Origin of the sequence: Candidatus Poriferisocius sp. (genome assembly GCF_965204145.1) — a bacterium.
In the GTDB taxonomy this organism is placed as follows: Bacteria; Actinomycetota; Acidimicrobiia; order Acidimicrobiales; family Bin134; genus Poriferisocius.
The window spans coordinates 1,371,542-1,483,384 of sequence record NZ_OZ241977.1; the positions used below are offsets into that span (position 1 = coordinate 1,371,542).

A 111,843-nucleotide genomic window follows, 5' to 3' on the forward strand; every position below is an offset into this window, starting at 1 on the left:
GTTCGGTGGGCGAAATGGTGATCGAGCGGTGGGAGCAGGTGTTGACCAGCCTGGAGTCCGACCCCATGAACCTGGCCCACCAGCTCGACTGGGTGGCCAAATACCGGTTGATCCAGGGGTTGGCCCAGCGCCACAGCCTGCGGCCCGACGATGCCCGGCTGGCCGCTCTCGACCTCCAATACCACGACTTGCGGCCTGAGCGCTCGGTGGCGGCTCGGGCGGATCTGGAATCGCTGATCTCTGCCGAAGATGCCCGATCAGCCATCTCCGAGCCGCCAACGGATACCCGGGCCTACTTTCGAGGCCAGTGCCTGAAGCGCTGGGCCCCCAGCATCGTGGCCGCCAATTGGGATTCGATGGTCTTCGATGTAGGCGACGAACCGCTGCGGCGAGTTCCCATGATGGAGCCCACCCGGGGCACCTTGGACCATGTCGACCAACTCCTGGCCGACTGCGACACCGCGGCGGAACTTCTAACCCGCCTGCGGGAACCGGGCTCCCGCTGAAGCGATTCCACAATTTGTCCTCACTTCGGGGTCAGCGCGATATCGTGATCGGCACGCACTCGGGCACGAGGGGAATGAGATGGCAGAAAGAGAGCAGATCAAGAAACCGGCGCCTCAACGAGAACAGTCTGAGGTCGAGGACGCCCCCGCGACTTCGGACCAAGGCGAAGAGTTGAAAGCCGAGCTCGACGAACTGCTGGACGAGATTGACGAGGTATTGGAGTCCAACGCCGAGGACTTCGTGAAGTCATATATCCAAAAGGGCGGACAGTAGCGGTAGTCTGCAAACTGTGACGTTGCCCCTATTTGAAGCCGGGGGCGACCCGGGCCCCAACTTTGCGGAGTTGCTGCGCTCCACCGGGCTGGTGCCGCCCGTGCCCGACGTCCCGGCTACCGACGTGGCCATTGCCCACGCCACCACGGTGGTCGCCATTCGCTGCCTTCAAGGGGTTGTGATGGCGGGAGACCGCCGGGCGACAGCCGGACACCTCATCAGCCATCGGACCATCGAGAAGGTTTTCCCCGCCGACCGATACTCCGGGGTTGCCATTGCCGGAGCCGCAGGGCCGGCCATGGAGATGGTTCGGCTGTTCCAGCTCCAGCTTGAGCACTATGAGAAGGTGGAGGGCAAGGCCCTCAGCCTGGATGGCAAGGCCAACCAGCTCGGCATGATGGTCCGCAACAACCTGCCCGCGGCGATGCAAGGATTTGCTGTGGTCCCGCTATTTGCCGGCTACGACACCGGCCGCGAAGTCGGGCGCTTGTTCCAGTACGACGTGACTGGCGGCCGCTACGAGGAGCGGGAGTACGCGGTAGGAGGCTCGGGGAGCCTCCACGCGGGAACGGTGATCAAACTGGGCTATCGGGCCGACGCCGACGCCGACGAGATGATTGATCTGGCAGTGTCAGCCCTATTCCGCACCGCGGAGGAGGACTCAGCCACCGGTGGCCCCGATTTGGTTCGAGGCATTTATCCGGTGGTGGCGGTTATCGGCGCCGACGGATTTGAGCGGGTGGCCGATTCTGATGTGGAGTCTCGATTCCGCGACCTCTTGGCCAGTTTGGAGAGCCGAGGAGGTGATCCAGAATGACCATGCCCTTCTATGTCGCTCCCGAGCAGTTGATGAAGGACCGGGCCGATTTCGCCCGCAAGGGCATCGCCCGGGGGCGGGCACTCACCGCGCTCAGCATTCGCGACGGCATTTTGATCTGCGCGGAGAACCGGTCCAACACCTTGCGCAAGGTCAGCGAGATCTACGACCGCATCGCCTTTGCCGGGGTTGGCCGCTACAACGAGTTCGACCAGCTTCGCATCGCCGGAGTGCGCCACGCCGATCTCAAGGGCTACACCTACAGCCGAGAAGACGTGGACGCCCGGAGCCTGGCCAACCAGTACGCCCAGGTGTTGGGACAGACCTTCACCCATGAGATGAAGCCGATGGAAGTGGAGATCCTGGTGGCCGAGGTGGCGACGGATCCCGACGGCGATCAGATGTTCCACGTTCTCTACGACGGCACGGTGAACGACGAGTCCGGGTACACCGTGTTGGGGGGAGAAGCCGACTCGATTGCCGAGCGGCTGGGGCAGGCCTATGACCGTGACTGGGAAGTGGGCGCGGCGGTCCAAGCGGCGGCGGCGGCGCTGTCCGGCGATGAGAGGACGCTTGAAGCAGACGACCTTGAGGTGGCCATCTTGGTGCGGGAAATCGGGCGGAGGGCCTTCCAGAGAATCGAAGGCGACGAGCTGGCCGGGTTGTTGAGCTGATGGACCGGCAGGTTCTTGGGATGGAGGACGGCTAGGCATGGAGCGGCGGATCTTCGGGATCGAGAACGAGTACGGCGTCACCTGCGCGCTTCGGGGCCATCGCCGCCTGAGCCCTGACGAGGTGGCGCGCTACTTGTTCCGCCGGGTCGTGTCTTGGGGCCGCAGCAGCAACGTCTTTTTGGTCAATGGTGCCCGGTTGTATCTCGACGTGGGCTCCCATCCCGAGTACGCCACCCCGGAGTGCGACTCGGTGTACGACCTGGTGGCCCACGACAAGGCAGGAGAACGCATTCTGGAGACCCTCATCGAAAGCGCGGAGCAGCGGCTTCGGGAGGAGGGGATCCAAGGAGACATCTACCTGTTCAAGAACAACACCGATTCAGCGGGAAACAGCTACGGCTGCCACGAGAACTACCTGACCAGCCGACGGGATGATTTTTCGGAGTACGCCGAGGTGTTGATTCCGTTCCTGGTCAGCCGCCAGATCTATGCCGGGGCGGGCAAGGTGCTCCAGACCGCTCGGGGGGCTACGTATTGCATGAGCCAGAGGGCCGAGCACATCTGGGAGGGGGTTTCCAGCGCAACCACCCGCTCACGGCCGATTATCAACACTCGTGATGAGCCCCACGCCGATGCCGAGAGGTACCGGCGGCTTCATGTGATAGTGGGCGACTCCAACATGAGCGAGTACGCCACTTTCCTCAAGGCCGGAGCGACCAGCATTCTGCTGCGGATGCTGGAAGATCCCTCGGTAGCCCTGCGGGACATGACCCTGGACAATCCCATTCGGGCGATCCGGGAGATCAGCCATGATCCGACCTGCACCCGGCGGATACGCCTGGCCAGCGGCCGCGAGGTCAGCGCGCTGGAGATCCAGTCCGAATACCTCGACCGGGCGCTCAAGTACGCCGAGAGTCGAGACCTGGAGCCCCAGGACAAGCAGGCGTTGCAAATGTGGGAGCACTGCCTGACCCAGATCGCCGAAGACCCGCTCGGCCTGACCCGGGAATGCGACTGGGTGATGAAGTTCCATCTTGTTGAGGCCTACCGCGAGCGCCACGATCTCAAACTCAGCGATGCTCGAGTAGCTCTTCTCGACCTTCAGTACCACGATGTGAACCGGTCGCGCAGCCTCTTCTACCGGATGCAGAACCGGGGGATGGCCGAGCGGATGTGCGTGGACGACGAGATCAGCCATGCAGTGGAGAACCCGCCGGCGACGACTCGTGCCCGGCTCCGAGGAGAGTTCATTCGGCGGGCGAAAGAGCGCAAGCGGGACTACACGGTGGACTGGGTGCATCTGAAGCTCAACGACCAAGCCCAGCGGACTGTCCTGTGCAAAGACCCGTTCCGAGCCCACGACGAGCGGGTGGAAAAGCTGATCGAATCCCTGTGATGGCCAGGCGAAAGCCGGAGCAGGTCAGATTGGAGCGCTTGCTTCGACTCATCGCCGCGTTGATCGACACCCCTCGCTTTCTCTCCATCGAGGAACTCCACAAGAGGGTCGGCATTTCCCGGGGGGCCGACTCGGCCGGCTATCCGGAAAACGGGGCAGCCGCCAAGCGGGCCTTCCACCGGGACATGAACGAGCTGGCCGACGCCGAGATCCCCGTTCTCTCCGGACCGGTGCCCGGCCAGGAGCGGGAGACCTTGGGGTACCGCATTCGCAAACAGGATTACTCGCTGCCCGAGATGGACTTCGAGGCAGACGAGCTCGCGGCACTGCACCGGGCGGCCACTGCGGTCCGCTTCGACGGGGTCTCGGGATCCGAGGCGCTGTGGAAGCTGGGCGGCAGAGTGGGAGAGGGGACGGAGGCCGAGTTGGCGGCGGTGCCCGTTCATCCCGCGCTGGCGGACCTCTTTCGAGCAGTCACCGAGCAGCGGGTGGCCGACTTCGCCTACGGCGGGCAGCACCGCGCGGTGGAGCCCTGGACCCTGGCCTTCGACCAAGGCCACTGGTATGTGGTGGGCCATGACCGGGGACGCGACGACAAGCGCACCTTCCGGGTAGACCGGATCGAAGGCGATGTCGGACTGGGTCCCCCCGGCGGCTTCCAACAGCCAGAGGGCACCGCGGGCTGGGTGCCGATTCAGCCGTGGAAGTTCGGGACTGGTCCAGCAGTCACCGCGCGGTTGAGGGTCGACCCCGATCAAGCGGTTTGGGCGGCGCGGCGTCTCGGACAAGAGCCTTCGGAGAAGGGCTCCGACGGTTCCGCGGTCTTCGAGGTGGTAGTCCGCAGCCCGGATGCCTTCCGATCGCTGGTTCTGGAGTTCTTGGAGCATGCCGAACTTCTCGGACCCCCCGAACTGCGCGCAGACATGGTGGCCTGGCTTGAGGGGTTCGGCCAATGAGCCGGTTGAGCGCCGGGGACCGCCTTCGGCGGATGCTGGAATTGGTTCCCTGGGTCATGTCCCAAGGGGCAGCCGAGCTGAGCGAGGTGTCCCAGCGTTTCGACTATCCCGAGGCGGAGCTGCGAGAGGACCTCGTGAAGGTGTTGTTCGTAGTGGGGCTGCACCCGTTCACCCCCGACGAGCTGATATACGTGATGGGCCTGGATGAAGAAGACAATGGCGGCTGGGTGGCAATCAGCAATGCGGATTATTTCTCCCGACCGCTCCGGCTCACGCAGGGCCAGGCGCTGGGGTTGATTGGAGCGGGGGAGGCCTTGTTGTCCGGGGCTGCTCCCGATGGCCCATTGAGCCGGGGATTGGCCAAGCTGGCCGAGGGACTGGGGGTGAGCGTCGGCGAGGATCTGGCGGTGAGCTTGGGCGAGTCGGCCGACGAATGGGTTGAGCCCCTGCTGGGCGCGGCCGCCGGTTACCGCCAAGTTCGGATCCGCTACTTCAGCTACGGAAGAGGCCAGGAGTCCGACCGCATCATCCATCCCTTCCGGGTGTTCTCGGAGTTGGGCAACTGGTATGTGCGGGGCCACTGCCAACAGGCCGGTGGTGTGCGAGTGTTCCGCATCGATCGCATCAGGACTCTCCAAGTGCTGGAGACCCCCTTCGACCCACCGGAGGAAATGGGAACGCCTTCGGCCTTCGAAGCTCGGGAAGGCGATCCCCGAGTGGTGCTGCGGCTGGCCCCGGGAGCTTCTTGGGCCATCGAGAAATACCCAACCGAAGACCAAGTGACTCTGGACAGCGGTGAGATCGACGCCACCATGCCGGTGAGCCAGATCAGCCGGTTGGAGCGGCTGTTGCTTCAGTTGGGACCCCAAGCCGACTTGCGACACGCTGATCCGCCAATTGCCGCCGATCAAGCTCGGCTTGCCGCCCAGCGGGTGCTGGCCCGATACCAGTAGGGGCACCGCGAGCCATGAGCATCGATCAGCCGGAAGAAGCAGCAAGTCCAGCGGCCGCGCCAACCCGTGAGGAGGTTGGAGGAGGCGACGCAGACGGCGAAAGAAGGAAGTCCACTGCCCGAGTCGTTGCCGAGTGGACGGTGGTTTTGGCCGGGGCCCTCGCGCTGGCCCTGGTGCTGCGTGCGGTGCTGTTCCAGGCCTACTACATCCGGTTCACTTCCATGGAGCCCACCCTGAACAACGGGGACCGGGTTCTGGTGAACAAGCTGGGCTACGACGTCCACGACGCCAACCGCGGTGATCTCGTGGTATTCGAGAGGCCTCCGGGGGTCAGCGGTCGACAGGAGGACGACCTCATCAAGAGGGTTATCGCCCTGCCGGGTGAAGTGATCAAGTTTGTGGAGGGGGATGTGTATATCGATGGCCGGCGGCTCCACGAGCCTTATCTGGAGTCATCTGGCATCACGACCGGCAGGATGCCCTCCGAGTGCGAGGCCTTCCAGGACGGAGGATGTTTGATCGGGGCGGGGGAGGTGTTCGTCATGGGCGACAACCGGGCCAACTCCACCGACAGCCGGGCGTTCGGCCCCATCTCCGGAGACCTGATCGTGGGACACGCCTTCCTGCGGCTGTGGCCGGTCACGGATTTCGGCCGGCTCTAACTCTTCTCATCAGTTGCGATGGTCGTGGCCATGGCCGTGGTCGTCGAACACGTGGGTCACGTCGCCAGAGGGATCGCTGTGGCTTCTGTGGCGCAAGCCGTGTTCTTCATCGCCGCGAGCCAGCCGAAACGCGAAGGCCTCCTGGAGGTTCTTGTTGGTGAGAACCTCGGCGGGGGCCCCTACCGCCACCATCCGGTTCGCCAGGAGGAGAACCTGATCGCAGAGCTCGGCCTCGTCCATGTGGTGGGTGGAGATGACCACGATCCGGCCCCGCCTGCGCTCCTCATCGATGATGCGAACGATCGCCTCCTGGCTGGGCATGTCCAAGCCGGTTATGGGCTCATCCATCAAGAGCACATCGGCATCGTGGGCCAGGGCCTGGGCAACCATCACCCGCTGGCGTTGCCCGCCCGATAGCTCTCCGAACTGGCGCTTGCGCAGGTCGAGCACCTCCATGCGCTCGGCCGCGTCCTCGATAACGGTCCGGTCCGCCGACCCGAATCGCTTCACCAAACCCCGATCGCGGAAGCGCGACATGCGCAGCACGTCGGAAACAGTCAGCGGCATCCATGCCCGCAGACCGTGCTGCTGGGGCACCAGTGCCATCGACTTCTTGGAGGGGTCCGGGCTTATCGTCCCTTCTGAAGGCCTGACAAGGCCGGCGATCAATCGCAGCAAGGTAGTCTTGCCAGAGCCATTGGCCCCAACCAGGGCTGTCGAGGTGGCGTGCTCCATTCGACAAGTGATCCCCTGAAGAGCGACATGGCCGTTGTTGTACTCCGCCGCAACGCCGACAAATTCCACGGGAGTTCTGTCCTGAGCAGCTGAAACCCCTTGAATTGCGGCTGGATCAGTCATTGCCCGTCAGGGTACCAGTGCGCTAGGGCGTCACCCATGCGGTCGACATGGTCGCTGTAGACCGCGTCGATGCCCATGTCCAGCAGCTCGTTGAGCACCCGGGGCTGCTGGGCGTCCCAGCCGAAGCACAACACTCCGAAACGATGGAACAAGGTGACCAGGCCACCGGTCCAGTCGGTCTGATGGAGGTTCACCGAGTCGATCCCGGCTTCGGCCAGCACCGCAGCTCGCCGTTCCGGCCCACCGTCCATGCGGCTCAGCCGGGTGGAGTTGCACAGGCGCACGTCGGGCCATCGTCTCCGCAGACCAACCAGAGTGTCGACATCGGGGTGGCACAGCCACGTACGTGCCCGAAGAGCCTCGCCGGTGTGGGCGGCGGCCGCGTCCACACTGTCGACTACCGCGGACGCCGCGGCGGCGTCTTTCAGATCGAGCGACAACTCGAAGTCGGTACCGCACTCGTTGAACAGCTCGGTCAGGGTGGGAATGTGGTCGGGCAGTTCGTCGCGGCGGCAGTCGGGAATAGGGCGCTTTTTCCGCCAGCGGGATGAGCGAACCAGGCCGTCATGGTCGAGCACCGCCCGGCCGTCGGCGGTCACCCAGACATCGCTCTCCAGGCCGGCGGCCCCCATCTCCAGCGCAAGCGAGAAGGCAGCCAGTGTGTTTTCCCGTTCGTGGGCCCGAGCGCCCCGATGGGCGAATCCCAGAGGCGGGATTCGAAGCGGGGAGATCCGGGTAGGCACCCCTTCATCATTGGTTGCTGCCCCCGGCCCGGACAACCTCAGAAAGCAGGTGGAGCGGTAGCCTCTGGGGGTGGGCAACCTCGGATGGGCTGAAATCGCGGTGATCGTGGTGGTGGCCCTTGTGGTATTGGGACCTGACAAATTGCCCGGAGCAGCCCGCCAGATCGGCAACGTCATCCGACAAGTGCGCAAAATCTCCACGGGGTTCCAGCAGGAATTGCAGAATGCCCTCGACGAGCCCATTGAGGAGGAGGCGCGTCGGCGAGGTCAAATTGCCGTCGAAGAGGGCAAAGAGGCCGGCGGCCAGCCGAGCGAGCCGGCGACACAAGCAGGCGATCAGGATGGCGGGCACGCCGGCCAACAGGCCTCTGATCAACCACGAAGCAGCCCGTGAGCGACCCGGAGAAGGGCCGCGCCCGCTCACACGACGGGACCATGCCCTTGATGGAGCACTTGGTGGAGCTGCGCTCGCGGCTCATCAAGTGCGTCTTGGCGGTAGTGGTCGGGGCGGTGGCCTGCTGGGTGCTCTATCCCCAGATCTTGGACTTTATGGTCCAGCCCTATTGCGAGATTGCTCCCGAACAGGCGGTGGCTGAGGAGGCCGCCCGACAGAACCTCTTCGGCGGGTGCGAGCTCTTGGTGCTCGATCCGCTGGAGCCCTTCTCAGTGCGGCTGACCGTCGCGGGCTATGGCGGGTTGACCCTGGCAATACCGGTGGTGCTCTGGCAAGTGTGGAGGTTTGTGCAGCCCGGCCTCTATCCCCGTGAGCGCCGCCACGCGGCCGCCTTCACCGTGATCGGCGCCCTCTTGTTCGCCCTGGGTGCTGGCTTGGCCTACTGGAGCATTCCCCGAGCGCTCAAGTTCTTGGCCGCCATCGGAGGCGAAGACCTGGTTACCGGCTTCTCGCCCGCCAAGTACCTGTCGTTCGTGATCAAGATGATGGCCGCGTTCGGGATCGGCTTCGAGTTCCCCATTCTGCTGGTGTTCTTGCAGTTCGCGGGGATCATCCACTACCGACAGCTCATACGGTGGCGGCGGTTCGCCATTGTCGGCATCGTGGCCCTCGTGGCGGTGATAACCCCCAGCGGAGACCCGTTCACCCTGATGGTGCTGTCGGTGCCCATGTACTTGTTCTACGAGGCGGCTATCGGCATCGGCTGGCTGCGCGACCGCCGTGACCGCCGCGAGACGGCCGATGAGGCCGCCGAGGATGCCCTCGAGGCGTCACCAGCCGCCCCGACGGGCGAAGACTGAGCGACGTGGCCGTCAGGCGGGGAGAGGCCTGGGGCGAGACCGGTGGCCTAGGGCCCGACGGTGTGCTGGTTGACAGCGATGCCGAGGCCCGGATGCTGATTGAGGAGGCCCGCCGAACCAACCGCCAACTGCCCGAGCTCGGGCTGCTGGGAGGCGATCTGTGCCGGACGCTTGGAGGCCGGGGTGATGCCGGTGCCATTCGCTCGCCGGAGGCGTGGCGGTTCCAGGTGGATCTGGGAGCGGTATTGCTGGACGGCCGTCTGTTCTGGTTCTGCGCCCATCTTGTGGCCCGGAGGAAGGGGTGGGCCGGCGAGGCCCTCGTAGCCATGAACGCGGCCTGGCGGGGAACCTGGAATCTGGGTCCCAAGGCCCATCCGGGCGATGGACTGCTGGACATCTCCCACGGGCGGTTGTCGATGGGAGATCGGCTGCGGGCCCGGCGACGGGTCGGCACTGGGGATCACTTGCCCCACCCGCAAATTCGCTACCACCGCACCGGCGCGTTCCAAGCGGAGTTCGAGGAGCCGCTGATGGTGGAGTTGGACGGGCAGCCGGTTCAGCGAGCCTCCAAATTGTCGATCCGGGTCGAGCCCGCCGCGCTCACGGTGGTGGTGTGATGGGCGGGCTGGCAGATACGCAATGGGGGCCGGAAAGACCACTAGCATTCGCCCCGTGACACCCGATGTGGCCAAGCAGCAGATGGCCTCGGAGGTCGACGCCCGGGCAGCCCGTCTGCTCAGCGTCTCCCACCGGATCCATGAGACCCCCGAACTCTGCTTTGAGGAGCACGTCGCGCACGACCTGCTCTGCTCCGTCTTGGAGGAAGAAGGCCTTGAGGTGGAGCGGTCGGCCTACAACCTGGACACGGCCTTTGTGGCCAGAGCCGGCCGAGGTGGACCCCATATTGCGGTCATTTGCGAATACGACGCTCTGCCCGAGATTGGGCACGCCTGCGGCCACAACATAATCGCCGCCGCAGGGCTGGGCGCCGGGTTGGCCGCGGCAGCTATGGCCGACAAGCTCGGTGGACAGGTCAGCATTATCGGCACCCCTGCGGAGGAGGGCGGCGGAGGCAAGTGCTACATGCTGGAGCGTGGTGCTTTCGACGGCATCAGCGCGGCCATGATGGTTCATCCCGCCAACCACGAGCTCACCTCGATGAGCACCATTGCGGTGGAGCAATTGGAGGTGACCTACACCGGCCAGTCAGCCCACGCGTCCGCCTCGCCCCACAAGGGCCGCAACGCCCTCGACGGAGCGGTCTTGGGCTACATGAACGTGGCTGCGCTCCGCCAGCACATTCGGCCCGATGAGCGCATCCATGGCATTTTCACCCGGGCGGGGGACAAGCCGAACATCGTTCCCCACGAGGCGGCTGCGGAGTGGTACGTGCGATCCCCCAAGCTCGACAGCCTCACGGAGCTGCGGGAAAGAGTTGTGTCTTGTCTTGAGGCCGGTGCCGCCGCTGCCGGAGTCGAAATCGAATGTCAGTGCAAAGCGCCGATCTATGCCGACATGATCGACAGCCAAGTCATGCTGGAGTTCTACACGAGGAATGCAGCTGCCACTGGGAGAGCGGCAAGCGAGCCCCGATCGTCGTACGCAGTGGTGGGCAGCACCGACATGGGAAACGTCAGCCACGCGGTGCCATCGATCCATCCCATGATCAAAGTGGCTCCCGACAATGTGGCCATCCATTCCCCGGAGTTCGCCGACTATGCGAAATCGCAGAGTGGCGACCAGGCCGTGCTCGACGGGGCGAAGATGATGGCCATGACGGTGGCTGACCTTTGGCTTGACCCCGACGCCTTGGATCGGGCCTCTGAAGAACTGGCCGTCGACCGGCAATGAGCCAGTACGTTGCCGAACAGTTCACAGCCGACGAAGAGGACGTCCTCCGCCGGTACTTCACCAACCTGGACCAACCAGTATTTGCCCTGGTAAATCTGCCTGAGGTGGTCAAGGGCGCGCTGTTCGCCCGTTACAGCCGATCGGCCAAATCGCTGAGGCGACTCTTCTTGGACGAATTCGTCGGAGAGCTGGACATCAGCGGGGACGTGACCATTGACGCCACCGTGGGATTGCGCCGGGCAGAGGAGCTGTACGACCGGGTCTTCTTCGAGTATGGCGACGATTCGGTGGCCCAGCTGGGCGGTGTCCACTTGGCCTGCGAGCAGGCCTCCAACATCTTGACCAAGGTGCTGGAGTGGGGTCGGCTGATGTCGTACCTGGAGCAGTCCACTCGATACATCGACTATCTGGCCAGGATCGGGGGCCGCTATCGCTATTACCGGGATCCCCAAGTCGGAGATTCACCCCTTTCGGGCCGTTATGTGAGCGACATGGACCGGATGTTCGAGTCCTACGGCTATCTGCTGCCGGCCATGACCGACTTCTACCGCCAACACACTCTGAGGGACTCGGAATCCTCTGACTTCGCCTACCGACAGGCCATTCAGGCCAAGGCGCTGGACTCTGTTCGGGGGGTGCTGCCCGCCGCCACTGTGTCCAACGTGGGCATCTACGGCACCGGCCAGTCGTATGAGCTCCTGCTGTTGCGGATGCGGGCTCACGAACTGCCCGAGGTCCAGGCCTATGCCGAATTGATGCTGACCGAGCTCCGCAAGGTGATCCCCTCCTTCTTGAAGCGGGTGGACTTGGAGGATCGGGGGATGGAGTGGAGCCGGTATATGGGCGATGTCCAAGAGTCGATGGAGAGCGTGGCCGACTACTTGGTGCCCGCCGACCTGCCGGCTGACGAGGCTCCCACCGTTCGGCTGGTGGATTTCGACCCGAAGGCCGAGCTCAAGATGGTGGCCTCCATGCTGTACCCCTATACCCACCTGCCGGAGGAGCAGCTGGAGCGGGAGGTTGGCGCGATGGGCGCCGAAGACCGGCTGTCGGTGGTACGGGCCTATGTGGGCAACAGGAACAACCGCCGACACAAGCCGGGGCGTGCCTTGGAGCGACCGTATTACCGGTTCGACGTCTTGGCCGACTACGGCGCCTTTCGGGATCTCCAGCGCCATCGGATGCTGACACTGGAGTGGCAGAAACTCAGTCCTCGACACGGCTATACCCTCCCGGAGTCGGTGGATGCCGCGGGCTGTGCACCGGTCTTCGACGAGGTCATGGAGAGGTCGGCCGCGCTGTACGACCTGCTGAACCGGGATTTTCCCGAGCAGGCGTCCTACGCAGTCAGCTTCGCCTACAAGGTGCGCTTCGTCATGAGCATCAACGCGCGGGCAGCCATGCACCTGATTGAATTGCGCACCACTCCCCAGGGCCACTCGGTGTACCGGGGGATCGGGCAGGAGATGTGGCGGCTTATCCGCGATGAGGCAGGGCATGGGGCGGTGGCGGAGATGATGAGGTTCGTGGACCTCAGCGAAGAACTGCCGCTGGGGCGCTTAGACGCCGAGCGCCGAGCCGAAGAACGGCGCCAGGTTCGAGAGCAGGCGTGAGCTCGAGAAGCGCAATAGGAAGATTGAACCAGTAAGTCCGCACATGGTGGGGGTAAGGGTGTCTATGATCCGCGCTGATCGGTTTGCCAGAGGAGGTAGCAGGGGAGCATGACAGACCCTGACGAACGCGACGAGATGCCGGACGAAGAGTTCGACGAGAGCGACATCGAGGATCTCGGTGAAGATCTCAGCGAAGACCTGGATGGTGAGTTCGACGACGTGCTTGCCGATGACGAACTCGACGGAGAGCTCGAAGAGGAAGCCGAGGAAGAAGAAGAGAGCGGCAAGAACGGGCCGGTTCGCAATGCAACCATGTCCGAAGACGAGGACGGCGACGGGGAGGACATCGACCCCGACAATGTGGAGGCCGATCTCGACACCATTCTGAAGGATCGCTTAGCTGCCGGTGACGATGAGGATGAGGACGAGGAGACTCCCGACCCGTCGCCGGAAGCCTCAGGCCAAGTCGCTCCCAAACGTGACAATGAGTGGACCTGCGAGGGGTGCTTCCTGATCGTCAGCTCCAGTCAATTCGGATCCCGTGAAAACCCCCGATGCCCATCCGGGGAAGAGCCCTGCCCGTCGTTGGCCCGGCTGTGAGCTCAACCGATCGCGCTGAGCCCGCCCGGGAAGCCCTAGACCGGGTGCTTGACGCGGTCCTTTACGCCCCGGTGGGGCTGCTGCTCTCGGTGGACGCGCCCCCTTCAGAGTTGGCCTCCCGAGGTCGCCGCCATGTCGAGGCGGCCCGGCTGCTCGGTCGCATGGCCTTGGGCCACTCCTCGGCCCAGCCGGCGTCCAGCGACGACTCTGCTGATCCGAAGCCAGGTTGAGCGATGGCAAAGCAGGGCGCAGCCCGACCAGTCGACCGGGGAGAAATCGGCACCGTCGCTGATTTGGCCCGCGAGGCCCGTCGAGAGGCCCTGAACTACCGGGGAGGAGAGCGCTGGATGGCCACCGATGCTGCTCCCGAACCACTGGAGGACTACCTCACCCAGCTGTTGGCTGACCCAGCGACCTTCTTGGTGGCCGGTATCTGGGAGGGAGAAGTGGTGGGCTACGGATGGGCTCGCCGGCTCGACCGCCTTGATGGATCGCCTATTGCCCGGATCGAAGAACTGTTCGTCACCCCCGATGCTCGGTCAGTCGGCGTGGGGGAGTCGCTCTTCAATGCTCTGAAGCAGTGGGCCCGGGAACAACAGCTGGTGGCGATTGACGCCTTCGTGCTGCCGGGTCACCGCGAGGCCAAGAATTTCTTCGAGACATTCAAGATGACGGCCCACGCGTTGATCGTGCATACCCGCCTCGAACCAGACCAAGAGGCATGATCGACGGCCCGGAGCTGTGCGTGGGTGCCGTAGCGGTGCGCGACGACGCCATTTTGCTCATCCGTCGAGGCACTCCGCCGGGTCAAGGGCTCTGGTCGGTGCCCGGGGGCCGGGTCCAGCGAGGTGAGACCCTGGCCGAAGCGGCCCGCCGAGAGATGTGGGAAGAAACCGGGCTGGAAGGGGAGGTGGGCGAGGCCGTGGGCTGGATCGAGCTCATCGGCCGCCGCCGTCACTACGTGGTGGTGGACTTCTGGGTCACGGTGGCATCCGATGCGGCGCCAACGGCTGGCACCGATGCCTCTGACGCCGCATGGGTCGCCCTCGAAGAGCTAGAGGAATGGGACTTGGTGGACGGCCTGCTCCAGTTCTTGGCCGATCACCGGGTGATTCCTAGTTCGCCGCCCGAGTAGCGGTCGAGGCACCTGCGCTCCGACGGCCGCGCCTTGGAGGCGGGGTGGGCTCCACGCCGAACAGGGCGGCAATGTGGGGTACCCGCTCAGACAGTTTCGTGACTTCGGCAAGGAGTTCCTTGTCGGGGTTCTCGGGAATTCCCTGGGGTTGCACGGTCCGGCGCACCGGCGAGAATGCCACTGCGCCAAGCACGGTGGTCCAGCGCTTCGACGGGGTATCGCTGGTCAGCGCCGCGCTGGCGGCCTCGGTCAGCCGGGTCACCATGTCCTGGGGGAGGGGCACTCCGGCCTTTGGGGGCCGGGCGCTGAGCCGCAGCGCCCGGACCATTCGACCATCGGCCAGCGTCGACGCCACCTCAGCCAGCCACTCGGCGTGTTCCCGGTCGACGCGTTGGGTGAGCTTGGTGCGCAGTTCTTCGGCCAGTGCTTTGGCATCATCGTCGGACGCCCCGGATTCCGCAGCCACGACCACTGATCGGAGATCGCGCAGGTCGATCTCATCGATATCGGCTAGGGCCGCATCAACCCGGTCCCGCCATTCCGCAGCCCGCACTCGGGGAAGTAGCTTGCCGGCAACGGTCAAGAAGTCGTCGGCAGGCTCCGGCTGGGTTGGCTCTGCTGGGGTCGCTTCTGGCTTGGCAGCCTCTTGGGCGGTTTCAGCGGCAGGTTCGGCTTCGACGGCCTTTTGGGCGGTTTCAGCGGCAGGTTCGGTCTCAGGGGCCTCTTCATCAGCTTGGCCAGATTCCTCGGCTTGGGCAGCCTTTTCTGCGGCCTCCTTCTCGGCTGCTTCCCTCTTGGCCTTGGCGGCGTCGCGGGCCTTCTTCCGATGGTCGCGCAGTGCTTGTTCCACTGAGGTGGTGCCGTCGCGCATCATCTTCTCAGCCACCGGCTTCTGGTCCTCGGGCAAGCCCTCTATCAATGCCTGGCGGTGAGTTCGGCTCGGGCGCAGTCGTTTCGCCTTGGGGCGATCGTCTTCCCGGCGGGATTCCTGGCGATCACGGTCTCTTCGGTCGCCTCGGTTTCGACGGTCTTGTCTGTCTCTTCGGTCGCCTCGGTCCCGGTTCTTGCGGTTGGACACCAATTGGGTTGTGACCAGAGGCTGATCCCGACCAGATCCCAGAACCTCCAGCGTCTCCGGCATGGATCGCTTCTTCTTGGGCTCGAACGCCTCGATGATCTCGATGCCGTCCATGTGGAACTCTGCCTCGACGGTGAGCTCGTCACCCACGCTGGCAGCGAACGTGATCAGATCTCCGGCTAGTTCGCCCTTGGGCTCGCGTGCCCCCGCAGCCCTCCAAGTCCATGAGCCATCGGGCCGCTGGCTGGTCAACTCTATTTCTATCCTCCGAGACACCGGCGGTCACGCTACCGCATCTGCACTCGCGTGCAGAACTGCTGTTGATGATCGTGGCGGAACCTCAGCATGGTCTCAGCACGGCGGCCGCGGGGACGTTGAAGCCCCCAAGGTCAAGGACGACCATGCCGGTGGCTGGAGTGAGACCAGTGAACACCCGAGGATTCCAGGGGACGCGAGCTCGCACCTGAAGAACGGACTCTCCTCCGGCCTGGCGGACGCAACCGGAGAGGATGGTGCCGTCAAGGCGAGTGGCGTTGACATCGCCGGAATCGCACCCCAGAGAGCTACAGCCTTCGATGAACGCGGCTGCGGCCCGCTCGGCCCTGGCCGCAGCCAGATTTCGGCCAGTGATCAAGTCGGCATGGTCGGCCAGCGATCCGGCGGCCACCGCCACAGCCAGACCCAGCGACAACAGCACGACCGGGGTGTGCATCGCTCTACCGCACCGATTCCACGCTGGCGACCAGAACCCGGGTGGTGGTGAGCAAACTGCCCAGCGAGACCGGGCAGCTGACCACCGCAGCCACGGAAGGGGGCACGCCGGGATTCCAGGGAGGAGTTGGCTGGGAAACCAAGCTGACGTTGAACGCGGCATCGGTTTGATCGCAGACCCCGGCGGTGGCGGCCAGCCCGGATTGCTCCACAGTGTCGGCCACCTCTTCCCACCGAGTCCGGGTCGATGGCTCGATGCCCACAGCGGGGGAGTGGGCCAGCGTGTCGGCTGCATGCGCGGCCGCGGTTTCGGCAAAGGTCGACGTTCGATGCCGGGCCGTTCCCAGCGTCCCAGCGGCGTCGAGCAGGATGACGCCGAGCACCAGCGCGGGCAGGATCAGCAGGAACGAGATGGCATCGCTCATGGGTCTGCCCTCAACACGATCCAGGGACGCTGAGGGTAGCGGCGCGAACTGCTGAGCGGCAGGCAGTTGCAGTGGTGTGCAGTGAAGACACCCTGGTGTCCAGCGGCGCGGCGGTGACCGCGGCGATCAGGTTGCAGGCGTCGGCGAACACCTCAACCGCCACCGGCTGTACCGCGAGGTGGTTCACTTGGCTCCAGGCCGCTCGGGTGGCAGCGGTGAACGCCTCGGGTGGGGGAGTGGCTTGGCACTGCCATCCTGCGGCGGTCGCAGCCTGGGCCGCAGCGCTGGCCGCCGACTGGGCGGCGGCATCGGCCGACAGCCGGGTGATGTGGCTCACGTACAAACCGGTAATGGTGGCCAGCAGCAGCATCAGCAGCACCGAGGTGCGCATGACGACCAGGGAGGAGGTCATGGGTGGCTATGAGCAAGTGTCATCATTGGTATCCCACGTTCCACCTACTGCTTCGCACAGCCTCTGGCTCGTGATCCGAGTGTTGTCGATGTTGTCCCCGGTTTCTGGGGCATTTGTACTGAGTTGGGCGTAGACGATGAAGGCCACGATGGCAGCGGCGGCGATGCCGACCACGATAAGGATCATTTGGACGATGGCTGACTGCATTTGGTTTCTCCAGGGGTTAGCGGACCACGGCGAGCTTCAGAGCACGAAGATCACGGCGGCCATGACGACGAGACCAGCGATAGCGGCCACCAGGGTGACCGTGGTTCCGATGGCCCGGCTGAGCTGGTCGATCGCCAGGCGCCGCTCGGACTCCAGAGTCCGAACCGATCGGGACAAGGACTTGTCCAGCAAATCCGAAGAAGCCGCTCCAGCCCGCTCAGCGGCCACCACTGAGGCCAGCAGCGGCTCGGCAGGGGAGTCAGCGATAGCCGATGCGACCGCGGGCAGCGGATCGCGCCCCGCCTCCAAGGCGGTGCCGATGGCTCCTTGGGCCACGGCAAAAGCCCGGCCCGACACCGTGAGCGCGGCGTTGACCGCGGCGGCGTTGATGGGCTGGCCCGCCGAGGTCAACAGCCGCAGCTTGCGCATCCACTCAAGCATCTTGAGATCCCGCTCCCGGCGGTAGGCCGCGGCAGCAAGTGCCCGGATGGCTCCAGGAACCAACCGTGGCAGCCAGGTACCGGCCACCACCGCCAATGCCAACCCTCTATCCCAACCGGCCACCGATAGACCGGCCAGCCAACCAGCCCCCACACCAGCCGCAGACACAGTCCAGCCAGTCATCGAGATGTGGTTGGGGGGCCAGCCCATGGCCGCGGCTTGCACCGCGGTCTGGTGAGTGGCTTTCGGCGGGGCCAGCAACAGCACGGCCACAGCGGCTGCTCCCGACAAACCCGCGGCCCAGATCATCGGCTGGCCCTCCAGGCCGGCGCCAGCACCCGGGCGCAGAGCGCGGCGGTCAGCACAGCCAATAGCAGTAGGAACTGCTGGCCCACTGGGGAGGTCAGCCATCCGCCTACGTCTTTGGCGGCAAACCCGGTGATGGCCAGCATGCCCACGGCCATCACGACGGTGGCAGCGATCTGGGGCATAAGGGCGGCCACATAGCGGTGGAAGTGGCGCGCGGTTTCGACTGCTTCTGTGGCCTCGTCGGCCAATACCCCGGCCAAACCCACCCATTGGGAGCCGCCCCGGAAGGCTTCAGCCAGCACAGTGGCCAGCATCTCAGCAATAGGACGTTGGACGGTGGTGGCAAAGCGGTTGGCGGCCTCCACCAGGCCGCCGGTCTCGCACTCGGCTGCCATCTGTTGAGCGGCTGTCCCCACCCGACCGGGAATTAGCGGTGCTGCCTGGCGGATGGCCTCTACCACGGTGGGGGCCACCAGCGCCTGATTGGCCAAGCTGTTGGTGAGTTGGGCCAGCTCATCGGACTCTCGCAGGCTGCGGCGCGACCGGAACTGCACGGCCACCGACCAAACGCACACCCCGACAAGCACCAGGCCGGCTGCTCCGGTTACCGCCCCGAACAGCACCACGCCCGCCGCAAAGCCAAGGGTCATCACCAACACGGCCACCACCGGCCCGACCCGAACGGAGCGTCGCTGGGCCAAGATCACACTGCCCATCAGCAGCGACGCTGGGCTTCCCGCTGCCGTCGGCCACCAGACGATGGCCATGAGCGCGGCTCCGCCAGCCAGAACGACGATGGCCGGGCCGGTCATTGGGCCCCTGCCGGGAAAGCTCCCGCGGGCAGGTGCGACTCCGTCTGATATCTGGGGCTCGCGGCAGGCCGATTGCCGGCCGATTCCAGATTGATGCCAACCGATTGGTAGAGCCGCTCGACTTGGCCATGGGGCCGGCCTACCGGAACAGCCCACCGCTGGCCGGGGCGGAGGGTCCACAGGCAGCGGGTGTCGACGGTGTCCTCGCGGTCGTCGTAGCTGACGATCTGAGAGACATCGGAGATCACCCGTTCACCCAGCTCATTGCGACCCATCCAAACCAGCAGGTGAACCGCGATGGCGATCTGCTGGCGGGCGAACCGGGGGTCGGCGCCCTCGCTGCACGCGTAGGACAGCAGTTTGGCCAGCACTCCGGGGCCGGGCTGGCTGTGCAGGGTGACGAGGCAGCCGTTAAGCCCGCTGCTCATGGCGTCGAGCAGGGCAAGAGTGCCCTCGCCTCTGGTCTCGCCGATCACCAGCTTGGAAGAGTTGGCCCGCTTGGCGTCGCGGATGTGGTCGCTCATGGCCAGCTTTCCCACGCCATCGTTGTTGGCATCCCGAGTGAGACGCTCATAGCTGTTGGCGTGGATGCCGTATTGGGCCAGCCTGAGCTCGGGGGTGTCCTCGATCGTGTCGATCCTCTCGGAACCGTCGACGGTGGCCAAAAGAGCCTGGCACAGCGTGGTCTTGCCCCCGCCCATGGCGGCCGCGATCACTGTGTTGGCCCTGGACACTCCGGACACCGCTCCGATCAAGATCTTCTGAAGCGCCGGTGCCGCGACATTCAGATCGCTCAAGGCGGCCTTCCCGGCCATATTCGATCGCAGCACCATGGTGGGGGGATGGCACATGAACGCCTCGGCGTGGAGCCGCCACCGGTCGCCCAGCCGGATATCCAGGCGGCTGTCCAGCACGTCGAAGCGCTGAGGCTGTCCGCCGGAGAAGCTGGCCAGGTGACGGGCCGTCTCGATCAACTCATCGTTGGACGAGAATGGCGAATTCCGACGTTCCCGCTGACCCTCGGCGCGGTGGACGATCATGTATTCGCCGCCTCTAATCTGAAACTCTTCGACTCCGGTCTCCTCCAGCAGATCAGCTAGTCGGGTTTGAGCCGCCTGAGAGGCCGACCACAGATGGGTTTCGCGGTCCAGCGGGTCAAGCCGCCGGGGCGCAACCGCAGCCCACGCCAATCGGCGACCGAACCGGTGCAGTCGCCGTTGGTCGCGGCGGGTGGGTTCGGGGGAGATCCACAGGCTCACGACTCGTTGCCGGCGATACCTGTCGAGGTCGGGCTGGTCGTCGGAGACCACCACTGACACGATGGGCGTGGCACGGCGCGATCCGGTGTCCAGCCGAAGCAGAGAACGCACATCGGTGCTGTCGGCGGTGGTGATCCAGAGCACCGCAGCAGCCGAGGCGACCGCCGACTCAAGGCGGAGTTCAGGTTCGTCGTTCCGCATGCACAACACCGTGGGGTGGCCGGCTGACGATGCCTGGTCGACCTCAACGGGAGAAGTAGCAAGAACGACGCCAGGGGCAGCGGCGGCCAGGCCTTCGAGCACTCCGTCCATCACCCGCTCTACTGCCTCAGCGCGAAGCCACCGGTCTCCTACGGCCAAGAGCATCAGCGAACGTCCTCCCGTTCACAGTGGGGCCAACTCCCGGGAGGTGACTCCCAGATCCACCACTGCTTGTCGGACAAGACCGCGGCCAGTTCGGGGTCAGCCTCCACCGTCACGCGAGCGGCCGCGCCGTCATCGGCAATCCCCACCAGCGTCACCAGGGCCGCAGCACAACCGCCAGGGGAGGGGGAGAACACCGCGCGGCTTCCAGGGGTTGGACCGGGATCAGGCCACAAATCGGCACTCACTGTGAACCGCATCAGAGCTGTGGTTCGGGTGTCGTCTCTGTCTCGATAAGGACGCAACATCTTGGCCGAGACCAGGGTCCCCTCGGGCACGTCTACAGCCGCCACAGTGTCCGCCAACTCTGAGGGGTGGAGAAAAAGCACTGCCATGTCAGCGGGCATGCTGACCGTGGCGTGATTCCCGGGGGGATGCCCCGCGGGCCACCGCTCCCCGGCGATGACCACTGGCGCCTCCGCGACGGCATCGTCGCCGCGGGACAAGGCGATGATGGCCACGGCAGTGGCGGCGAGGACAATGACGGCGGCGAGCAGGCGCCACCTGAAACTCACCGGCCAGGAGGTCGGCGACCACTGCTTGCCGCGGAGGTCGGCTACCACAGGCTCGCCTGTTCGCCCAGGTACCCGGCCGGCTCACGGAACCAGGACAGATCAGATGCCAGAGTCGCAGTGTGCTGGTCGCCTTGCTCAGAGGAGTATCGGACCTGGATCCACCATCGCCAGAAACCACGGCGGGAGATTTCCCATCGGCATCTCCCATGGCTGTCTTCCCACTCGGAAGAGAGTAAGAGCACCTTGCTGGCGGGCATGGTCCACGGGGGGAGATCGGCCGGCGAGCACCAGACGATTGAGGGGTCGTTGCGGGGAAAGGCCGCTTGGAACCACTCTTGGCGCTCCGGGCCGAGCCGGTCCCACAGGTCCGCTGCCTGGCGGGCCTCATCCGCAGCAGCGACATTTCCCGGCGATCGGAGCTTGGCCAGGTCGGAGGCTTCGTAGGGGAGGAGCTCTCGGAGCTTCACTCCGACGGCATTGGCTGTCCAAAGACACCCGTCAACCGGGGCGTCCCACACATCGAGCGTGGTTTGCGGCTGCTGGGATATCCAATGGCGAGCCGGGTTGCCGGCGGTGGACGCCGCAGTCAGAAAGATCTGTCCGCCGGGAACCTCGGGATGCTGATGGCCGGTGAAGCCAGGGGGATAGGGAACGATCGATTCCCATCGCAGCCGGCTCAGCAATGCCTGGCGGGTGGCCTCGTCCCACACCGAGGTACACACTTTGGGCTCGGGGACCGGGTTGCTCTCCCACGGGCAGTTGCCGGCAATGCCGTCGGTCAGGCACGGAGGCAGGCAGCCGCCATCGGCGCAGGGATCCGATTTTTCATCTTCTCTGTCGCCGGGCTCGAAGAAGGGCTCTGGGGAAGAACCGGTATCGGACGGCTCTATAGCGGGGGTCGAGCCCTCTTCGGAGCACTCGGCGCCGGAGACGACGTACGTCCCGTCGGGACACGCCAGCAAGCAGATGCCGAATGCGCCGGGCACCAGCCCAGCCGGGCATTCGTGTTCGTGTTCAACTGCCTCCCTTCGCTGTCCCGACCATCGGTGGTTGATGTCCTGATGGCCGTTCCACTGCGTCCACGTGCCGGGCCCAGCGGGCTGTGGGGTGCTGCCGTGAGGTCCGTGGCCGCAGTTGCTCGAGTTCTGACACGAGCTGGTCGCGGCAGTGGAGGTCACATGAATCCCGCACGTCTCGATGATCTCGACAGAGCAGCCCGGGGACACGCTGGAGGTGTAGTGAGTCCAATAGTTGACATGTGTCCATGTCTCCGTGCAGCTCTCCACGCCAGAAGGACAGCTCCCGGTTCCGCTCACTGCGACCAACTCGGTTTGCTTGTGGGCGTAGGCAGGCTGGGTTGTGGGGGTTCCCAGCGCGAGCCCCACTGCGAGGAGGCTGACAACCACTGCGGTTCTGGTCCCCCTGGTTATGGCCAACGACGTCATGGGATCGCCTCGAAGGCGCGGTACTGGCAGCCGATCGCCAGATCGTTGGGCGGGCGGCTTTCCCGTCCGGTCTGCCGGGCCCACACATATCCCAGAAATGCGTGGTAGCAGTCATGAGGGCTGTCGGGGAGGCCGATCTCGACACGCTCCGCGGCGTGGGCCTGCACAACATCAATGGCGGGACCCCAGCAGGAGGGGAGCGGATGACCGGACTGCGTAGGGGTAGCCGGGTACTGCGGGGCGGGGTTGTCGGCCACGATCTCGGCACACCGTTGGTCCAGCCATCCAGGAGGGCGGGGTGCAGTTGGGTCGTAGCCGACCGACGGGCAGACCGACAACGGACGGGGTCGGGCATCTCCATGTAGAGAATGAGCTGTGACTGCGTCGGCCACGCAGCTCATGCCCGCCTTGGTCCACCAGTAACGGGCGAAGAGATCTGAGAGTCTCACCAGCCCGCCCAAGCAGGAGTACACGCCCCAAGCGGTAATTGCACCGTACACCGCAGCGGGGGCTTCGAGAGCTTGGTCAGCATGGCGGCGGGCACACTGCTGCACCCAGGAGCGTGTACCGGGGGTGTCCACGATGGCCCCGTCGCGGTGCTCCGGCAGCTCCCTCAGCGACGGGTGGGAGGCCGGCACCGCCAGCACGACCACGCGCCGTTGGCGATCCCACGTGTACACATCGTCGCCAAATTGATGAAACGGACTGTTTTGGGCCGCTTCGAGCAACTCCGTCTGGGGTGCCAAGGCACGGGGAACGACGCTGGGAACGACGCTGGCAATCGGGGTCGCCGTTGCCGCGGCGTTTGAATGGGCAGGGGCATTCGGACGTCCCTGCGGAGTCTCGGTCGGAACCACCACAGCCGCCAATGGGGTGGCCGCCGGGGTCGCAACGGCAGATGGAGGCGAACTGGCTGGCTCATGATCAGGGGCAAGCAGAATGACGTTCGCCTCGCTCACAAACCCGGTGGGAGTCGCCAGCTCGCCAGTTGTCGACCCTTTGTCAGCCGTGCCGCAGCCCGCGGTCAGCAGTGCGAGCAGAGTGGTGAGAACTTTGGCTTGCCAGGCCACGCCCATTCGGCCCTCCGTTCGACGCTTCTCGATGGGGGCCTGCGAGGCCGATAATCCTGGCACGAGCCAGTGAAGGCGACTCTAGTCTGCCAACCTTCATATGTCTATAGTCAATTTCAATAAGTCTCTATCCCGCAATCTGTCCCAAAACGTTGAGAATACATGTTATGTAAAGTTGCGAATGAGTTGTCGCCCGTTCGAGTGGGGCTACAATTAGACCTTCAAGCCCTTGGCCTGATCCCGCTTGGCACAGGGCTCAATCACAAACGGATGAACATTCCCACCGATTACGACAGTCCTAGCTGTGCGCGAGCCCGCGCCCTCGAACCGGAGATGGCTGGCAACTACCTCGCGCATACGGTGATCGGCGATCCTCTGGCTGACGAGGCCGTCGAAGCCCTCTCCTCAATGAAACGGTCGGAATCGAGCCAGATCATCGCGGCCTTCATGAACGCCCCCACCCAAGACACGGATAGGTCAAAGGCGCCACCGGAGGTTCACGCTCTCTTCGATGAGGCTATGGCCCCGCCAGAATGGCTTGATCTGCCGGCGCTGGAATCCGGCGTCCGCATGTTCCATCGGAATAGAAAGATGGTTCTGGGAGGGATGCTCGCCGGTGTGCTCGTGGAGGGCTTTTCGACCAACATAAGCAAGTCGTTCTTCATCACCGGCCGCATACGCGATCAAGGCGTTCGACGCCTTCAGCAGAACAACCGCCATATGGTGGAGATCTTCTTTCCCGGCGGGATGGAGCCCTACGGGGACGGCTGGAGGCTCTCAACCAGGATCCGCCTTATCCATGCTCAGGTGCGGCGGCTGCTCAACAGCTCTGAGGATTGGGATGCCGAGGCGTGGGGAACTCCCCTCAGCGCAGCCCATGTGGGTTATGCGATCACCGCGTTCTCCGCTCGGCTTCTCAAGCACATGAGGAGCCTGGGGGCGACGTACACCGATCAGGAAGCCGAGAGCTTCATGACGACGTGGCGCTACTCGGGGCTTCTCATGGGAATTCCGGAGTCGATTCTCTTCCATGACGAGGCCGAGGCGCTGAAGCTGTTCGAGATCGGCACCATGTGCGAGCCGGCGCCCAACACCACATCTGCCGTCCTCGCGAATTCGCTGGTCAACTCGGCGCCCCTCGTGGTCGGCATCAACGATCCCGAAGAGCGGCGAAAGCTGGCACAGTACGTCTACAAGGTGTCGCGGTCTCTCATCGGGAACTCGCTCGCCGATCAATTGAACTATCCCAAGAAGTCCACCTTCGGAGTGCTTAACTGGTTCCGAATCCAGGCCAGGTACGACCGCATCACGTCGAAGTACTTCCCGAAGATCGCCGGCAAGAGCAACTACGCCAACTTCACGACGCTCTTGTCGGGATCGCGATACGACGATGAGGGCATCACCTACGACATGCCCGACCACGTCTATGCCGAGGAGTCCAGCAAATGGTGAGCACAGCGGGGGGGGGGGGCCACTACACGCAGATGCCGTCTTTGTATGTAGACGGCTACAACAAGGCGAAGGCAGTGGATCCAGTTTTGGCCGACGCCTACATAAGGAACACGCTTGTCGGCGACCCTGCGGCCGATGCCGCCATGGCCTCGCTGGCCGACTTCACGCAGGCTGAGTCACATCGTCTGATTGAGGCGGGGATGAACGGTGACGAGGAGACGCTGCGGAAGGCGCCGGACGCGCTGCGAGCATTCTTCCGCGAGATCGACCGTCCGCCGCCGTTCGAGTACGACCCGGAGAAGGCCGCGGTGGGAGCACGCGCGTTCTACAAGTACTCAGATCTTTTCTTTGTCGGGCTTGTGCTGGACTCATTGGTCACCGGGCTCAGCGAGGATCTGGCCAAGGCGTTCTACATCACGGGGCGCACCGCGGGGAATCTCCGCCGGGTCAAGCAGAACACCAGGCAGCTCGTGGAGATCACTCTGCCCGGCGGAATGGACCGCCAGGGCGATGGGTGGAAGCTGACGGTTCGCATTCGGATGATCCACGCACAGGTCCGGCAGATGCTGCTCGACTCGGATGAATGGGACGTTCCCCGCGAGGGCCTGCCGCTTCATATGGCGCACATGGCGCTAGCCTCCACTGGGTTCTCCGCCATCCTGCTCGACTCGGCCCGCAAGCTGGGGGTTCCGCTGACCGAGGAGGAGAGCGAGGGTTTCATGCACATCTGGCACTATGTGACCTGGCTGCTGGGTGTTCCTGAAGAGCTGCTGTACCGCACGGAGAAAGAGGCCTTGGAGGTGCGGAAGATCGCCCGCCTGTGCGAGCGGCCCCCCGGCGAGATGGCCGCCGAAGTCGCCCACGGGTACATCGGAACGGTTCCCGAACTGCTCGGTGTTACCAAGCCAGCCAAGCAGAAGCGGCTGTTCAATGCCCTGTACCGGACGTCGAGAGCCCTGATGGGGAACGAGTTGGCCGACACGCTCGATTTCCCGAAGCAGTCGACGGTCGGCGCACTGGCATTCGTCCGGGCGCAGCGAAAAGCCAAGATTCTCTATTCCAAGATCATGCCGGGAGCGCGATCCCACGACTTCAACAACTTCGCCGGGATGCTGCAACGATCGGTGTACGACGACACCGGGATCAGCTACCGCATGCCCGACGCCATCAAGGACACAGCCTCAACCCCCTGGTGAGCCTCTCCGGTTGCGATTCAGCCGGGATCTCGGAATTGTCTCAGCCTGGTTGGAGAACTACTCGGCGGTGGTGCCGCGACCACAGGATCAGCAGCGGCGGGAGCACGGTGAACGTGGAGATGAGCGTCAGCACGATCGTTGCCGAGGTAAGCCCCCCCAATTCCTGAATCGGGCGGAGCGGGGAGAAGAGCAGGGCGAGAAGCCCCAGGGCGGTGGTCAGGGCGCTGGCGATGAGCGCTCCGCCTGTGGTCGTCATCGCCAGCCTCAGGGCCTTGGCGGGGTCTTGGGTTTCTTGCTCGGCCTCGATGAACCGGTGGGTGAGATGGATGGTGTAGTCAACGCCAATGCCGATTGTCAGGGCCACCACCAGGGCTGTCGCCAGGTTGTACGAGACCCCGAAGATCCACATGGCGGCCAACAGCCAGGTCACGACCAGCGCGATGGGAAGGATGCTGATCACCCCGAGGACCGGACGGCGTTCGCTGAAACCGAAGTAGAGCAGCAGAATCACCATGGCCGCGGCAATCGTGAGCGGAATGGTGATGGTTTGGCTGCGTCCCAGCTCCGAGTTGATGAGGGCTTGAAGGGTCTCGCCGCCGGTGGCGGTGGTGTGCTTGGGGTCGCCGCCCCACAGCTCGTCGAGTTCGTCGAGGAGCTGCGGGAGGAGGGTGCCGCTGTCCGCCGCCACCGGTATTTGGATAATGGTGCGATCGAGGCCGTCAGCGCGCCAGTCCACAACCGTCGCGAAGCCCGCCGGGTCGACGCTCTCCAGGAGCGTCCAAGCGTCGCGGGCCTTCTGGTCGGTTAGCGAGGCGCGGGAATCCAGTCCGGCAAAAGCGGCTTCGACGGCCGGGTGGTGCTTGTCCCCCGGCTGCCCGCTCTGCGTGGCCCAGTCGCTGAGCAGCGCCACCGCCGAGACGATGGGAGGCCCGACGATTCCCTCCGGGCGTGTCTCGGCGCTGAGGGCTTCGGAGTAATCGAGCAAGTGGCCCGTGGAGGCGGCGGTGTCGAGGTCGGCCTCGACCAGGATCGTGACGGTGGAAGCGCTCGCGCCGAAGTTGTCTTCGATGAATGTGATGTTCTCGAGCGCGTCGGAGCCGCGCGGCAGGAAATCAGTCGGGGTGGTCGTCGTGTTCAAATTGGTCGCCGCGACAACGGCCAGAACCGTTACCACAACGGCACCGCCCAAAACCGGCAGCGGACGGCGGGCCATAACCGACGCGGCGCGGGAGAGGATCGCTCCGGTTCCGGGAACGGTATCGGCGACCGGCTTGGTGGCCAGTTCCCGGCTCTTGGCTGCACGCCGGCGGTCCAACAGCAGCCGAACAGCGGGCACGAAGCTGGTCATCACGATCCAGCCCGCGACAACGCCGATGGCGGCAAGCACGCCGAATTCAGCGATGGGCCTGAACCTGCTTGTGAGGTTCATGAGGAGGCTGACCGCGGTGGTGACCGCGGCGAGCATCACCGGCACCCCCGACACTCTGACCGCGTGGCCGATGGACCGGCCAGGAGCGCCCTCATCTGGTTCGACACCCTCTTTCGCGAGGGCCTCTCGGTAGCGGCTGGTGACCTGGAGCGCGTAGTCCACGCTCAAGCTGATGAGAAGAACCAGCACGATCGGGATGAAGATGTTGTCGGGGTCGAGGAGGCCGGCGCCGCCAGGCGATAACCACGCTTGGGCCCCGAGAGTCCAGGCCAGGATGATGCCGAGGCCGATCATCGTGATATGGACATCCGACTGTGTGCGGTAGAAGACAGTGAGCAAGAGGGCGATCACCAGCAGGGCGATAGCCGTGAGCAGGGGCAGGCTGATCCGATTGACATCGTTGATCTCCTCCTCGTTCTGCGCCTGGCTGACGGCTGCTATCTCCAGGGAGGCCAGGTTCGCAGTGTCCCCGATGTCATAGAGCCGAAGCTGTGCATCCCGGAGGCCGACGTCGTCGCCGGTGTCTTTGAGGGCGATCAAGGACAAGCCGGCGATCGGCACTCCGGCAGCGTCCCGGGGAACGATGCGGGTGAACAAGTCGTGTTCGGCGGCCAGGGCCGGCAGACCGGCCATCAGGCCGACAGCGGCCTCTATATCGGCGTCCGTGGCTTCGGCCGGGTCGGTTCCCTGGGCCAGCAGCACCAACTCGAGGATTTGGACGTAGCCGGCAATGGGCTGATCGGCCAGGAAGGGCGCAACCTCGGGATCACTGAACATCCTGGCCTGAAGTTCTCTCATGTCCTGGAAGGACTTTGCGTCGAGGACGTCTCCCTTGGCGAGAAGCTGGACATTCTTGATGCCGGCTGAACCCGGGAAGCTCTCTTGGACCGCGTCCAGCGCTTCGGCTAGCTCACTGCCTTCGGGAAGAAAGGCGCCAAGGGGATCGGGCACCTCGGAGGTCTCTTGGACAAGGAAGCCAGCGAGCAACACGATGGTTGCAACAAAGATGCCGGCAAGCACCAGTTTCGGCGATTTCTGGATCCTTCGGGCCTGCCACTCGAACATGCTCGAACTCTAGAGGAAGCGCGGTAGGCGGCAGTTACAACGCGGCCCGCCCGGCGCTGAGTCCGCCGTCTACGTAGATGACCTGGCCGGTGACATAGCGGGCGTCGTCGGAGGCCAAAAATCCCACCACATCGGCGATGTCTTCGGGGTAGCCGTTTCGGCCCAGGGGTACGGCTCGCGCCCGCCTTCTTCCCATTTCACCCTCATAGTTGACCTGGGTGCCCTCGGTTTGAATCATTCCCGGCCCAACTGCATTGGCCCGTATGCCCAGAGGGGCCAACTCAAGGGCAGATTGCTTGGTGAAGCTCTCCACCGCTGCTTTGGACGGCGGGTAGATGCCCACTCCCGGCGAGTTGGAATAGGCGGCGTTGGACGAGAGGTTGACAATGGCCGAACCCAGTCCCATCAGGGGGGCCAAAGCCTGGGTGCAATAGAAGACTCCCATCACGTTCACCTCCAGCACCCGGCGCACATCGTCGGGGGTCATAGCGTCCAAGCCGGCGAAAATCCAGATGCCGGCGTTGTTCACCAGCACATCAACCTGATCAAGGGAATCGGCCAGCGCGGCCACCGATTCCGGGTCGGACACATCGCACTGTCGCCATTGCCCGCCGAGTTCTTCCGCGGTGGCCGCGGCGGTCTTCGGATTCTGGTCCACCGCCACGATCTGGTGTCCATCGGCGACCAGGCGCTTGGAAATCGCCCGCCCGAGCCCCTGGCCGGCACCGGTTACTACTGCTGTTCCCATCGGGTCAGCATGACAGATCGGCGACTGCCGATTGATACGGTCCCGACGTGCAGCAACACAGCCACCCTTACCGCTGGGTGCTTCTCGGCGCGCTGTGGATGGTGTACTTCTCCTTCGGCTTGGCGGTGTTCTCCATGGCACCGCTGCTGGAGACCATCCGGGAGGATCTCGGTCTGAGCAAAGGGGCCATGGGTGCAGTGCTGAGTGCCTGGCCCTTGGTGTACTTGGTCGCTGCACTTCCGGCCGGGACATTGATCGATCGGCTCGGGCTGCGCCACTCACTGGCGATAGCCACCGTCCTTATCTCTGCTTCCTCGTTGCTGCGCCCGATCGCCGACAACTTCATCGGGCTGTTTGGCGCAGTGGCGATATTCGGAATTGGCGGGCCACTGGTTTCAGTGGGGGCGCCGAAGCTGGTCAGCGTTTGGTTTGCGGTCGACGAGCGCCCGTTGGCCATGGGGATAACCATGTCTGGACCGGGTATCGGCGGCGTAGTCGCTTTGGCCACTGCCAACAGCGTGCTCATGCCTGCTTTCGACCAGAGCTGGCGGTCCACGCTGATGGTGTACGCAGTTGTCACCGTGGCGGTGATCGCCGTCTGGCTGGTTGTTGCCACTGCTGCCGAGCGAATCGCCCCCGAGGCCGATCGCAACACCGATCCTGAGGGCGGATTCTCAGGCGCTTGGAACCTCATAAGAGAGCATCAAGCCGTTCAGATCATGCTGGTCGTCGCCTTGGGCATGTTCTTCTACAACCACGCCCTGAACGGATGGCTGCCGACTGTTATCGAGGATCGGGGCTTCTCGAGCTCAGTGGCCGGCTACTTGGCAGGGGCAGTCACCGCTTTGGGCATTGTGGGAGCGCTGCTGGGGCCGAGAATGGTTCCCGACAAGAGCCGAATCACGGCGATGGCCTTGGGATTCGCGCTGTTCGGCATGGCCACTCTGTTGCTCAACGTGGACACAAGACCGACGACGTTTGCCGGACTTGTGGTAATCGGACTCATCAAAGGGCTAGCCGTGCCTGTCGCCCTCTTGGTGATGATGCAGCTTCCCGGCGTCTCCCCCAGCAATATGGGGGCGGCCGGTGGTCTGTTCTTCACTGCTGGCGAAGCCGGCGGCGTGGCCGGCCCGGTCTTGTTCGGCGTCCTGTCTGACATCGGCGGGTCGAATGCGGGGCTGGTGTTGTTGACCGGGGTGACCTTTGCCACCGCGCTGCTCACTGTCCTGCTCCGGTCAGCGATGGCCCGAGCAGTAGGCCATCGCTGATTTGAGGTTACGCCCCCCGGCCCTGGATGAGCTCTTGCAAAGCATCCTCTTCGCTCACCAGCTTGGTCACCACCGCCTCGTCCACGTCGGCGACGATGATCTCACCCACCTCGTCGGAAACCGAGGCAAAGAAGCCGAGCTCCTTCATCCCCACGGCCTGGCGATAGTTGTCCTCGGTTGGCGTGAGGTATTGGATTGACACTGCGTTGTAGCGGCGGATGAGGTACAGGTGCATGAGCGCCATCAGCCGTTTGCGGCGCAAGGCAGGGCTGTGGGTGTTCTGGTCCCGCACGGAGAGGATGGCCCGGCCCCGCCGGTCGGTCAGCACCCCGAACACCACGTTGGCCAGATCGTTGTCGCCGCTGTACACCACCAACTCGAGGATCTCCGACCCGGCGGTATAGGGCCGCAACTTCACTTTCAGCTGGGCGTCGACGGTGTTGTGGGTGGCCCAGCGCTCTAGCCAGGCCTCGAGCTCGCGGGTGGGCACCTCGGTCTGCACCAGATGCTGGAACTGGGTTGAGCCTTTGCCCATGGCTCGGGTGGTGGCGGTGCGCCCCGAACTGGCCATAAGGGCGGCGTCCAAGCGGGGGCCGCCGACAAGGGTCTGCGGCGTCCTATACGGCGAGTCCACCAGGCGGAACTTCCGCTGGAGCCGGGCCAGCGCCAGCATCCCGTCCTGCTGGAGGGAGGCGGCGAACTCCTCCCCCGCCATCCCGTCCACTTGGTGGCCGCCATAGGTGATGAAGTTGAACACGAACCCCAGGCGTCCCAACTCGGCGGGGAACTGCCGCATCTCGTCCTCGCTCATGCCGGTGGTGTCCCAGTTGAACGAGGGCGACAGGTTGTAGGCCAGCATCTTCTCGGGATTCACCGCATGGATGGCCTCGGCGAACTCTCGGGCATCTTCCAGGTCGGCGGTCTTGGTCTCCATCCACAGCAAGTCGCAGAACGGGGCCACGGCCAAAGACTTGGCCACCGCGTAGGGGATCCCGCCCTGCACCTGGTAGTACCCCTCGGTGGTCCGGGCTACCTCGGGATCCCAGGCCACATCCAGGCCCATCTCCACAGCCCGCTCCCGGGCGGTGTCGGTGTCAACCGTGCGGGCGTAGCTCAGCCACTCCCCCGCGTCCATACCGAAGGCCTCCCCCTCCGCAGACCGCATCACCAGCTGGTCGGCCACCGCCTGGGCATAGGTGGCCAGCCCTGATGCCCGGTGCCACGCCTCGGCCAGCGCATCGGAGACCCGGTCTACCGCGTCGTCGGCCCGGGGGTCGGGCGAGGAATGGTAGGTGACCGCCGTCTTCTCGATGACCTGGTTGACCCCGGTCTGATCAAGCCATCCCATAGCCCGCTTGTAGCGGCTCTCGGGCACGGCATACAGCAGATGGCCGTTCACACCCTCAATGCCGACTTCGGCCAGCCGGCGCAGAACCGCCAAGTAGGCGTCCTTGTACGAGGGAACCGACAGCTGGGTTGCCCCCATGATGAACGGCTGGTCGCGCTCGTCGGTCCCGCCGTCCAACAGGTTTGCCGCCTCAGCGTCGGTGCGGGCCACGATGATGCCGGGCACCCCCATCACGTCGAGCTGGAATCGGGCTGTGTTCAACCGCTTGATCTGCTCATCGCACGGCACCAGCACCTTGCCGCCCTGGTGTCCGCACTTTTTGACCCCGGGCTTCTGGTCTTCGATGTGATAGCCGGGAACGCCGGCCTCCACGAAGCGGCGAATCAGATTGCGGACGTGGGCATCGCCGCCGTGACCGGTATCGGCATCGGCGATGATGCTGGGGGTGAAATCGACCTCCGGGTTGGCCGAGCGCTCGGATGCGGTCATCCGGGACCGGGCGAAGCGCTGATTGCGGTCTGCGGTCAACAGCGCCCGCACCAGTCCGGCAGCCTCGTCGGGCACCATGCCCAAGGGATAGCTGGCCAGATCAGGACCGGGATCCTCGTGCAGAGAGCCCTTGGCCGACGTAGCCCATCCTCCCAGGTAGATGCCCTCGATCCCTGCCCGCTTCATGGCAACAGCCTGGCCCGGCGAATACGGGCCGAACGTGGAGATGCACTGGCCCTGGTCGAAGAGCTGTCGCAGACGAGCATAGAAGTGGTCGGCGGCGACGCGAGCCACGGTGTAGTCCTGGCCAATCGCCCCGCGTTGCTCTACCACTTGGCGAGCTGAGTACAGCCGGGTTATCCCCTCGAAGCGGGGGGAGGCCATCCACGCCTGGGTGGATCGGACCTCGGCATCGAACGAACCGGCAACGTTGGCGGCCATGCTGATACCTCTTCGGTGACTAGAGGGATGTTATTGGCTGGCAGGCTAGCAACCGCGCTGTGCCTAACTGCACCATTATTCGCGGGAAATGTGCATTGGCCTGAGAACACGGCTCGGATCGCCCCTACCCTGGGAGCCTGTGACCGATCAAACATTCGGCAGACTTCAAGTAGCCCACTCCCTGGCCGACTTCGTCGGCAATCAGCTTGCTCCGGGCACCGATGTGGGTGTCGAGCATTTCTGGTCGTCCTTGGAGGAGGTTGTGGAGCGTTTTTCACCGAATGTGAAGGCCTGTTTGGACCTGCGCGATGACTTGCAGACTCGGATCGATGCCTGGCTTCGCGACCGAGAGCCGCAACCCGGAGAGGCGGCCGATTTTCTGCGCTCCATCGGGTATCTGGTCGAAGATCCCGAACCAGTGCAGGTAACCACCGAGGGGGTCGACTCTGAAATCGCATCGCTGGCCGGGCCGCAGCTTGTTGTGCCGGTGGACAATGCCCGCTATGCCCTCAACGCGGCAAACGCCCGCTGGGGCAGCTTGTACGACGCCTTCTACGGAACTGATGCCATCGACGAGTTGGGTGGTGCAGAGCGGGGCGGCCCATACAACCCAGTGCGGGGCCAGCGGGTGATTGACCGGGTTCGAGCCCTGCTGGACACCCATGTCCCGCTAGCCGCCGGATCGCACGCCGACGCGGTGGCCTACGCGGTGTCTGACCGCGGACTGCGGGTTGACTTGTCCAGTGGCGCATCAACTGAGCTGTCCAATCCCGAGCAGTTCGCCGGATATACCGGCCTGGCCCCGGCTCCCGACACGGTGCTGCTGCGCAAGCGGGGCCTCCACATCGAGCTGATAATCGACCGAGATCACGCCATCGGTCGAGACGACCCCGCGGGGGTAGCCGATGTGATGATGGAATCAGCCCTGACCACCATCATGGACTTGGAGGACTCAGTAGCCGCGGTGGACGCAGAGGACAAGACCGTGGCCTATGCCAACTGGCTGGGGCTGATGCGGGGGAGTCTCACTGCCTCCTTCACCAAAGGCGGACAAGCCATTACCCGCAGTTTGAATCCCGACACTGAGGTGATCGATCCGGCGGGAAATCCGATGGCGGTGCGTCGACGCAGTGTCATGCTCATCCGCAGCGTGGGTCTGCATATGGAGACCGACATGGTTCGCTTGGACGGCCGTCCGATCCCCGAGACCATCATCGACGTGGCGGTGGCCGCCTGGTGCGCTCTCTACGATTTGAATGGAGCAGGGCCCCATCGCAACAGCCATGCCGGGTCGGTTTACATCGTGATGCCGAAGCTGCATGGTCCCCGGGAAACGGCACTGGTCCGCGACTTGTTCACCGCCGTTGAGGGCATATTGGGCATTGACCCCAACACGCTGAAGATGGGGATCATGGACGAAGAGCGCCGCACATCGCTCAACTTGGCCGCCTGTATTGCCGAGGCCTCAGAGCGAGTGGTGTTCATCAACACCGGCTTCTTGGACCGCACCGGCGACGACATCCACACCAATATGGAGGCCGGCCCCATGATCCCCAAAGGGGAGATCAAGGCATCGGGGTGGCTCAACGCCTATGAGGAGGCCAACGTCGCCGTCGGGCTGGGTATGGGCCTGCCGGGGCATGCCCAGATCGGCAAGGGCATGTGGGCCCGCCCCGACGACATGGCCGCCATGCTGGACGAGAAGATCGGCCACCCCCAAGCGGGGGCGTCGACCGCGTGGGTCCCCTCCCCCACCGCGGCCGCCCTGCACGCCCTGCACTATCTGGACACCGACGTGACTGCCCGCCAGGCCGAGTTGGCGGCATCGCCGCCTGACCGAGACGAGGCCGTCCAGGCCATGTTGTGCCCCGCCGTGCTCCCCCCCGATCGCGAGCTGTCTCCCGTTGAGGTCCAGCGCGAGCTGAAGAACAATGCCCAGGGCATCTTGGGCTACGTGACCCGGTGGGTAGGCCAAGGAGTGGGCTGCTCCAAAGTGCCCGACATCAACGACATCGCCCTCATGGAAGACCGGGCCACACTGCGGATCTCCTCCCAGCACATCGCCAACTGGCTCCACCATGGCCTGTTGTCCGAAGACCAGGTGGTCGAGGCCATGCGCCGCATGGCCCGAGTAGTCGACCTCCAGAACGCCGACGATCCCGATTACGAGCCAATGAGCCGCAACTTCGCGGCCAGCATTCCATTCAGCGCTGCCCTTGCATTGGTTCTCGAGGGTCGTGAGCAGCCCAACGGCTACACCGAGGCGATCCTCACCGCCCACCGCCGCCGCCAGAAGGCCGCGGACTAGCCCTACAAGCCCCAAGGACTGAGGTCCACATCCAATTCCCGGAGGCGGTCGATGATCATGGGAGGATCCATGCTCAGGGCCGGCCAGTGGTAGTCATAGATGCGGATGTTCAGCACGAAGGCGATGTATTCGGCCACTTGATCGACGGTGAAGTAAATGCCCCGCCGCCCGATGGATGCCTCGTAGGCCGCCCCGTTCTCTCGATTGAGCACGAAGTTGGTGTGGTCGCACATGTGCTTCATGTCGGTGTTAACCCAGTCCCAAATCACCTCGGTACACAGGATCAGCGGCTCGGTGGGCTCGGCTGAGATCAGCTTGAAGTCCTTTGACACCAAGGTGATGGGCTCCAAGGTGTGGGCATCGTAGGTCCGCAGCTCCACTTCTTTGCCCCGGAAGTAGGGAGTCCACGACACTCCGATTCCCTCGTGGGCGCAGCCGATATAGCTGTGGAACTCCCCATCGATATACATCTCCACCTGGCTGGGAAAGGCCGAGAACGGCGGGGCCTTCAAGATGTCGCAGTTGGGCGAGGTCTCGTCGATCACAAACACGATCCCCAACTGGAGGAGCTTGAGCGCCTCCACCAAACGGCGCCGTTCGATCCCCGTCTCGGCATGCATGGCGGCCAGATTGGGGGCCCGCCTGTTCTCACCCCAGTAGTCGAACACGAACTTCCGCAGTTCCAGGGCGTCCTCGGTCCACTCGATCTCCGGCACATGTTGGGGCATTGGTCTCTTCCCTTTCTGTTGCGGCTCAGATCTTGGCCGCTGAGCCGCCGTCCACGTACAGCTGGCTGGCGTTGGTGAATCCCGAGGCCTCCGAGGCCGCGAACACGATGGTGCGGGCCACCTCGTCGGCTCGGCCCACTCGGCCCTGGGGAATCCGGCCCCCGAGCACTTTGTCGGCGAATTCCTGGGGACTCAGCCCCTGCGCGTCGGCCGCGTTGGCCACCATTTCCATCAACCGGTCAGTGGCTGTCGGCCCGGGGTGTACCGCCACCACCCGGACCCCGTCGGGGGCCACGAGCTGCCCCACTGAAGCGGTCACATGAGTCAGCGCGGTCACGATGCAAGCCAGCACATAGCCGGGGGACGCCTCCGTGCCAGCCACCCCTAGCACGTTCACGATTGACCCCGAGCCCTGATCTTGCATGGCCGGCAACACCGCTCGCATAGCCCGCACGTACCCCATGAGCTTCAGGTCGATGGTCTCCTGCCACGCCTCCTCATCAGCGTCGAGGATCGATCCCCCGGTGGAGGAGCCGGCGTTGTTGACCAGCACATCTACCCCACCGAGTTGCGCCATGGCTTCATCCATGGCCGCCGCCACGCCCGCCGCCTTCGACAGATCGGCGATCACCGGGACTCCACCGATCTCCTCAGCCACCGCCTCCACATCGGAAGGGGTCCGGGCAACCACCGCCACCCGGGCGCCCTCGCCGGCAAAGATCCGAGAGGCGGACGCCCCGATTCCCCGGCTCCCCCCGGTCACAATCACCCGCGCTTCTTGGAGTCCAAGATCCATGGGCGGTGACGTTACCCTTGCCGGTTACTCTGCGCCGACGATCATCTGCCCGATCATGCAGAGTCTTCCTGGGGCTCGGCGGCCGACTCTGCTGGGGGGACCGGGGCAAGATAGCCGACGATCAACAGGAGGATGCCGACAGCGATGAACGACACCACACGGCCAACGGTGTCCTGGTTTCGGAGATCGAAGAGGAACAGCTTGATCACCACTACACCCATGAACGAAGCACCCGTCACCCACACCGACCGGCGAGCCCGGCGTACTCCCTCGACCATGGCCGACAACGCGATGAGCGTCCAGAGAATGGACAGCGAAGTCTGAAGAGCTGTGGAATCGAACATCGAATCGGAATCGAAGGGCACGTCCCCCCAATGATGGATGGTCCTGACCGCGGCCAAAGTCGCGAACGCTGTACCCGTCACCGCCAACCCAGGCACCCATGATCCCTCGACGAACTCTTTGAGTCCACGGAGCCCCTCGGTTGTCACCGCTCTTCGCCACTTGAATGCCGCAGCCAGCAGCACGATTGCGGTCAACTCCAGCGGGTTGAGCACCGGCACATAGCGCAGTGGCATGGGATCCCCATCAGAAATGACCAGCAAGATCGCCACCGCGACCGACAACGCGGCCAAGACCGGCCCAACGCCGAGAACCAGGTATGCCGTCTGATGAGGTCGAAGCGGCCACTTCAAGACGTTTGATCCCCACAGAGTCGCGCTTACCAGCACAAGTCCGGCTAGGCAAGCAGAGACAATCGGCCACACCTCGTCAGCGGCTTGGCCAACTCGCCAATAAACCTCTGCGCTGGCCAGCACCGACAGCACCCAAAAGCTCCCCGCATGCAGCGCCGGCTCGAATTGAGGATGATCACCCGAGTACTTGTGCAACAGGGCGTAGTAGGCAGCTAGGACCACCGGCCATGCAACCCATCCATATAGCTCAAACGGGTAGGACTGTGTGCCAAGGGCGACGACCAGAGCCACGGCCATGGTGGGGAGAATCAGCGCTCCCAACGCGGTGAGGTTCAGCCACCGCAATTTTCGAGCCGAGTAGGCAGCTAGCCAAAGCGAGAGGGCCACAAACAGGAGAGACGCAGAAAGGTGGGCGGATGAGAAGTGATGGTCAACCTCCAGGTTGCCGGCGACAAGCCACCAGCCGAAGCCCCATGCCAATGCCACCCACGCGGGGATTGAATCGAGGGCGGTCTGCTTTCTTCTCCCATGAAGCTGGAGCCCGGACACAATGCCCGCGACTGCGATCAGCGCAGTCCCCAAGAAAAATTTGTTGGCGATGGGGGGTTCGCTTGAGGGATAAGGGAGCGAATCTCCCAAATGAACGGCCATGCTGAAGCCAGCAAGTACCTGAAGGGCACCTCCTGCGCTGACTGCCAACCACTGGGCTTTGCGGCATCCAATCCAAAGCAGCAGAACACCCTGACCAGCCCAAACAGTCGAGGTGTAGTAGGTATCGAAGGCGAACGGGACGGCAATCGCGATAAAGACCACCGCGAGGCCGGCATAGGCGATCGCCAACTCGTTGTCCTGGCGGCTGAACTTTCGGGCCATGAGGGCAGCGCTGGCATAGAGCAATGCCAACCCCGACGTGCTGATCGACATCCCATGCTCCGTGTGCCCTAACAAGAGTTGATGAATGCCCAAACCGATAAACGGTGTGCCGAACAACAAAGGGGCTAGCCACGACACGTCTGCGAGGCTCTTGACATTGAGAGTCTTCCTCGCGGCGAAGAGCACGGGAATTGCTGTGTACATGGCAAGGAATACGGCGACGAACGGCTGCGTGGTAACCCAGTCTTCTTCCAGATGACGGCTGACCAGCCAAAACAACGTGACCCCGAACGTGAATCCAAATCCGAGAAGAGTGAGTTCTGGCCAGACCTTGAACCAGGCAACCCCCAAGATCGCGGCATTCAAGATCACGTAGAAGGTGAAGACCGCCCCATGGTCGTCAGGCTGGGTGTACGACAGCACAGGTGCGAGAAACCCGCCGATTATCCCTAGAACCGCCAGCACCCGCGAGTCCAAGGCGATGGCGAGAGCTCCCGCTCCCACCGTGATGACCACGACGAAGATGAGTGCCAGCGGAGCTGCCAGCACGTCGTATCCGGCAAAGGCGGCGTACGTCGCCAAGTACTCCACGGCAATCCCGCCTCCAAGAAGGCTCAAGCCGTAGATGGGGCGCTTGTGCCGGAAGCGGCCCCCCACGATAAGCAGTGCCGCTCCGAAGACTGCCACGGCGACCAGGATCATCTCCACCGTCACGGTGATTAGATCTCGCCGATTCGCCTCGCTGATCAACAGGCCCAATCCGACCAGCGACACCAGAACGCCGACTTTCACCGGCGCATTGCCAGTGGACACCCAGTTATTGACCGCATCTACCACCCTCAGGGAGGCCCGTCGCGGAAGCGGTACTTCAACATTCTGCTCGACCACTTCTCGGCGCTCGACCCGGGTGGGAGATGCCGGGGTCGGATGTGCCACCGGCGACGGGGACGGGGGTCCAACAGGAGGCCGAGTGGGTGCTCCCGGCGGAGGAGGAGCCACAGGCGGTGGGTCAGGGGGCGCGGAGCGTTGAGTCGTTCTGGTAAGGCTTCCCTCAACATTCTTGAGCCGTCGCCGGTTCTCGATGTCTCGGCCTAAGAGAAATCCGATCAGACCACCGGCAAACACCCCAGCAAACTGGGCCAACACTCCACCCAGAACAGCCCCGACTATGGTCAGGAAGACAATGAGCTCTGTGGCCTTAGAATTGTCGGGTGAATCATGCGGTTGCTGGGGACCCACCATTCCTTGGCAGGCTACCAAGTCCAAAATCCTGCGGCGACCACGCCATGCTGGCAGCGCAGTCGATCGGCACCGCTATGATATCGGCGATATCGCAGCTACACCGAGGAGGCGAAGATGGCCGACATCTTGATTCGAGGCGTTCCCGACGAATTGGTTGTGGAGATCGACGCCAGAGCCGAGCGCTTAGGTCTGTCTCGTGCTGAGCACCTGCGGCGAGTTCTGGCCAGAGAGCACACCAGAGCGGAGGGCAAGACAACCGTGGCTGACTTTGAACGGGTCGCAGAACTCTGCGCCGACCTTGCCGATCCTGAAGTCATGGCCAAAGCCTGGTCGTGAATGCTTGGCTGATTGACAAGTCTGCCTATGTGCGAGTGTCGCGCAGCCCCGACGCTGAGAAATGGGCGACAAGAGCGCGGCGGGGTCTTGTCCGCATCACTACGATTACCCTGTTTGAAATTGGGTTCTCTGCCCGCTCATCCAGGGACTACCGCATAAGCCTTGAGGAGCGCCCGCTGGCAGAAATGCCGGTGGAGTACATCACGCCGCCGATTGAAGACCGAGCACTCGCGGTGCAAAGGGAGCTAGCCGACATCGGCCAGCATCGGGCGCCCGCGGTCCCGGACCTGCTGATTGCCGCCACCGCCGAGATGGCCAACCTGACCGTCCTCCATGTGGACAAGGACTACGAGCTGATCGCCGAGGTCACCGGACAGCCGACCGAGCGGCTCTGGCTGTCGTAGCCGCAGACAAGCGCCGCTATCCTGCCGGGCGTGAGCGACCGTCCTGCCCCCATCCGCATAGAGGATCTCGTCGATCCGGTGCTTCCGTCTGAGATCGCGGAGATGATGGAGCAGACCGCTCCGATGGCCGATCAGATCGAGCTCAGCCCCGAGGCGATTTTGGGTGCGGCCTCCGCCCAGACCGGGCTCAGCGACTTTGGTCCCGACGACTTCCGGGCCCCGCTCGAGGTGCTCTGCCACTCCCTTGACACCGAAGCCGACCACTCCCCCATGGGCCGGGTGGGCGGTTTCAGCCAGCTCACCGCGTTTGCCGCCAACCGGCTGCGCATCGAGCAGTACATCAAAGACCACCCGGATGCCCTGGATGTGCCCATCGAGCGGCCCATCGTGATCGCCGGGCTGCCCCGCACCGGAACCACCCATCTGCACAACCTCATCTCCGCTGACCCCGCGTTGCGCTCATTGCCCTGGTGGGAGGCCATGGAGCCGGTCCCACCTCCAGATGAGGCCGGAACTGTAGAAGGCCGCATCGAACGGGCGAAGAACGGACTGGTCATTCACAACACCGCCATGCCCCACTATGCCCGTATGCACGAGATGACTTGGGACCATGTCCACGAGGAGATCCACCTGCTGGGGATCGACTTCTCCACCATGCTGTTCGACTGCCTGGCCGTTTTGCCCACGTGGCGGGCCTACTACAAGGAACACGACCAGACCCCCCACTATCAGTACCTGAAGCGCATCTTGAAAGTTCTGACCCACCAGCGGCCACCCCGGGAGCGCTGGGTGCTCAAGTCGCCGCAACACCTGGAGCAGATTGCCCCGCTCATGAATGTGTTCGGCGACGCCACCGTGGTGTTCACCCACCGCGATCCGGTGTCGATCACCGCCTCATTTGCCACCATGATCTGCTACTCGGCCCGCATGAGCGCCACCCACCCGGTGGATGTCTGCGGCATCGGCCAGTGGTGGGCGCAGCTCATCCAGGACATGCTCCAATCTTGCACTGACGACCGCGATCTCGTACCGCCCGAGCAGTCCATCGATGTGCTGTTCCACGAGTTCATGGCCGACGACGTGGCCATGGTGGAACGCATCTACAAGCTGGCCGACCAACCGTTCACCGCCGAAGTCAAGTCCGCCATGGACACCTACATGGCTGACCATCCTCGAGGAAAGCACGGCCGGGTGATCTATGACCTGGCCGACTTCGGCATGACCCCGGCCGAACGGAGAGAGGCGCTCAGCTTCTATACCGACCGGTTCGCAGTGGAGCTAGAGCACTAGCTGAGCTCGGCCAGCTTCACCACCTCGGCGCTGATCGGGTCGGGGGTTTGCTCGGGAAGGAACCACCGGAACCAGATTCGACCATGGGGTCGGCCCTGGGTGGACACCCAATTGGGCACACCCGGGTCGTTGGCCGCAATCACGATGGTCCACGATCCGTCGTCGTCGAGCTGCACTTTGGAGCCGTTGGTCGTGACGTCGTCGTAGTCGTAGTTGAAGCAGTGCAGGAACTGGTTCCACAAGCACATGTTCCAGAAGACGCACTCCGGTGAACTGCCCTTCAAAACCAGCGCCTCGTCGTCCGCCAGCTCGAACGCACCCATGGCGTAGGACGCGTCCCCGGCGGCCCAGCCGAAGGTCTCGGTGGGCACCGGAAACGGGTCATCGATGTGGTTGAGGGTGCCCAGCGGAATGGGAACCATGGCGGCCTGCTCCTTCACCCAGGTGGTGGCAGCCTGGAAGCGCTTCGCCACTTCGGCATCGGTATGTACGTCGCTCCACGCGGGGGCCGGGTCCAAGCACTCGATGCGCCAACGGGCCTTCTCCCCGCTCACTGGGTCGTTCATGTAGTCGCGGGTGCAGGCCACCACGGCGTCGGGGGCGAGCTTCACGAAATTGCCGTCGTGGTCGTTCGGGCTGACCATCATCTCGTAGGTGCCGTCGGGATTGGGTGTCATCTGGGTGGTGTTGAGCGTTCCGACGATGCGCTCCGAGTAGCGGCCGTCGTCAGGGCCCCCGTACACGGTGAGCGACAGGTACACCGCGTCGCCGGGGTCCACGGTCACCCGGTAGGTGCGGGCAGGGTCGACCCGGGTCATGAAGTAGAACGCATCGGAGTTGTCCCCGCCCCACTTCTTGTACGGGCCCACGATCTCGGTGAACCGAGGCCGGTTGGTGTCGGCCCACACGTAGACGTCAAGCGCCACCTGGGTGATGGAGAAGATCCACCGGTAGCCCTCCAGCACGGCCTGGTCGTCGGCCAGCGCCTTGGGACCAGCGAGAAACTCCTGGTCAAGCCCCTTCATGGTGTCAAGCAGCGTGTGGACCGCAGTGCTGGTTTCAAAGCGGGTTTCAGTCATGGTTTCTCCTGTACCGGTTATAGATCGTCATAGAGCTGTCGGTCGGCCCGAATAAAGACACCGTCAGCAGTGGCGGTCACTGTTCCGTCGCACACCATCTCCCCGGACGCGTACAGCTTGCGGCCTTCTGCGCCAGAGGTCCAGGCTCGGAGCTTGATCTCCCTCAACAACGGGGTGGGCCGCCGATAGACCACCGTCAACGTACCGGTGTAGCCGCCCTTGTTGTTGACCACGTTGACCACGCCCAGAAGCTCATCGAAAATTTCCGCGATGATCCCGCCGTGGACCAAGCCGGGAGGGCCCGCGTAGACCGGAGACAGGTTCATCCTCCCGTGGACCTCTTCCCCCTCGGCCCATAGCTCAACCGGGGGCGATGCCGGATTCAAACGGCCGACGATCGGGCTGAAGGGAAAAAACGCCATGGGGTCGCGGGAATCGAAGTTGGGCGTCAACTCCCCCATCACCCCTTGTTGATGGAGCCCCGTCATCTGCTCGGCCTCAATCAAGGCCGCGGCCCGTTCCAGCAGTTCAGTGGCCTCGGTGAGGGAATCCCCGGTGACCGTGGTGACCCGCACCGCGTTCAACACCCGACGAGCCGCTTCGGTCAAGGCCAGCCGGTCGGGTCCGGCACCGTAATCGGGGCCAGGCGCTGCGCTGGGGGCTTCCCAGAGAGGCTGTTCGCTCAAGTGAGGCAGGAACCGCGGGCGTCAGGCTGGGTCGTACCCATATTCGACCACGTAATCGGTGCCAGGAAGGCCAGGGGTAACCGCACCGGCCCGCCAGCCGCCGTCCACGTTCAGCTCGGCACCGGTTACGTAGGACGACTCGTCGCTGGCCAGGAACAGGGCGGCGTAGGCGATCTCGACTGGCTCGCCGACCCGAGGGATGGCCTGGTAGATGTAGGGCTCCTTTTCGGCCCGAGGGTCGTTCATGGGATTGCCCATCGGGGTGTTCACCCCGCCGGGATGGATGGAGTTGACTCGGATGTCGAAACGACCCCATTCGATAGCCGCGGTCTTGGTCATGCCCCTGATGGCGAATTTCGACGCCGAATAGCTGATGAGGCCGTTCTTGGACTGCTGGCCGTCTATGGAGCTGATGTTGACGATGGAACCGCCGCCGGCCATCTTCATCGACTGCAGCACCGCTTTCATGCCCAGAAAGGTCCCCACCTGATTGACGTTGATGACCTCCATGTAGTCGTCCAGGGAGGTGTCCTCAATAGCCGCGGGCCGCAGGATGGCGGCATTGTTGACCAAAACATTCAGGATCCCCATGTCGGCGGCTGCTTCAACGGCGGAGGCCCAGTCGGTTTCTTGGGCCACATCCAGGTGTACATATCGGGCGTTCTCGCCGATGCTGGCCGCTACTTGTTCGCCGTCGTCATCGAGCACGTCTCCGAGCACGACCTTGGCCCCCTCCGAGGCGAACAGCCGGGCTTCGGCCTCTCCCTGGCCCCGGGCTGCTCCGGTGATGATCGCAACTTTTCCGTCCAACCGTCCCATCTCGGTGTCTCCTTCATTGATCGGGCGGTACTTGCCGCCGTCACCCTACTTGGCATACCCAAGCCGCCCTAACCTGTGGGCATGGAACTGGGATATCGGGTGTTCGATGCCGACAACCACTACTACGAACCCCGAGACGCCTTTACCCGATACATCGACCCGTCGTTCGCTGATCGGGCAGTGCGGCCAGTGATCGAGCCCGATGGCTCCGAGGAGGTGTACATCGGCGACCGGCGGTTTACCTTCTTGGAGCACCGCAGCTTCGACACCGCCCCCAAGCCCGGGATGTTGCGGGAGATGCTCCGAGCCATGAAGCAGGGCCAGGGCGGAGGCCAAGCGGTCAAGCGCAGCCAGGTGTCCGAGCCGCACCGCCCCGAATACGTGACCCGGGCCGCCCGGATCGAGGTGCTCGACGCTCAGAATGTGGAGGCCGCTGTGCTGTTCCCCACATTGGCCGTGTGCGTGGAGCATTTCATGGTCGATGACCCCGATCTGCTGTACGCCAATCTGGGTGCCTTCAATCGCTGGCTGGACGATGAATGGGGCCTCAATCGGGATGGGCGCATCCATGCCCCTCCCCTGCTGTCGCTGGTTGATCCCGACCGGGCCGTAGCCGAACTGGAATGGGCGCTGGACCGGGGGGCTCGAATCGTCTCGCTTCGCCCCGGGCCTGCCGCGGGCCGCAACATCGCCGACCCAGTGTTCGACCCGTTCTGGGCCCGCATCAACGAGGCCCGAGCGGTGGTCGGATTTCATATCGGCGAATCGGGCTACAACCAGTCGATGTCGGTGCACTGGGGAGAGGATCCCAATCCCCCTTCACACCGCCAGTCGGCCTTGCAGTGGACCTGCTTCTACGGCGACCGCCCGATCATGGAGACGGTCGCCGCCTTGATCTACGCCAACCTGTTCACCGCATTCCCCGACATAAGGGTGATGAGCGTGGAGAACGGCAGCCTGTGGGTGGACTACCTGATGGCCGCCATGAACAAGATGAATCGCATGGGCCGCAACGGGCCGTGGCTGCGAGGCCCCCTAACCGAAAAGCCCAGCGACATCTTCCGCCGCCACGTGTTCGTGTCCCCCTACCACGAGGAGCCGATCGCCGAGTTGGCTCGCTCCATCGGGCCCTCGCAAGTGCTGTTCGGCTCCGACTGGCCCCACGCCGAGGGTTTGGCCGAGCCGTTGGATTTCACAGAATCTCTGGTTGGCATGCCCGACGACGAAGTGCGGATGATCATGCGCGACAACCTGGCTGGCCTGCTGGCTGCTTAGTTGGCCTTCTAAGGAGTCGGCCATGAGAACGATGTTTGTCGTTGTCGTGTTGGCCCTTCTTGTCGCCGCGGTCGCCGCTGTTCCCGTGTCGGTGTCGGCCCAGCCCGCGGTTTCGGCTTCAGACATCGCGGCCCGCGACCAGCTCATCGCCGCCCAAGAGAACCTGCTGAACGCCTACCGCTGCATGTTCAACGCCGACACCGAACAGGTCCGGGGCGGATGCGATAGTCCCGACACCATCGCACCTGGTCCCGCCCCCCAAAACCCGACACAGAACGACCTCGATGGGCGCGACCAGCTCATCGCCGCCCAAGAGAACCTGCTGAACGCCTACCGCTGCCGATTCGGCGTCGACACCCAACTCGTCGCCGGCGGATGCGGCGACACCGACCCCGAACCGCCAGCCGCACCCGCCGCGACAACCATCACTGTGCCATCGGAAGCCCCGTCAGGCCGATGCGCTGCCCATCTCACGGCCCGCGTGTACGCCTGGGAGCCCTGCGCACAGAACGTACCGAGCGGGTACGGGCCGCCCGAAGACCGCCTCGTCCTGACCAAGGCCGAGGCCGAAGCGCTGATAGAGCGAATATGGGCCGAGGTGGATGTGGAGGACAAGCCGCCCAGCCCGCCGTCCCTCGTTGTAAACGAGGGACGGCCCGGTGCCTACTTCTACCACCACATCACACTGCCTGAGTTGCACACCTTCACGCTCCTGCACGAGATCGCCCACGCCCTCACCTACGGCCACCCGACCGTCGTCGGCTGCTGGAGCTCCTCCGACCACGACTACTGGGAGGTGTGCGGGCACAACGACATCTTCCGCTGCGTCGCCGACCACCTCTACGTCACCTACTTCAACATCCCCTCAGCCGGGGTGTGCGGAACATTCTCATCGGTCCACGACGATGCGCCAACGACGTCTGCCCCCGACGGGAAGTTCACCGCCGTCTCCGCCGGCCAATTTCATTCGTGCGGCATACGGGCCGACGGCACTGTCGCATGCTGGGGCTTGAACCGGTTCGGCCGGGCCGACGCGCCCGACGGGAAGTTCACCGCCGTCTCCGCCGGCGGGGGTGACTCGTGCGCCATCAGGGCCGACCAGACCGTCGCCTGCTGGGGCTACCGAACCTACGCGCCCGACGGGAAGTTCACCGCCATCTCCACCGGCTCGTCGCATTCGTGCGGCATACGGGCCGACCGGACCATCGCCTGCTGGGGGGATAACTGGCTTGGCGAGGCCACTGCACCCGACGGCCAGTTCACCAACATCTCCGCCGGCGGGAATCACTCGTGCGGCATACGGGCCGACCAGACCGTCGCCTGCTGGGGCGACAACAAAGACGGCCAAACCGATACGCCCGACGGCCAGTTCACTGACATCGCAGCCGGTATGTTTCATTCATGCGCCATCAGGGCCGACCAGACCGTCGCCTGCTGGGGCGTTAGCCGGAACGGCCGGGCCGATGCGCCGGAGGGCCAGTTCGCTGACATCGCAGCCGGCCGGGCGCACTCGTGCGCCATCAGAGCGGACCGCACCATCGTCTGCTGGGGCAACAACTCGGACAGCCAAACCGCTGCGCCGGAGGGCCAGTTCACCGCCGTGTCAGCCAGCCATGACTATTCGTGCGCCATCAGAGCGGACCGCACCATCGCCTGCTGGGGCAACAACGAAGACGGCTAAACCGATCCGCTGGATGGCGTGTTCGGCGCTGACTGCTTAGTTGACCTTCTCGCGAAACAGCCGGGAGTCGTAGGGCGCGCCGCATCGCTCGAGGGCGGCCTGCCAGGCGGGGCTGTTCTTCATGATGCGCCGCAGCCCTAGGACCATTGCCGTGCTGCTGACGCGGGTTCCAGGAGCCGCGGTCACTCCCAACACCGAGGTGAGCTCTCGAGGGATCGTGGTGATGGCCCCGTTCATCAGAATCTGATACCCCGCTTTCTGGGCCGTAGGAATCGGGGGATTCTGAAGGAATCTGACGGCGGCCTGCATTCCCGGGCTCGGCGCCAACGCCGGGTGTCCGGTGATCCACTCCCGCAACTCGGCCGCGGTTGTCGGCAGCGGCGATGCGCCCAACATCTCCCCCACCCTGGTCTGCTCAACCACAAACTGGTCGGCTTGAGGAGGGCTGAGCCTGCCGCCGAACCGCTGGTAGGCCTCGAGGAAGGAATCAGTCAGGGAGTTGTGGACCCACGCAGCCAACTCCGGAGTCGACGCGCTGTACGACCGACCTCGATGGGAGGTGCCGCTCACGCCCTGGTGAGCTGAATTGACCAGACCGATCGCCTCGTTCACCTCGGGCATCGCGCCAAAAGTGGCCGACGTGACATAGAAGGATGTCCTACTCAGCCGGCCCAGCGGATCATCTCGATAGCGGCTGTGATCGTCGACTCCGGCGACCACCTCCGGATGGGCTGCCTGGACCAACAGCGCCCGGATGCCGCCGACGAACACGCTGACATCGCCGATCACCTGCCAGCTGATCGAACCTGGACCGCACAGTCCAGGATCTCCTGGGAACTCTCCGGTGTGCTTCAGCGGCATCTCCGCATGGGCGAACATGCCGCTCACCGAGTTGATGACTCGAGTCTTGGCCCAGTGCAGCATGGCTAGGTAGTCACCATATCTTCAGATGGGGTGAGTCGGTCAGGTGGTTGTCACCATGAGATGTTCGAAGCAACGGATGGAGGCATAGGGAACCCACTCGGGCTCGGCGGCCAATTCCATGCGGGGATAGCGTTCCAACAGCATCGGGAAGGCTACTTGGCCCTCCAGGCGAGCCAAGGCCGCTCCCAAGCAGTAGTGGATTCCCTGGCCGAAGCTCATCAGCTTGCCTCCGGGGCGGCGGATGTCGAAGCGGTCGGGATCGTCGAAGGCAGTTGGGTCGCGATTGGCCGCCAGGGACATTGTCGTGACCGTCTCTCCGGCTTCCACCGGCACACCGAACAGGTCCAAGGACTCGGCAGCATCCCTACCCGACCCCAGCACCGGCGCCTCGAAGCGGAGGATCTCGTCAACCGCCTGGACGGCCAGATCGGGATTGCCGGAGAGCAATGCCCGTTGGTCTCGATGGGCCAGCAGCAGCGCCGCGCCGATCATCAGCATGGAGCGGGTTGTGTCGTGCCCGGCGAACAGCAAGTTCTCCACCATGGCCACCAGCTCGGGCTCGCTGAGGACGTCCCCGTCGGCCTCTGCGGCGATCAGGCCGCTGAGCAGATCCTCTTCCGGGTTAGCCCTCCGATCGACTATGAGCTCGGCCACGTAGCCGTTGAGGCCGTTGATGGCCGCCTCCAAGCGATCCAGCAACTCAGGGGTATGGACTGAGGAGAAGACCAAGCCCAGGTCTGCGGTCCAGGCCGCGAAGCGATGGTGGTCGCCGGCGGGAACCCCGAGCATGGCGGCCATCACCCTGATCGGCAGCTCGTGGGCGAACTCGGCCACCAAATCCGCGGTAGGGCCGTGGAAACCGCCCAACAAGTCCTCGGTGATCTGCACCACGCGGGGTCGAAGGGATTCCACCGCCCGAGGGGTGAACGCCCGACTGACCAGTCGGCGCAGCCGAGTGTGCTCCGGTGGATTGGCCGAGAACATGACCTGCCCCCACCATTCGGCGATTGGACCCTCGGTGATCCCCCGAGGCGCCAAGAGGTCGGTGGTCAAAAAACGCGGGTCGCGCAGCACCGACTCCACCGCGTCGAAGCTCAACGCGATCAGGCTTCCATCGACTCCTCGAGCCAGCGGGTGCCGGTTCCGGGCCTCGGCCAGCACCGGATAGGGGTTCGACCAGAAGCCGGGATCGGTGAGGTCTACAACAGCGAGTTCGTTCACAGTCGCTATTGTCCCCCGGCATGGAGATGCTTCCCAGTCCCGAGCCGTTCATCGGCGGAATCGACTTCGGCGAGGGCCCCCGGTGGCACGACGGCCGCCTCTGGTACTCGGACTTCTACCAGTACTCCGTCAACGCCGCCTCGCCGGACGGAACCGTCGAGGTGATCGTCGAAGTTCCCGGCCAGCCTTCGGGGTTGGGGTGGATGCCCGATGGCGACCTACTGGTGGTGTCGATGCGAGACCGCCGGGTCATGCGCTACGACGGCGTGGCGCTCCATGAGCATGGCGACCTCTCCGAGATCGCTACGTCGCTCTGCAACGACATGACAGTAGATGCAGAGGGTCGGGCCTACGTGGGGAACTTCGGGTTCGACCTGCACGCCGGAGAGGATTTTGCTCCCGCCGCTCTTGGGCTGGTGCAGGCGGACGGCACGACGGAGGCTGCGGCCGACGGCCTGGCGTTTCCCAACGGGGCGGTTATCACGCCGGACGGTGCCACCTTCATCGTGGGAGAGAGCTTTGCCAGCCAATTCACCGCGTTCGATTTCGGACCCGATGGACGGCTGGAGAACCGACGGCTGTGGGCCGCGGTGCCCGGCACCATTCCCGATGGCTGTTGCTACGACGCCGAAGGAGGCATCTGGTACGCCGACGCCATAGGCCGGGCCGCCCTGCGGGTGATCGAAGGCGGCGAGATCACCCACCGAGTAGAGACAGAGCTCAACTGCTTCGCGGTGATGCTGGGAGGCGACGACCGCCGCACGCTCTTCCTTGTCACTGCACCGGGTTCTCACCCCGATGAGGTCCAGGGACTTGGGCAGGGCCGCATTGACTCGGTGCCGGTGGAAATTCCCGGCGTCGGGCTTCCCTAGAAGATCAAGGAGTTTCATCATGAGGTTTTCCGGAAAGGTGGCTTTGGTTACCGGAGCAGGATCGGGAATCGGCCAGGCCACCGCGGTGCGACTGGCCACTGAAGGGGCCGTGGTGGCGGGCAGCGACATCAATGGCTCGGGACTGGGGGAAACCGCGGAAATGATGGGCGAAGGAGCCGCCTTCCACCCGGCAGTCTCCGACGTGCGCAGCCGAGACGCCTGCCATGAGCTGGTGGCCTCAGTGGTGGCCGAGCACGGTCGCCTGGATGTGCTGTGCAACGTCGCCGGTGTGGCCCGGGGCCACCGGGTGGGCGATGTAGATCAGGAAGTCTGGGATCTGATCATGGGGGTGAACGTCGAGGGCGTGTTCTGGATGTCGCAGGCCGCGCTCCCCCACCTGGAGTCATCGGAAGGCTGCATCGTGAACATCGCCTCCAATGCAGGATTGATGGGACAGGCCTACACCGTGCCCTATTGCGCCAGCAAGGGAGCAGTGGTGCTGATGACCAAGGCCATGGCCATGGAGACGATGAAGACCGGCATCAGGATCAATGCCATCGCCCCTGGCGGGGTGGAAACCAATCTGGCCACCTCATTCGGCTTTCCCGAAAATCCCGACATGGAGCTGATGGGCCGGTACATGGGGATGCGGGGCATGGCCCAGGCCGATGACATCGCCGCTTTGGTGGCCTACCTCGCCTCTGGCGATGGCCGCCGAATCCATGGCTCGGTGCTGAGCATCGACGGGGGCATGACCGCGGGATGAGCTGGAACCCATCCGGCCAAAGGGTGCTGATCACCGGCGCCTCATCGGGCATCGGCGCGGCCCTGGCGGTTGAACTTGCCCGGGTAGGGGCGTTCGTGGGATTGGCCGCCCGCCGGGGCGACCGCCTCCAACAGGTTCTGGGCGACGTGCGAGACGCCGGCGGTGATGGCTGCTGGTGGACGCTGGATCTGGCCGACTTGGACAGCGTGGCCCCGTTCGCCGATCGGGCCTGGGCCGAGATGGGGCCCATTGATGTGCTGGTGAACAATGCCGGCGCCCCTCGGCGGCGGTCCATGAAACGGCTCACCCCGGAGGAATTAGACGAGACGATGGCGGTGAACTTCACCGGTTCTGCTCGACTCACCTTGGCGCTGTTGCCCTACATGTTGGAGCGGAACTCGGGAACCATCGTGAACGTGTCATCGATGGGCACGCAGTCGATGGCGTTTCGAACGGGGGCCTATGCCGCGGCCAAAGCCGCTCTCAATCTGTTCACCGAAGGACTCTATTTTGATCTGGCCGGGACCGGCGTTCGGGCCCATCTGTTCACCCCCGGCTCCACCGCCACCGAGTTCTCCACTCCCAAACCAGGGAACGACGACCCGTTCCCCCAGCCGCCTGACGCGTTCATGGACCCGGTTGACGTGGCTAAAGCGCTGATCGCCAAGCTCGGCAACGATGACTTCGAAGGTTTCGCTGCCCCCGCCCTGAAGGAGACCGCCCAAGCCAAACGAGCCGACCCCAACGGCTACCTCGTTCAGGCGATCGAGATGATGAGCCGGCGCTAGTCGATTCGCGAGAACTCGCGGCCAGGGAACAGGTCCACTACCGGCTTCCAGAGATACTCCAGCCGCCAGGCCCGGCGGGCCAGATAGCGGAGCACGTCCTCCTCGTTTCCTGCACCCTGGCTCTGGATGGCCTTGTCCAGAGCCATCAGCCCATCCTCAAGCGTGTCGGACCGGTGGCCAGTGAGAGCGGCGATCTCGTCCAATTCGATGTCGGCGAGTTGGGGACCGATCTGCTTCTGCCGGTCTAGGCACTCCACCAACAGGGTGGCGTGTTCCAACCGGTGGCGGGGAAAGTCGCCTTCCACCGCAGGCAGGACTTCCTCCCGCAGGTTGCTGATGATGACACCCTCCAAAGAGCTGGCCATCTCAACATCAGGAAGCTCGGGCCGCTCCAATTCGATTCCCATGGCGTCGGCCAGCGCTTCGCAGGTAGCCCGCTCGCAGATGTAGCGGTAGGCCCAGTTCATGGCGTTGGGCATCTGGGGGTCATTGATCACCGTTATGCGAGCCAGTGACACGATGGATCGCACGAACTGCTGCGCCCGGTAGTAGCGAACCGAGTCGAGGTGTACCGGGATTCCGGACAGCTCTTCGTACCGACGGAAGAGGGGGCCAAGACCTTCTTCGGGGGTCGAAGGACAGTAGAACTCTCGGGTGCAGATGTTGCCGAAGTCTTCCATGGGATCGCCGAAGTGAGCCCACTCCCAGTCGACGATGGCGCTTACCTGCCCTTCGTGGAACATGAAGTTGGCCGGTCCGGTGTCGCCCTGCAAGAGGCTCACCCTTTCGAGGCGCTCGGGAACATTGTTCCTGATCCACCGGAGCGAATAGGTGTACAGCGGATCGGTCACCATGCCGCCGAGGAACTGCTCCACGAAGTCGATCTCGCCCAGCGCGCACTCGGCCGAGGTGGTGGGAATGGGCATGTGGTCAAGCCCCAGCGAGTTGGGATCCAGCGAGTGAAGCATCACCAGCTGCTGGATGAAGTCCTCGAGCACCGCGGCCTGCTCTTGGGGGTCGGCGTTGTCCAAATCGGCCCGACCTGGCATCCGCTGGTGCAACGCGGCTTGGAGATCCTCGCTCCAAGCGCAGATGGCGGGAACTTTCATGCCAGTCTCGACCAACGCGGTCTGCACCTTGGCTTCGCTCTTCACCGAGTGTGTGCCGCTGCCATCCCCTTCGCGGTCCAGCCGCAGGAAGTATTCCGCCACCGACCCATCGGGACGGGTGACGTCCACCACCCACGCCTCCCTTCGGGCGATGTGGCGCTTCAGATGGGTGATGCGACCGCCACCCGCCTCGGCGATCCAGTCGGTCATCCCCTCGGGCAGATCGTTTGCAAACTCCTCAGCCATCCTGATGGCTTAGCACGTCTATGCTGCGATCCATGAGCGAAGAGCGGGTATTCGGCGATGTGGCCACCAAGCTGCTGATGGAGAACGACCGTGTGCGAATCTGGGAGATGCGCTTGGACCCCGGCGAGCGGTCGGATCTTCACCGGCACGATCACGACTATGTGCTGGTTCAAGTGTCGGGCGACAAGATCGCGGGAGATTTCGAGCCGGACACGGCCGGGGAGTTCTCCGGCCTAGTTGAAGGCGACGTCATCCCCGGCCAGCCCATGTTCATCTCCAAGGGCGGCATCGAGACTGCGGTCAATACCGGCACCGAGCCCTACTACGAAATCCTGATCGAGCTGAAAGACTGAGCTCCCCAACAACTCATCAACAGCCGCACGATGCGGCGTACGCCTGGCGGCTGCTCGTAACCCTGCTCGCTGGCCAGGTGGTGTTCGGCTCCACCATGACCATCATCGGAGCCTCGCTGTCGGACATCGCGGAGAACCTGGGCACCACCAACGCCACACTGTCGTGGGCGGTCACCGCCCCGTTCCTCGGGCTCGCCGCAGGGACAACCGTATTCGGAACGCTGGGCGACCTGTGGGGCCACCGGCGGATGCTGATCCTCGGTCTGACGGTGTTCACCGCCGCTACCGGGGTGTGCGGACTGGCCTGGGATGCCCTCAGCTTCATTGCCTTTCGAGCATTGGTCGGGTTGGGAGGGGCCATGATGATCCCCAACGGAATGGCCATCATGATGGCCGCATTCCCGGTGAACCAACGGGCCCGGGCCATGGGCTGGTTCCAGTTCGGAGCCGTCGGCGGGCCGGCCATCGGCCTGGTCACCGGCGGTGCGTTGGTGGATGCGCTGGGCTGGCGGGCCATTTTCGGGGTGTACACCCCCATCACCGCGATCGGACTGCTGGCATCGATCATCGTTGTGCGACCAACCCGCACGGGTGAGGCCAAACCGGTCGATATCGCAGGAGCGCTCAGCTTGGTGGCCACCGTGGTGGTGTTGATGGTGGCGCTGGACCGGGGGGCCACCCTGGGTTTCGAGCACCCAGTAGCATTGGCCCTCTTGGTTCTTGTGCCCGTGGCCGTCGGGGCATTCGTGGCCATCGAGCAGCGGACGGCCCATCCGATGATCCCACTGGAGTGGTTTCGCCGCCGGAACTACGCCGGACCGGTGGTGGCGTCGGCCACGGCCAATGCGGCCTACATGGGCGGGTTCATCCTTGCACCGCAACTTTTGCAGGAGCGCTACGGCTACACGCTGACCGCGGCAACCGTGCTGTTGGTGATCCGGCTGATCTCCTACAGCATCAGCTCTCCGGTGGGCGGAAGACTCACCGCCATCCGGGGTGAGCGATGGACGTCGTGTCTGGGCAGCGTGTTGGTGGTGCTGGCCATGGTGTCTTTCGCGGCGGGATCGCTGGTAGACGCCGTAGTGCTGGTCGTGCTCGGCCTCGCCTTGGCCGGCGGAGGGCTGGGGGTGGCCGGACCGGCTTATCAGGTGTCAGTAGTAGGAGCAGTGCCGATGGCCAATCTGGGGGCAGCAACCGGCATGTTCCAGACGCTCACCAGCTTGGGGACGGCTGCCGGTATCCAGGTACTTGTGCTCGCCGTAGGCGAGGAAACCACCGGGGCGGCTTTCGCCAACGCCTTCTGGCTGGGCGCGGCGGTTGCCGCAGTCGGAGTTTTCGGTGCTGTTGCTATTTCTTCGACCAACTCCGCTTCAGCGAAGTAGTGGTCAGCTCTGGCCAGTCAGTGCGGCCAAGACCTTGGGGGCCATGATCTCGGCCAGCTCGAGGCACTCCTCTTTGGACCAGATGGCGATGGGCACCCATGGATAGTCGACGGTGAGGAACTCGTAGTCGGCGCAGCCGCTCACCCGGGCAATGGCCTGAGCCGATCCCCTCATCTCCTCGTGGACGATGGCGATGCTGGGAACGCCGGCCCACTCCAACTCCACTGCGTCCCGCAAACTGCGGGCACTACAGCTGCCTCAACCCCCGAAGCCGGTTATGGCGACGGTTGCCTCCTCGGTCAGCCGGCTCCAGTCTCCCGGGTCCGGCGGAATGGACACCGAGCTCTTGACCACCTTGAGCGGCGCTTGCAGGTCGCTCAGTTTGGTCAACTCGTCGTAGAGGGCATCCAGGAAGATCTCCCCCTCGCCGAGGCCGTTGGCTACCAAGGCCACGACTGCTCCGTCCAAGCTGGCTGGCCGGGGAGAGAAATCGTGATCGTCGGTGCGATCGAACGGGCCCGACGTTGGATCGAGGCCAATGAGGGTTGTCATGGCTTCAGACTAGCCCACCGCGTGCGTCCGAGCAGCGGCTAGGACACGGGCTCGGTGATGGCGAGGGCAAGGTGAGGCAGCAGGAGCCAGCTCGCTCCCATGCCCGCTCCCCCGGCGGCGACGATCAAGATGCCCTCGGGTTTCCCGATGCGGGCCATGCGGTCGGTGGCACTGGTGGCCGGCGCGTTGAGCCGGGGCCACAGATATTGCTGGATGTCGGCCTTCGACCACCCATCCTCGACGAAGAACCGATGGTGCTCGTGGCCGATCACGATGACCACGTTGCCGTCCTCCCCCAACCAGGCGTCTCCCGCTATGCCGTTGGCCCGTATATTGGTGACCAGCGTGTCGCAGACCCCCTCGGCATTGCGACTGGTGAAATCGGTGGCCTCGACCATCTTCATCAGGGAGTGGACGGTGACCGCGCTCTGCTCAGGGGCTAAACCCCGCTGGACGTGCAGCGGCTCCCATTCGGATGCCTCTTCGTTCTCTCCGAAGCAGAAGGAGTAGCGAGCTGGGGTGGAGTAGCTGGCCCGGTCCAAAAAGCCGGGGATACCACGGCACACGTTGCGGATCACGAGGCGGAGGGCCCGGCCGATGGTGGCGTTGGCCCGAAATCCAGGTCCGAAGCAGCCTGCCCCCGAGGCCACACCCAGTTCATTGCGGATTGGTCCGTTGATGATGACAGCCTGAGCTGCGCCCGACAGTGTGCCGGTGGTCGAGTGGCAGTTGCCCTTGGGATGGAGATGCGCCCGAACCGCGGCCACCACGGTGGGGAAGTACTCGGGCAAGCAACCGGCCATGACCGCGTTCGCCGCGGCCTGTTGCGCGGTGCACGTCACCTCTCGGGTCGGCACGGTGCCAAGCACCTCGTCCCCGGAGAGGCCGGCGCGCTCCAGAAAGGCGGCCACCTTTTCCGGCGTCGGAGGCATGATGGGCAGCCCATCAGTCCATCCCTTTTCGAAATAGTCCTCCACCAAGGCTTCATAGGAGTCATAGGCGTGCTGGGCGGCCGTCGTCATGCTCTGATGCTAAAGCTCGTGGCGGGTGGTCTCCCATACAGAACGGATAGCGAAACTGGATCTGAGTCGGCCTACACCACTGAAGCGGGACAAGTACTGGTTGTGGATTCGCTCAAAGTCGCGTTGGTCGGCCACAGCAAGGTGGAGGAGGTAGTCGGCGTCACCGGCCATCAAGTGGCAGGACATGACCTCGGGGCACTCCACCACTTCCTTCTCAAACTGGCGGAGATTCGCCTCGCTCTGGCTCACCAAGGAGATTTCAACGAAGACATCGAGAGAGCGGTTGATGGCTTCGGGATCGAGGATCATCACGTACCCGGCAATCACACCGTCGGTTTCGAGGCGCCGGACTCGTCGGTAGCACGCGGAGGGCGACAGGCCTACCCGCTCCGCGAGCTCTGCGTTGGAGATCCGCGCATCGCTCTGGAGCTCATTGAGGATTGAGCAATCAATTGAATCCAAGTCCGACACCGGCCTGACTCCCTGTAGACGCCGCGAGAAGCAAAATGAAGTGAAACATAAAATAATCGAAATCAAGAAAGAAAGTGAATAATATTTTCGATTTATAGCGCTGCTACAGCATGTTTTCAAGAATTTTCCACCCCTATCGCGGATAAAATGTCACTGTAGCCATTGGATTGCGGTGGAGGCAGTGATGCGCATCGGGGTTCCGAAGGAAATAAAGAGCGAAGAACGTCGAGTGGCGTTGACACCGGGGGGTGCAACCGATCTCGTCAGTCGCGGCCACCACGTTCTTGTCGAGCGTGGATGCGGTGCCGGAGCGGGTTTCACCGATGAGGAGTATGTGACCCACGGCGCGGCAATCGCGGATTCTGCCCAATCGGTGTTCGATCAAGCCGATCTGATCGTCAAGGTCAAGGAGCCCCAAGCCGAAGAGCGAGCCCGCCTGAACGAGGACCAGGTCCTCTTCACCTACCTGCACCTGGCTGCCGACGCGGTCCAGACTTCTGAGCTGGTTGACCGGGGCGTCACGGCCATCGCCTACGAATCGGTCGTCGGCCCCAGCGGAGGTCTGCCCTTGCTGGCCCCCATGTCGCAGGTCGCGGGGCGCATGTCGATTCAAGCCGGGGCGCACTGTTTGGAGTCATCGCAAGGGGGTCGAGGAGTGCTCCTCGGCGGCGTACCGGGCGTTGCTACTGCCAGAGTGGTCATCCTCGGCGGAGGCGTGGTCGGCCGCAACGCGGTACAGATGGCTGTCGGCCTTGGTGCCGACGTCACGGTGATCGACCGAGATGTCTCCGTTTTGGAGGACTTGAACTCGCGCTTCGGCTCGGCCTTGCACACCCTTCATTCCAGCGGAGGCGCCCTGGAGGAGGCAGTCCTCGGGGCCGATCTGGTGATCGGCGCCGTCCTCGTGCGAGGGGCCCGAGCTCCGCATCTGGTCACAACTGAGATGGTCAAGCAGATGCGGCCCCGATCAGCTGTAGTGGACGTGGCCATCGACCAGGGTGGCTGTATCGAAACCTCCCGACCCACAACCCATGCCAATCCCACCTATCTGGCCCACGACGTGGTCCACTACTGCGTCGCCAACATGCCCGGAGCCGTACCCCGCACCTCGACGTTCGCGTTGGAGCACGCCACCCTCCCCTATATCGCCATGCTGGCCGACCTGGGGCCGAAGGAGGCCATGCGGACGAACGCCGGACTGCGCGCCGGGCTTTCGATTTGCCAAGGGCAGGTCACCGAGCCAGCAGTGGCGGAATCGCTTGGTCTCAGCTTCACCCCTCCAGAGGAGGTCCTCGGCCTCAGCCGAACCGCGGCCTGAAGCAGCCCGACGCTAGATCAGCTCAGCCACCGCGATCACGTTCAGGTTCGTGTTGGCTCTCGGGGTCTCCGGCATGATCGAGGCGTCGCACACCCTGAGCCCTTCGGTCCCCCAAACCCGGCCGTCGGGGCCGACCACCGCAGCCGGGTCGTCGGCCGGGCCCATCGCACATGTGCCCGCGCCGTGGTAGAAGGCCACATGACGGGCGAAGACATAGGCCAAGAGCTCGTCTCGAGTGAGCCGACTGGGCAGAAACAGCGGCCCTCGGGCCACCCTCTGATACGGAGAGGTCGCCAGCAGTTCCAAACCAAGGTCAACCGCCTCGACCAGCCGCTCCAAGTCGGGCTTATGGGCCAAAAACGGATAGGTGATCGCTGGGGAATCAGCGGGATCAGCTGACACCGGTCGCACCGACCCCCGGGTTTCCACCCGTTGCAGCGCCGCGTTGAAGGCGAAGACAGTGTCCAAGCCGCCGGCCTCCTTCTGGCGCCGAGGACTGTTGGTGAGATCGATTCTCCCCACAGGGAACAGCTGGAGGTCGCTGGCTGGCCCCGATGAGCTGGTAAACCGCAAAAGGGTCTGGATGGTGACATCCTCAGGGGTCACCGTCTTCGGCTGGGGTGCCGCAAAGAGATAGACCGCGGGGTGGTCGGAGAAATTCGCACCCACTCCCGAGCGGTCGACAACGACATCGATTCCCAATCCGGCCAACTCCGCCGCCGGGCCGATGCCCGACCGCCACAGCAGCATCGGCGATTGGATCACACCAGCGGCCACAATCACCTCTTGGGCAGGGATGGTTTCCACGCGGCCGTTGTCAACGGCCTCCACGCCAATGGCCCGATTGCCGTTCCAGCGCACCGCCAACACCAGGCAATCGCCTCTCACCTCCAGGTTGGGCCGCTCCCTGACCTCGGCCGTCAAGTAGGCATCGGCAGCAGACACACGCTGCAATCCACGGCGATTGCGGGGCAGTGGGCCTACGCCGTGGGAATTCGGAGCGTTGTGATCGGCGATGTAGTCGTAGCCCGTCGCCTCGCACGCCTCATAGAACGCTGCATGAACTGGGAGCAGTTCAGCGTCAGGGGTGCGCACGATGGGCAGCGGGCCGTCGCGGCCATGCCAGCGCTCCTCACCGTCCAGATCCGACTCCAGTCGTCGGAAACTGTCCAGCATCGCTTCCCACCGCCACTCGGGAAACCCCCAGGCGTCGAAGTCTGCGGGCATTGCCCGTATGGCGATACCGCCATTGACCGCAGAGCTGCCGCCGAGCACTCTTCCTCGGGGGTAGGGCTGAGTTCTGCCTCCGGGAAGACGCACCTCATCGCCCCAGTCATGATCTGGATGCGAGGAGACCGTGATGTCGGCCAATGCAGGGGGCAGGCGGGCTCCATGGTCTGGACCGGCCTCGAGCAGCAGGACCTCGCGGGCTGGATCCTCTGATAGTCGGGACGCCAAGACCGACCCCGCCGATCCTCCCCCGACAATGACGGTGTCAATCACTACTGGGCGGCTTTGTTTGACTCCCGCTCGCCTCGGATGAAGGCGTCCCGGGCCTTTTCGCCTTCGCCCATGAGGTTCAGCTCGTAGGTGAACCCCTGTTCGAATCGATAGCTGCGGTGGACGTCCACCGGGTCGATGCCGTTGATCGACCACTTGGCCTTGCGGACCACTCCGGGCGGTTTGGACGCGATCACCCCCGCCACTCGGCGGGCCTCGTCCATGAGCTGATCGCCGGGAACAACGCTGAGCACGGTCCCCCATCGCTGGAGGTCTTCAGCCGCCACCGGCTCGCAGCTGTACATCATCCAGCGCATCACCTTCTCGGGAACCAGCCGGGCGGTGTGGGTGGCGGCCCCCAAAGCCCCATTGTCCACCTCGGGCATGGAGAACTTCACTCCTTCTGCGGCCACTACCAAATCGCAGTTCCCCGCGAGGCCGATGCCCAACCCCAGACAAAAGTCCTGAACGGCGGCAATCACAGGGACCGCGCAGTCGTACACCGCCCCGAAGGCCTCATAGCAGGCGTCCCCGGTGCCGAGGACCCCCTCGAAGCCCTCCATGGCCTGCATCTCTTTGATGTCCACCCCGGCGTTGAACCCCCGCCCCACCGCGGTGAGGATGGCGACCCGCACGTTGGCGTCGTGCTTGTAGCTGCGGAAGATCTCGGCCAGCCGGTAGGTGTCGGCGATGTTGAGTGCGTTAACTGGCGGATTGTCCATGGTGACAACCGCGATGCCCTGCTCGTCGATCTCAGTGTGAATGGCCACTGTGCGCTCCTTTGCCTCTCGCCCGCCAGCGTAGGCTCGCCAGGCGCCAGCCACTACCTTCTAGGCGAAGCAACTGCCCCCGAAAGCGAGCTCATCTTGCGCATCGGCTATCTGATCGACACCAACCACGGGTACTACGACCAGCCCCTGCCCCAACCGGACAACGCGGCCGATGCCCTCGACGCCATGATCGAAGAGGGCATCCTGGCCGAGCAGTCGGGGTTTCACTCCATCCAAGTGCCCGACCGCCACGGCCGCACGGAGTCGTACTTCGGCTCGCCGCTGAACCTGTTGATGATCTTGGCCCGGGAGACCCGCAGAGTGGCTATCGGCTCTTATTGCCTGGTCAACACGCTCTATCACCCCATGGAGGTGGCGGAGCAGTGCGCCATCATCGACAACATCTCCAGGGGCCGGCTGTACATGACCTGGGGCCGGGGCTTCCACGCGGGCTACTGGGGCCAGTTCGGAGTTCCCCCCGAGCGGATGTTGGGCCGCTACCTGGAGAACGTGGCCATCATCGACAAGGCACTGCAATCCAAAGGCGAGCGCTTCACCTACCACGGCGACTTCTATCAGGTGAACGACGGCCTGCTGTCTCCCAACTCCTACCAGCAGCCCCGGTTCCCGTTCTGGGGCGGCGGTCAGCTTCCCGCAGCCATCGAGCGGTGCGGGGTCTACGCCGAATCGTGGACCTGTGACGACTTTCCCATCCTCAAAGAGACCTGGGATGTGCAGGCCGGCGCCTATCGGGCCAAAGCCATCGAATACGGCAAAGAGCCGTTCATCGTCTTGATGAGAAAAGCGTGGGTGGCCGACACTTTCGAGCAGGCTGCTGAGCAGTACGGCACCCACTACGTGCCCGAGATGCGCTTCTACTGCGAGCAGGGAATCCTGGCCCACCATCCCGAGTTCGACTCCCCCGAGAAGATCACCACCGAATCGGCCCGCGAGCACATCGTGGTGGGCTCTCCCGCCCAATGCCGAGAGCGCTTGGAGCAGTACCACGAAGAGCTGGGCGTGCAGTATTTCACCGTGCAGTTCCGCATGGTCACCGGACCCTCTTTCGAAGCGACCCGAGAGCAGATCCAGCGCTTCGGTGAAGAGGTGGTGCAGCCGTTGCACCGCAAGTATCCCGCTCCCGACCATCCGGCCATCCCCGAAGCCTGCCGGTGGTGAACCGATGACTTCGGCGACACAGATTCCGACTCTTGAAGACCTTGAGTCCCTGGTGGGAAGGCAGTTCCCAGGTGGCACCTACGCCGTGGAACCGTGGCGGGTGTGGCTGACCAACGACGTGATTGGAGCCCCACAGCGAACCGACGGCATCGCCCATCCCATGTTCTGCTACTACGCGGCAATGGCCGGTTTGGGCATCTCCATCGACGAGATGTTCACCCTTTGCTACGCGTCGGCCGACGATGGCCCGATGTTCGGCGAATGCGATATCCAGCAGCTTCGCCCCTTGGAGATCGGCGCCACCTACACCGTGCGGGGCAAGATCACCAGCGCGGTCCGCAAGCAAGGTGAACGCACCGGCACCTTTGACATCGTGGCCTTTCAGCTAGAGGTGGTCGCCCCTGATGGCGAAGTTTCTTCCGTGGTTTCAAACTCCTTCATCTTTCCCAGGAGGCCCCAGTGAGCACGGTCTTTAGTCCATCAGTGGGTGACGAGCTGCCCCGTCTGGTTATCGAGGCAGTGGATGCCGAGAAGATGAAGACGATGGCGGCTCTGCTCGGCGATTCCAACCCCATCCATTGGGATGTTGACACGGTGAGGGAGCTGGGTATGGGCGACCAGCCGGTCAATCAAGGGCCCAACAACCTGGGGTACGTGATGAACATGCTGGGCGAATGGGCCGGAGGCGCTGAGCGCATCCAAAAGATCCGAGTGCGTTTTCTGGACAATGTCTTCGCTGGTGATCGCCTGGAGGCCGGCGGTGCCGTCACCGCAATCGGCGATGACGGCACCGTCGAGTGCGATGTCTGGCTGGCAAGAGACGACACCCACCCGGTACTGGCCGGAACCGCCACCCTGTCTTTGGCCTAAGGGCGGGCCAAAAAGAGGGGGGCGATCTCCGTATATTTTGCCAGGAAACCCATCATTTTGAGTCTCATTATTAGTCCTATTACTGATAGTTGAGAATGGTTGATGACTGCCATTGACTATGTCTAAAGTCTGGCCCGTAATTCTTCTTCTTCAACCAAGGAGTCCTCATGGCTGACCACGTTCACACTGATGCGTGTTACGACCACCCGGAGCACACGCATGCCGACCACGCCGATCACTGCAGCACGGCGGAGCACACCCACGCCGACCACTGCGACACCCCTGAGCACACCCACGCCGACCACGAAGACCACTGCAACGAACCAGGGCACACGCATGCCGACCACGAAGACCACTGCGACACCCCTGAGCACACCCACGCCGACCACTGCGACACCCCTGAGCACACCCACGCCGACCACGAAGACCACTGCGATATCCCGGTACACGTCCACACCGAAGAGTGCTGTACCGCTGCGGCGTAGTGGACAAAGCTGATGATGGTCATGGGCATGGCCACGGCCATGCCCATGATGATGATTGCGGGCACGACCACGGGCACGGGCACGACCATCACGACCACGGGCACCATCACCATGATCTGCGGGAGGCCAGCCGCAAGAGCCTGATCATCGCGGTCACACTGACCACCACGTTCATGGTGATCGAGGTGATCGGCGGCTTCGCGTCGGGGAGCCTGGCGCTGATCTCCGACGCCGGCCACATGCTCACCGACAGCGCGGCCATCGGCCTCGCGCTGTTCGCCATGTGGGCCGCCGACCGCGCCGCCTCGGCCAAGCGGACTTTCGGCTTTTACCGAACCGAGATCCTGGCCGCAATGTTCAATGCCCTATCCCTCTGGGTGATCGTGGGATGGATTTTCTACGAGGCCATTCGGAGGTTCGATGGAGAAGCCCACGTCGAAGGCGGGCTCATGCTCGGCGTGGGCTCGGCCGGCCTACTGATCAACGTGTTGGTGGCCTATGTCCTCCATCGCCAATCCGGACACAGCCTGAACGTGGAAGGCGCCTTTCAACACGTCATGGCGGACTTGTTGGGTTCGGTGGCCGTCGTGATCTCGGGCATCTTCATCATCAGCGCGGGCTGGGACATCGTCGACCCGATCCTCAGCATGTTCATCGGCGTGCTCATCCTGTTCAGCTCTTGGAACCTCGTGTCCGAGGTATTCCACGTGCTGATCGATGGCACACCCGAGAACGTGGACGTCTACAAGCTGTGCCATGACATCGAAGAGGTGGATGGTGTCACCATCGTCCACGATGTGCATGTCCGGACAATCTCATCGGGCTATCTGTCTATGACCGCTCATGTGCTGGCCGAGCCGAGCAGCGATGTCCAAGAAGCGGATGAGAAGCTCCGTAGAATCCGCGGAATTGTCAAGGGCTACGGAATCCAGCACACCACCATTCAGCTTGAGCACTCGGTGGAGGGTTGCGACCAGGAGAGCCACCACGTCGACCATCTGTTTGCCACCGAGCGGGAGATCCGCCAGAAGTCGAAGCTCACCAAATTCCTCATGCACTCCCACTAAGGGGCCGCGCGAATGGATGACCATCCATGGGTGGCGTCCGTTGGGCTCTCAGACATTTGTGCAGGCTCTAAACAGCCAATCGGACCTTTCCCGATCCGGCCAGAGTCCTGATAATCAGGGCGATCAAAAACAGCACCACCGTGCCTAAGGCCATGGTGGCCCCGGCCGCCGTGTCGTGGTGATAGCTGATGAGTAGGCCAAACACAACCGAAACTGTGCCGAGGATGGCCGCGGTGATCATGATAAGCGGAATCCGGTGGACCAGCATGGCCGCAGTGGACGGCGGCGCTACCAAGAAAGCGAAGACCAGCAGATTCCCGACTGCTTGGAATGAGGCGACGATGGAGACGGCCAACAGCGCCAGCAAGGCGGCGTGGGCGAGCCGGGGCCGAAGCCCCATCAGTCGGGCCTGGACTTCGTCGAAGGTCATCACCAGAAATGCCCGGTGGAGGACCACAATCCCCGACAACACGATTCCGGCGATGATGAGCTGTCGGAGTAGGTCGCTGTCGGTCACGCCGGTAATCGAACCGAACAAGAACCGGCTGAGATCGCCCGAGTATGCCCCCGAACTGCTGGACATGATCACCACCGCCAAGGCCAAGAACCCCACATAGAGCAACCCGATGGAGCTGTCGTCAGGCAGGGGGGAGTGGTTGCGGATGAGGTTGATGCCGGAAACCATGACCAACGCGGCGATCAGCGCGCCCAGCGTCGTATCGCCCCCGAGAATAAAAGCGATGGCCAGGCCGGGCAGCACCCCGTGGGCCAATGCCTCCCCGAAGAAGCTCATCCCCCGGAGGACCACCCACGTTCCCACCGTGGACGTGGCCAGCACCGCCAGCAACCCCGACCACAGGGCGTTGCGCATGAAGATGTTGTCGATGAAGGGTTCGACCCACCAGTCGAACGGGCTGGCCAATGACTCCACGCCGCGAACCCTAGCGGTGAGCCCTCGACGGCGTTACCCGAGGGCGCCGGCGATCCTCTGCGCGTTGGTGCGCAAGAAGCCAAGGTAGGTGTCGGAATCGCTTCCCGATGGACCAAGGGACCCGGTATCCAGCACGACGACCTCAACACCGGCCTGTCGAGCCAGTGCTTCGGCGTCATCGGAACTGTGCGTGGACTCGGCGAAGATAGCAGGCACCCCGGTCTGTTCGATCAGGCCGATGAGCTCCTGGAGTGCAGCCGGACTGGCCTCCCCTATAGACGAGCCGCCGGGGATAACCGTCCCAACCAGTTCGAAGTCATACCGGTTGGCGAAGTAGCCGAGGGCATCGTGGTTGGTGAGCATCAGGCGCTTTTCATGGGAAAGCGGCGCCAAGATCCCGTCGATCTCGGCGTCGAGGGCAATCAACTCACCCCGGTACTCGGCCACACAGGCGCTTAGCGCATCGGCGTCAAGCCCTGCCTGTGCCGCAAGAGCCTCGCTGAGGGGAAGAAGCGCATCGGCCACCTTGATTGGGTCGAACCACACGTGGGGGTCCTCGCCGCTGTGCCCGTGTCCTTCTTCCTCGTCGCCGTGGTCCTCACCTTCCTCTTCTTCTTCGTGGTGCTCTTCGCCTTCGCCTTCTTCTTCTTCGTGGTGCTCTTCGCCTTCGCCTTCTTCTTCTTCGTGGTGCTCTTCGCCTTCGCCTTCTTCTTCTTCGTGGTGCTCTTCGCCTTCGCCTTCTTCTTCTTCGTGGTGCTCTTCGCCTTCGCCTTCTTCTTCTTCGTGGTGCTCTTCGCCTTCGCCTTCTTCTTCTTCGTGGTGCTCTTCGCCTTCGCCTTCTTCTTCTTCGTGGTGCTCTTCGCCTTCGCCTTCTTCTTCTTCGTGGTGTTCGAGTTCCATGCCGGGGGCGAATCCAATGGTTTCGATGTGGTCAGCCATATGGAACACCGGCGTGCCGGCTTCCTCCACTGCCTCAAGGGTGTCGCCCAGACCCTCTTCGAGGTCGAGACCGTTGGCCACGATCATGACGGCGCCTTCCATTCGGCCCCGATCCTGCAATGAGGGTTGGAAGGCATGGGGGTCACCGCCGGGAGGAATGAGGGTGATTACTTCGGCTTGGTCGTCGCAAGCCACATTGGCCACCACATCGGCCCAGATAGAGGTCGTCGCCATAATGGTGGGCAAGCCATCAGCGCCTGCGTCGTCGTCATTGCCGCACCCTGAAACAAGTAAAGCCACAGCAGCCATAATGCACATGGCACGCCTCAGGACCTTTTTGGTATCAATAATCGTTCCCACACCCGTGACAATACTTAGGAATGAGTGTCATTCATAGATATCTGATGGAATACTGAACCCAGATGACTGCGGAATCACTTGCTGTGCCTGGCGACAAGGACCATTTGGCGGAAATTCATCTGCAAATAGGAGCCAGATTGGCTCGGCAGGGTCATCGTTACACCACCGGCCGTAGGCAACTTGTGGATGTGCTGGCCCAAGCCGGGCAACCGATGACGCTGCCGGACATCGTGGCGGCCGACCCAGACCTCGTCCAGAGTTCGGCATACCGAAACCTGGACGTGCTGGTTCGCAGCGGCCTCATCCGACGGATCAGCGCCGGAGGCGATCACGCCCATTTCGAACTGGCCGAGCCCCTGCTGGGACATCACCACCATCTGATCTGCATCAGCTGCGGTGGCATCGAGGACATCCACCTTGACAGCGAAGTGGAAATGCTGGTGGACCAAAGTTTGTCCGATATTGCCTCCCAAACCGGATTCACCCCTGTCCATCACAGCCTCGACCTTCACGGCCACTGCGCCGACTGCTGATCCGACATCCGTCGGGTGCGATGTCTGGCTGGCACGAGACGGCACCCACCCGGTACTGGCCGGAACGGCCTCCCTGTTGTTGGTGGACTAGCTGGCCAGCCTCATGTTGTAGCTGCCAGAGAGCGACCGGATCAGCAGGGCGAGCATGAACAGTACGACTGTGCCGAGCGCCATGGTGGCGCCAGCCGCAGTGTCTTGGTGATAGCTGATGAGCAAGCCGACTACCACGGAAACGGCGCCGATAACGACCGCGGTGGTCATGATGACTGGGATCCGCCGAACCAGCATTGCCGCCGTTGATGGCGGAGCCACCAAGAAGGCGAACACCAACAGGTTCCCGACGGCCTGAAATGACGCCACAATGGAGGTAGCCAAAAGTGCGAACAAAGCAGCGTGGGCCAGGCGGGGCCGAAGCCCCAGCAACTGAGCCTGGACCTCATCGAAGGTCATCACCAGGAACGCCCGGTGGAAAAACATGACTCCCAGCAACGTGACTCCAGCGATGATCAGTTGGCGATAGAGGTCACCGTCGTTCACCCCGGTAATGGAGCCGAACAAGAACCGGCTGAGGTCGCCTGAATAGGCCCCTGAGCTGCTGGACATGATCACCACCGCCAAGGCCAAGAACCCCACATAAAGCAAACCGATGGAGCTGTCGTCGGGCAACGGGGAGTGGACGCGGATGAGATTGATGCCGAAGACCATGATCAACGCGGCGATCAGCGCGCCCAGTGTGGTGTCGCCCCCAATGACGAAGGCGATGGCCAACCCGGGCATCACCCCATGGGCCAGAGCCTCCCCGAAGAAGCTCATGCCCCGAAGAACCACCCACGTTCCCACCGTGGACGTGGCTAGTACTGCCAGCAGCCCCGACCACAGGGCCTTTCGCATGAAGATGTTGTCGGCGAAGGGCTCGATCCACCAGTCGATTGGACTGGTCAGAAACTCCACTACCCCAACTTAGTTACCCGAATAGATCAACCGAGCCCTTCAATGATCACCTGTGCGTTGGTGCGCATGAACCCTATGTAGGTGTCAGCGCCGCTGCCAGCGGGACCCAGCGACCCGGTATTCAATGAGAGCACCTTCACACCGGCTGCTCGGCCCAGGGCATCAGCGTCATCGGTGCTGTGCGTTGTCTCCGAGAAGATGGCGGCCACACCGGTTTCTTCGATCAAATGAACCAGTTCCTGGAGACCCGCGGGGTTGGCCTCGGCCAAGGTTGAGCCACCCGGAATGACCGTCCCAATCAGTTGGAACCCATAGCGATTGGCGAAGTAGCCGAGGGCATCGTGGTTGGTGATCAATAGGCGATCCTCGGAATGCAGCGGGGCCAAGATTTCTTCAACTTCGGCGTCCAGAGCAATCAGCTCGCTGCGATATGCCGCTACACACTCTTGCAGGGCTCCAGCATCGAGGCCTGCTTGCGTGGCCAGGGCTTGGCTGAGCGCTGGCAGCGCATCGGCGACTCGAATGGGATCAAACCACACGTGGGGGTCAGCACCACCGTGGGCGTGGCCGTGCTCGTCCTCGTGCTCGTCGTCCTCGTGGCCGTGCTCGTCCTCGTGCTCGTCGTCCTCGTGGCCGTGCTCGTCCTCGTGCTCGTCGTCCTCGTGGCCGTGCTCGTCCTCGTGCTCGTCGTCCTCGTGGCCGTGCTCGTCCTCGTGCTCGTCCCTATTCATCGAGCCGTACTCAATAGTCGAGATGTGGTCTGCCATATGAAAAACCGGGGTGCCGGATTCCTCGACCGCTTCGAGAGTGTCCTCCAAACCCTCTTCCAAGTGGAGACCGTTGGTCACAACCAGTGCGGCGCTTTCCATGCGACCCCGATCCTGCAACGAGGGTTGGAATGCGTGCGGATCGCCCCCTGGGGGAATCAGAGTCGTCACATCTGCCAACCCGTCGCAGGCTACGTTCGCCACCACATCACCCCATATCGAAGTCGTGACTACAACCGCCGGGGTATCAATCGGAGTTGTCGGCACCACCGTCGGGGTGCCACTGGTATCCGCCGCGTCATCGTTCCCACACCCCCCAGCAATCAATGCCAACACAGCCAGCAAGCACCCCAAAGAAAATGCCGCTCGCCGCAAATTGATAATGAGTCTCATTCCTGAAAACCTATTTTGGGGAGAACTCCAATGGCAAGCCGACCACCGGCTTCACGCTCATCAAACTTCGGGAAAGGGAAGACCATGGCAGCAATAGTCCACGCGCTGTACATCATCGGCCAGCTCATTGCGATCATGGGGGTGGTATTCGCCCTCCCCCTGGTGGTGTGCGAATGCTGTCGGTACTGGTGGAGATGCCGGTGCGCCCGCCGTGAGCAGTGTCCCGGGCCTGCTGCTGAACCGAGTGGATCCATGTCCTTGCCGGCGCGTTGATCCAGGAGCGCGTCGGTTCCATCCGATGTAAGCCCCTAAAATAGAGAACACGAATGACTGGGCAACCACTACCGAACCCAGCACTGCCTCGACCTTCACGGGCATTGCGCCCATTGCTGAACTGTTTGCCGAGCCTTCGCCCCGGGCAATGCGGCTGACCGAACTCCGGCTAAACCCAGAGTTGCTCTCATGGCGCGATGAGATTAGGGAGTTTCTGAACTCAGAGATGGCGCCCGAGAAGGTGGCTGGCCATATCGACCTGACTGATCTGACCGGCCTCGACCAGGGGTTCGAGCGGCGTCACCAGCAGGAGGCTGCTCGCCGAGGCATGCTGGCTGTCTCATTGCCCGCGGCCGACGGCGGCCAGGGCCGGTCTCGGGCTTGGAAGCACGTGTACGACCTGGAGGCCGCCTTCCACGGTGCACCCTCCATCGACACCGGCGTGACGCTGTGCGGCTTCGTGCTTTCTCGTTTCGGGACCCGAGTCCAGAAGGCCCGCTGGCTGACGCCCATGGTTTCCGGGGAGATGCTGGGCGCCATCGCCTATAGCGAGGCCGGAGCCGGCAACAACTTGGCGGCCATCTCCACGACCGGGGTACGGGACTCTGGCGGGTGGGTGCTGTCGGGAACCAAGTCACACGTGACAGGTGCCCACAAGGCCGACGTGGCCGTGGTGCTTGCAGTAACTGATTCCAAGGAGAGGGCCCGCTCTTCGATGGCCATGTTCTTGGTTCCCCTGGATGCTCCCGGGGTCGAGGTAAAGCGAAGGCCCACCATCAACCGCTGGACTCTCGGCGAAATCGACCTTCGCCAGGTGAGACTCGACGACGATTGCGTGCTGGGCGAGGTTGGCGAGGGATGGTCGCAAGTGATGGCCGCGGTGGCCGCGGAACGGGGCTCTTTGGCCCACTACGGATGGGCCGAGCAGTGGTTGCAGCGGCTGCCAGCGGGAGTTGCCCAGCCGGAGCGGGCCAGGCTGCACGCGGCCGCGGCGCGAGTCCGGGCCTTCGGCCAGAGACTGATCGACTACGAAGAGTCTGGCCAGCCCGTTGGCTATGAGGCATCGGTGGTGAAGGTGGCATCCACCGAGCTTCTCCAGGACATCGCCCGCACGGCCCGATCGGGAGCGCAGCGGGGCGAAACCGACTGGACTCCGATCTTCGAGGACGGCCCGTCGTATGCCTATGACGTTCTTGAGGCCATTCACCCCACCGTGTCGGTCGGAGCGAACGAGACTCATCGGGACATGATTGCGGCCGATCTGTTGAGCCGCGACCTGTCTGTGGCCGCTCCCCCGTCCGCAACCTCCGACGACCCTGTTCTCTCTACTTGCGCCGAGCAGGCAGCGCAGGCCCGCCGAGTCTTGGCCCTGACTGCTCAGCACGCTCTCCAGCGCCCGTTGTACGGGAAGCAGGTGGGAGACCTCCAGGCGGCCCGTCATCGCTTCGTGGACATGGCTATCGCGGTTGAGGCCATGGAGCTGACCACTGCGGAGGCCGCCCTCGTCCCTTCCGGCCCCCAGCGCGACTATCTGGTGTCAGCAGCCAAGGTGACAGGGAACGAGTGCCTGCTGGATGTGATGGCCGGCGCCCATCAGCTGCACGGGGCCGACGGCTACTACGACGACCACTATCTCGCCCCGTTCACTCGTCGAGCTTGGGTCCTCCAGACTCAAGGGGGAAGCACCGCCGAGCATCTGGAGCAGTTGGCCCGCCTCACCGACTAGACGGGGGCGCTTCCGGCAATGGTCACCCGGTGGAGCACGCGCTCCTCGCCGGCCACATCCCCAACGACAGCGTGCTGGGTCGACCGGTTGTCCCAGATCACCAGATCGCCGCCGCGCCAGCGATGTCGGTAGGTGTTCTCGTAGCGCCCGATCACCCCGTAGAGGTACTCCAGCAGCGGGCGGCTCTCCTCGGGGGTCCACCCTTCGATACGGGTCACGTAGTTGTCGTTGACGAAAAGCGCCTCGGCCCCGGTGTCGGGATGAGACCGCACCACCGGATGGACGGCGACGACCGCCTCGTGGTCCAGTCCGGCTTCAGCGGCCAGGCTGGTGCCCTCGTGGACGGCGGAAAGCGAACGGAGCATGGCCTGGAATCCAGGCGACAATGACTCGAACGCCTTGGTTGCGCTGGCAAACATCGTGTCGCCGCCCACCTCGGGCAGAATTCGAGCCAGCAACAGGGTGTAGGCATGGGGCTCGCTCATGTGGGTCGAGTCGGAGTGCCAGGTCTGGGTGATGGGGTTCGGGTCGTAGATCTTCATGATCCCCGGGTACCCCTCGATCGAGGGCACATAGGGATGGATGGAGACCTCCCCCCATCTGGCGGCAAACGCCAGTTGGTCTTCAGGAGTCATGGCGCCCTGGTCGCGAATGCAGATCACACCGCTTCGGTGGAGTGCATCGCGTGCGGCTGAGAAATCGGCCTCCTCGATTCCGTTGGTCAGATCGAGCCCGATGACTTCCGCGCCCAGCGCCCCCGCCAGCGGTCGAATCTCCATGACCGGGAAACTCTAGTCCCACACGGCATCATGTCCGGAGTGCGACAAGCTGATTCTTCACGGGTAAGCTTGCGCTGATGGGTGCCTCGAGCAAACTTAGAAAATACCGCTCCGACCACGAAGACCTGAACACTCGCAGCCGTTCAGCGATTATTGAGGCGGGACAGGTGTTGTTCTTGGAGCAGGGAATCGCTTCCACGACGATGGGAGAAATCGCTGACCAGGCCGGCGTGAGCCGGGTGACCGTGTATCGCCACTTCCCCGAGTGCGGCGCAATTGCCTTCGAGGTATACAACCGAATGCTCGAGTCCATCCTCGAAGCCACAAGAGCAGAAGTGCCATCAGGGGTCAGCGGCCTTGACGCCGCTCGCCACTGTCTGAAGGCTCTCTTCACGGCATATCCATCTCAAGAATCTGCCTTTCGCCTTTGCGCGGCTTTCAGCTCCTACTACGCAATCGAGGAACGCTCCGACGAGCAGGCCGAGTGGTACGACGCTCGGGAGTTTCGCGGACTCGCCGATGCTTGTGGAGAGTTCTTCGGCTCCCAGCTTGACCGAGCAACGGCTAACCGCTTGATGGCACTCACCGATGCAGCGGCCAGCGGTCTGGGCAGCCTGGCATTAGCCAGCGCCCCTCAGAACCAAACCAACGTCGAGACCCGACTCCGCAATCTTGAAGAGATGGTCTTGGAGCACTTCGACGCTGTCATTGCCCCCAGCGCCTAGGCCTTGCTCGCGGTATCCCATCCGCGTCGAGCATCTCTATCCCTCAGGACCCTCAATGCGGTAAAGGGCAGCCGCGTTCTCCCATAGCAGCTTGCGGCGGACTTCCTCGGAATGGCCAGCGAGCGAGGCCTCGATCCGCTCCCGGACATTGCCATAGAGACAGGTCGGGTGGGGAAAGTCAGTCTCGAACAACACGTTGTCGACGCCGATCTTGTCGAGCAGCCGCTGCGGGGCCGTCTCCTCGAACCAGTAGCAGGCGTACACCTGGCGGCGGAAATACTCGCTGGGCATCATCTCGAAGTTCGAGGCCTTTTCGAGGCCTCCGCACTCATTGAAGGAGTGGTCAACAGCCTCGAGCACGAACGGGATGAAGCCGATGCCGCTCTCCACCGACACGAACTTGAGGTCGGGGTACCGAGGCAGCACACCGGACCCCAGCAGATCGGTGAGCTGGATGCCGTTCTTGAGGAACATCTCCAGAGACGCGTAGGCGTAGGTGGAAGGCTTGCCGTGGGCTGCCATCCGCTCTGGAGTGAACCCAGTGGTGGTGTCACCGCTGCCGATGTGGAAGCTGATGGGAAGACCGGCCTCTTGGGCCACCGACCACAGTGGATCCCAGTGGGGGTCACCGAGGAGGGGCAGCCCGAACCGCTGCGGCTCGCCAGTGAACAGGACCGCGCGGTGGCCGAGCTCGGCGCACCGGGCGACCTCCGCCACGGTGTCATCGATGTCCCAGAAGGGGGTCGAGATGACGGCTACGAATCGCCGCGGATCGGGAGAAATCCAGTCGAGCTGGAAGTTGTTGTACGCCTGGACGCAGGCCAGCATCAGCTCGCGGTCTTTCAGCTTCAAGAAATGCTGGGCTCCGAACCCCCCGACATTGGGATAGAGCACCTGAGCCCAGATTCCCTGCTCGTCCATGAGCTTTAGCCGCTCGCTGGAGTCGTAGGCCGCCGGGTGGATCTCCTCGAACACTGAGGGCCCAGCAGGAAAGGGCTCCGGCCATCCGGCCACCGCGGTCATTCCCACAGAGGAGAACACCTCGCCTCCCACGAACCAATGATCCTTTCCCTCCTCGGAGCGCTCTACCCGGGGTACACGGTCTTTCAACTTGGCGGGAACCCGGGATACAAACGTGTCGGGGGGCTCGGTGACATGGGTGTCGACGTCGATGACGAGCTCAGTGGTGGGCATGCCTCCAGTCTGCCCCACTGATGTCGGACAGAGGTACTTGACCCCTATTTCGTGATGCGGGCCATGCCGCCATCTATCACCACGGTCTGGCCGTTCATGAAGCTTGATTCGTCCGAGCACAGATACAGCAGTAAACCGACAAGGTCTTCGGGTTGGCCTGGTCGTCTGATGGTTTGGCGGGCCAGCAGCCTCTGCACCTGATCCTCAGGGAGCTTTGCGGTCATCACACCTGGAGCAATGCCATTGACCCTGATGTTGTCGGCAGAAAGCTCATCGGCGAGCACCTTCGTAACACCGTTGAGGGCCAACTTCGAAACCGTGTAGGCACCGGCATCGATCAATGCGCCGTTGGATGACTGATTGACGATGACGCCACCGCCCCGGCCGCGCATCGACTCGGCACAGGCCTTGGCGCACATGATGGGGGCGACGGTGTTCACAGCCATGATCTCCATCCATTCATCGGCGGAGAGGATCAACGCCTCGCTCCACTTCCCCCGAGCCAGCCCGGCGTTGTTGACCAGGATGTCGACGCCGCCAAATGCATCGTCGGCAGTCTTCACCATTGCGTTGATGCCTTCGTCGGAGGTCACGTCACAGCGGACTCCGACGGCCTGGGCCCCGGTTGAGGCGATGCTCTCGGCGGTGCGAACTGCTGCTTCGCCGTCGATATCAGAGACGACCACTGCGGCACCCTCTGAGGCGAGCGCCCGGGCATACACAACCCCCAACCCTCCGACACCGGCGCCGCCCGCACCAGTGACTATCGCAACTTTGCCTTCAAGTCTCATACAACCACCTCTTGCGCGCCTGAAATCCTATGTCCACCGTCCATCAAAGTTCGGGGTTAAGGGGCAAAGCTGAGGGGGATTCGGATGGTGGCCTCGGGTTCTTGGAGTCCGGAGTCGTTGACCGCGATCACGCAGTCGTCGACAGTGGCATCACAGATACCGCTGCCTACCGCGCCGACGATGACCGCCAACTCCACCGAGCCCTCGCCAGTGGGATTGGGATGCAAGATCCTGGCGTTGGTGAAGTCGCAGGCTCCCGAACCCTCCGTGCCCCCCTGGGAGCATTGGAGGATGTTCACGGTTTGCTCGGGGAGGAAGCCGCTCCACGTGACCACCACGATTTGCCCGTCGACTAGCCCGGTTGTCGGCTCGGCCGATGCTTGACGGCTGAGCTCGGGGACCTCGAATTCAACCGTTAAGCCGGAATCCGCTTCGGCTGCGAACACCAACTCGGCGTCGGGAGAGGAGCGGGGCTGTTGCAGGCGGGTGGCGGCCTCTTCATCCCCTACAAAGGCCACGGCCAAGAAGTCCATGATGGTGGTGATCACGTCGTCGAAGAGATCACTGGATTGACCTAGCCAAGAACCGTGGTCCGCGCCTTCTAGGGTCAAGAGGCCCTTTATCGCCGAGATGTCATTGAACAGCTTCGGAGAGGTTGCATAGAGGATCAAGGGGTCCTTGGTGCCGTGGACTATCAAGATGGGCGGAGTGGCGGCGAAGTCGTATTCCCCCTCAAACGGGGCCGGTGGACCTGCCATGGCCACCACCGCGTCTACTCGATCGTCGCGGCAACAACTGTTGGCGCTGATTCCCAGCACGGTGATCGCCCCGTTGGAATGCCCTATTGCCGCGATTTGGCTGTTGTCCACCGTGCCCGCCAACAGCCATTGGGGATCGGCGGCCCGTTCGACAACGGTGTCGATCAGAAAGCTCAGGTCCCCCGGTTGGGAACCTGTGTCGCCCGCATCCGGGCCACCAGGGTTGAAACGCGAGCTGCGGGGGAATTCGGGGGCGACAACCACGTATCCCCCTGAAGCCACCGCAGCCAGAAACTCTCCATATCCCTCCGGATAGCCGCCCAGACCATGGGCGAATAGCACCAGCGGATAGGGGCCACCGGCAGGTGAAGCGTTCTCGACCGGGGCGGACGCGCCATTAACCGCGGCCGGGTAGACGATCAGGGTCCGAAGCGTCCGGCTATCCCTACCGGGATCGCCTCCGCTCGGCGGTGTCACACGCCCATAATCGGTGTAGACCTCTTCGATGTAGCCGACTCCAGAGGCAACGGGGTCTGGCTCACTTGCGACAGCTTCAGCAGATACCAATGGAACGTCTCCGGCTGGGGTTCCGGCCGGGCCATCACCAGCTGGTTCAACCGGAGTTGTCTCCACCGCAGGAGTTGGCTGTGTGGTGGCGTCGCGTTGTGCGGCATCCCTTGCAGCCCCGTCCGATTGATCAGCAGACGACCCGCATGCCATCAGTAGAGCTGCGCCCAGGGCGACGACGCCGATAACGGCGCCGTTGACCGCCCTCACTATGCGACCACTCCTTTTACCTTCAGGTCGATGATGTCGTCCCAGTCCATGCCCAGGTTCTCGGTGAGGATCTCGTCACCGTGCTCGTTGAATCCCGGTGCCCGTCCCGGTGGGGCCGGCTCCCCGTTGAACTGGACGGGCACCGCCACCAGCTTGAAGGGGATCCCGTCTTCGGTCACCGCATCCTGGACGTAGCCATTGGCCTCTACCTGCGGGTCGTCGATGATCTCGAGGGTGTCCAGAGCCGGCGTCCACTGGCCGGAGAAGTCGGCAAACAGCTCCCGCACTTCTTCGAGGGTGCGGCTCGCCACCACCTCCTCGACGACGTCCCGAGCCGGCGAGGCATTGGCCATCAGCGCTTCGTAGGTGGCGAATCGCTCGTCTTCGATCAGTCCTGGGCGCCCGATTACCCGGCAGAACTCCTGCCAGTACGGGAGGGGCTGGAGGCAGGTGATGTTGATGGTGTAGCCGTCGGCGGTGACGTAGTTGCCGAGGAGCGGCTGGGTGAGCCCGCTGAGATCGACCGGTCGCCACGGCGTGTTGTTGACGTGCGACATCGCCACACCGGCACCCATAGCCCACAGTCCGGTGCCCAGCAGCGACACCTCCAGGGCGACGGCCTCTCCGGTTCGCTCTCGATGGAACAACGCGGTGGCAATCCCCCCGGCGATGGTCATCGCCCCGATTGAGTCGCCGAAGGCCGGACCCGGCTGAGTGGGCATGCGATCATCGTCGGTGTACCAGGTACCCATGGCCGCCCCCGACCGCACCCAGAACGACGTCATGTCGTAGCCGCCCCGATTGCCCTCCGGCCCCTTGGGACCCCATGCGGTGCCTGCCGCGTACACGATGTTCTCGTTATGGGGCCGCACCTCTTCCTCGGTTATCTGCAGCCGCTCTCGCACATTCGGCGGCTTGTTGGTGAGAAAGACATCAGAAATGGCGATTAACTGGTGCAGAATCGACATCCCCTCCTCGGCTTGGAGGTCAAGCCCGAGGCTGCGCTTTCCTCGGTTGGCGTGTTCCATGATGGCGTGGACTTGCCCCTTGAGGTCGAGTGCCCCACTGGACGCCAGGCCTCGAGCGGCGTCTCCCCGCTGGGCGTGCTCGATCTTGATTACATCAGCACCCCAGTCGGCCAGCACCGCTGAAGCCGCGGGCACAAAGGTGTGATCGCAGACATCCAGGATGCGGATGCCCTCCATCGGTTGAATCATGAGCTCCTCTTCCTCCTGCTCCCCCGTCGAGGCGACGCTACCAATACGATCTCAGCGTGAGCGAGATTGAGTCTGCGTGGGGCCGGTACCCCGGCTATGCCATTGATCTGATCCCGTGGTCGGGTCGGGGTCGGTCGACGTTCAACGGAGCCACCGTGGCCGAAAGCGACTCATGCCTGATTGTCAAGGAGTCGGACCACCAGGACCAGCTCTACTTCCCTATGGACGACGTGGCCTGGGAGCACTTCACCGAGACCGAGTTGCACACGGTGTGCCCGTTCAAAGGTGAGGCCGACTATTGGACGCTGGCGGTCGGCGGCGACACCGAGGAGAACGTGATGTGGGCCTACCGCCGGCCCTTCCCAGAAGTCGCCGGCCTCGAGGGCCACGTGGCCTTCTACACCGATCGGGTCCAAGTCGAGCTTCTTGAAGAGGTGGCAGAGGATGGCGGCGACATCGTGGCCTACCGCTTTCCGGTTTGGGGCACCGCCGCCGATTTGGCGCGATTAATCAACGTGGTACCCGATGGCGACCGGCGGTTCACCAGTCCGTCGTTCCCCGACCCGCCCCTGGGCACCTTCATCGACCTCCCTGATGACCGGCGACCCCGCCAAGTGATTGAGGGCGGCCAGCTCTTGGGCCAGGCCATTGTGGCGGCATCCAAGACCGTCCCCGACCAGCGGGTGGTGTCGGCCTCGATGGTCTTCACCAGAGCGGCCCGGTTCGACTCTCCCTTGGCCGTCGAAGTGGACCTGCTGCGTCAGGGCCGGACCTACTCCACCGTGGAGACCCGTATCGTCCAACACGACAAGCTGTGTGCTGTGGGCTTGGTCCTGCTCGACAGCGGTGCCGAGGACGTTTACCGGGTGACCGCGGAGATGCCTGAGGTTCCCGATCCATTGGATTGCCCGCTGCGGGACTTCCAGGTGATCGGGCGCGACATCCGGGTGGTGGACGGTGCCTACAACTTCGATCCCGATGATGTGGGTCCCCCCGAGCTGTACGTGTGGATGCGCTACCGCGACCGGCCCGATTCCCCCGTCATGCAGGCTGCTCTGCTGGCCCAGGCCACCACGCACTACACCATCGGGGCGTCGATGCGGCCCCACCAGGGCATCACCGAGGCTTTGGCCCACGTCACCCTGTCAACTGGTCCTATGGCGGTCGACATCGCCTTCCACGACGAGGCCGACGTATCTGACTGGCATCTCTACGAGAATCCAGCCGTCTACGCCGGCCGGGGCCAAGTGCAGGGCCAAGGCCGAATTTTCGCCCAAGACGGACGCCTCGTCGCCTCCTACTCCTGTCATGCCATGGTGAGGTCATTCGACACCGACCCCAACCACATCGGCGGCTTCACCTCAGCTATGTAGCCATCCGCCTCATGGAGCAAGCTTTTGCGGGCCCGTCAGCTCTCTCATTCGGCGAAAGACATCCACCCCCAGTTGGTTCCACACGTGGAGCAGATCGACGAGCACCCAGTTCTCACGTATCGACCGCCGGCCCGTGGCCGGGTCGGTTTCCAGTCGCCAGAAATCGAGGCTGCGCATGGTGATCTCCCGGTCTGAAGGAGCGATTCCAAGCCAGCCGTCGCCAGTCACCGTCATCGCCATTCCCGGCCAGGCGGTGACGCCGACGTAGTTGTTGTCGCCGAAGAAATGGCTCACGCTGCTGAAGTCGACCCGGCGGTCAGGCATGGCGGCAAGAAACGGGATCTGGTGCCAGTTGCGGAAACCGTTCACCCCTCGTCCTGTTCCGATACCGGCAGGGCCATACCAACTGAACTTCGGATGCCACCAGTGCGCCAGGCGCATCACTTCCTCAGGCTCGGCGGGATGACGACCCATGTCTGTCAGCATCCCAGTGACCCAGTCCACGCTGGCCTGCGATACCGCGGCATCCCTCAAACCGCGGTGAACGCCGTCTTGGGTGGCGGGTGCGGGCGCATGCCAATAGCGGCCAAGGCTCGGGCCCATTGGCCACACACCAGCCTGCATCATCATTTCGGGGATATCCCAAAGGGCCTGCATCTCAACCACGCGTCCTTCAACCATGTGGAAGAACTCGTGGTAGCGCATTGCCGCCTGGTGCCCGGTTGGGGGAATGTCGAGAAACGGCCCCTGCCAGGTACCGGTGTAATGGCCGCAGCACCCTACCCAGCTGTCCCCCTGATCATCGTCTCCGGCCATCACGATGAAGTCGCGACGTTCGACATCGGGTATCGCCAAGGCCAACTTGCTCAAAGCCTGGTCCCAGAGGCCCTCAGGACCGTCGAGATCTTCGAATGGAAATGCCAGATGCACCTGAGCCTCGGGGGTGAAGGCATCCCTCAGCACCGACCGCACATCCGCATCCGTCCAGTGGTACAGCGCCTCTCGAAGCGGGGCGAGCGCAACCTTGTTGTCATCGTGAGTGGTCATGCCATGCTCCTCAACCAGATGTAGACGTCAAGCGGCTCGCCACAATTTCTCCGAAGCCAACTCCGCTCCCTGGGCGAGCACTTCGAGCTTGGCGAACGCAATCTCAGGATCGATCCCCTCAAATCCGGCAAACGACGAGAACCCGCAATCAGTGCCGGCCATCACCCGCTCGCGGCCCACGATCTCCGCGAACCGCTCGATGCGCTGAGCGATCAACTCCGGGTGTTCGACAAAGTGGGTCGTGGTGTCAACAACGCCGGGAACCAGCACCTTGTCTTCAGGAATGGTCGCCTCCGCAAAGGTTCTCCACTCGTGGGCATGCCTTGGGTTGGCCGACTCAAACAGCAGGGCTTGGGGTTTGGCCTTGAGCGCTATCGGCAGCACTTGAGACATCGGCGCATCGTGGGTGTGGGGACCCTCGTAATTGCCCCAGCAGATGTGGAGCCTCATCCTGCTGGGATCGATATTCCTCACCGCATGGTTCAACGCCTCAACATGGACGGTTGCCAGCCGCTCGTACTCGTCATCGGGCCTGCCCTTGAACATCATGTGCCGACCCAGCCCAAGGTCGGGCGAGTCGAGTTGCAGCAGGAAGCCGGCATTCACGATGGCCTCGTACTCGGCTCTCATGGCATCGGCAAGGGCATAGAGGTAGGCCTCGTGGTCTCCGTAGTAGGCGTCAGGTTGGAAGAGGGCGATTACCCCTGGAGAAGCGGCGTTGATGAAACCCTCGACCGGAGTGTGCCCCTCGGTGGCCGCTCGGAAGTTGGCGATGTCTGTCTGACAAGGCCCCATGTCCATCACCTCCACGGGGCCGACGCACTGGGGCCGGGTATAGGTCGGCGTGCCTCCGGTAGCGGCCTGGCGCTCGAGGAACGAGGGGAAGTCCTCCAGATCAGCAGGCGCCCGCCGGGGACTGTCGCCCTCAAATCCAGTGACGCGGTATCTGATGTAGGTGGCATAGCTGAGCTTGCTCATCTCGCCATCGCTCACTACGTCCACCCCAGCCGACACTTGTCGGGCCACAATTGCCTCCACCGCGGCTGCGACGACGGCATTGTGCTCGTCGACATCAATGGACTCGCCTCTCTCGATCGCAAACACCCCTCGCGTAACGGCCTCGGACCGGGGCAAGCTGCCGACATGGGTTGTGAGAATGCGGTCGATGCTGGTCCTCATCGTGCACGGATCCTGGCGGATACACCGCCACCGGAGGCGGCACGGACTCTTGTGTTCATGTGCGGATCGCCAAATGGGTTCTGCGGTCGAAGAAGTGCAGCTTCTCGGTTGACACATTGACTCTGATGCGATCACCGACTCGGGTTCTTGTGGCGGCACTGAAGCGGGCCGTGCACCGACTGACGTCCTCGTCGCCCAGCTCATCGAGGGCATCGGGGTCTCCGCTGTCCACGCTGGGCGCGGCGATGGAGAAGTGAACCAAAGTCTCAGCGCCGAGTGCCTCCCTCACCGCAACCTCCGCGTCCAGGCGCTGATCGTTCGGGTGGTCGGAAGCAACGGCGGCATCCTCAAGATCCTCGGGGCGGATACCGACGACAACAGGCTGATCCAAGTAGTCCCGCAGCGCCGGACGACTTGCCAGAATCTGCTCAGGGACTGCGAGAGACTGGTCGCCCAGCTGCAACTGATAGTGGCCGTCAACCTCCGACAAGGTCGCTTCGTAGAGGTTCATCGACGGGGAGCCGATGAAAGCGGCCACAAACACGTTGTCGGGATTGTCATAGAGAGCCTCTGGCGCCGCAGCCTGTTGGAGGATCCCGTCTTTGATGACTGCCACTCGATCCCCCATGGTCATGGCCTCGACTTGGTCGTGGGTCACGTAGAAGGTGGTGACGCCCAGCTCCCGCTGAATCCCGGCAATGTCGGCTCGCATCTGAACCCTCAACTTGGCATCGAGGTTTGAAAGCGGCTCGTCCATGAGGAACAGCGCCGGACGGCGGACAATGGCCCGGCCCATCGCCACCCGCTGGCGCTGCCCGCCCGACAGCTGGGCCGGCTTCTTCTCGAGTTGCTCGGTGAGCTCCAGTATCTCGGCCGCCTGCCACACCTGCTCTTGGCGCTCCCTCCTGCTGATCTTGCGAAGCTTCAGGGGAAACCCGATGTTCTCCGCGACCGTCATCTGGGGGTAGAGCGCGTAGCTCTGGAACACCATCGCAATGTCCCGATCTTTGGGCTGGACATCGTTGAGCCAGCGGTCCCCCACGTACAGATCTCCCGAGCTGATGTCCTCCAATCCCGCGATCATCCGCAGCGCGGTTGATTTGCCACAGCCCGACGGCCCCACCAGTACCAGGAACTCCCCCTCCTCCAGCGTAAGGCTCAGCTCGGTAATGGCTTGAAACCCGTTGGGATAGATCTTGGTGATCTTGTCAAGGGTGACGGTTGACATTTTCACTCCCCTCCGACAGAGCCCGGCGACTCCGGTCGGATCCATGCGAGTCCTTCTGCATCCCCGCTTCGAAATTCTTCGATACCCAAGAGCTGGCGCATCCGGGCTAGCGGGTCGAGCCCCTGCATGTTGAGCCAGTTCAGCAGGTCGAGGAACACCCAATTCTCGGCCAGTTTGTCGCCGTCGCAACGGTAGACGTCCACCACCCGCATGTCGGCTGGCATTCCTGAGCCGGGCAGACCCATAAACCCCCCATCGGCGGTGACGGTGAGGTTGGGCCAGCCGAAGAAGCAGGCGTAGTTCCCTTCGGCGAAACGGGCCACGTGACCGTTGAAGGTCTTTTCCGAGAGATTCACCCGGAACGGGTGCTGATGCTGTTGCTGGTAGCGGTCAATGGTGTAGGCCGCGCCGATGCCCTCCGATCCCGACCAGATCATGTCCTCGTGCCAGCATTCGGCCAGCACCGATCGGGGCATGATGTTCTCGCCTCTGGCGTTGCCCACTTCGTTTGCCCAGATGAGGTCGTCGATCATCCGGTCAACCAGCGCCATGGTGGCCTTGCCCTCAGCTGGGTCTTGGGCATCGAACAGCAGCCCGTCGTGGGTGCGGGGGCCGGGATAGATGTGCGACGAGCCGGTCTGGGGCGGCAGTGGGTAGTGGCCAGCCTGCCGCATCACGCTGATGATGTCGGTGAAGAATGCGGTCTCAGCTATTTGCCCATCTTCCACCCGGTGGAATTCGGCATAGCGGATGAAGCACATCTTCCTGGTTGGCGGAATATCCAACCAAGGCTGGTCGAACAGTCCAAGCAGGTGACCCATCTGACAGACCCAGGTATCTCCCACTTCCCCCCGGGTATTGGCACCGGCCAGGAAGACATCGGGTCGCCGCTGGATGGGTGCGAACGACTGGCGCAGCGGAATATGAAAGCGTTCGGCCACTTCTTCGGCACCCGCTATCTCATTGAACGGGTGCATACCCCGCCAGTGGTAGCCCTCGGCGGTGTGCGCGCGCAGCACCTCTTCGATTTCCTTCTCGCCGGCGCCATCGAGAGCGTCGTAGTAGTCGAGCACGACGCGTTTGGCCTGCTGGAAGTTCTCCGACATCAGCCCTTCACGGCGCCCGCGCCGAGCCCTTTCACGAGATGTTTCTGGAACAAGATGATGACCACCACGATGGGCAGCGTGATTGACACCGAGGCCGCCGCGGCCTCGGTGATAGTGCGAGAGCTCTCGCCACCGGTGAGCGACACGATCGCCACGGGCAAAGTCCATTCTGTTGGGGCCAGCACCCGTACAAACAAGTATTCGTTGTAGGCCAAGAGCATGGTGAACAGGCCAGTGGCGATGATCGCCGGCCACATCATCGGGATGATCACTCTGCGAAACGCCTGGAGCCGGGTGGCCCCGTCCATCATCGCCGCTTCCTCGATCTCCTTCGGTACCTCCATGAAAAAGCTGCGGAACATCCAAATGGTGAACGGCTGGTTGACCGCAACCAGGGCTAACACGATGGCGAGGCGAGTATCGAGTATCTGGAGGGTGTCGATCCCGGGGAAGTCAATAAAGGGAAAGTCCCATGAACCGACGCCGCTGCTGGCCAGCCAGTCGTCGATCTCTTTGGCGCCGAAGAAGTACGGAAGGACGAACGCAGTGCGAGGCAGGGCGCGAAATCCTAGGGCCACGATCAGAATCACTGCTCCCGAGATACCGGTGTACCGAGCCAACCCATAGCCGGCCAGTAGCCCGATAGACAGGGAGATGAGCATGGTGAGCACGGTGACCACGATGCTGTTGATCAAGAAGTCGTATTCGTCGTTGACTTCCCAGATCCTCGGAAATCGCCAGAGGGCGACAAAAATCACGCCCACCGCCGCGCTGAACCAGGGCCAACTGTGCCGAACGCGCTTGCCGATTTGGCCCAGGATGAGGCAGATCGCCGCAACCGCCAATATGTAGACCAAGACGCTCCACATGTTGATGTCGTCTTCGTCCAGCCAAAATGCCCGGTAGGCGTTGGCGGTGGTTTCGTAGCCCCAAAGCACGGGCTTTTTGGCGGCTACGTCGCGGGTGAACTTGATGGAAGTCTGGAAGGTCCACAAGAACGGGAGGACGCTCCACGCCACCAGCACCAACATCGTGGCGTGGAGGCCGACTCGGGAGAGGCGCGTTGACCGGCGCATTCCGATCAGGTCCTCTCCTCAATCTGGTCCTTATAGCTGCGCCACAAGAACGGGATGAGAACCACGAAGATGCCGATCACATTCAACACCGCGATGGCATTACCTTTCCCCAGCCTCCCGATGTCGTAGGCCGTGGCCACGCGCACGTTGTATACCGACAGGGTGTGGGCATCGGTAAAACGGTTCCCGGTCCAGACAAACACCTGGTCGTACACCCGATAGGCGTCCATGATGGTGATCAGCCCCACGAACAAGATAAGCACTCTCAAGTGGGGCAAGATCACATGCCACAAATTCCGCAGAAAGTTGGCCCCGTCAATGGCGGCGGCTTCCACCCGCTCTTCGGGGAGCGTCTGGAGCCCGGCAAAGAAGGTGATCATGGCGAACGGCATGACGTACCAGATCGACTGGATGATGATCAGCCACTTCACATTGCTGGCGTCAACCGCGAAGGGATCGTCGGTGATCACCTCCCAAAGCCAGGCAATCAAACCGCCTCGTTCGAACAAATCCTTGTAGACGAGCGATCCCACCACAGGTGTGACGATGAACGGGAGGAGAAGGGCCGCCATATACAGGCTGCGGCCCCTGCCGACCCGGTCGAGAAGCAAAGCGACGCCCAAGCCCATCACCATTGTGACCGGCACCACGACGGCCACAAACACCATCGTGAACCGGAACGCGGCCCAGAACTCCGGATCGGTCAACACGTCCGTGTAGTTGTCGAAACCAATCCATTGGGGGTTGTTCAGGTCGCGTAAGAGCAGCTTCTGGAAGCCCAGCCACACCGTCGTGATGAGCGGAAAGACCATCAAGGCCAGCATCACGATCACGCTGGGTACCGTGAATCCCCAGAAGGTGCGTCTATTCATCTTCCCCCAGTTTCTTGCCGATGGTACGGCGGATGATCCCCCACCCCCGTACGGGGCGGCGCCTCATGGACGCCGCCCCGCAGGAGGGGGAATTGAGGTTGCCCGTTAGGACAACGCTGCGAGGTTTAGAGCAGACCCTGCTCTGCGGCCTCGGCGAGGTAAGCCTCTTCAGCAGCCGCCAATGCCTCTTCGACAGAAGCGCCGTCGAGGATGGTGACCAGAGCCTCACCCAGCTTGGCTCGGGCGATGCCCGCGGCCGGGTGGGTGAGATCAGCACCCCGGCCATTCACAAGGCTGGCCTCGGCGGCGGCAGCGTCGCGCGGGCCTTCGGGGTGGCTCACACCTGTGCGGGTTACCAGTCCGAACTGAGCAGCAGCTTCCTGGCTCTCCAGGTCGGTGGCGGCCAGCATGGCCAGGAAAATCGCCTCGACCCTGTCCTCAGGAGTATTGGCGGGGATCATCCAACCGTCGATGTAGGCCGGAGCGGCCAGAGTGCTGCCGCCGGTGCCGAGCGCGGGGGCGAACTGGATCTCGCCGACCACTGTTGAGGCCTCGGGATCGTCCATGGCACCAGCTCGGGAAGCCCAGGTATGGCCCAGGATGGCCTCGCCAGTCTGGAACGCAGCCTGTACGTCATCGGTGCTGTAGGAGCCGGCTGCGTCTGGCGCGCACTCTTGCCACATGCGCTGCAAGAGGGTTGCCGCCTCGATGCCCTCGGGGCTGTTGAAGTTCGGCTGGCCGGTCACGGGATCGATTGAGGTCTGGCCCAGTGATCCGAGAACGCTGTCGAACTCGATCTGCCAGGCCCAGCCCGCAGACAGCATGTACAAGAAGCCGATGTCGTATCCGGCGTCTTGGATGGCAGCGCAGGTCTGGAACGCCTCGTCGAATGTGGTCGGCACATCGAGGCCCAGCTCGGAGAGAGCCGGCTCGTTGTAGAACACGTGCATGGTGTTGGACACCATGGGAATGGCGTAGATGTTGCCGTCGAGCGACGCCATATTCCAGAAGGCCTCATCGATCTGGTCGAGGTTGTACTCGTCCCGGTACTTGTCCACCAGGTCGTTCAGCGGCCGGACGAATCCCTGGTTGGCCAGTTCGCTGATGAATGCGTTCGAACCCTGGTAGAGCTCGAAGCTCGGCGAGCCCGATGCCGCATCCTGAGTCATGGCGTTGCGGGCCTCAACCGAGTCGAGGAACTGATAGTTGAAGGAATAGTTGCCCTCTTCACAGTCGTCGAGCTCGTCGGCATACTGGGTGATGATTGGGAACTCCCAGCCCATGACGTCGATTTCGATGGAATCACTCGGGTCCGGAATGGCGCATTCGTCGGAGATGATCATCATCTCCGGCTCCGGGGCCTGCTCTTCAGGCTCGGGCTCATCCTCGGGTTCAGGGGCCGGTGCTTCTTCTTGCTCGGGCGCCTCTTCCTGCTCCGGCTCTGGTTCCGGGGCAGGTGCCTGCTCCTCAGTGCCGGTATCACCAGATGCCGTGCCCGTATCATCATCGTCGTCGTTGCCGCAGGCCGCGACAACGAGGGTGAAGGCAAGGAAGATGGCGAAGATCCGCCACCACCTGCGATGTTGTGTACTCATGGGTGTAACCCCTCCTTGGTTGTTGTTTTTCTACGTAGGTAGATCTTTGACGTGGTCACTTCGGCGGCCTTCCAAGCAGCGCCGTTGGCGCCAAATAGCCCGCGGCGTCGTGACTCCAGCCGCAGAGTTCGGCCGCGGTCACAATGTCTGGATCCCATTCGATGCCAGCCCTCTGGTCGGTGGCACAGACCACAAGGGCGAGCGCTTGGGAGGTTCCGGAGTTCTTCAGATCTCGCCACACACCGGCGGGAATGGAAACCACTGAACCCTCTGCCGGTGAGGCGCTAATGGCGTCATCGCCGCGATTAACAGCAATCTCCCAATGGCCCTCGTCGATCAGCACTACCTGGCTGTGCCCATGGCGATGGATTCCGGTGGAGGCGCCGGGCTCGACGCGGAGCCACTCCACGGAGAAGCCATGGGGGGTGGCGATGGGTGCCCTATGGTGACGATCCTCGGTCAAGCCGTAGCCGATTACCGGCGCCAGAGCAGTGTCGTGACCCGACAGCACGCTTGACAACAACGCGCTAGCTGACCATTGGAGGTCTTCCTTCGCCACAGTTCGGGCCGCGAGCTCGTCATCGGAGTAGTCATCCACACCGCTGAGCAGTTCGGGATCCAGAGGGAGTATGACGTCCTCTGGAGGCTCCCCGTTGCTGGCATCGAGCAGCGAGTAGTCGGCCTTCAAATACAGGCCGGTCTGAGCCGCATCGCGAAGCACGTCGGGCGCCCAAATGATGCCGCCCGTGTCGTCACCGCCTAGCACGGTGAAGAGCCAGCCGTCGTCGGGGCCGATGTTCTCAAATCCTCGGAATACCCAATTCGGAGCGGAGAACACGGTGCCGGGTGAGATCTCCAATTGCTGCTCAGCGTGTTCGCCGATGTTCACCCGCCATTGGCCTCTAGTGCAGATCAGGACCTCAGCGGTGAAATGCAGGTGCTGGTTGTTGACCACCCCGTGGCCCATGCTGGCCGCGCCGATTTGGAAGCCGTGTGGCTCAGTGAGATTGACCGTCTGGTCGGTGTTTTGCGAAACGCCCGGACCAATGAAGGAGTAGCTAGCCTTGCCTCTGGACCGGGGAAGCCGAACGTCGACGAATGCCTCGGTGTCGGCCATGAAATCAGCCGGTTGGATCACCCGACGGGCAAAGTCTTGCGGCTCGATCACCGCCTCGGAGGTGCGATGGTCGCTCATGCCACCCCCAGGGGCCGACCACCGTCGACGCTGATGATCGCGCCGGTAGTGAAAGGCAGATCGCTGACCACCGCGCTCACCGCACGAGCCACATCATCGACAGTGGCCAGGCGATCCAGGGGTGTGGCCACACGCTGGGCATCAATGAATTCTGGGGGCATCTTGTCGGCGTACTCCCCCAGAACCCACCCGGGGGACACCGACACCACGCGAACCGAAGGGGCCAATGCCCGCGCCAGCGATCGGGTCATGCTGTCGAGCGCCGCTTTGGATGCGCAGTAGGCGACGTTTGACCCCTGACCGGTGACGGCGGCCACCGATGAGATGTTGACCACGACCGCTCCGTCGGCCTTGTCCAGCAGAGGACGCAGGACCCGGATGGCGGCGAATGAACCGCGCCAGTTGGTCGCGAAGATCTCGTCGATTGTCGAGTCGTCCAGCGCGTCGAGGTCGTCGTGGGGCACTGGTCGAGTCACGCCGGCGCAGTTGACGAGCACGTCCAGCGAGCCCGGCGATTCCGCCAGCGTGTGGGCAAGACTGACGAGCGACTCCGGTTCGAGCACCGCGATCCTCATTGCCTGATGGCCGTGGCCGGGTAGTTGGGCCACCAGAGATTCAGCCCGCTCGGCAGAGCGGTGGTATCCAGCCACCACGGAGAAGCCGTCGGCGGCCAGGCGATGAGCAATGGCTGATCCGATTCCGCCGCTTGCCCCGGTGACAACCGCCGTCTTCATGCTCGGACTCCCCCGTACCGCTTGACGCGGATATCGGCTTGAGCCTGGTGTCCGGCGAAATTCTCAATGGCGCACAGCCGGCTGCAGTATTCCCCAATCAGAGCGCTGGAACTCGGCTCAGTGACTCGCTGGTAGGTCACTGTCTTAATGAACTTCCCCACCCAGAGGCCACCGGTGTAGCGGGCTGCGCCCTGGGTGGGAAGGGTGTGGTTCGTCCCGATCACCTTGTCTCCGTAGGACACGTTCGTCATCGGGCCCAGGAACAGGGCGCCGTAGTTGGTCAAACGCTCCAAGAAGTAGTCGTCATCCGAGGTCATGACCTGGACATGCTCGAAGGCCAGCTCATTGGCCATCTCCAGCATCTCTTCCTTGTCTTTACAGACCACCACTCGGCCGTAGTCAGCCCAAGCCGTCGAAGCAACATCCGCGGTGGGAAGGGTCTTCAGCTGGCGCTCGACCTCTTCAATGGTGTCCAAACCGAGTTGGCGGGATGTGGTGAGCAACACCGCGGGCGAGGTTGGACCGTGTTCGGCTTGCCCAAGCAGGTCGGTGGCGCAGATCTCTCCGTCCACCGTGTCGTCGGCCAGCAAGAGAGTCTCGGTGGGTCCGGCCGGAAGGTCGATGCCGACTCGTCCGTAGAGTTGGCGCTTGGCTTCGGCCACGTAGGCATTCCCTGGTCCGACCAGCACGTCGACGGGATCGACAAACTCGGTTCCCAGTGACAGTGAGGCCACTGCTTGAACCCCGCCCAGCAGATATATCTCATCTGCTCCGGCAAAATGCATGGCCGCCACCGTCTCAGCGGGTACCGCTCCGCCGATCGGCGGGGTGCAGGCTGCCACTCGGGCCACGCCGGCCACTTTGGCAGTGAGCACGCTCATGTGGGCAGAGGCCACCATTGGATAGCGTCCGCCCGGGACATACGCCCCCACAGACTCGACTGGGATGTTCTTGTGCCCCAAGACAACCCCGGGCATTGTCTCAATCTCGGTGTCGCTGATGGATTCGAGCTGGGCTTGGGCGAAGTTCCGAATCTGGGACTGGGCGAACTTGATGTCTTCTACCGTGCTCGTATCGACTCCGGAGACAATCCTGTCGATTTCGCCTGGGCTCAGTCGGAAATGCTCCGGGGACCAGTTGTCGAATTGGCTCGACATCTCCCGCACCGCGGCTTCGCCCCGGGCCTCAATCTCGGCGATCAAGGAACGGACCCGCTCAGAAAGCTCTGGGTCGGAGCCGTGAGAGGTTTTGGCCGCCGCGGCTTTGAGGATCTCAGGCACTGGACTTCCTCGTTGTCTTTCCAACGCGGATAGATCCGGGAACGACGATTGATGCGGGCTTTTCCTGCGGGTCGGCACCAGGGCCCGTCAACACGTCAATTGCCCGGGCCACGAGCACGTCGGTGGTCTGCACCAACGTGGTCAGGTCGTATCCGGCCCAACTCGCTTGAGGAAGCCCGTCAAAGCCGGTGAGCAACAGGTCACCTGGTACAGAGATACCCGCATTGGCAAGGCCGTCGAGAACGCCAAAAGCCACTTCATCGCTGCCCACCATCACCGCGTCGGGCAATCGGTCCCGCTGCGCTAACTGGGCAGCGGCCTTGTAGCCGGCATCGTAGGTATAGGCACCTGCTTCGATATAGGGGCAAGCAACCCCGTGCTCAGCCAGGGTCTGCACAGCTCCTCGATACCGCACTTGGTCGGTCGAGGCCGAAGACACGCCGCCGATGTACGCCGCAGTGTCAATTCCCAGCTTGACAAGATGCTCGGCCAGTTCGGCCATTCCCGCCTCGTTGTCAACCGATACCGAAGGCACCACCCCTTCTGCGGCCGGTTGGTTGAAGGCAACCGAGGGCCGTTCTGAGGAGCGCATCCCCACCAGCTGGGCTTGCCCGATGGTGGCCGATGCCAATACGACACCGTCAAGGCGGTACTGCGCAACAGAGGCCAACGCCCCATCGACGTCTCTCGGCGTGCCGAAACTGAACACCAGAAGCTGATACGAACGTTCGGCCAACTGGCGGGAGAACTCGGCCAGAACGCTCTGCCAGTACTCACCGTAGGCAGGTACCACGGCACCCACGATGTTCGTCCTTTGCGACTTGAGGCTCCTCGCAATGGCATTGGGCACGTATCCCAGCCGTTCTGCGGCCGCCCGCACTTTCTCGCGCGTGGCGGGCGAAACCTTGTCGGGAGACGAGAACACCCGAGCGACTGTCGTCTGCGACACACCGCTTTCGGCAGCCACATCGACCGAGGTAACGCGATGGTTGGCCTGCGATTGGTTCCGCGTTAGAGAAGAGGATGCCGCCCCGGCTTTGCCCCCCACGGGTGCGACACTATGAATACGTAGTCATTATGTCAAACCGCACACGCCATCAGGATCATCTGCTTCCGCTCAGCCTGAGTGCAGCAGGATCTGCTTCCAGATGGCGGTCTCGTCGAACAGCACGTACTCGCGCCGCAGTCCCCACTGACCGAACTCAGCATGGCTCAATCCCATGATGTGAACAGGTGCTCTCGTCGGCGTTCCGAACATCCCCCACCCATCGTGCTTGCCGTCGAGCGACCAGCGCAGTGCCGCCCTCGGCGACATCCCGGGGTCGTTGCGACCAATGACATGGTGGACGCGGAATTCGGCGTCGGGGAACGCGCTCCGCAGCGCGAGCCAGAAGCCGTCGGCATCGCTCCAACCGTGCCCGGTCTGGCCGCCGGGCAGCTCCAGGTGCGCGGCCCGGTCATAGACTTCGGGAATCACCGCCAGACGGCCGTCGATCACCTGCTTCAAAGCGTCGGCGTATTGGATGCCCACCTCGTGATCATTCCCAGTTCCCTGGTAAACGGCATCTACGTCAGCCGCAGGGGTAAACGGTTTTTTGGCCTTTCCAAAGCCACCTTCTTCGATTATCCGGTCTGAGGCATAGCGCTTGGGGTCTATCCCGAGCTGGCGGACGACTGCCCCCTGGTCCCTTATCAGCCACTCGTCGTAGACCTGATTCCCCCGGCAAGCGCAATCGGCGATTATTCGGTATCTCAGACTGCTCCCGCTCGCCTTTCCGTACACCCCGTCGCCAAGATGGGTCGCGGTGGACAAAATGCGATGAGACGACAAAAAACCAGTGTCCTCGTCGCCGCTCCAGATCACGTCCTCCCCAAGGAGCTGGCGATCCGGAAACTCGGCCAGGGTGGCAATGGTGGCCTTGACCACTCCCTCGTTGCCGACGACAACCCCATCGGGCGACCGCACCGCGATCTTCGGCGCGTAATAGCGATACAGCGAGTCGACACCGCGCTCTTCCCAGATCTCCTTGGTGATCCCGAGGATGTAGTCGGGCAGGTCCTTGAACTTCGGATCAAATCCCTTCACGCGTGCTCCGGCGCTTGCTGACAGGTCGGATCGGAGGTTATGAATACGTGGTCAATTTGTCAACGCCGGAGTACGCCATGACAACGATCGAGTCGGTCAGCCACGCACCCGCGGTCTTGGGAGAGTGCCCGGTGTGGAGTGTGCCCCAACAGGTGCTGTACTGGGCCGACATCGACGGGCGGGCTGTCCACCGCCTGGACCCAGCCACTGGCACAACCTCTTCAAGGTCGCTCGCTGGTCGGCCAGGGTCATTCGTCCTCACCTCCGACCCCAACCGCCTGCTCGTGGCCTGCGAGCACGAGCTGGTGATCCTCGATTGGGATACCGGCGCGGTCGCAAGCTGGCTTCAAATCGAAGAGGCGGGTACCGGCAACCGGCTCAACGACGGTCGCTGCGATCCCAATGGCCGGTATGTGGTGGGCTCGATGTACGCCGACACCAATGCCGGAAAGTCCACCGGAGCCCTCTATCGCATCGAAAGCTCCAGAGAGTCGACCAACCTCCGCACGAACATCGGCGTCACCAACGGGTTGGCCTTCGATACCGACCGCCGACGCATGTACTTCGCCGATACTCCCACCGACCGGGTCTTGGTGTTCGACTACGACTTGGACACCGGCCACATATCCAACGAGCGGGTCTTCCTGGACTACACGGACTTGCCCGGCAAGCCCGACGGCGGCTGCGTCGATGCTGACGGCTGCTATTGGTCTGCCTCTGTTTACGGTTGGGCTGTTATCCGGGTCACCCCTGAAGGAGCTGTTGACCGCCGAATCGAGCTTCCGGTGCAGAAGCCATCGATGCCCGCTTTTGGTGGCTCCGACCTCTCAACGCTGTTCGTCACCACTATCGGAATGGGGGGCACAACACCTTCTGGGCCCGGTCGCGACGGGTTCGAGCCTGGAGACCTGCTGGCCCTCGATGTTGGAGTGCAGGGCCGGCCCGAACCGCTCTTCGACCTTGCTGCCGATGCTATTTCGACGTGAGCGGGATTCAAGTGGCAGCTACGGAGTGACGAGTTCTGGCTCGACGACATCTACCAGCATCTCCATCGATCGGGTCCAAGCGTCGGCGTCGGTTCTCCACGGTGCCGATACCACGTGCTCCACTCCAGCTTCGACATAGCGGTCCCGCTCATCGCGGATTTGGGCGGGATCCATGCCCTGGGGATCCCAACCGGTGCGGTATGAGAAGGTGAATTCGGCCTCCGGGCGGCTCTTGGCCAGCTGTGCCCGAATATCAGACACGATCTTCCCCATTTCTTCGGGAGGTTTGCTCAGTCCCTGGTAGCCATCCCCCACCGCGGCGGCCCGGTCATATCCCGGTTGGCTGCTGCCGCCGACCCAGATGGGGATCGGGTGGGCTGGTTGGGGCAGCACCTTGATGTCTTCAAACTGATAGTGATACCCCTGGTAGGAGGCAGGAGACTCCGCCCACACCAGGCGCATGATCTCCAACGCCTCGTCCGTGCGCGCTCCGCGGGTATGGAAATCCTGCCCGAGGGCCGAGAACTCGGCCGCCGACCATCCCACCCCGGCGCCAACGGTCAGACGCCCGCCGCTCAGCTGGTCGAGGCTGGCCAGGCTGTTGGCCAAGTGCAGCGGGTGGTATTGGGGAACCACCATCACGCTGGTGCCCAGTCCGATTCGCTCAGTGGCCGCCGCGGCCCATCCCAGAGTGAGCAGCGGATCGAACAAGTACGAAGCCGGGTATCCCTGGTCTGCTGGGTAGACGAGGTGGTCGCTCACCCACACGTCGGCCAAACCAATCCCCTCGGCCCGAGCCGCTACTTGGGCGATAGCATCCGGCGAAGCCGCTCGACCGTACTGGGGAAGATGGATTCCTAGTCGCAAAGCAGCTCCTCCCTTGTACCGGCGCTCACCGGTTCCACACGGCTCGTGGCAGTTGCTTCTCCTTGTCGATGAAGGGCAGCAACTCCACGGTCGCCTCGTGCAGTTCGCCGTCATAGTCCTGCAACTGAACCGTCTTGCCCGTCCACTCGTCCCCGGGCAGCGGCCGATCGAAACGCACGTAGCCGACTCCCTCCTCCCGTGTGGGCGACCATGTGCCGATGGTTATGTGCCCCGCCGGAGCGTTCTCGTAGTGCACGGTCATATGGGTCTCTGGCGTCGCGGTCGGGCAAGCCAGCCCAAGCAAGAGCAGGCTGCGGTCGGCGGTCTCCAACGCGGCTCGCCCGATGAAATCTCCCTTGTCGAAGTTGACAAAGTGTCCGAGGCCAGCGCCGAACGGAGTCAGATCTGGCTCAATGTCGCTGCCGTTGTCCAAGATGCCTGCCTCGATACGGCGTATCCCCATCGAAGATGACGTGGCGAACTCCATGCCGAACTGCTCGCCGCTAGAAAGCAGGTGGTCCCAGAGGGCATCGTGGTCGGTGGGCTCTGGGCCGCTGTTGCAGTAGACCTCGATTCCCACTTCCCCAGTCCATCCGGTTCGAGACACCCACAGTTCCTGGCCGCCGATGTCGAAGAATCCGGCCCGGAAGTACTTGAAGTCGGCGGGCAAGCCGCCGCCGATCGCCACATTCAGCACTTCCAGCGACTTCGGCCCCTGGATCTGGAGTACGCGTGAGTCGGGATCGGACACTTCAGCATCAAGCCCGATGGCGGCCGCCTTGAGCCAGCTGATGAACTCCCCATTGGCCTTGACATACCAGAAACGATCGGCCTCCAACCGCATGATCACGCCATCCATCACGATTGTGCCGTCCTCATGGCAGGCGAGCGCGTACCGACACCGTCCCACTCCAAGCGTCTCCGCCCGGCAAACGAGCACCTGTTCCAGCACCCGAACGGCATCAGGGCCGACAATCTCAATGGGCTGCTCGGGAACGTCGTACAACAGGACGCCATTGCGCAACTTCCAATAGTTGGGAATCGGATCCTCATCGTGGGACGCCTTCAGCGGATAAAGGCGACCGCAGTACAAGCCGAAGATCGTCGACTCAGTGGCATACCGATCAGCAAACGGCGACTGATGCTGCCGAAAAGAACTGAACTCGACCGTGTCAAACGCCTCGATGTAGTAATGCCTCTCCCCCGCCATAGGAGCCTCAACCTACAGCCATTACCATCCGTCGAGTGAACGTCCAGAGCGACCCTGGATACAGCGTGTGACTTCCCGCCTGGAGCTGGTGCTTGGGGATATAACGGCTGAGGACGTGGACGCCATTGTGAATGCAGCCAATCACACGCTTTTGGGGGGTGGCGGGGTGGATGGGGCGATTCATCGGGCGGCGGGGCCTGAGTTGGTCGAGTACTGCCGGACTTTGGGCGGGTGTGAGACGGGGCAAGCCAAGATCACGCCGGGGTTCAACTTGACCGCTCGGTGGGTCATACACACGGTGGGGCCGGTGTGGCACGGCGGCGGGCGCGGTGAACCGGAACTGCTGGCTTCCTGCTATCGGGAGTCCCTGGCTCGGGCCGACGAGGTTGGGGCGGAGTCGGTTGCCTTCCCGGCCATTTCTACTGGGGTCTTTGGGTATCCGATTGACGCCGCGGCCTCCGTCGCGGTGGAGACTCTCCGCACCACTCCTACCCAGGTGAACGAAGTTCGGCTCGTCGCCTTCAACCAGGAAACCGTGGACGCCTACCAGAGCATTCTCGATCTCGACACCAGCGCTGATCCCTAAGATCCGCCCCCGGTCAAGCCTTGCGCTGGCTGTAGTCGCTGAAGGGGCCGTCGCGTTGGGCAACTGCTGCTGGGACACCCTCGGTCATGGCCGTCTCAATGAACGCGAGCGCTTCGGGGGTGTTGCGCATCGCACCGTCGAGGATCGATCCGAGCACCTGGGAATTGCGCAGCCCCATCCCCTCGTAAGCCTGATTGACGACCAACTTCATGGCGGCCAGCTGCGACGATGGGATGCTCGATAACTGTTCGGCCAACTCCTGTACCGCGTCATCGAGTTGGTCGGGCGGAACTGCCTGGTTGATGAGCTCCACCCGAGCTGCCTCAGTACCGGAGAGCGGCTTGCCGGTCAGGGCGTACTCCTTGGCCTTGGCGAGCCCAAGCCGGTACACCCACATTGCGGTCAGGTAGCAGCCCCACATCCGGGAATAAGGCGTGCCGATCTGCGCATCTTCAGCCGCGACAACAAGATCGGCTGAGAGGGCCATGTCGGAACCGCCGCCCACACACCATCCGTGCACCTGGGCAATGGTCGGCTTCGGGCTCGACCAGAGGCCCATGAAATTTGGGACCGGTGCATCCCAGCGATTCGTGACCCCGATGGCGTCTCGTCCTGGATCCCAAGTCCGGCCCTCGCTCCGCACTGCGGCGATGTCGCCGTCGGCACCGAAGTCGAACCCGGCGCAAAAGGCCCGACCGGCACCCCGCAACACGATCACCTTCACCTCCGGATCGCGGTTCGCCTCCGCGATGAAGTGGTCGAGCTGCGTCCACATGGGCCGAACAATGGCGTTCAGATAGTCAGGACGATTCAGTGTGATCGTCGCAGTAGTTCCAGCAGTGCTGTACAAGACGTAGTTGTCGCTCATGAAAGTCCAATCTGGCGAATTACTCAGGCCACTCGATGTTGTAGTCGTCGAACCAGAACCGGGCCTCGCGGATGGCGTTCGGGTCGGTCCGCAGGCCGAGGTCCTGGTTAAGCTGCTCAGGGGTCGGGCCGATCTGGCTGGCGATGTTCGACAGCCCGTCGACGTCGAGGTCGTAGCACCGCACGGCATTGAGCCCGAGCAAAAGGCGGGTCTCCTCCACAGGAATCTGCTGGAAGTCGGTCTCCAGGCGCTCAATCGTGTTGGGCCAGCTTCCCTCGGGGTGGGGGTAGTCGGTGCCCCACATCAGGGCGTCGACGCCGTTCATGTAGCGGCGGCGCAGCTCGACTTTGCTCATGGTGGACGCCCCGATGAACACATTGGTGCCGATGTACTCCGACGGCAGGCGCTGGATTAGGCCCTTCGTCTGCGAGCTCATCTTCTTCACCTTCCAGTTGCGCCCGCCGAACATGGCGTCGGCCTTGAACAGCAGGTCGCCGAGCCACCATGAGCCGCATTCCACCGGCACATAGCGAAGGCCTGGATGGCGGTCGAAGGCCCCGGAGAAGAGGAGCTGCCACAGGGGCCGATGGGTCCAGAACGCCACCTCAAGCATGTACTGGGCCATGTTCTCGTTGTACGACGGCCTATCGGCCTCGCCCGAATGAGTGTGCACCACTAGCCCGGCCTCGGCACAGGCCGCCCATATCGGCTCGTAGCTCTCGTGGCCATACGACGGGTGCTCATGCCACATGGTCGGGATCATGATGCCCTTCACGCCGGGCTTGCCGGCCAGCGCCTCAATCTCCTTCACCGACTCCTCGACACCGTGAGTGATCGGCACCAAGGCCACCCCGCCGCGGCGAGGCGGGTTGGTGGCGCAGAACTCCTCGAGCCAGCGGTTGTGGGCCCGGGCACCGGCCCAGGCCTGACGGGAGTCGGTGATCTGCCCGGCTGACAGACCAGCCCCGAACGGCGGAGCCTCCATTCCGGTGACCGCATCGCCGTCAGCGAAGATGATCTCGCCGGCCACGCCGTCGGCATCGAGGGTCTTGTCGCGGATCTCGGGGTCGTAGGCCCCCTTCAACCCGATCTCGTTCTCGCGCTCCCACTGCTCGACGTATTCGCCGTTGATCTCCTCCACCATGGCCCGGTGCTGGTGGCGAGTGACCAGCCATTCGTCAAACTCGGGATGCAGCGACGACTCCAGGTATTCGCGGTAGTCCTCGACAAACAGCCCGGCGTGGGTATCGGACGAGACGATGATGTATGGGGCGTTGCTTTGGTCAACACCGGCGACAGGGCTGGGCATTGGTCAGCTCCCTCTCGAATATTGGGCGAGTACAACAGCTAGAGCGCTGATCACACTGTACTGTCACACCGGCAATAGCTCGCTAATGGCGCTCTCAAGGAGGACGTATGACTCAAATCCTTGCCCAGTACTGCATCAACGTGGAAGACATGGACCGGGCTCTGGAGTTCTGGGTGGATGTGTGCGAACTCGAGCTCCAGCACCGCCTCGAGATTCCCGGTGCGCTGGAGGCGGTAATCCAGTCGCCCCACGGCGGATCACGCCTCCAGTTGGCGCAGCACCTCGACAATGAGGGCCCTATCGATATGGGCACCGCCATGTGGAAGATCTACATCAACACGTCGGACTGCCATCGGCTCTACCAGCGAGCCATGGACGCCGGCTGTGAATCGGTAATGGAGCCCACGCATCTCGACCGTTGGCCGGTGATCATGGCCTATGTGAAGGACTTCGACGGCTATCTCATCGAGTTCGTCGAGCACAAAGAGGGCACCCGCCCCGGCATCCCCGACCCGAAGAAGGTATGACCGACTCCCCTAGTTGGGAAACAGCGTCCTGACCCCGCTTGAGATCCTCGTCATCATCGGCTTCTCGGCCGCTGGGGCCATATCCCAGGGCTGCCTGGGCATCGGGTTGGCCCTCGTGGCCGGACCAGCTCTGGTGGCCATCGATCCGGGCTTTGCCCCCGGGCCGCTCATCGTCGTCGGCCAAGTTGTCGGCATCCGCAATGTCATCGTCGAACGCAGCCACACCGACCGTCAGGCTGTCCGACGTTGTGCATTCGGACTGCCGTTCGGCTTGGCTGCTGGACTGGTCGTGCTCTCCATGGTGAGTGACGAGGTCATCGCGCTCCTGGTTGGAAGCCTTGCCGCGGCCGGTGCCCTATCGCTCCTCTGCGGATTTCGGATTGCCCGGACGCCGGGGGTGGAAGTTGCCACCGGAATGGGGGTTGGATTCTCTAGCATGACCGCCGCTTTGCCGGGCCCCGCATTCGTGCTCACTTTCAGCGATATGAAGCCAGCAACACTGCGAGGCACAGTTGGCTCGGTATTCCTAATGGTGGCGGTCGCCGCCATGATCGGGCTCATCGCCACCGGCGAGTTCGGCCTCTACGAGGTCGAACTCATCGGCTGGCTCATTCCCGGCATCCTCTTGGGTCTGGGCTTGGCCCGCTTCGTCCGCCCCCTCCTCGATCGAGCCTGGTTCCGCCCTGCCGTGCTCCTCGTCGCGCTCGCTGGCGGACTCGCCCTCATTCTCCGCCAGGTCGTGTGAGTGCAGCCTTCACCAGCCGTACCAGGGCATGAGGCCCCGCTCATGGGAGTGCTAAGCAGAGAAGGCCACCAGAGGAGACACCATGACTGAGACCTATCGCGATCCGAACGCGGCCATCAACGACCGAGTTGCCGACCTTCTGGGGCGGATGACACTGGAAGAGAAGGTGGCTCAGCTAGGAGCGATTTGGCTGACTGCTCTGGTTCAAGACGAGACCTTCGACGCCGACGCTGTGGCTGAGACGCTGGTCAATGGCATCGGCCAAGTCACCCGCATCGGGGCGAGCACTGGACTGCTGGCCAACGAGTCGGCTCAGCTCGGCAACGCCATTCAAAAGGTGTTGGTGGAACGCACCCGGCTGGGGATTCCCACGGTGATCCACGAGGAGGGCGTCGGCGGCTTCCTCCACCGCGGCGCCACCACATTTCCCCAAGGGTTGGGTTTGGCGGCTACCTGGAATGTGGATCTCATGGCCGAGGTCGCAGAGGTGATCCGCACCCAGATGACCGCCGTCGGCGCCCGCCACAACCTCTCCCCCGTTTTGGACGTCGCCCGGGATCCCCGCTGGGGCCGGGTCGAGGAAACCTACGGGGAGTCGCCGGAGTTGTGCGCCCGGATGGGCGTTGCCTACGTCCGGGCCCTCCAAACCGACGATTTGGCCAATGGCGTGGTATGCACCGGCAAGCATTTCCTGGGCTACGGGTATTCCCTCGGCGGCCGGAATCAAGCGCCTGTCCACCTCGGCCATCGAGAGCTTCGCGAGGTGTATGCCGAGCCGTTCGCGGCCGCCATCCGCGAGGCGGGCCTAGCGTCGATCATGAACAGCTATTCGTCGATCGACGGTGTGCCCGTGGCGGCCAGCCGAGCGATGCTGACCGATCTCTTGCGAAGTGAGCTGGGCTTCGAGGGAACGGTGGTGGCCGACTACTTCGCGGTCATGCAGTTGCACTTCAACCACATGACTGCGGCAGATCCCACCGAGTCGGCCATCCAATCGCTCAGCGCGGGACTCGATATCGAGCTGCCGGCGCTCGACTGCTACAAACACCTGCCCACCGCAATCCAAGAAGGCCGAATCGATGAGTCGATCATCGACGAATCCTGTGCTCGGGTGCTGGCCCAAAAGTTTCAACTCGGGCTGTTCGAAAACCCATATGTGGACGCCGATTCTGCGCCCGACGTATTCGACACCCCCGACCAGCGAGCGTTGGCCTGCCGGGCTGCGGCCGAGGGGGTGATCCTGCTGAAGAATGACGGGGTGCTGCCCCTCAGCTCATCGATCTCCAAGGTGGCGGTCATCGGTCCTCACGCCGACGATCCTCGTCTTCTCCAGGGCGACTACCACTATCCCGCCCATCTGGAGATCATCTACCAGAATCGCAGCGCAGAAATGATCGAAGCCATCGAAGCGCTCGGCATCGAACAGGGGCTGGATCAGCTGCCCGAGTCCGGAGGGACGTTCTCCCCGGGTCCGCACTTCACTCCCCATGTGACGCCATTGGACGGCTTGCGCGCCGCGCTGCCCGGCACCGAGATCGTCCATGCGGCGGGGTGCGCCGATTCCGGCGACGACGCGTCGGGTATCGAAGACGCCGTTGCGGCGGCGGCGTCAGCCGATGTCGCCATTGTGTGCGTGGGCGCCCGCTCGGGGCTGGTTGCCGACGCGACCGTGGGCGAGGCCCGCGACGCCACCGACCTTGGCCTTCCCGGCGTGCAGTCGCAGCTGGCAGCCCAGGTTGCGGCCACCGGCACTCCGACCGTCGTCGTTGTGATCAGCGGGCGGGTCCACACGCTCGAAGCCGAGGCTGGGGCTGCCAACGCCCTGCTCTGGTCAATCCTTCCCGGCGAGGAGGGTGGCACGGCCATCGCCGATGTGTTGGTCGGCGTCGTCAACCCGGCGGGCCGGCTCCCGGTCTCTCTGCCCAAACACGTCGGACAGATCCCACTGCACCATGACATGCGGCGGCGGGGCGACCGGTCGGAGTTCTACGGCAGCTACGTTGACCGCGACACCGACGCGCTCTATTGGTTCGGACACGGCCTGTCGTACACCACATTCGAATACGGCGAGCCCTCGGTGGTTCTCGGATCGACGGCTGAGGCCACCACAATCGCGGTGCCCGTTGCCAATACCGGCCATCGCGACGGCGACGAAATCGTGCAGCTCTATGCGACCGACGAGGTCGCTTCAGTGGCCCGGCCGATCCGCGAGCTCATCGGCTTCGCCCGGGTGGCCATCCCCGCGGGCGAATCCCGCACCGTCACCTTCACGATCCACCCCAGCCGACTGGCCTTCCACGGCCTCGACATGGCCCTTGCCACCGAGCCCGGAACGTTCACCTTCCGAGTAGGTGGCGGGTCCCACGACCCTGCCATGCGAGAGATCCCGGTCGACCTGACCGGCAACACCGCTCGGTACGACCGGCGGTCCATCATCGTCACAACGGCCGAGGTCAGCTGAACGCACCGCTCTCCAAATTGAGCCCCGGGTGTTATGTCTCAGCCTGTGAAGCCGGCGTCGATCAAGAATTGGCGCCACTGCTCGGTGCGGTCTTCAGTTGTCTCCGGGGGTAGCGGCACTTCGAGGTTGATGTCAGCCTCGTAAACTGACCGGGTCTCCAACACCAGCACGGCGTCCTTGAACATCTCTTTGGCTTCTCGTCTCCCTTGTTCGCTCGTCTCCGGCAACAAGCCCTCGGCGTCGAGCATTTTGGAGAAGATATCTGACATGTCCGCTCTAGTCGTGAAGACACGCAACAGCCCGCGCTCATCGAGTTCAATGACCACTTCAGCATCAAGGTTCTCAAAGAAGTCCACATAGAAGTCGGTCAGCGCATCAACGCTTATTGGTTGGGCGAGAGCCTGACCAGCGGCCTGAGAACGGGCACTGTCAATCACATCGATACCTTGGGCTGCCAGCAAATCAGCGTAAATGGCTGTCCCGACAAAAATTTGGGGGCTTGTCGAAGTCTGTTCGATCTCTCTGAGGGCTGTCGGAAGACTCACCGCCAGCTCACTCAGATCTGGCGGTGAGGAGCCCACCAGCGCTCTCAAGAGTTCAGGGCTCTCTGCCCCAATAGCGGCGAGGTCAATTGAGAACACTCCGGGGGCAATCGGGCCAAGGTCGACTTCTGGGTTGGCATCCGCTAGTCGCTGATAGCTGCTTGTGTCCATGACTATCCACTCGCCGTCAACCCACGTTTCAAGCCTGAGGTCACCGAGGTCACCAATGTCGCCCAGCAGTCCTTCCAACATCGTTCCGATGTCTATGACGAGGTGCTCCCGCTCGGTGCTGATCTCGCCAACCATTGTCGGCCCCTGCCCGTCGATGCCGGTCTCGGATTCGAAGCCCATGGCGGGCAGCGCAAACGTCGAGCCCACAAAGAGCGACACCCGATAGGTAGAGGCTTCAGCAGTGTCGGCGAGCGCTGCGCTGAGTACTCCGATCGTGGTCACATTGGTCTTGTCTTCTCCCCCACCACACCCCGCAGCCACCAGAACTACGACCACCAGCGTGGCCAGCCATTGACGTGATCTAGTCATCTGCCAACCGTAACGAGGCCTATCAACACGGTCTAACTGCTGACATACGAGGACATAGGCGAATCATTAGGGTAAGTGGCGGTCCCACTCGTAGGGGACGACGGAGTAGAAGGGAGCAGCCAGCAGCGGCCTCGCCAATCCGTCTGCCCATCGCTTCTCCAATATCGGCTGGAGTCGGCGGGCCGCGTCGACCGGGTCACCGTCAATGAAGCAGAGGCTGACCTGTTTGGGGCCCTCGTCGGGCGATGTGGGGGTGACAAACCAGTCATAGCCCATGGATCTTCCTAGATCGGAGACGGCCCACCACACACCGGCGACGCCATCGATGTCGACCAGACGGTCAGCGGCGGCGACTCCAAGCTCGACGAGCAGATACGCCCCGAGTGCCGGACGCCACGGGAGGACGTCTGCTCCGGCAACGGCATGTGGGGCAGCGGCCTTGCCGGCCAGCGTGTAGAGGTCTCCCTCCACGGCGGGAAGCCGATGCGGCATTCGGCCGGCTTTGAAGAGTTCTTCCCCGAGACCATAAAACGAGTCCATTGCCGCTTGGTCGGTAAACAGGTACACCATGAAGTGGTCGGTGGCCTCATAGCGGGGGTCGGCCGCAACACGCGCTGACCGGCATGCCGGCGTGGACACGAAGCGAAGCGATCCGCGGACCTCAAGCAGCCGATGCTGTTCGGCTCGGTGGTCGAGCGTATGCCAAGCCAAGTACTCGGCATCGCGGCCCTCTGGGTGGCGGGCCGACAGCGACACGAACATCTCCGCAACGTCGCCGCGCCCCAGCGCCAGCACTCCGGGGATCTCATCTGATGGTCTCCCTGAAGGGCTTGAGCGGGCGATAGATGAGGCGAAGCTGCTCACGGCAATGGCTGGGCATCGAGCAGAACGAAGGCTAGGCGGGCCGGCTCGGTGCCTCGGTTCTCCCAGTGATGGGCAGTCCCGCGCTGGACCACCGTGTCGTATTTGCGCAGGGTCACCTCGCCCTCGTCCAGCAGCAGGGTGACTTCACCGTCGAGAACCACCATGTAGTCGATAGTCCTGGTGGTGTGCATCCCTGGGTGGCCATCACGGTGGGTGACGGCTCCTTCTGCGGCGAGCCGTTCCGCTGTCTCGGCAGCTGCCCCCGAGGCGAGTTCCCGACTGGGGGGAAGCTCCACCATCCAGAACAACGATCCCTGGGGCGGGGCCTCAAGGCGAGTCTCCCGCAATGCGGCATCGGCCACCTCCCCGGAGTTGTCTGCCGGAGAACCCTCCGTTGTCCAGATCTGCACTCGGCGCTTGTAGTCGTGAACATCGTCGAAGACGACAACCGACTTACCGTCGGCATCGTGTCCTGTGACCACGCGGCGGATCGTGTGGGCGCTGTCCATCTTCTGCCTCGTTCCTTGTTGTTGGGGTTCTTCTGTAGCCGAACTCAGAGCGGCATTACCCGTCCGCCGCTGGCGTGAATTGTGGCCCCGAGCATGGCGTGGCTCGGCGCGGAGGCGGCATAGGCGATCACATCGGCTGCCTCGTCAACCCTCAGTACCCGGCCCCAGGGCAGCAAGCCGCGATGCACGACATTCAACATGTGCTCGTCCTGTTCGGGAGTCGGAGGATTCTCGCTGCCCATGCCCCCAGTCGAAATCCCCCCGAGGGCGACGACATTGACCACGATGCCGTAGGGGGCGAGCTCAGCGGCGGCCGACTTGGTCCAGGCAATCAACCCCCCTTTGGCGGCGTTGTAGAGGGACACTGGGCTCATGTCAGCGGGCGGCGGGTTGAACGGTGCCGTCGAGGCCACGCTGACCACCCGGCCGTAGTTGGCCTCCTTCATGGCCGGAACCACTGCCTGAGTACACAGCATCGGACCGAGCAAGTTGACGCCGATCACCCGGTTGAATTCCTCTACCTCAAAGCTCTCGGTGCTGCTGGCCCCGCCGATTGCGGCGTTGTTGACCAGGGCGTCAATGCGGCCGAACTCCCCGAGCACCGTGGCGGCCATGCCGGCGACATCATCTCGATTCGACACGTCGGCGCGCACCCAGATCGCCCGCTGGCCGGTCTCTCCCATGACTGCCTCGACGCTCTGTTCCCCCCAGTCCTGGCGAATGTCCACCAGTGCGATGTCGTAGCCACGTTGGGCAAGGGCTCGCGCCGTTACCCCACCAACTCCCCAGGGCCGTGCCCCGGTAACGATGGCAACCCTTCTGTCGCTGCGAGTGCTCATGTTTCATGCTCCTTTGGGGAATCGAAGGTGACCAACAACTGGGTGAGGCCGCGGAGGATATAGCTGTCCATGTAGTTGTAGGTGTGGTCATCGGCGAGGGTCAGGTTGGGCAAATCCAACAGGGCATTGGTGCCCACTTTGCCCTCAAGGCGGGCCAGGCCCTGGCCGATGCAGTAATGCTCGCCATAGCCAAAGGCAACGTGGTCATTGGGGTCGCGGTCAATGTCGAACTCACCGGGCATCGGGCACAACTCGGGGTCTCGATTGGCCGCCGCGAATGCCACCCATGCGAACTCGCCTTTGGCCACTGGCTTATCGCCCAATTGGGTGTCTCGGGTGGCAACTCGAAACAACCCGGTCACCGGTGCTTCGTGGCGGAGGGCCTCCTCCACGAAGGCGGGCACCAGATCCCGATTCTCTGCCAGTCGGTCGCGCAGCTCATGATCGGTGGCCAGTCGATGGCCGATGTTGGCCAATAGCGTGGTAGTCGTCTCGTTGCCCGCCAGCAGAAACTGTCTCAACGCGGTTATCCGCTCTTCGTGGGTCAAGGGCTCGCCGTCGACCTCGGCGTTGGCCACATCCGAAATCAAATCGTTTCGCGGCTCGGTCTGACGCTGTTCGATCATGGCCGAGAAATAGTCCTCGAACTCGGACTCAGACCTGATGTAGCTGCGTACTTCGTCCCGGCTTGGGTTGGCCCGTCCGATGGGAATGGCGAAGTCATCCGACCATCCTTTGAACTTCCCGAGCTCTTCCTCGGGGACGCCGAGCATTCGAGAGATCATCACCATGGGCAACAAGACGGCGTACTCGCGAAACAGGTCAGCCCGGCCCCGATGGGCGAATTCAGCAACCAGCTGTTCAGATACCGATATGACCTCGGGCTCCAGCGCCCGGAGGCGGGCAGGACGGAACGCCCTATTCAGCGCCCGGCGCTGTCGAACATGCTCGGGCGGATCGGCGGTGTTTAGCACCCGCCCCCGATTGCGGCTTCGAAAACGGCTGACCGCCTCAGCCATGTCCGGCTCCCCAGCAATAGCTGCGGTGTGATCTGCCACCGGATTCCGGAAGTCATAGGTCGCGGTTGGTGACCGGTTCGACCACGTTTCCGGGTCGACAACGATGTCGTGCAGCAGCTTGTAGCCGGTTATGACCCAGGCCCCCATTGCCTCGCTATAGAAGGCCGGCTCCGAGGCCTCCCGCACGTCGTCGAAGAGCTGCCAAGGCGAAGCCAGCAGGTCCTCGTCGCGATCTAGCAGCCGCTGAATCCTGTCATCCAGTGAATCTGTCATCGCCACCCCGGATAGCTATTCGGCCGCCACCGGGCAATCGCCCTCCACAAGCAGCCGCCGCAGCACGCGCTCCCCTTCCCAGGGGTCGCGTACGGCGAAGTGAGCGGTGCAACGCTCGTCCCATATCACCACGTCACCGTTTCGCCAGCGCCAGCGGCAGGTCACGCTGGGATTGGTGGCGTACTCGGTGACCGCGGCCATGAGGTCATGGCCGGCATCATCGTCAAGACCGTCGACCGTTGCCTCCCCCACGCAGAAGATGGTCTCTTCCCCCGTCTCGGGATGCCGTCGCAGCAGGGGCTGGCGCACCCCTTGGAGATTGTCCCGCCAGATCTGCGGATCGAATTCTGGGAACAACCGCTGTTTCAGTCCAATGAGCGTGTCGGGCACGCTGTGTACGGTGGAACTTCCCTGCATTTGCTTCCGCAGTTCGTCGGGCAGCCAAGAAGCGGCCAACACCAGATTGGCCCACATGGTGTCGCCGCCCACCGGCGGAACATCGATCGCTCTCAAGATGCCGAAAGCAGGAGGGTTGGGCGCATAGAGCACATCCAAATGCCACCGGTCGGTCAGCAGCTGGTGGTCGCTTTTGACCCGTAACTCCGACGGCTCGGCCTTGTCGACTCCGGCAAGACGGTCCATCGGATGGATCCACGGCTCACCCAGCGACTCAGCCAGACGGATGTGGTCGGCATCATCGAGAAACTGGTCGCGAATTCCCACCACCTTGTATTCCAAGAGCGCTCTCCGCAGCTCCGCCGTCGTGTCAGCATCGAGTTCTCGCAGGTCAACCTCCGATAGCTCCGCCCCAAGCGCCGCCGTAAGCGGTTCGATTCGCATCCTGATGGCCTCCCGAAACTAGTCAACCATACATCTCCTATTGATGTTATGATGCGCATATGCGCACAACAGTGTCGATTGACGACGAAGTCTACGAGGAAGCGCGACGCATGGCGTTCGAGTCCCGCCGAACACTCGGAGAAGTCATCAACGAGCTACTGACAGAAGGGCTCAGGCTGGCGGCCGATCCCCCAGCGCGCCGCCAGCTCGGCCAGCTCCGCGGATCAATCACCGTGGCTGACGACTTCGATGAGACGCCGCAAGAAGTGCTCGCCTCCCTTAGCGACCCGATCTGATGGGGGACCTGCTGCTCGACACTCATGTAGTGCTTTGGGCCAATGAGGCACCAGAACGTCTCTCCGGCGAAGCAGTCGACGCGCTGGAAGATCCGACCAACCGACTATTGGTGTCGTCTGTCTCGGTTGCCGAGATCGAGATCAAACGGAAGCTCAGGAAGCTGGCAATGGAACATAGCTGCTACACCCTGGCCGCAAAGCTCGGCGCTGCCTGGCTCGACCTGACTCCCGCCCACGCCATGGGACTACGAACACTCCCCCTGCTCCATGCCGACCCGTTCGACCGGCTCCTCATCGCCCAAGCCAGCACTGAAGGCTGCACCCTCGTAACCGCCGATAAAGAAATCCTCGCCTACCCCATTCCCACACTCGCTGCGTAAGGGCGGCTTCAAGCGAACCTAAGTGGCGACGGAGACATCCCACGCTTCTTTGGTCATTGACCAAGCGACGTCGATTCCGGTGGTGGCTGGGGCGTGGGGTGTGACTTTCGACTCTCCGTCGAGGTGGTAGCCGAGAGCCTCAGGTATGGCCCCGCTACGGGTGTTGGCTTTGTCGTGGTGGATTTCGACTCGTTCGATGTCGGGAACGGTGAACGCGGCAGATGTGAGGATGCGGGCCATCTCGGTGGCATATCCCTTTCGCAGGTGATCGACGTGAACCCAATAGCCGATTTCCAGTGTCTTGGGGCCAGCGCGACGGTGGAGGCCGCAACCGCCTACCACCTGGTCTCCCTCGAAGGCTCCGAACACGACTTCTTTGCCGGCTTTCCGGTCATCCTCCCAGCGACGGATAAGCGCTTTCCGGTCGCGATCACTCAGAGGCTCGAACTCGATCCACGACATCCACGGCCGCAGATGATCGATGCTGTCTTGGATAGCGTCCCGCAAGATCTCCATGTCGCTGACCCGCCAGCGCCGCAAGACCAGGCGGGGGCCGACGACTAGCTCGGGCAGAACGCTCACTCTTCAACAATTCCACATTGAGTTTGGAGTTCTCAGCGGAATTACCACTACCCGGAAGATCGCTACCAGGCCAAGGGTGGTCTATTTTTCAATACGTCTATGACTACCTGGAGCGAATTCTGCGAACGGATAGAGGTCCTTGGCGAAGGGCTGGATGATGAGGGACAGCGGCACCTGGCCAACCAAGTGGCCTGTTGGCTGACCTATGCGATCGGCCACAACGACCCCCGCCACCCTGCATTTTTTCGGAGCAGCGATCCCGTGTACCAGTGGGGTGGGCCCAATGCGGATCAGGTGGCTCGCCGGACCGCGATCGACGGTGACGGGGTATACCGAATCTCGGGCCACATGGGGGCCTGCGAAGAGTTCGTGCTCCAGATCAAGCTCGGTGCCACCCAAAGCGGCGGCGCGGGAGTGGGTCTCGAGGTAACCGGTTCCAGCCTCGGGCTAGGGCCGGGTGACGAGATCGACATCCTCCTCGGCGGCGAGGACCCCGACGACGAGACCCAAAGCTGGCTGCCGCTTGACCCCGAGGGGTCGTTTGTGCACATCCGCGACTACTACTTCGACTGGCAGCCCTCCGAGCCGGCCACGTTCGTCATTGAGCGCCTCGACACCGTGGGCGAACCCAAACCGGAGATTGATGCCGCCGCCATCCTCGGGACAGCCCTGGGCGAGATCGAGCACTCCTTCGCGTTCTGGAACGGCTACCAGGAGCGCATGCTTGGCGACCAGCCTCCCAACATGTTCCTGCCTCCGGCCGGAATGGGGCGCGGCGTCAAGACCCTCATCTACAGCCATGCCGGCGTGGCCCTCGACCCCGATCAGGCCCTCGTGGTCGAGATCGGCCACCGGGGCGCCACCATGTGGGACATCCAGCTCTACAACCGGCCGTGGTACGAGGCGCTCGACTTCACCAACCGGCTGACCTGCCTAAACCACGCCCTCATCGAGCCTGGACCCATAGTGATCGCCGGCACCGACCCGGGAGGCGCCAACTGGCTCGACACCGAGGGCCGGGATTCAGTGCTGTGCACCATCCGCTGGTGGCACCCGCCCGACACCCCCGTGGTCGACGCCTACGTCGTCCCCATCAGCGAACTCAACTTGCCCTCAGCAGATCGCCAAGCCCAAATCGCCCGCCGCTCCTCCCACATCGCCTGGCGATACCGGACATGACGGGGAGGGCCGCAAGGGAGGTCTAATGTCGACAAAACCATTCACAGAAAAGGTCGCAGTCGTAACCGGCGCGGGACGTGGTATTGGGCGGGCAACTGCTGAGCGTTTGGCCATAGAAGGCGCCTCGGTCGTGCTGGCGGCTCGCTCCTCGCACGAACTTGACGAGACCGCGGCCGGAATTGAGGAAGCTGGCGGGCGGGCCGAGGTGATTGCGACGGATGTGACCTCGCGCTCCGAAGTCCGCCATCTTTTTGACCGAACCGAAGAGATCTTTGGTCGCCTCGACATCCTGGTGAACAATGCCGGTGCCATGCAGCCGCTTACCCCCGTCGGGGAACTCGCTGATGAAGACTGGGACCGCTGCTTCGACGTCAATGTGCATGGGGTGCACTTCTGCTGCGACACCGCACTCGAGCTACTGGCTGCTGGCGAAGGCGGCCATATCATCGTGATCGGCTCCGGACAGGGTCATTCGCCCTCACCAGGGGCCGCCGCCTATTGCTCGGCGAAGGCCGCCGTCTCGATGTACGTCCGCACGCTGGCAAAGGAGCTTCGTCCCCGGGGAATCACGGTCAACGAGATTGTGCCCGGCGCGGTTGCCACCGAGCTCTTGAGCTGGACGGTCGGGCTGCCAATGGACCGCCTCAACGAACTTGAGCCGGCGCTCGGCGGGGATCGGGTCAAAGAGCCCAGCGAAGTTGCGGAGTACGTGGCATTTCTCGCTACCCGTTCACCACAAGATGGCCCGACCGGCCAGTGCTTCAGCCTCCTAGGACGCGACCTATAGGTAAGCAGTTACCTCGCCTACAGATCGTCCACAGACAGCACCTGGGTTTCGAGTTGGGTGGGCTGTTCGTCGGGGAGCAAATAGCGCCAGAAGACGGTGCCGGTGGGTGCTCCGGCGGTGTCCAGCCAGTTGGGTACGCCGGGATCGCGATGGGCGAGGATCATGCGGAACGACCCGTCTGGCTCCAAGACGGTCTGGCGACGATTGAGCGAGACCCGGCGCTGCCGATACGGAGGGGTCTGGATGAACCGGTTGTTCAGCACGACGTTGGCAAAACGGCAGTTCGGGAACCGACCGCGGATCTCAAGCGCTTCATCGGGCCCCAGCTCATAGCGGGTGCTGCGGTAGGCATTGTCGGCCGCGGCGTAGCCGATAGCGCGGTTGCCCTCGTCGAGCGGGGGGTTGGTAAACCGATTGGGCTCGGAGGACACCCAGTCCAGCGGAATGTCGCGAGGACCAGTGGGCCAGTCCACGGTCACGCTGCGAAGGAATGTGATGACCCTCTGGAGACCCAGGGCGCAGGCCTCGTCGTCGGGGATGGGTGGAGGTCCGGGATCGACCGTCGGTTCAATGGACAGTGGAACGTGCATGTTCGGGTCGGTCGCCGCCGGACGATCCCATTCAAAATAATGGCGGGTGGTAACGCTGCCTGATTCTGGGGTGAGCGCCAGCCAGTTGTCGGGCTGGGGGTTCTGACTCAGGTGCAGCTCGTAGCTCCCATCCGAACCCACCTTTATCTCATCGTCGTTGAGCGTGGCCCCCAGCGCTTTCGACATGCCCCCACCGGCTGTCCCAACCTCGACAGTAAAGGACGTATAAACCGCTCCAGCCAGGTTTCCCCTGATCACATAGTCGCGCTCGGGATCGATCACCGAGCCGTAGTAGATGGCGTCGGGATTGTCGCCCAGGAGCTTCTTGGTGGGAGAGAACCACCGGTAGAACCAAGGCCGAGCCGGGTCGGCCTGCGACCAAAACTCCAGGGCGTGCTGAAGCGAGTTGAGCGCGAATATCCGCGCTTCGGCCCGTTCGTCCGCAGTCGGCATGGCCCTGGCTTCGCGCCCCCAATCACGTTCTATCTCGCCCATCAATTCGACGAGCTCATCCCAAACCTGTCCCGATCGATCAGTCATCTGCTCCTCCATGCGTTGCCGAGCACTGGGAAGGCTACCCACCAAGACCACTACCAGACATTGTGCTTGGAGGCGAGGGGATCGCCACTAGGGTGGTGACCCGTGCGGGTGATGATGACGGGGGCAACGGGATTCATCGGCGGTCACACCGTGGCGCGTGCGATTCAGGCTGGTCACGAGGTCTGCGCCTTGGTCAGGTCGCCCGAGAAGCTTGAAAGCCTCTGCTCAGCCTTCGATATACCTACCATCGACCACATAGCGGGCGACATGACCGATCCTGAGGCCGTCGCCGCGGCTCTCGAGGGCGCCGATGCGGTGATTCACTGCGCCGCAGTCGTGTCACTCGACGCGCGGGGCAACGCCCAGGGGATCGAGAACAGCATCGCCGGAGCCCGGCTTGTGCTCCACAAGGCTCACGAAATGGAACTCGACCCGATCATCCATCTCTCCAGCGTGGCCGCTTTGTTTGACCCCGGTGCTGGCTCCCTCACGGTTGACCACCCGCCTTCGTCAGCCGGATACACATACGGCCAAGCCAAAGCCGATGCGGAGATGGTGGCCCGCAAGCTCCAGGCCGATGGTGCTCCCTTGGCGATCGTGTATCCGAGCGCAGTGATCGGGCCGCCCGCGGGCTCGGCCTTCGGCGAGGCCAGCGAAGACATGGCCCGATTCACGGC

114 protein-coding genes (2 of these 114 only partly in view) are annotated in these 111,843 nt (G+C 63.4%); 51 read left to right on the forward strand and 63 right to left on the reverse strand.

The window, feature by feature from the left end; all coding sequences use genetic code 11:
- From dop to lepB, 8 genes are all read left to right on the forward strand, one after another.
- On the forward strand, positions 1-506 hold the 3' portion of the coding sequence (gene dop, locus ACOGI7_RS06225) for a depupylase/deamidase Dop (protein ID WP_419851047.1). It extends 1,018 nt beyond the left edge of the window; the window shows 506 of its 1,524 coding nt (coding positions 1,019-1,524); the start codon falls outside the window, past its left edge; its stop codon occupies positions 504-506.
- A 79-nt stretch (positions 507-585) separates the two neighbouring features.
- Positions 586-780 carry a ubiquitin-like protein Pup gene (locus ACOGI7_RS06230; protein ID WP_419851048.1) on the forward strand — a complete coding sequence of 65 codons (195 nt, stop codon included), beginning with the start codon at positions 586-588 and terminating at the stop codon, positions 778-780.
- A gap of 16 nt (positions 781-796) precedes the next feature.
- The gene (prcB, locus tag ACOGI7_RS06235; protein ID WP_419851049.1) at positions 797-1,597 is read left to right on the forward strand and encodes a proteasome subunit beta; all 801 of its coding nucleotides are present in this window, start codon (positions 797-799) and stop codon (positions 1,595-1,597) included.
- Complete coding sequence (gene prcA / locus ACOGI7_RS06240; RefSeq protein WP_419851050.1) at positions 1,594-2,271, forward strand: proteasome subunit alpha; 678 nt, start codon at positions 1,594-1,596, stop codon at positions 2,269-2,271. Before prcB ends, prcA begins: the two co-directional genes overlap by 4 nt.
- Positions 2,272-2,308: 37 nt before the next feature.
- A complete protein-coding gene (gene pafA / locus ACOGI7_RS06245; RefSeq protein ID WP_419851051.1) occupies positions 2,309-3,667 on the forward strand; it encodes a Pup--protein ligase in 1,359 nt (452 codons plus the stop codon).
- Entirely contained in the window at positions 3,667-4,623 is a 957-nt protein-coding gene (locus tag ACOGI7_RS06250) for a helix-turn-helix transcriptional regulator (RefSeq protein ID WP_419851052.1), read from the forward strand. Before pafA ends, ACOGI7_RS06250 begins: the two co-directional genes overlap by 1 nt.
- Positions 4,620-5,576: a helix-turn-helix transcriptional regulator gene (locus ACOGI7_RS06255; protein WP_419851053.1), complete on the forward strand. Its 957-nt coding sequence runs from the start codon at positions 4,620-4,622 to the stop codon at positions 5,574-5,576. Before ACOGI7_RS06250 ends, ACOGI7_RS06255 begins: the two co-directional genes overlap by 4 nt.
- A 14-nt stretch (positions 5,577-5,590) precedes the next feature.
- Positions 5,591-6,238, forward strand: a complete 648-nt coding sequence (gene lepB / locus ACOGI7_RS06260) for a signal peptidase I (RefSeq protein WP_419851054.1) — start codon at positions 5,591-5,593, stop codon at positions 6,236-6,238.
- 9 nt (positions 6,239-6,247) lie between these two features.
- Here lepB and ACOGI7_RS06265 read toward each other — a convergent pair whose 3' ends face one another.
- Together ACOGI7_RS06265 and ACOGI7_RS06270 are read right to left on the reverse strand one after the other, a co-directional pair.
- Complete coding sequence (locus ACOGI7_RS06265; RefSeq protein WP_419851055.1) at positions 6,248-7,096, reverse strand: metal ABC transporter ATP-binding protein; 849 nt, start codon at positions 7,094-7,096, stop codon at positions 6,248-6,250.
- Positions 7,093-7,839 (reverse strand): glycerophosphodiester phosphodiesterase, encoded by a 747-nt coding sequence (locus ACOGI7_RS06270; protein WP_419851056.1) that lies wholly within the window; start codon positions 7,837-7,839, stop codon positions 7,093-7,095. Before ACOGI7_RS06270 ends, ACOGI7_RS06265 begins: the two co-directional genes overlap by 4 nt.
- A 70-nt stretch (positions 7,840-7,909) precedes the next feature.
- Between ACOGI7_RS06270 and tatB the strand changes: the two genes are divergently transcribed.
- From tatB to ACOGI7_RS06315, 9 genes are all read left to right on the forward strand, one after another.
- Positions 7,910-8,233 (forward strand): Sec-independent protein translocase protein TatB, encoded by a 324-nt coding sequence (tatB, locus tag ACOGI7_RS06275; protein ID WP_419851057.1) that lies wholly within the window; start codon positions 7,910-7,912, stop codon positions 8,231-8,233.
- Entirely contained in the window at positions 8,230-9,093 is an 864-nt protein-coding gene (gene tatC, locus ACOGI7_RS06280) for a twin-arginine translocase subunit TatC (RefSeq protein WP_419851058.1), read from the forward strand. The genes tatB and tatC overlap by 4 nt, the downstream gene beginning before the upstream one ends.
- Before the next feature lie 5 nt (positions 9,094-9,098).
- Positions 9,099-9,710 carry a hypothetical protein gene (locus tag ACOGI7_RS06285; protein WP_419851059.1) on the forward strand — a complete coding sequence of 204 codons (612 nt, stop codon included), beginning with the start codon at positions 9,099-9,101 and terminating at the stop codon, positions 9,708-9,710.
- Between the two features lie 55 nt (positions 9,711-9,765).
- Positions 9,766-10,944 carry a M20 family metallopeptidase gene (locus ACOGI7_RS06290; RefSeq protein WP_419851060.1) on the forward strand — a complete coding sequence of 393 codons (1,179 nt, stop codon included), beginning with the start codon at positions 9,766-9,768 and terminating at the stop codon, positions 10,942-10,944.
- The gene (locus ACOGI7_RS06295) at positions 10,941-12,557 is read left to right on the forward strand and encodes an FAD-dependent thymidylate synthase (RefSeq protein ID WP_419851061.1); all 1,617 of its coding nucleotides are present in this window, start codon (positions 10,941-10,943) and stop codon (positions 12,555-12,557) included. Before ACOGI7_RS06290 ends, ACOGI7_RS06295 begins: the two co-directional genes overlap by 4 nt.
- Before the next feature lie 108 nt (positions 12,558-12,665).
- Positions 12,666-13,157, forward strand: a complete 492-nt coding sequence (locus tag ACOGI7_RS06300) for a hypothetical protein (RefSeq protein ID WP_419851062.1) — start codon at positions 12,666-12,668, stop codon at positions 13,155-13,157.
- On the forward strand, positions 13,154-13,387 hold the full coding sequence (locus tag ACOGI7_RS06305; protein ID WP_419851063.1) for a hypothetical protein: 234 nt from the start codon (positions 13,154-13,156) through the stop codon (positions 13,385-13,387). Before ACOGI7_RS06300 ends, ACOGI7_RS06305 begins: the two co-directional genes overlap by 4 nt.
- Before the next feature lie 3 nt (positions 13,388-13,390).
- A complete protein-coding gene (locus tag ACOGI7_RS06310) occupies positions 13,391-13,882 on the forward strand; it encodes a GNAT family N-acetyltransferase (protein WP_419851064.1) in 492 nt (163 codons plus the stop codon).
- Positions 13,879-14,292 carry an NUDIX hydrolase gene (locus tag ACOGI7_RS06315; protein ID WP_419851065.1) on the forward strand — a complete coding sequence of 138 codons (414 nt, stop codon included), beginning with the start codon at positions 13,879-13,881 and terminating at the stop codon, positions 14,290-14,292. Before ACOGI7_RS06310 ends, ACOGI7_RS06315 begins: the two co-directional genes overlap by 4 nt.
- On the opposite strand, the gene ACOGI7_RS06320 is transcribed toward ACOGI7_RS06315, so the two are convergent.
- The 11 genes from ACOGI7_RS06320 to ACOGI7_RS06370 all read right to left on the reverse strand — a co-directional run bounded on the left by ACOGI7_RS06320 (position 14,273) and on the right by ACOGI7_RS06370 (position 23,405).
- Positions 14,273-15,646, reverse strand: a complete 1,374-nt coding sequence (locus ACOGI7_RS06320; protein ID WP_419851066.1) for a hypothetical protein — start codon at positions 15,644-15,646, stop codon at positions 14,273-14,275. The two genes, ACOGI7_RS06315 and ACOGI7_RS06320, sit on opposite strands and share 20 nt — an antisense overlap.
- Positions 15,647-15,710: 64 nt before the next feature.
- The gene (locus tag ACOGI7_RS06325; RefSeq protein WP_419851067.1) at positions 15,711-16,082 is read right to left on the reverse strand and encodes a hypothetical protein; all 372 of its coding nucleotides are present in this window, start codon (positions 16,080-16,082) and stop codon (positions 15,711-15,713) included.
- 4 nt (positions 16,083-16,086) lie between these two features.
- Entirely contained in the window at positions 16,087-16,506 is a 420-nt protein-coding gene (locus tag ACOGI7_RS06330; protein ID WP_419851068.1) for a hypothetical protein, read from the reverse strand.
- 10 nt (positions 16,507-16,516) lie between these two features.
- Positions 16,517-16,918, reverse strand: coding sequence for a hypothetical protein (locus tag ACOGI7_RS06335; protein WP_419851069.1), 402 nt, complete (start codon positions 16,916-16,918; stop codon positions 16,517-16,519).
- Between the two features lie 6 nt (positions 16,919-16,924).
- Positions 16,925-17,104, reverse strand: coding sequence for a hypothetical protein (locus ACOGI7_RS06340; protein WP_419851070.1), 180 nt, complete (start codon positions 17,102-17,104; stop codon positions 16,925-16,927).
- 57 nt (positions 17,105-17,161) lie between these two features.
- Positions 17,162-17,875 carry a type II secretion system F family protein gene (locus ACOGI7_RS06345; RefSeq protein ID WP_419851071.1) on the reverse strand — a complete coding sequence of 238 codons (714 nt, stop codon included), beginning with the start codon at positions 17,873-17,875 and terminating at the stop codon, positions 17,162-17,164.
- Positions 17,872-18,687 carry a type II secretion system F family protein gene (locus tag ACOGI7_RS06350; protein WP_419851072.1) on the reverse strand — a complete coding sequence of 272 codons (816 nt, stop codon included), beginning with the start codon at positions 18,685-18,687 and terminating at the stop codon, positions 17,872-17,874. Before ACOGI7_RS06350 ends, ACOGI7_RS06345 begins: the two co-directional genes overlap by 4 nt.
- Positions 18,684-20,312: an ATPase, T2SS/T4P/T4SS family gene (locus tag ACOGI7_RS06355; RefSeq protein ID WP_419851073.1), complete on the reverse strand. Its 1,629-nt coding sequence runs from the start codon at positions 20,310-20,312 to the stop codon at positions 18,684-18,686. The genes ACOGI7_RS06350 and ACOGI7_RS06355 overlap by 4 nt, the downstream gene beginning before the upstream one ends.
- Positions 20,312-20,932 (reverse strand): hypothetical protein, encoded by a 621-nt coding sequence (locus ACOGI7_RS06360; RefSeq protein ID WP_419851074.1) that lies wholly within the window; start codon positions 20,930-20,932, stop codon positions 20,312-20,314. The genes ACOGI7_RS06355 and ACOGI7_RS06360 overlap by 1 nt, the downstream gene beginning before the upstream one ends.
- Positions 20,926-22,329: a hypothetical protein gene (locus ACOGI7_RS06365; protein WP_419851075.1), complete on the reverse strand. Its 1,404-nt coding sequence runs from the start codon at positions 22,327-22,329 to the stop codon at positions 20,926-20,928. Before ACOGI7_RS06365 ends, ACOGI7_RS06360 begins: the two co-directional genes overlap by 7 nt.
- Positions 22,326-23,405 carry a hypothetical protein gene (locus ACOGI7_RS06370; protein ID WP_419851076.1) on the reverse strand — a complete coding sequence of 360 codons (1,080 nt, stop codon included), beginning with the start codon at positions 23,403-23,405 and terminating at the stop codon, positions 22,326-22,328. The genes ACOGI7_RS06365 and ACOGI7_RS06370 overlap by 4 nt, the downstream gene beginning before the upstream one ends.
- A gap of 264 nt (positions 23,406-23,669) precedes the next feature.
- On the opposite strand from ACOGI7_RS06370, the gene ACOGI7_RS06375 reads away from it, so the two are divergent.
- Together ACOGI7_RS06375 and ACOGI7_RS06380 are read left to right on the forward strand one after the other, a co-directional pair.
- A complete protein-coding gene (locus ACOGI7_RS06375) occupies positions 23,670-24,851 on the forward strand; it encodes an oxygenase MpaB family protein (RefSeq protein WP_419851077.1) in 1,182 nt (393 codons plus the stop codon).
- Positions 24,845-26,047: an oxygenase MpaB family protein gene (locus ACOGI7_RS06380; protein WP_419851078.1), complete on the forward strand. Its 1,203-nt coding sequence runs from the start codon at positions 24,845-24,847 to the stop codon at positions 26,045-26,047. Before ACOGI7_RS06375 ends, ACOGI7_RS06380 begins: the two co-directional genes overlap by 7 nt.
- 40 nt (positions 26,048-26,087) lie before the next feature.
- Here the strand turns inward: ACOGI7_RS06380 and ACOGI7_RS06385 are convergent, their stop codons facing one another.
- A complete protein-coding gene (locus ACOGI7_RS06385; protein ID WP_419851079.1) occupies positions 26,088-28,541 on the reverse strand; it encodes an efflux RND transporter permease subunit in 2,454 nt (817 codons plus the stop codon).
- A 34-nt stretch (positions 28,542-28,575) separates the two neighbouring features.
- Positions 28,576-29,289 (reverse strand): SDR family NAD(P)-dependent oxidoreductase, encoded by a 714-nt coding sequence (locus ACOGI7_RS06390; protein ID WP_419851080.1) that lies wholly within the window; start codon positions 29,287-29,289, stop codon positions 28,576-28,578.
- A gap of 47 nt (positions 29,290-29,336) precedes the next feature.
- On the opposite strand from ACOGI7_RS06390, the gene ACOGI7_RS06395 reads away from it, so the two are divergent.
- Entirely contained in the window at positions 29,337-30,557 is a 1,221-nt protein-coding gene (locus ACOGI7_RS06395; RefSeq protein ID WP_419851081.1) for a CynX/NimT family MFS transporter, read from the forward strand.
- A 7-nt stretch (positions 30,558-30,564) separates the two neighbouring features.
- Here ACOGI7_RS06395 and ACOGI7_RS06400 read toward each other — a convergent pair whose 3' ends face one another.
- Positions 30,565-32,835 carry an isocitrate lyase/phosphoenolpyruvate mutase family protein gene (locus ACOGI7_RS06400; protein ID WP_419851082.1) on the reverse strand — a complete coding sequence of 757 codons (2,271 nt, stop codon included), beginning with the start codon at positions 32,833-32,835 and terminating at the stop codon, positions 30,565-30,567.
- Between the two features lie 139 nt (positions 32,836-32,974).
- Here ACOGI7_RS06400 and ACOGI7_RS06405 point away from each other — a divergent pair, with 139 nt between their 5' ends.
- Entirely contained in the window at positions 32,975-35,143 is a 2,169-nt protein-coding gene (locus ACOGI7_RS06405; protein ID WP_419851083.1) for a malate synthase G, read from the forward strand.
- A 2-nt stretch (positions 35,144-35,145) separates the two neighbouring features.
- Here the strand turns inward: ACOGI7_RS06405 and ACOGI7_RS06410 are convergent, their stop codons facing one another.
- From ACOGI7_RS06410 to ACOGI7_RS06420, 3 genes are read right to left on the reverse strand one after another with little or no spacing between them, the layout of a single operon-like run.
- The gene (locus ACOGI7_RS06410) at positions 35,146-35,871 is read right to left on the reverse strand and encodes a hypothetical protein (RefSeq protein WP_419851084.1); all 726 of its coding nucleotides are present in this window, start codon (positions 35,869-35,871) and stop codon (positions 35,146-35,148) included.
- 25 nt (positions 35,872-35,896) lie between these two features.
- Positions 35,897-36,667 (reverse strand): SDR family NAD(P)-dependent oxidoreductase, encoded by a 771-nt coding sequence (locus ACOGI7_RS06415; protein ID WP_419851085.1) that lies wholly within the window; start codon positions 36,665-36,667, stop codon positions 35,897-35,899.
- Positions 36,668-36,720: 53 nt separating this feature from the next.
- The gene (locus ACOGI7_RS06420; RefSeq protein ID WP_419851086.1) at positions 36,721-39,477 is read right to left on the reverse strand and encodes a DUF2339 domain-containing protein; all 2,757 of its coding nucleotides are present in this window, start codon (positions 39,475-39,477) and stop codon (positions 36,721-36,723) included.
- A 114-nt stretch (positions 39,478-39,591) separates the two neighbouring features.
- Between ACOGI7_RS06420 and ACOGI7_RS06425 the strand changes: the two genes are divergently transcribed.
- Genes ACOGI7_RS06425 through ACOGI7_RS06435 form a run of 3 tightly spaced genes read left to right on the forward strand, consistent with a single transcriptional unit; the run spans position 39,592 to position 41,507 of the window.
- On the forward strand, positions 39,592-39,813 hold the full coding sequence (locus ACOGI7_RS06425) for a ribbon-helix-helix protein, CopG family (protein WP_419851087.1): 222 nt from the start codon (positions 39,592-39,594) through the stop codon (positions 39,811-39,813).
- Positions 39,804-40,217: a PIN domain nuclease gene (locus ACOGI7_RS06430; protein ID WP_419851473.1), complete on the forward strand. Its 414-nt coding sequence runs from the start codon at positions 39,804-39,806 to the stop codon at positions 40,215-40,217. Before ACOGI7_RS06425 ends, ACOGI7_RS06430 begins: the two co-directional genes overlap by 10 nt.
- Positions 40,218-40,247: 30 nt before the next feature.
- Positions 40,248-41,507: a sulfotransferase family protein gene (locus ACOGI7_RS06435; RefSeq protein ID WP_419851088.1), complete on the forward strand. Its 1,260-nt coding sequence runs from the start codon at positions 40,248-40,250 to the stop codon at positions 41,505-41,507.
- Here the strand turns inward: ACOGI7_RS06435 and ACOGI7_RS06440 are convergent.
- The 3 genes from ACOGI7_RS06440 to ACOGI7_RS06450 are packed head-to-tail and all read right to left on the reverse strand — an operon-like array spanning position 41,504 to position 44,091.
- Entirely contained in the window at positions 41,504-42,586 is a 1,083-nt protein-coding gene (locus ACOGI7_RS06440; RefSeq protein WP_419851089.1) for a DUF1214 domain-containing protein, read from the reverse strand. The two genes, ACOGI7_RS06435 and ACOGI7_RS06440, sit on opposite strands and share 4 nt — an antisense overlap.
- Positions 42,587-42,603: 17 nt before the next feature.
- The gene (locus tag ACOGI7_RS06445; protein WP_419851090.1) at positions 42,604-43,272 is read right to left on the reverse strand and encodes a PaaI family thioesterase; all 669 of its coding nucleotides are present in this window, start codon (positions 43,270-43,272) and stop codon (positions 42,604-42,606) included.
- Positions 43,273-43,293: 21 nt separating this feature from the next.
- Positions 43,294-44,091, reverse strand: a complete 798-nt coding sequence (locus ACOGI7_RS06450; RefSeq protein WP_419851091.1) for a glucose 1-dehydrogenase — start codon at positions 44,089-44,091, stop codon at positions 43,294-43,296.
- An 81-nt stretch (positions 44,092-44,172) separates the two neighbouring features.
- Here ACOGI7_RS06450 and ACOGI7_RS06455 point away from each other — a divergent pair, with 81 nt between their 5' ends.
- Positions 44,173-45,366, forward strand: coding sequence for an amidohydrolase family protein (locus ACOGI7_RS06455; protein WP_419851092.1), 1,194 nt, complete (start codon positions 44,173-44,175; stop codon positions 45,364-45,366).
- A gap of 22 nt (positions 45,367-45,388) precedes the next feature.
- On the forward strand, positions 45,389-47,047 hold the full coding sequence (locus ACOGI7_RS06460) for a hypothetical protein (RefSeq protein WP_419851093.1): 1,659 nt from the start codon (positions 45,389-45,391) through the stop codon (positions 47,045-47,047).
- 36 nt (positions 47,048-47,083) lie between these two features.
- On the opposite strand, the gene ACOGI7_RS06465 is transcribed toward ACOGI7_RS06460, so the two are convergent.
- Both ACOGI7_RS06465 and ACOGI7_RS06470 read right to left on the reverse strand, forming a co-directional pair.
- Positions 47,084-47,971 carry an oxygenase MpaB family protein gene (locus ACOGI7_RS06465; protein ID WP_419851094.1) on the reverse strand — a complete coding sequence of 296 codons (888 nt, stop codon included), beginning with the start codon at positions 47,969-47,971 and terminating at the stop codon, positions 47,084-47,086.
- A 39-nt stretch (positions 47,972-48,010) separates the two neighbouring features.
- On the reverse strand, positions 48,011-49,192 hold the full coding sequence (locus tag ACOGI7_RS06470) for a cytochrome P450 (RefSeq protein WP_419851095.1): 1,182 nt from the start codon (positions 49,190-49,192) through the stop codon (positions 48,011-48,013).
- A gap of 20 nt (positions 49,193-49,212) precedes the next feature.
- Between ACOGI7_RS06470 and ACOGI7_RS06475 the strand changes: the two genes are divergently transcribed.
- The 3 genes from ACOGI7_RS06475 to ACOGI7_RS06485 are packed head-to-tail and all read left to right on the forward strand — an operon-like array spanning position 49,213 to position 51,618.
- On the forward strand, positions 49,213-50,064 hold the full coding sequence (locus ACOGI7_RS06475; protein ID WP_419851096.1) for an SMP-30/gluconolactonase/LRE family protein: 852 nt from the start codon (positions 49,213-49,215) through the stop codon (positions 50,062-50,064).
- 19 nt (positions 50,065-50,083) lie between these two features.
- Complete coding sequence (locus tag ACOGI7_RS06480; RefSeq protein ID WP_419851097.1) at positions 50,084-50,830, forward strand: SDR family NAD(P)-dependent oxidoreductase; 747 nt, start codon at positions 50,084-50,086, stop codon at positions 50,828-50,830.
- Positions 50,827-51,618 carry an SDR family NAD(P)-dependent oxidoreductase gene (locus ACOGI7_RS06485; RefSeq protein WP_419851098.1) on the forward strand — a complete coding sequence of 264 codons (792 nt, stop codon included), beginning with the start codon at positions 50,827-50,829 and terminating at the stop codon, positions 51,616-51,618. Before ACOGI7_RS06480 ends, ACOGI7_RS06485 begins: the two co-directional genes overlap by 4 nt.
- Here the strand turns inward: ACOGI7_RS06485 and ACOGI7_RS06490 are convergent.
- The gene (locus ACOGI7_RS06490) at positions 51,615-52,973 is read right to left on the reverse strand and encodes a phosphotransferase family protein (RefSeq protein ID WP_419851099.1); all 1,359 of its coding nucleotides are present in this window, start codon (positions 52,971-52,973) and stop codon (positions 51,615-51,617) included. The two genes, ACOGI7_RS06485 and ACOGI7_RS06490, sit on opposite strands and share 4 nt — an antisense overlap.
- 32 nt (positions 52,974-53,005) lie before the next feature.
- Here ACOGI7_RS06490 and ACOGI7_RS06495 point away from each other — a divergent pair, with 32 nt between their 5' ends.
- On the forward strand, positions 53,006-53,326 hold the full coding sequence (locus ACOGI7_RS06495; RefSeq protein ID WP_419851100.1) for a hypothetical protein: 321 nt from the start codon (positions 53,006-53,008) through the stop codon (positions 53,324-53,326).
- 77 nt (positions 53,327-53,403) lie between these two features.
- A complete protein-coding gene (locus ACOGI7_RS06500) occupies positions 53,404-54,708 on the forward strand; it encodes an MFS transporter (RefSeq protein WP_419851101.1) in 1,305 nt (434 codons plus the stop codon).
- Between the two features lie 3 nt (positions 54,709-54,711).
- Here the strand turns inward: ACOGI7_RS06500 and ACOGI7_RS06505 are convergent, their stop codons facing one another.
- The 3 genes from ACOGI7_RS06505 to ACOGI7_RS06515 are packed head-to-tail and all read right to left on the reverse strand — an operon-like array spanning position 54,712 to position 56,753.
- Entirely contained in the window at positions 54,712-55,260 is a 549-nt protein-coding gene (locus ACOGI7_RS06505; protein ID WP_419851102.1) for a UGSC family (seleno)protein, read from the reverse strand.
- A 38-nt stretch (positions 55,261-55,298) separates the two neighbouring features.
- The gene (locus ACOGI7_RS06510) at positions 55,299-56,282 is read right to left on the reverse strand and encodes a hypothetical protein (RefSeq protein WP_419851103.1); all 984 of its coding nucleotides are present in this window, start codon (positions 56,280-56,282) and stop codon (positions 55,299-55,301) included.
- A 9-nt stretch (positions 56,283-56,291) separates the two neighbouring features.
- On the reverse strand, positions 56,292-56,753 hold the full coding sequence (locus tag ACOGI7_RS06515; RefSeq protein WP_419851104.1) for an Lrp/AsnC family transcriptional regulator: 462 nt from the start codon (positions 56,751-56,753) through the stop codon (positions 56,292-56,294).
- A gap of 184 nt (positions 56,754-56,937) precedes the next feature.
- Between ACOGI7_RS06515 and ald the strand changes: the two genes are divergently transcribed.
- Positions 56,938-58,071, forward strand: coding sequence for an alanine dehydrogenase (gene ald, locus ACOGI7_RS06520; RefSeq protein WP_419851474.1), 1,134 nt, complete (start codon positions 56,938-56,940; stop codon positions 58,069-58,071).
- 12 nt (positions 58,072-58,083) lie between these two features.
- Here the strand turns inward: ald and ACOGI7_RS06525 are convergent, their stop codons facing one another.
- Together ACOGI7_RS06525 and ACOGI7_RS06530 are read right to left on the reverse strand one after the other, a co-directional pair.
- Positions 58,084-59,574, reverse strand: a complete 1,491-nt coding sequence (locus ACOGI7_RS06525) for a GMC family oxidoreductase (protein WP_419851105.1) — start codon at positions 59,572-59,574, stop codon at positions 58,084-58,086.
- Positions 59,574-60,341 (reverse strand): enoyl-CoA hydratase family protein, encoded by a 768-nt coding sequence (locus ACOGI7_RS06530; RefSeq protein WP_419851106.1) that lies wholly within the window; start codon positions 60,339-60,341, stop codon positions 59,574-59,576. The genes ACOGI7_RS06525 and ACOGI7_RS06530 overlap by 1 nt, the downstream gene beginning before the upstream one ends.
- A 96-nt stretch (positions 60,342-60,437) precedes the next feature.
- Between ACOGI7_RS06530 and ACOGI7_RS06535 the strand changes: the two genes are divergently transcribed.
- The 5 genes from ACOGI7_RS06535 to ACOGI7_RS06555 all read left to right on the forward strand — a co-directional run bounded on the left by ACOGI7_RS06535 (position 60,438) and on the right by ACOGI7_RS06555 (position 63,942).
- Positions 60,438-61,520, forward strand: a complete 1,083-nt coding sequence (locus ACOGI7_RS06535; protein WP_419851107.1) for an LLM class flavin-dependent oxidoreductase — start codon at positions 60,438-60,440, stop codon at positions 61,518-61,520.
- Positions 61,521-61,524: 4 nt separating this feature from the next.
- On the forward strand, positions 61,525-61,983 hold the full coding sequence (locus ACOGI7_RS06540; RefSeq protein WP_419851108.1) for a hypothetical protein: 459 nt from the start codon (positions 61,525-61,527) through the stop codon (positions 61,981-61,983).
- On the forward strand, positions 61,980-62,390 hold the full coding sequence (locus ACOGI7_RS06545) for a MaoC/PaaZ C-terminal domain-containing protein (RefSeq protein WP_419851109.1): 411 nt from the start codon (positions 61,980-61,982) through the stop codon (positions 62,388-62,390). The genes ACOGI7_RS06540 and ACOGI7_RS06545 overlap by 4 nt, the downstream gene beginning before the upstream one ends.
- Positions 62,391-62,557: 167 nt before the next feature.
- Complete coding sequence (locus tag ACOGI7_RS06550) at positions 62,558-62,875, forward strand: hypothetical protein (RefSeq protein ID WP_419851110.1); 318 nt, start codon at positions 62,558-62,560, stop codon at positions 62,873-62,875.
- The gene (locus tag ACOGI7_RS06555; RefSeq protein ID WP_419851111.1) at positions 62,875-63,942 is read left to right on the forward strand and encodes a cation diffusion facilitator family transporter; all 1,068 of its coding nucleotides are present in this window, start codon (positions 62,875-62,877) and stop codon (positions 63,940-63,942) included. The genes ACOGI7_RS06550 and ACOGI7_RS06555 overlap by 1 nt, the downstream gene beginning before the upstream one ends.
- 67 nt (positions 63,943-64,009) lie before the next feature.
- On the opposite strand, the gene ACOGI7_RS06560 is transcribed toward ACOGI7_RS06555, so the two are convergent.
- Both ACOGI7_RS06560 and ACOGI7_RS06565 read right to left on the reverse strand, forming a co-directional pair.
- Entirely contained in the window at positions 64,010-64,873 is an 864-nt protein-coding gene (locus ACOGI7_RS06560) for a metal ABC transporter permease (protein WP_419851112.1), read from the reverse strand.
- Between the two features lie 33 nt (positions 64,874-64,906).
- Positions 64,907-66,112, reverse strand: coding sequence for a metal ABC transporter substrate-binding protein (locus ACOGI7_RS06565; RefSeq protein ID WP_419851113.1), 1,206 nt, complete (start codon positions 66,110-66,112; stop codon positions 64,907-64,909).
- Between the two features lie 122 nt (positions 66,113-66,234).
- Here ACOGI7_RS06565 and ACOGI7_RS06570 point away from each other — a divergent pair, with 122 nt between their 5' ends.
- Positions 66,235-66,705, forward strand: coding sequence for a Fur family transcriptional regulator (locus ACOGI7_RS06570; protein WP_419851114.1), 471 nt, complete (start codon positions 66,235-66,237; stop codon positions 66,703-66,705).
- 87 nt (positions 66,706-66,792) lie between these two features.
- Here the strand turns inward: ACOGI7_RS06570 and ACOGI7_RS06575 are convergent, their stop codons facing one another.
- The gene (locus ACOGI7_RS06575) at positions 66,793-67,656 is read right to left on the reverse strand and encodes a metal ABC transporter permease (RefSeq protein ID WP_419851115.1); all 864 of its coding nucleotides are present in this window, start codon (positions 67,654-67,656) and stop codon (positions 66,793-66,795) included.
- A 26-nt stretch (positions 67,657-67,682) separates the two neighbouring features.
- Positions 67,683-68,816 carry a metal ABC transporter substrate-binding protein gene (locus ACOGI7_RS06580; protein WP_419851116.1) on the reverse strand — a complete coding sequence of 378 codons (1,134 nt, stop codon included), beginning with the start codon at positions 68,814-68,816 and terminating at the stop codon, positions 67,683-67,685.
- Between the two features lie 421 nt (positions 68,817-69,237).
- Between ACOGI7_RS06580 and ACOGI7_RS06585 the strand changes: the two genes are divergently transcribed.
- Entirely contained in the window at positions 69,238-70,815 is a 1,578-nt protein-coding gene (locus ACOGI7_RS06585; protein WP_419851117.1) for an acyl-CoA dehydrogenase family protein, read from the forward strand.
- Here the strand turns inward: ACOGI7_RS06585 and ACOGI7_RS06590 are convergent.
- On the reverse strand, positions 70,812-71,594 hold the full coding sequence (locus ACOGI7_RS06590) for a TauD/TfdA dioxygenase family protein (RefSeq protein WP_419851118.1): 783 nt from the start codon (positions 71,592-71,594) through the stop codon (positions 70,812-70,814). The two genes, ACOGI7_RS06585 and ACOGI7_RS06590, sit on opposite strands and share 4 nt — an antisense overlap.
- A 77-nt stretch (positions 71,595-71,671) precedes the next feature.
- Here ACOGI7_RS06590 and ACOGI7_RS06595 point away from each other — a divergent pair, with 77 nt between their 5' ends.
- Complete coding sequence (locus tag ACOGI7_RS06595) at positions 71,672-72,319, forward strand: TetR/AcrR family transcriptional regulator (protein ID WP_419851119.1); 648 nt, start codon at positions 71,672-71,674, stop codon at positions 72,317-72,319.
- Between the two features lie 36 nt (positions 72,320-72,355).
- Here ACOGI7_RS06595 and ACOGI7_RS06600 read toward each other — a convergent pair whose 3' ends face one another.
- The 4 genes from ACOGI7_RS06600 to ACOGI7_RS06615 all read right to left on the reverse strand — a co-directional run bounded on the left by ACOGI7_RS06600 (position 72,356) and on the right by ACOGI7_RS06615 (position 77,056).
- Positions 72,356-73,513, reverse strand: coding sequence for an amidohydrolase family protein (locus ACOGI7_RS06600; RefSeq protein ID WP_419851120.1), 1,158 nt, complete (start codon positions 73,511-73,513; stop codon positions 72,356-72,358).
- Positions 73,514-73,557: 44 nt separating this feature from the next.
- Positions 73,558-74,304, reverse strand: a complete 747-nt coding sequence (locus ACOGI7_RS06605; RefSeq protein ID WP_419851121.1) for an SDR family NAD(P)-dependent oxidoreductase — start codon at positions 74,302-74,304, stop codon at positions 73,558-73,560.
- 56 nt (positions 74,305-74,360) lie between these two features.
- Positions 74,361-75,539 (reverse strand): neocarzinostatin apoprotein domain-containing protein, encoded by a 1,179-nt coding sequence (locus tag ACOGI7_RS06610; RefSeq protein ID WP_419851122.1) that lies wholly within the window; start codon positions 75,537-75,539, stop codon positions 74,361-74,363.
- A 299-nt stretch (positions 75,540-75,838) separates the two neighbouring features.
- Complete coding sequence (locus ACOGI7_RS06615) at positions 75,839-77,056, reverse strand: CaiB/BaiF CoA transferase family protein (protein WP_419851123.1); 1,218 nt, start codon at positions 77,054-77,056, stop codon at positions 75,839-75,841.
- A gap of 56 nt (positions 77,057-77,112) precedes the next feature.
- Here ACOGI7_RS06615 and ACOGI7_RS06620 point away from each other — a divergent pair, with 56 nt between their 5' ends.
- Positions 77,113-78,429, forward strand: a complete 1,317-nt coding sequence (locus ACOGI7_RS06620; protein WP_419851124.1) for a DUF427 domain-containing protein — start codon at positions 77,113-77,115, stop codon at positions 78,427-78,429.
- Between the two features lie 9 nt (positions 78,430-78,438).
- Here the strand turns inward: ACOGI7_RS06620 and ACOGI7_RS06625 are convergent, their stop codons facing one another.
- The 12 genes from ACOGI7_RS06625 to ACOGI7_RS06680 all read right to left on the reverse strand — a co-directional run bounded on the left by ACOGI7_RS06625 (position 78,439) and on the right by ACOGI7_RS06680 (position 91,827).
- A complete protein-coding gene (locus ACOGI7_RS06625; protein WP_419851125.1) occupies positions 78,439-79,476 on the reverse strand; it encodes an ester cyclase in 1,038 nt (345 codons plus the stop codon).
- Positions 79,477-79,503: 27 nt separating this feature from the next.
- On the reverse strand, positions 79,504-80,655 hold the full coding sequence (locus tag ACOGI7_RS06630; RefSeq protein ID WP_419851126.1) for a cobalamin-independent methionine synthase II family protein: 1,152 nt from the start codon (positions 80,653-80,655) through the stop codon (positions 79,504-79,506).
- A 55-nt stretch (positions 80,656-80,710) separates the two neighbouring features.
- Entirely contained in the window at positions 80,711-81,883 is a 1,173-nt protein-coding gene (locus tag ACOGI7_RS06635; RefSeq protein WP_419851127.1) for an ABC transporter ATP-binding protein, read from the reverse strand.
- 2 nt (positions 81,884-81,885) lie between these two features.
- Positions 81,886-82,989, reverse strand: coding sequence for an ester cyclase (locus ACOGI7_RS06640; RefSeq protein WP_419851128.1), 1,104 nt, complete (start codon positions 82,987-82,989; stop codon positions 81,886-81,888).
- Complete coding sequence (locus ACOGI7_RS06645) at positions 82,989-84,065, reverse strand: carbohydrate ABC transporter permease (RefSeq protein ID WP_419851129.1); 1,077 nt, start codon at positions 84,063-84,065, stop codon at positions 82,989-82,991. Before ACOGI7_RS06645 ends, ACOGI7_RS06640 begins: the two co-directional genes overlap by 1 nt.
- Before the next feature lie 5 nt (positions 84,066-84,070).
- Positions 84,071-84,937 (reverse strand): carbohydrate ABC transporter permease, encoded by an 867-nt coding sequence (locus tag ACOGI7_RS06650; protein WP_419851130.1) that lies wholly within the window; start codon positions 84,935-84,937, stop codon positions 84,071-84,073.
- 125 nt (positions 84,938-85,062) lie between these two features.
- Entirely contained in the window at positions 85,063-86,532 is a 1,470-nt protein-coding gene (locus ACOGI7_RS06655; RefSeq protein ID WP_419851131.1) for an ABC transporter substrate-binding protein, read from the reverse strand.
- 55 nt (positions 86,533-86,587) lie between these two features.
- Positions 86,588-87,727: a cupin domain-containing protein gene (locus ACOGI7_RS06660; protein WP_419851132.1), complete on the reverse strand. Its 1,140-nt coding sequence runs from the start codon at positions 87,725-87,727 to the stop codon at positions 86,588-86,590.
- Positions 87,724-88,461, reverse strand: a complete 738-nt coding sequence (locus tag ACOGI7_RS06665; RefSeq protein WP_419851133.1) for an SDR family NAD(P)-dependent oxidoreductase — start codon at positions 88,459-88,461, stop codon at positions 87,724-87,726. The genes ACOGI7_RS06660 and ACOGI7_RS06665 overlap by 4 nt, the downstream gene beginning before the upstream one ends.
- A complete protein-coding gene (hisD, locus tag ACOGI7_RS06670) occupies positions 88,458-89,741 on the reverse strand; it encodes a histidinol dehydrogenase (protein ID WP_419851134.1) in 1,284 nt (427 codons plus the stop codon). The genes ACOGI7_RS06665 and hisD overlap by 4 nt, the downstream gene beginning before the upstream one ends.
- Entirely contained in the window at positions 89,734-90,789 is a 1,056-nt protein-coding gene (locus ACOGI7_RS06675) for a LacI family DNA-binding transcriptional regulator (protein WP_419851135.1), read from the reverse strand. The genes hisD and ACOGI7_RS06675 overlap by 8 nt, the downstream gene beginning before the upstream one ends.
- Before the next feature lie 69 nt (positions 90,790-90,858).
- Positions 90,859-91,827, reverse strand: a complete 969-nt coding sequence (locus ACOGI7_RS06680; protein ID WP_419851136.1) for an ester cyclase — start codon at positions 91,825-91,827, stop codon at positions 90,859-90,861.
- Between the two features lie 47 nt (positions 91,828-91,874).
- Here ACOGI7_RS06680 and ACOGI7_RS06685 point away from each other — a divergent pair, with 47 nt between their 5' ends.
- Positions 91,875-92,813 (forward strand): SMP-30/gluconolactonase/LRE family protein, encoded by a 939-nt coding sequence (locus tag ACOGI7_RS06685; protein WP_419851137.1) that lies wholly within the window; start codon positions 91,875-91,877, stop codon positions 92,811-92,813.
- Positions 92,814-92,831: 18 nt separating this feature from the next.
- Here ACOGI7_RS06685 and ACOGI7_RS06690 read toward each other — a convergent pair whose 3' ends face one another.
- Both ACOGI7_RS06690 and ACOGI7_RS06695 read right to left on the reverse strand, forming a co-directional pair.
- Complete coding sequence (locus ACOGI7_RS06690; RefSeq protein WP_419851138.1) at positions 92,832-93,680, reverse strand: LLM class F420-dependent oxidoreductase; 849 nt, start codon at positions 93,678-93,680, stop codon at positions 92,832-92,834.
- 25 nt (positions 93,681-93,705) lie between these two features.
- Positions 93,706-94,890, reverse strand: coding sequence for an aminomethyltransferase family protein (locus ACOGI7_RS06695; protein ID WP_419851139.1), 1,185 nt, complete (start codon positions 94,888-94,890; stop codon positions 93,706-93,708).
- Positions 94,891-94,957: 67 nt separating this feature from the next.
- On the opposite strand from ACOGI7_RS06695, the gene ACOGI7_RS06700 reads away from it, so the two are divergent.
- Positions 94,958-95,476, forward strand: a complete 519-nt coding sequence (locus tag ACOGI7_RS06700; protein WP_419851140.1) for an O-acetyl-ADP-ribose deacetylase — start codon at positions 94,958-94,960, stop codon at positions 95,474-95,476.
- A 13-nt stretch (positions 95,477-95,489) separates the two neighbouring features.
- Here the strand turns inward: ACOGI7_RS06700 and ACOGI7_RS06705 are convergent, their stop codons facing one another.
- Positions 95,490-96,344: a crotonase/enoyl-CoA hydratase family protein gene (locus ACOGI7_RS06705; protein WP_419851141.1), complete on the reverse strand. Its 855-nt coding sequence runs from the start codon at positions 96,342-96,344 to the stop codon at positions 95,490-95,492.
- A gap of 19 nt (positions 96,345-96,363) precedes the next feature.
- Positions 96,364-97,653, reverse strand: a complete 1,290-nt coding sequence (locus tag ACOGI7_RS06710) for an amidohydrolase family protein (protein WP_419851142.1) — start codon at positions 97,651-97,653, stop codon at positions 96,364-96,366.
- A gap of 107 nt (positions 97,654-97,760) precedes the next feature.
- On the opposite strand from ACOGI7_RS06710, the gene ACOGI7_RS06715 reads away from it, so the two are divergent.
- The 3 genes from ACOGI7_RS06715 to ACOGI7_RS06725 all read left to right on the forward strand — a co-directional run bounded on the left by ACOGI7_RS06715 (position 97,761) and on the right by ACOGI7_RS06725 (position 101,386).
- On the forward strand, positions 97,761-98,180 hold the full coding sequence (locus ACOGI7_RS06715) for a VOC family protein (protein ID WP_419851143.1): 420 nt from the start codon (positions 97,761-97,763) through the stop codon (positions 98,178-98,180).
- A 13-nt stretch (positions 98,181-98,193) separates the two neighbouring features.
- Positions 98,194-98,925, forward strand: a complete 732-nt coding sequence (locus ACOGI7_RS06720; protein WP_419851144.1) for a TSUP family transporter — start codon at positions 98,194-98,196, stop codon at positions 98,923-98,925.
- 82 nt (positions 98,926-99,007) lie between these two features.
- On the forward strand, positions 99,008-101,386 hold the full coding sequence (locus ACOGI7_RS06725) for a glycoside hydrolase family 3 N-terminal domain-containing protein (protein ID WP_419851145.1): 2,379 nt from the start codon (positions 99,008-99,010) through the stop codon (positions 101,384-101,386).
- 38 nt (positions 101,387-101,424) lie between these two features.
- Here the strand turns inward: ACOGI7_RS06725 and ACOGI7_RS06730 are convergent, their stop codons facing one another.
- From ACOGI7_RS06730 to ACOGI7_RS06755, 6 genes are all read right to left on the reverse strand, one after another.
- Entirely contained in the window at positions 101,425-102,468 is a 1,044-nt protein-coding gene (locus ACOGI7_RS06730; protein WP_419851146.1) for a hypothetical protein, read from the reverse strand.
- 66 nt (positions 102,469-102,534) lie between these two features.
- Complete coding sequence (locus ACOGI7_RS06735; RefSeq protein ID WP_419851147.1) at positions 102,535-103,332, reverse strand: hypothetical protein; 798 nt, start codon at positions 103,330-103,332, stop codon at positions 102,535-102,537.
- Positions 103,329-103,841: a cupin domain-containing protein gene (locus tag ACOGI7_RS06740; protein WP_419851148.1), complete on the reverse strand. Its 513-nt coding sequence runs from the start codon at positions 103,839-103,841 to the stop codon at positions 103,329-103,331. Before ACOGI7_RS06740 ends, ACOGI7_RS06735 begins: the two co-directional genes overlap by 4 nt.
- 44 nt (positions 103,842-103,885) lie before the next feature.
- Positions 103,886-104,680, reverse strand: a complete 795-nt coding sequence (locus ACOGI7_RS06745; RefSeq protein WP_419851149.1) for an SDR family NAD(P)-dependent oxidoreductase — start codon at positions 104,678-104,680, stop codon at positions 103,886-103,888.
- The gene (locus ACOGI7_RS06750; RefSeq protein WP_419851150.1) at positions 104,677-105,972 is read right to left on the reverse strand and encodes a cytochrome P450; all 1,296 of its coding nucleotides are present in this window, start codon (positions 105,970-105,972) and stop codon (positions 104,677-104,679) included. Before ACOGI7_RS06750 ends, ACOGI7_RS06745 begins: the two co-directional genes overlap by 4 nt.
- 15 nt (positions 105,973-105,987) lie before the next feature.
- Positions 105,988-106,812 (reverse strand): TauD/TfdA dioxygenase family protein, encoded by an 825-nt coding sequence (locus ACOGI7_RS06755; RefSeq protein WP_419851151.1) that lies wholly within the window; start codon positions 106,810-106,812, stop codon positions 105,988-105,990.
- Positions 106,813-106,871: 59 nt separating this feature from the next.
- Between ACOGI7_RS06755 and ACOGI7_RS06760 the strand changes: the two genes are divergently transcribed.
- Positions 106,872-107,108, forward strand: coding sequence for a hypothetical protein (locus ACOGI7_RS06760; RefSeq protein ID WP_419851152.1), 237 nt, complete (start codon positions 106,872-106,874; stop codon positions 107,106-107,108).
- Positions 107,108-107,488, forward strand: a complete 381-nt coding sequence (locus ACOGI7_RS06765) for a type II toxin-antitoxin system VapC family toxin (RefSeq protein WP_419851153.1) — start codon at positions 107,108-107,110, stop codon at positions 107,486-107,488. The genes ACOGI7_RS06760 and ACOGI7_RS06765 overlap by 1 nt, the downstream gene beginning before the upstream one ends.
- An 18-nt stretch (positions 107,489-107,506) precedes the next feature.
- Here ACOGI7_RS06765 and ACOGI7_RS06770 read toward each other — a convergent pair whose 3' ends face one another.
- A complete protein-coding gene (locus ACOGI7_RS06770; RefSeq protein ID WP_419851154.1) occupies positions 107,507-108,070 on the reverse strand; it encodes a GNAT family N-acetyltransferase in 564 nt (187 codons plus the stop codon).
- Between the two features lie 99 nt (positions 108,071-108,169).
- Here ACOGI7_RS06770 and ACOGI7_RS06775 point away from each other — a divergent pair, with 99 nt between their 5' ends.
- Both ACOGI7_RS06775 and ACOGI7_RS06780 read left to right on the forward strand, forming a co-directional pair.
- The gene (locus tag ACOGI7_RS06775; protein WP_419851155.1) at positions 108,170-109,249 is read left to right on the forward strand and encodes a hypothetical protein; all 1,080 of its coding nucleotides are present in this window, start codon (positions 108,170-108,172) and stop codon (positions 109,247-109,249) included.
- A 25-nt stretch (positions 109,250-109,274) separates the two neighbouring features.
- Positions 109,275-110,036 carry an SDR family NAD(P)-dependent oxidoreductase gene (locus tag ACOGI7_RS06780; protein ID WP_419851156.1) on the forward strand — a complete coding sequence of 254 codons (762 nt, stop codon included), beginning with the start codon at positions 109,275-109,277 and terminating at the stop codon, positions 110,034-110,036.
- 17 nt (positions 110,037-110,053) lie between these two features.
- On the opposite strand, the gene ACOGI7_RS06785 is transcribed toward ACOGI7_RS06780, so the two are convergent.
- Positions 110,054-111,166, reverse strand: a complete 1,113-nt coding sequence (locus ACOGI7_RS06785; RefSeq protein ID WP_419851157.1) for a DUF1214 domain-containing protein — start codon at positions 111,164-111,166, stop codon at positions 110,054-110,056.
- Between the two features lie 114 nt (positions 111,167-111,280).
- On the opposite strand from ACOGI7_RS06785, the gene ACOGI7_RS06790 reads away from it, so the two are divergent.
- Positions 111,281-111,843: the 5' end (the start) of a nitroreductase family deazaflavin-dependent oxidoreductase gene (locus ACOGI7_RS06790; RefSeq protein ID WP_419851475.1), read on the forward strand. The gene runs 952 nt beyond the window's last position; only the first 563 of its 1,515 coding nucleotides appear in the window; it begins with the start codon at positions 111,281-111,283; the stop codon falls past the right edge of the window.

Excerpts from the sequence above, each read along its gene's own strand:
- ACOGI7_RS06365 (WP_419851075.1), bottom strand. The coding sequence starts at position 22,329 with ATGACGTCGTTGGCCATAACCAGGGGGACCAGAACCGCAGTGGTTGTC.
- ACOGI7_RS06510 (WP_419851103.1), bottom strand. The coding sequence starts at position 56,282 with ATGACGACGGCCGCCCAGCACGCCTATGACTCCTATGAAGCCTTGGTG.
- ACOGI7_RS06785 (WP_419851157.1), bottom strand. The coding sequence starts at position 111,166 with ATGACTGATCGATCGGGACAGGTTTGGGATGAGCTCGTCGAATTGATG.
- ACOGI7_RS06655 (WP_419851131.1), bottom strand. The coding sequence starts at position 86,532 with ATGAGTACACAACATCGCAGGTGGTGGCGGATCTTCGCCATCTTCCTT.
- ACOGI7_RS06650 (WP_419851130.1), bottom strand. The coding sequence starts at position 84,937 with ATGAATAGACGCACCTTCTGGGGATTCACGGTACCCAGCGTGATCGTG.
- ACOGI7_RS06580 (WP_419851116.1), bottom strand. The coding sequence starts at position 68,816 with ATGAGACTCATTATCAATTTGCGGCGAGCGGCATTTTCTTTGGGGTGC.
- ACOGI7_RS06715 (WP_419851143.1), top strand. The coding sequence starts at position 97,761 with ATGACTCAAATCCTTGCCCAGTACTGCATCAACGTGGAAGACATGGAC.
- ACOGI7_RS06775 (WP_419851155.1), top strand. The coding sequence starts at position 108,170 with ATGACTACCTGGAGCGAATTCTGCGAACGGATAGAGGTCCTTGGCGAA.
- ACOGI7_RS06385 (WP_419851079.1), bottom strand. The coding sequence starts at position 28,541 with ATGTTCGAGTGGCAGGCCCGAAGGATCCAGAAATCGCCGAAACTGGTG.
- ACOGI7_RS06460 (WP_419851093.1), top strand. The coding sequence starts at position 45,389 with ATGAGAACGATGTTTGTCGTTGTCGTGTTGGCCCTTCTTGTCGCCGCG.
- ACOGI7_RS06740 (WP_419851148.1), bottom strand. The coding sequence starts at position 103,841 with ATGGACAGCGCCCACACGATCCGCCGCGTGGTCACAGGACACGATGCC.
- pafA (WP_419851051.1), top strand. The coding sequence starts at position 2,309 with ATGGAGCGGCGGATCTTCGGGATCGAGAACGAGTACGGCGTCACCTGC.
- ACOGI7_RS06705 (WP_419851141.1), bottom strand. The coding sequence starts at position 96,344 with ATGAGCGACAACTACGTCTTGTACAGCACTGCTGGAACTACTGCGACG.
- ACOGI7_RS06665 (WP_419851133.1), bottom strand. The coding sequence starts at position 88,461 with ATGAAGACGGCGGTTGTCACCGGGGCAAGCGGCGGAATCGGATCAGCC.
- ACOGI7_RS06635 (WP_419851127.1), bottom strand. The coding sequence starts at position 81,883 with ATGTCAACCGTCACCCTTGACAAGATCACCAAGATCTATCCCAACGGG.
- ACOGI7_RS06490 (WP_419851099.1), bottom strand. The coding sequence starts at position 52,973 with ATGGCTGAGGAGTTTGCAAACGATCTGCCCGAGGGGATGACCGACTGG.
- ACOGI7_RS06765 (WP_419851153.1), top strand. The coding sequence starts at position 107,108 with ATGGGGGACCTGCTGCTCGACACTCATGTAGTGCTTTGGGCCAATGAG.
- ACOGI7_RS06780 (WP_419851156.1), top strand. The coding sequence starts at position 109,275 with ATGTCGACAAAACCATTCACAGAAAAGGTCGCAGTCGTAACCGGCGCG.
- ACOGI7_RS06265 (WP_419851055.1), bottom strand. The coding sequence starts at position 7,096 with ATGACTGATCCAGCCGCAATTCAAGGGGTTTCAGCTGCTCAGGACAGA.
- ACOGI7_RS06335 (WP_419851069.1), bottom strand. The coding sequence starts at position 16,918 with ATGACCTCCTCCCTGGTCGTCATGCGCACCTCGGTGCTGCTGATGCTG.
- ACOGI7_RS06595 (WP_419851119.1), top strand. The coding sequence starts at position 71,672 with ATGGGTGCCTCGAGCAAACTTAGAAAATACCGCTCCGACCACGAAGAC.
- ACOGI7_RS06255 (WP_419851053.1), top strand. The coding sequence starts at position 4,620 with ATGAGCCGGTTGAGCGCCGGGGACCGCCTTCGGCGGATGCTGGAATTG.
- lepB (WP_419851054.1), top strand. The coding sequence starts at position 5,591 with ATGAGCATCGATCAGCCGGAAGAAGCAGCAAGTCCAGCGGCCGCGCCA.
- prcA (WP_419851050.1), top strand. The coding sequence starts at position 1,594 with ATGACCATGCCCTTCTATGTCGCTCCCGAGCAGTTGATGAAGGACCGG.
- ACOGI7_RS06645 (WP_419851129.1), bottom strand. The coding sequence starts at position 84,065 with ATGCGCCGGTCAACGCGCCTCTCCCGAGTCGGCCTCCACGCCACGATG.
- ACOGI7_RS06350 (WP_419851072.1), bottom strand. The coding sequence starts at position 18,687 with ATGACCGGCCCGGCCATCGTCGTTCTGGCTGGCGGAGCCGCGCTCATG.
- ACOGI7_RS06415 (WP_419851085.1), bottom strand. The coding sequence starts at position 36,667 with ATGGATCTTGGACTCCAAGAAGCGCGGGTGATTGTGACCGGGGGGAGC.
- ACOGI7_RS06300 (WP_419851062.1), top strand. The coding sequence starts at position 12,666 with ATGACAGACCCTGACGAACGCGACGAGATGCCGGACGAAGAGTTCGAC.
- ACOGI7_RS06600 (WP_419851120.1), bottom strand. The coding sequence starts at position 73,513 with ATGCCCACCACTGAGCTCGTCATCGACGTCGACACCCATGTCACCGAG.
- ACOGI7_RS06325 (WP_419851067.1), bottom strand. The coding sequence starts at position 16,082 with ATGCACACCCCGGTCGTGCTGTTGTCGCTGGGTCTGGCTGTGGCGGTG.
- ACOGI7_RS06455 (WP_419851092.1), top strand. The coding sequence starts at position 44,173 with ATGGAACTGGGATATCGGGTGTTCGATGCCGACAACCACTACTACGAA.
- ACOGI7_RS06370 (WP_419851076.1), bottom strand. The coding sequence starts at position 23,405 with ATGGGCGTGGCCTGGCAAGCCAAAGTTCTCACCACTCTGCTCGCACTG.
- ACOGI7_RS06550 (WP_419851110.1), top strand. The coding sequence starts at position 62,558 with ATGGCTGACCACGTTCACACTGATGCGTGTTACGACCACCCGGAGCAC.
- ACOGI7_RS06590 (WP_419851118.1), bottom strand. The coding sequence starts at position 71,594 with ATGGAGATTCGACCGCTGGCGGGGGCGCTGGGCGCGGAAGTCATCGGG.
- ACOGI7_RS06615 (WP_419851123.1), bottom strand. The coding sequence starts at position 77,056 with ATGATTCAACCGATGGAGGGCATCCGCATCCTGGATGTCTGCGATCAC.
- ACOGI7_RS06355 (WP_419851073.1), bottom strand. The coding sequence starts at position 20,312 with ATGCTCTTGGCCGTAGGAGACCGGTGGCTTCGCGCTGAGGCAGTAGAG.
- ACOGI7_RS06605 (WP_419851121.1), bottom strand. The coding sequence starts at position 74,304 with ATGAGACTTGAAGGCAAAGTTGCGATAGTCACTGGTGCGGGCGGCGCC.
- ACOGI7_RS06410 (WP_419851084.1), bottom strand. The coding sequence starts at position 35,871 with ATGCCCCAACATGTGCCGGAGATCGAGTGGACCGAGGACGCCCTGGAA.
- ACOGI7_RS06475 (WP_419851096.1), top strand. The coding sequence starts at position 49,213 with ATGGAGATGCTTCCCAGTCCCGAGCCGTTCATCGGCGGAATCGACTTC.
- ACOGI7_RS06630 (WP_419851126.1), bottom strand. The coding sequence starts at position 80,655 with ATGAGGACCAGCATCGACCGCATTCTCACAACCCATGTCGGCAGCTTG.
- ACOGI7_RS06340 (WP_419851070.1), bottom strand. The coding sequence starts at position 17,104 with ATGATCCTTATCGTGGTCGGCATCGCCGCCGCTGCCATCGTGGCCTTC.
- ACOGI7_RS06315 (WP_419851065.1), top strand. The coding sequence starts at position 13,879 with ATGATCGACGGCCCGGAGCTGTGCGTGGGTGCCGTAGCGGTGCGCGAC.
- ACOGI7_RS06540 (WP_419851108.1), top strand. The coding sequence starts at position 61,525 with ATGACTTCGGCGACACAGATTCCGACTCTTGAAGACCTTGAGTCCCTG.
- ACOGI7_RS06485 (WP_419851098.1), top strand. The coding sequence starts at position 50,827 with ATGAGCTGGAACCCATCCGGCCAAAGGGTGCTGATCACCGGCGCCTCA.
- ACOGI7_RS06400 (WP_419851082.1), bottom strand. The coding sequence starts at position 32,835 with ATGGCCGCCAACGTTGCCGGTTCGTTCGATGCCGAGGTCCGATCCACC.
- ACOGI7_RS06760 (WP_419851152.1), top strand. The coding sequence starts at position 106,872 with ATGCGCACAACAGTGTCGATTGACGACGAAGTCTACGAGGAAGCGCGA.
- ACOGI7_RS06695 (WP_419851139.1), bottom strand. The coding sequence starts at position 94,890 with ATGGCGGGGGAGAGGCATTACTACATCGAGGCGTTTGACACGGTCGAG.
- ACOGI7_RS06375 (WP_419851077.1), top strand. The coding sequence starts at position 23,670 with ATGAACATTCCCACCGATTACGACAGTCCTAGCTGTGCGCGAGCCCGC.
- ACOGI7_RS06450 (WP_419851091.1), bottom strand. The coding sequence starts at position 44,091 with ATGGGACGGTTGGACGGAAAAGTTGCGATCATCACCGGAGCAGCCCGG.
- ACOGI7_RS06750 (WP_419851150.1), bottom strand. The coding sequence starts at position 105,972 with ATGACAGATTCACTGGATGACAGGATTCAGCGGCTGCTAGATCGCGAC.
- ACOGI7_RS06585 (WP_419851117.1), top strand. The coding sequence starts at position 69,238 with ATGCGGCTGACCGAACTCCGGCTAAACCCAGAGTTGCTCTCATGGCGC.
- ACOGI7_RS06730 (WP_419851146.1), bottom strand. The coding sequence starts at position 102,468 with ATGACTAGATCACGTCAATGGCTGGCCACGCTGGTGGTCGTAGTTCTG.
- ACOGI7_RS06295 (WP_419851061.1), top strand. The coding sequence starts at position 10,941 with ATGAGCCAGTACGTTGCCGAACAGTTCACAGCCGACGAAGAGGACGTC.
- ACOGI7_RS06570 (WP_419851114.1), top strand. The coding sequence starts at position 66,235 with ATGACTGCGGAATCACTTGCTGTGCCTGGCGACAAGGACCATTTGGCG.
- ACOGI7_RS06625 (WP_419851125.1), bottom strand. The coding sequence starts at position 79,476 with ATGACCACTCACGATGACAACAAGGTTGCGCTCGCCCCGCTTCGAGAG.
- ACOGI7_RS06420 (WP_419851086.1), bottom strand. The coding sequence starts at position 39,477 with ATGGTGGGTCCCCAGCAACCGCATGATTCACCCGACAATTCTAAGGCC.
- ald (WP_419851474.1), top strand. The coding sequence starts at position 56,938 with ATGCGCATCGGGGTTCCGAAGGAAATAAAGAGCGAAGAACGTCGAGTG.
- ACOGI7_RS06250 (WP_419851052.1), top strand. The coding sequence starts at position 3,667 with ATGGCCAGGCGAAAGCCGGAGCAGGTCAGATTGGAGCGCTTGCTTCGA.
- ACOGI7_RS06755 (WP_419851151.1), bottom strand. The coding sequence starts at position 106,812 with ATGCGAATCGAACCGCTTACGGCGGCGCTTGGGGCGGAGCTATCGGAG.
- ACOGI7_RS06465 (WP_419851094.1), bottom strand. The coding sequence starts at position 47,971 with ATGCTGCACTGGGCCAAGACTCGAGTCATCAACTCGGTGAGCGGCATG.
- ACOGI7_RS06380 (WP_419851078.1), top strand. The coding sequence starts at position 24,845 with ATGGTGAGCACAGCGGGGGGGGGGGGCCACTACACGCAGATGCCGTCT.
- ACOGI7_RS06745 (WP_419851149.1), bottom strand. The coding sequence starts at position 104,680 with ATGAGCACTCGCAGCGACAGAAGGGTTGCCATCGTTACCGGGGCACGG.
- ACOGI7_RS06330 (WP_419851068.1), bottom strand. The coding sequence starts at position 16,506 with ATGAGCGATGCCATCTCGTTCCTGCTGATCCTGCCCGCGCTGGTGCTC.
- ACOGI7_RS06230 (WP_419851048.1), top strand. The coding sequence starts at position 586 with ATGGCAGAAAGAGAGCAGATCAAGAAACCGGCGCCTCAACGAGAACAG.
- ACOGI7_RS06495 (WP_419851100.1), top strand. The coding sequence starts at position 53,006 with ATGAGCGAAGAGCGGGTATTCGGCGATGTGGCCACCAAGCTGCTGATG.
- ACOGI7_RS06725 (WP_419851145.1), top strand. The coding sequence starts at position 99,008 with ATGACTGAGACCTATCGCGATCCGAACGCGGCCATCAACGACCGAGTT.
- ACOGI7_RS06440 (WP_419851089.1), bottom strand. The coding sequence starts at position 42,586 with ATGACTGAAACCCGCTTTGAAACCAGCACTGCGGTCCACACGCTGCTT.
- ACOGI7_RS06310 (WP_419851064.1), top strand. The coding sequence starts at position 13,391 with ATGGCAAAGCAGGGCGCAGCCCGACCAGTCGACCGGGGAGAAATCGGC.
- ACOGI7_RS06425 (WP_419851087.1), top strand. The coding sequence starts at position 39,592 with ATGGCCGACATCTTGATTCGAGGCGTTCCCGACGAATTGGTTGTGGAG.
- ACOGI7_RS06710 (WP_419851142.1), bottom strand. The coding sequence starts at position 97,653 with ATGCCCAGCCCTGTCGCCGGTGTTGACCAAAGCAACGCCCCATACATC.
- ACOGI7_RS06390 (WP_419851080.1), bottom strand. The coding sequence starts at position 29,289 with ATGGGAACAGCAGTAGTAACCGGTGCCGGCCAGGGGCTCGGGCGGGCG.
- ACOGI7_RS06480 (WP_419851097.1), top strand. The coding sequence starts at position 50,084 with ATGAGGTTTTCCGGAAAGGTGGCTTTGGTTACCGGAGCAGGATCGGGA.
- ACOGI7_RS06660 (WP_419851132.1), bottom strand. The coding sequence starts at position 87,727 with ATGAGCGACCATCGCACCTCCGAGGCGGTGATCGAGCCGCAAGACTTT.
- ACOGI7_RS06640 (WP_419851128.1), bottom strand. The coding sequence starts at position 82,989 with ATGTCGGAGAACTTCCAGCAGGCCAAACGCGTCGTGCTCGACTACTAC.
- ACOGI7_RS06345 (WP_419851071.1), bottom strand. The coding sequence starts at position 17,875 with ATGATCTGGGCCGCGGGTTTGTCGGGAGCAGCCGCTGTGGCCGTGCTG.